Source organism: Paenibacillus sp. P13VS (genome assembly GCF_015143645.1).
In the GTDB taxonomy this organism is placed as follows: domain Bacteria; phylum Bacillota; class Bacilli; order Paenibacillales; family Paenibacillaceae; genus Paenibacillus; species Paenibacillus xylanilyticus_A.
Genome location: NZ_WYEV01000005.1, coordinates 230687 through 346029 on the forward strand (window position 1 = coordinate 230687; position 115343 = coordinate 346029).

Genomic DNA, 115343 nt, shown 5'->3' on the forward strand with positions numbered 1-115343 from the left:
CGGTTAGCCCTGGTCTGCGTCTGGGCTGGCTGGTAGGACCAGAGCCGGTTATTCGCCGCCTGGCAGACATTAAGATGCAAACGGACTATGGCACCAGTTCACTGGCGCAGGAAGCGGCCACGCTCTGGTTTGCAGAGGGATATCACACACGGCACATGGAGCGTCTGCGGCCAGAGCTTCGCCGCCGGAGGGACTTCAAGCTGGCTCTGCTGGAACATTACTTCAACAGCATTGCAGAGTGGAACAAACCAGCCGGAGGCTTTTACATCTGGCTCAGGTTCACTGCAGGCCCCCTTTCGATCCGCCAGCTGTTCCATGCCTGCCTCCAGGATGGGGTGCTCATTCACCCTGGTTTTCTGTATGACCGCCTCGATGAGGACCACCTCAGACTGTCCTATGCGTATGCTTCGGAAGAAGAGATGGAGCGCGGAATGCAGCTGTTAGCCAAAGCAGCCCGAAAGCTGTTGGAATCATAGGCAATAACCACACAGGACCATGAGGATGTCTCACCAAGTCTTGTGTGGTCAAAGGTGGGCTCTCGTCTAGATGTAATACATACTGCTCACATGCTCGGCGGACGCTTGTCAACCAGATCCTGATAGTCCTGCATGGTGTTCAAATTGCTTAACTGTGCCGCAGCATCTTGGATTCCTGCTCTTTCCAGATCCTCTGCTTCCACATAACGACACCCAATCTCCTCCAGCCAGCGGGTGACCCGCAAGCGGCCTTCCTTCAAGCACTGCTCAAGGCTGGGGAGCACATCCATATGATAAATGCCTACCAGTGGATGGACCCGTCCTTCCAGGCGCGGTACCATCGCGGGATGTGTCTTGTCCGATGCAGCTAACCGCTGCAATGTGGTAAATAAGGAGGGCTGGACCAAAGGCATGTCACAGGCACAGACCAGATTCCACTCGGTCTCCGATGCTTCAAGTGCGGCATGAAGGCCGGCCAGTGGTCCCTTTCCAGGGTAGCCATCCTCAACACACGGATAATCGAGCGCTTGATAAGCATCCACATTGGGTCCGGCAGCAACGATGATACGGGACACTGCAGGAGCTATAGCCTCAGCCACATGCTCAAGCACAATGGAGCCATCCAGAGGCAGCAGTGCCTTGTTGGAACCCATCCGGCTGGATAAGCCCCCTGCCAATATAATGCCAGTCCATTCCTTCATTTCCACGGTTATCATCCCTTCCGGCTCTCATATAATAAACTTATTCTATACATTGAATCCCCTTTCAACAAATGATACATTGTAGAATATTGATTCTGAAAGGAATGGCTCTATTTGGACAGATATGCACCCGGAAGAGGCAATCCCTCTTTGGTTTCGCTGAAGCTATATAACTTTTTCATATATGGAGCCATCTCCATCTTCGCCGGCTTCCTCCAATTGTATCTGCAGGAGATCGGCATGACCAAGCTGGAAATCGGCAGTCTGATGGCCATCGGCCCCTTTGTCTCTTTATTTGCCAATCCGTTCTGGGGCTTCTGGAGCGACAAGTCCCGCAATATTCGCATCATCCTGATGATGATGATGGGGGGCACCTTCGTGCTGGCCCAAGCGGTCTTTCATGCGCCGACCTATGCCTGGATCTATGGAGCCATGATCTTCTTTTATTTTTTCCAAAGTCCGCTGTTTGCCCAAACCAACAGTCTTATTCTCGGGTATATCGATGGGACTACACAGAAATTCGGTACATTCCGGCTGTGGGGCTCCCTCGGCTGGGCTCTGACTGCGGCAGCAGCAGGACCGCTTATCGACCGATTGGGCGTCGGCAGTGTTTCGATTGTGTTTGCCTGCTTGATTATCATCGCATTTGCGTTTGCCATGTTTCTGCCAAGGCAGCCGATTGCGTCGGACACTCCAGTAGTGACCTTCCGCCGTTTCGGCAGAGTGATGTTCAACCCGTATTTCATGACGTTTATCGGACTGGGTGTGCTGGTGTCGGTTCCTAATGCGATGAATAGTACATTTATGTCTCTCTATATAACAGAGATGGGCGGCAACAAACAGATGGTCGGGTGGGCCATCTTCACCTCATCCATTCTTGAAGTGGGTGTGTTCCTGCTGCTGGATCGCTTCCTGAAACGAAAAATGAGCATGCTGCTTGCAAGTCTCGTGCTCGTCAGCCTGTTATTCGCCGTTCGTTGGCAGCTGATGGCCGAGGCCGTTAATCCCCTGGAGATTGTATTTATCCAGCTGATGCATTCCGTTACGTTTGGCGGATACTTCTATGTCGGAACCCAGCTGACCATGCTGTTTATTCCGAGACCTTATCGTTCCTCTGGCCAAGCTGTGTATACGATGGCCTGGGGCGGTATATCCGGTGTCATTGCCGGCTTGTTCGGCGGCTGGTTATTCCAGAGCTTCGGTGCCGAGGTCATGTATAACATTGGCGTTTTCTTCTCTCTCATTGGTGCAGCAGGCTTTGGCGTCATGTGGCTGATCAATCGCAGAAATGGCTACCAGCCTATTGTGCTGACTGAAATGGGAAGCATGGATGAGGATGGATAATGGAAAAAGGGAAGTACGACAAAGGGCGTCTCCACGCAGCTATTGCGCAGAGACGCCCTTTTATTTATTTCATGTATCTTATGCCTTCGGCAGTTGGAACGAGCTTTTCAGCGATACGACCCGGTTGAATACAGGGCGGCCTGGCTCCGAATACTTCGGATCCACACTGAAATATCCGTGGCGGAAGAACTGGAATTTATCCTGTGCTTTCGCCTCCTGCATCTCTTGCTCCACATACCCGTGAACGATCTCAAGGGAATTCGGGTTCAATTGATCCAGGAATGTTTTTTCCGGTTGCTCTTCCACGATCTCAGCCCCGGCTACTTCTGCTTCTACATCAGCATCCGGTGCTTCTGCCAAGATCAATGGCTCATACAGACGGAATTCAGCCGGAACAGCCTGGCTTGCTTCCACCCAGTGGATGGTTCCTTTGACTTTACGGCCTGTGAATCCACTGCCGCTCTTCGTTTCCACATCATAAGTACAATGAATCTCGGTCACTTTGCCTTCGGCATCCTTGATCACATCGTTACATTTGATGAAGTACGCATGTTTCAGTCGAACCTCATTACCAGGGAACAGACGGAAGTATTTGTTCGGCGGATTTTCCATGAAGTCGTCTTGCTCAATGTAGATCTCGCGGGAGAACGGAATTTTACGACTGCCCATCTCCGGATTTTCCACATTGTTCTCTGCTTCCAGCCACTCCACTTCCCCTTCAGGGTAGTTGGTGATGACCACTTTCAGCGGGTGCAGAACAGCCATCGTGCGCGGAGCTTTCAGCTTCAGATCCTCACGGACAAAGTGTTCCAGCGTTTGCAGGTCAATTACGCCCTGACTTTTCGAAATGCCTGTCTCGAAGACAAAATCACGAATCGCTTCCGGTGTGTAACCCCGGCGACGGAGACCCGAAATCGTTGGCATGCGCGGATCGTCCCATCCATCCACATGTCCTTCGTCGACAAGCAATTTCAGTTTCCGTTTGCTCGTTACCATCTGGGACAGATTCAGGCGACCGAATTCATACTGATGCGGCTGACTCTCCATCTCACATTCAGCGATAACCCAATCATAGAATGGGCGTTGATCCTCAAATTCCAGGGAACAGAGGGAATGTGTGACACCTTCAATGGCATCTTCCAGCGGATGAGCAAAGGCATACATCGGATAGATACACCATTTGTCACCCGTGTTGTGGTGATGTGCATGAGCGATACGGTAGATGACCGGATCACGCAAGTTGATATTAGGCGAAGCCATATCGATCTTCGCACGCAGCACTTTTTCTCCATTTTGGAACTCGCCTGCACGCATCCGTGCGAACAGATCCAGGTTCTCTTCAACGGAACGATCACGATACGGGCTGTTCTTGCCCGGTTCAGTCAGTGTGCCGCGCATTTCACGAATTTCATCGGCGCTTTGGTCGTCGACGTAGGCCTTTCCTTTTTGGATCAGCAGGACAGCACGGTTGTACATTTCGTCAAAATAGTCCGAGGCAAAACGTTTCTCGTTCCACTCAAAGCCGAGCCATTTGACATCCTCCTGAATGGATTGTACGTATTCCACATCTTCCTTCACCGGATTCGTGTCGTCAAAGCGCAGGTTCGTCTTGCCGCCGAATTCAGCGCCCAGCGTGAAGTTGATCCAGATGGCCTTGGCATGGCCAATATGCAGATAACCGTTCGGTTCCGGAGGAAAACGGGTAATGACTTCCTGGACTTTTCCTGACCGGAGATCTTCGGTAATAATATTTTTGATAAAGTTAGGAGGGGTTGTACGATTGTCCACAGGTATCAAACCTTTCATGAATTGATTGGAGCTTTCAGAAATTACAAAGTGTTTCATCTAAATATACCTTTAACGAGGGACGAGTTCAATAAAGAACGGCACCAAAGTCCGGATTGCCTGTATGCAAGATAGGCCAAAAACCATTTTGACGGGTTCGCACGAATCATGTAGCATGATAGTAAAAACAAAATATAGGGAGGGATTCCCACTTGAACACGCTGAAACTGACCAAAGAACAGCAGGATGAAGCCATTCGCACGATCCAGTCGTATTTCCAAGAGGAACGCGGCGAAGAACTTGGCGACCTGGCCGCTTGGGGGGTGCTCGATCTGTTTATGACGAAGCTCGCTCCCTACATATATAATCAGGCTCTCAGTGATGCTCGCACCACCGTGAATCAACGCATGGCCTCCATGGAAGAGGATCTGTTTGCTTTGGAGCGCAAACTGCCCTCTGCTTCCCGCTAAACCACTACTTATAAAGAAAGAAGGTTGCACTCATGTTTACCTATTCATTGGATGAATATACCGAACTCCGTCCACTCTCTATAGAGCACACGAAGCCGCTGTTTGAACTTACGGATCGTTCCCGCGATCAATTGAGACACTGGCTTCCATGGGTGGACCATGTCACCGAAATTGAACATACCTCAAGTTTCATTAACAACGCACTGAAGCAGGCTGCCGAGAACGGAGGCTTCACCGCAGGTGTATGGCTGAAGGGCGAGCTCGCTGGCATTATCGGATTTCACGAAATTAACTGGACCAATCGTTCGGTAAGCATTGGATACTGGCTTGGCAAGGGCTTTGAAGGACAGGGACTCATGACCAGCGCTTGTCGTGTTCTGGTCGATTATGCTCTGGTCACCCTGGACCTGAACCGGGTCGAGATTCGTTCAGCTACGAACAACAAGCGCAGCCGCGCCATCCCTGAGCGTCTTGGATTTGTCCTGGAAGGCGTTATTCGTCAGGCAGAGAAACTGCCTAAGGGATACGTCAATCATGCCGTGTACGGCATGCTGCAGCATGAATGGGAGCTTCTACGCTAACCACGCATACATATGGATACAACATGGAATGCCCCTATCTGCACGAAGCTGCCTTCATGCAGATAGGGGCATTTTGGATTGGGGCGACAAAATTCAACTTTTACTGCCCCTTAAGGTCATTTTCAGCCTCTCTTCATCCTGGATGCCTAAGATAACGTTGTGGGTTCTTGCCCCATACCCTACACCACTATACTGAGAAAGAGGATGATCGCTGATGAAGAGAAGCAGAACATCAAGAACCATGATGATTACCAGCACGATGGCTTTGACGATCGCGCTTGGCGGAGGATGGTTTGCAAATACCACTGCGAGTGCCGATCCTGCTGCAGGCACTTCCGCTCAGAAGAAAAATGCCAGCCCCGCAACGAATTCACATACATCAAAATCATCAAAATCCATAAATGCTAACAAGGGAGCCGGGCATGGCCGATACACCGATGAACTGGTCTCCGCCCTCGGCGTAACAGCAGACGAGCTGAAGGAAGCCCGCAAGGCAGGCAGTACGATTGCCGAGATCGCTGCCAGCAATCAGGTGGACGTGCAGACTGTAATCGACAAGCTAGTCGCTGCCGGGAAGAGCGAGCTGCAGCAGCAGCTGACTGACGGGAATATTACACAAAGCCAGTATGACCAACGGGTAGCCGGCCTGAACGAACGGGTGACGGACTTGGTAAACGGCGTATTGCCGGAAGCACGACAAGGTTCTAGAGGCAAGCGTGGCGAGGCATCAGGAACTGAATCTGATTCGGGCAGCTCAGACGAATCCACCAGCACGAACAGCACGGATCAAGCCTGATGGATCGTGCCAGCTCGTTTGTATGATTCTACATGTTTTAGATCAAAAACCCTCTGTCTTCACCTATGGTGTGACAGAGGGTTTTACATGGTTCCTATATATAACCGGAACTCTTCAGACAAGTTACCTTTTCATCTTAGAGAGCTCGTACCATACCGCCATCCACCACTAGCGAAGTACCCGTAATGTAGGTATTGGCCCCGGATAACAGGAACACAACGGCTTTGGCGAACTCTTCGGGCTGACCGTATCGTCCCAGAGGGATTTCCTTGCGGAACTGTTCGGCTACCTCTTCTTCACTAATTCCATTCTGCTCTGCGCGGGCTGTGTCGAGTTCACGTATCCGATCAGTTCCGATTCGTCCGGGTGCCACCGTATTGATCAGAATCCCATAAGGGGCAAGCTCCTGTGACAACGTCTTCGCCAGACCAAAGACACCTGTGCGGAACGTGTTGGACAGTATCAGCCCCGGAATTGGCTGTTTCACCGAGGTTGAAGCAATATTCACAATATGTCCGCCGTTGGTCTTCATATAAGGGAGGGCCCCACGAATCATACGTACATAGCTCATAACATTCAACTCAAATGCACGTTCCCAATCTTCATCTGTCAATGATTCAAATGTTCCCGAAGGAGGACCGCCAGAGTTATTCACCAGAATATCAATCTGCCCGAACAGCTCCCCTGTCTTATGGATTAATGCGTTAATGTCTTCCTTGCGTGTAACATCCGTAACGCAGTATTCAACGCGTCCTCCGCCGTCCAGTTCCAGCAGTTCTTGCTTGACGGCTGCGAGCTTCTCCTCGTTCCTGCTCGCAAGCATCACATCTGCGCCTTCTGCGGCCAGCTGTGCTGCCACCGCCTTGCCCAGTCCCTGACTGGATGCAAGCACCAGCGCTTTTTTATCCCGAAGTCCCATATCCATTATATTGTTCCTCCTTCGTCATCGAACTACCGTTCATTCCGGATAAAATAACTCATGAGAATATCGTCCACGTACTTCCCGGCGATATAAAATTCCGACACCAGTCGGCCCTCCGTCTCAAATCCACATTGGGTATAAAAAGCTATCGCTCCCGGATTGCTCGACAGCACGCGAAGACGCAGCTTATGAATTCCCTGTTCACGAGCATATTCTTTCATGGCATGCATCAGGGACGTGGCCACGCCACTGCGCCGATCATTGGGGTGGACAGCAATATTAATCTCGTAGACATGACGATTGACAGGCATCCCCGTAGGCGGATAAAAACCCACATAGCCGCAGACCCGTTCTCCCTGAACGGCAACCAGCTGACTGCCGGGTGGACAATGCTGCAGAAATTGCTGTCTGGACTTCCAATGGAATGGCGCTGGAGAGGTATGTATATCCCACACGAGAGCATCCATGTCCATTAGTTGGGGTGCATCCTTCATCTCGGATGGCCGAATTTTATACATTTGGCGGGTAAGCATCGCATTTCAACCTTTCATACAGGTAATTACATTATCGCAGCGCGTTGCATGGCCCTTGGATTATAGCTGAGGGATGCCACTAGCGCATATTTTTCATTTGATTATATTGTAGCACAGCCCTAAGCCCGAACTAAAATGGGGATCTCTACTTAACCTTTACGTTACGTCATCGTTTATACTAATTGTCATGAAGGAGGTGCGGCCCTTGAATATCAAAGAGGCGGCAGGCAGGCTTGGCATATCCCCCAGAGCGATTCGTTTTTACGAGGAAAAAGGATTAATTCTTCCCGCCAAGCAGGCCAGCAATGGATACCGGAGCTACACGGAAAATGACATCTGGCGGCTTCAGACGATTGCCGCACTGCGGGAGATCGGCATGTCACTTCAAGATATTACTCAGGCGCTCGGTGAGATTGATCAAGGCAACCAGCAGCGGCTGGAGGAATATCTGGAGCTGCAGCAGGCCGTCATGTATGCCCAGTGGGTTGAACTGAAACGCATGCTGGATACAACCCAGCGCATGATTGATCTCAATCGTCAGGACGGCCCGCTGGATGTTAGCCATCTCCATGAGCTCGCAGACAGTTCCCGCCGCCTGCGGGAAGCACGCCAGAACTGGCATGATCGATGGAACTATGATACCCAGGCAGCTATTCATGATGAGCGTGTTCACGCGAAAAGCGACTGCATCCCTGAATCTTCCCTATCTCCCCCATCTTTCCCGGAGGAAGCAGGTAGCATGCCTTATAACGAATCCAGGGACGCCTTAGAACACCAGGATACCAAGAAAGCCCCGTCGTCTTCCTTTTACCTGTATCACAACTATGACGAGGCGCTGGAGCAGACTGCAAATTGGATCTCCCCTGTTCCTGGTGAACACGGACTTGATATCGGAACAGGTACAGGTAATCTTGCAGGCAAGTTATTGGAACGCCAAGCCATCATGACAGGAATTGACCAGTCCAGAGAAATGCTGCGTACATGCCGTACCAAGTATCCCGGGATGCATGTGAAGCTGGGGAACTTCCTGGCGCTTCCTTTTGCCGATCAGACCTTTGATTTTCTTGTATCCAGCTTCGCCTTCCATCATCTGAGTCCGGACCAGCAGCAGCTGGCACTGCAGGAGATGCAGCGGGTATTAACCCCGCGGGGACGAATCTGTCTAACCGATCTCATGTTTGCGGATGTACTTCACCGCGAAGCTTATATAAGACAAGCTGAGGCAGATGAAAACGGTGACCAGCTGCTTGCCATAAGAGAACGCCATTTCCCCCTGCTGGATGAATTAACCGGTTGGCTTGAGTCGCATGGTTACGTTACGAAAACCGTTCGTCACAATGAGCTGCTGCATACGATGCTGGCAGTTCCGCTGCGTTAATAAAGTTGATCAGTCAGCGTGTGCTCCACATAAGACACAGGCCGTGGACCATTGTCTCTTACTTATATAGAAAAAGACCATCCTGCCTGTTAAGGAGGATGGCCTTTCATTACACTCAAGCATCAAGTATAAGAAGTGAGTTACATATAAATATCCACGATGGTACGGTCCGAAGTACGCAGCTGTCTGAACTCATCCAGTGAGATGCAGACTCCGCCCTGACGGTAACGGTTCGCCGTAACTTCTGTACGGATCTCCTTGCCGTTTACGGTTACGCGGTTAACCGCTCCTTCGTTCAGGTGATAGATAAACGTTACCGGTTCACCTGCATATTCAAATTCGAATTGCATGCCGTCCAGCTCAGCTGGCAAGACAGGGTCAATGACCAGATCTCCACCTTCCTGACGGATACCAAGTGCATTCGAGATCAGCTGGTTCATGTAGATCCCCGGGCCGCTGGAGTAGATTCTCCATCCACCCTTCACCTGCACGGTACCTTTGCGCAATTGATCAAAATGCTCCTGCGCCTCATAACGTGTGTTGAATTTGCCGTCGGAACTGCTGAAGTACGCATTGGCTTGACGGATCTCTGCGTTAGGCACAACCTCACCGATGCCAACCGGATTGATCATCGCCAGTCCATTCCATACCTGATCGGTCTTACCGAGCTTGGCCATCGCTTCCACATAACGAATGTGGGCGTGTACGTACTGCAACCCGATCTCGCGTCCGAAGTTGGATGCCTGTTCTGCTCGCTTGAAGTGGCTGCTTACACCGCCGGCATATTGAGCCGGACGATTCATCAAGCGCACGCCATCCGGGCACAGGAAATGCTCGCGAATCAGTGCATAATGCGATTCAGCTTGTTCTGCCGTTAGCAATTCACCGATCATGCTGCGTGTCATAGGCAGCAGACGATACTGAATGCCTGTCTCGGTATCGGTCGGATGCAGCATCAGCTTCGCCTGATCCGCCTCCTCCATGTACACAAAGCCCGGGATAACATCGGTTCCCAGCATGTAACGGTTGAAGTCTTCACGGATACCCTGAGCAAGAGCTTCAAGCTCCTCTGCGAAGGAAGCATCCTTGTATTTCAAAGCCTGTGACAGTACATTGACGGATTGATACGTCAGAGCTACCGTCCAGCTGCTCACCATAAACTGCTTGAGCTGTGCATTGGCTGGCTGCAGGGTATCGTCCCAGTCCCCATCGCCATAGGAAGACAGGAACGTATCGTGCAGGAAGTGCGAACGAATGTATTCGATCTCTTTCTTCGCATGATCCAGTACCGTTGCTGTGTCTTCCGTGAAGCCGAAGCTGTGTTTGACGGTATAAGGCACCTTCTCATCCAGAATCGCATAGTCGCGCGTCGCCGTCAGATAGTCTGCCAGCACTTTCAGCGGCCAGACGATGATATCGCCGTGACTCTCTTCCTGCTGGATGGCAAAGTATTTGTCAAACATGAACCATTGCGGCCAGTTGCCGTCATCCTCGTATTGGTGCGTGTAGACCATTTTGATGATGTCACGTACCTGCTCGTATTTTTGAGTAGCCATGAAGTATTCAACCGGACCCTGACATACGTCCCGTGTACCCCATGCTGCGCCGCCGTATTGCTCCAGACCGTGAGGCACAGAATAGTGAACCAGCATGTTGTGTGTGTACCACCAGGCCAAGGCATTCACTTTGAACAGATCCTCAGCACGCTGACCTTCCCCGCGGGACAAACGGAAGCCATTCATTACACCCGCAAAGAATTCGCGGTAAGCCTGTACTTCCTCTTCAAATGTAAGAGTTGATCCAGCTTCATCAGCTTGGCCTTCCAGTACACCCTGCACTTTAAGCGTCCACTCTGCACTCTCTTCCAGGCTAAGCGTAACGAGCGAAGCAGATCCACTGCGGATACCGCTTGCCAGCAGCGTCTCGTCGTCTGCGTTTATCGAGGCACCCTCTACAGACATGCGATATTGCAAGTCAGGATATGTGCCGGCACTGATTGCTTTTGGGTCCGCTTTGAAGACCAATGTATTACCATCCTGCGTCATGTGCAGTGGATATTCGTATTCGTTCACGTTCATTGTGATCTGGTTGGTTACCAGATAGCGATAGGCTTTACCGCTTGTAGAACGCACATTCATGCTCACTTCAGTTGTATGTGCACCTGTATAGTTCGTTACGATGAGTGTATCGGATTCAGTTTTGTACATCCAGCGCACATAGTTGAAGCCAATTTCGAACAATGACGGCATGGTGAGCAGACGATATTGCCCATCCATCTCTACATAAATGCGTTGTCCGGCAGTCTTCGGCACATTCAATGCATTGCGGGCGTTACTGATCATTTTGTTAAAATTGGTGTTCCCGATAACCAGCTGCGAATTGAAGATACCGTACATATAAGATGTTGTTGTAATAACCGGTGCTCCAAGCTTCACGTTGCCACCGCTCATCAGGATATGACCGTGAGGACGCTCCACCAGCAGTTCCTTGGCTTTCAGCACGATATGTTCGTAGCTGCCTGTGAAGAAGGATAGAAGTGAATCCTCATTACGCTCTTCCTGATGACGATCTGGGAACAGGTTCTTGATTTCCTCTTCCGTCATGTCCAGTGCCGCAAGCGGCACGCCCAGGCTGGAAGACAGCTTCACTTGCTCGAGTGTTTCACCGTGCTGAACTTCGAGATTCTGTACTGCGTCCCAAGCCGCAGCCACTTCATCTGCATACTCCAGGGCGGAGATGCCTTCTGGATGATTGGACTTCGCCAGTCCATAGAAGACAACCTCAGCTTCCCCGTTCAGATTCAGCAGCTCGGATTGCAGCGCCGTATAGGCGAACTCATATTGATAAGTCTCATTAGCCAGAGTTTTACGGCTGAGACTTTCCGGTTCATTGGTTTCCTTGTAGGACAGACCGAAGAACTGGAAGCCGTCTGTGGAGTAACCGACTGCCTTGGTCAAAGAACCCTGCTGCATATATGGGAATGCGCCGCCCTGTGGCTGGTTTTGACGGGAGCATACGACGTATCCCTTCGCTCCATCTTCAAAGACAGTATGGTCGATATACTGTGACAGATAGGCCTCGTTGCTGCGTACCGCACCCGGATCAGCCAGTCCAACATCCTGTCCGTAGACAATATCCACTCCGTTATGCTGCCCTTTCAGTTTTACATCCCAGAACCAAACGCCTTGCGATGTTGCCGTGAACACGACCTGATAACCGATGCCTTGTTCCTGGCCTTCCAATGGAATGCTGCCTTCCCAGATCAGCTGATGGTCTGGCTGAGTCTTGCTTGTAATCACCTTACTGTTCGAACGTGCACCCAGCAGCGGGTATGAGCTAATGTTCTCTCCCTCGTGTACTCGCAGGTACAGATTGTTCAGAGAACCATCGATCTGGTTGCTTAGCAGCTGGTTCAGCATGGTTGTACCGGATGTTGCCTGGTACAGGTCCCCACTGTTCAAAAAGGTAAACGTCAATTCCCCGGCAGTCAGCCGGATCGGTTCATTAATCATCGTTGTCATGTCTTTCACTCCTTCATTTAGTAAAAATCGAAACGTTTCGAATTGACCGAAAAAGAATAGGGTTCTTCTGCAAACCGACCTGTGAAAGGCCAATCCGGTTACGAACCCCTGGTTTTATTTTCACGCTGGCTATACCTGAACAGGCAACCATTCCAGAACACGCTTGATCTTCATATCCCAATAACTCCACTCATGGCCACCTGGCTCTTCCTCATACGTTACCTGTACATCCAGCTCCTTCATCGTATGCCGAAATATCTGATTGGCTTCGTACAGAAAATCTTCTGTTCCGCAGCATTGATACAATTGCGGGAACGCCGTCCCTGACGCAGCCAGCCTGCGGCTAACGGCCAGCAGATCGTCATCACTGCCTTCAATTCGCTCCGGACTCCCGAAGATGCTCTGCATTTCTGCAGGGGTGAAGTTCCCTTCGCCACGTACCCTGCTTGCCAGATCAAGTCCGCCCGAGAGGCTGGCTGCCGCAGCATATCGCTCCGGAAAACGCAGACCCAGCTTGAATGCACCATACCCGCCCATGGAAACACCTGTTACAAATGTATCTTCACGGCGGTCCGAGATGGGAAAGAGCGACTTCACGAATGCAGGCAGTTCCTCACTTATATATGTAAAATAAGACCCGCCCTGCTGCATATCCATATAGTAGCTTCTCCCTGCCGACGGCATCACAACCGCAATTCCCCGGGCCTCGGCCAAGCGTTCGATGGATGAATGCCTTGTCCATTCGGAGTGGTCTGCACCGCGCCCATGCAGCAAATACAGGACAGGCAGTTTTCCATTCCGACTTGCGCGAAGCGGTGAATGCTCAGGCAGTATAAGTGTAATGTCTGTAGACACGCCAAGACTTTCGGCGAACAACTGGCATTGGATCAAAGCCATTGCTTCATCTCCTGTTCAACGAGATTTACGTAATGATCATTAGATTATTTATTTATTTGAGAATCGGTCCCTTATGCTCCAGGCATACCAGGAAAAATATCCATCCAAACCCTTCTTCTTACGCGGGCTGGGTACCCGACTCTGCCTGCACAGAGCGTACGGACTCACGTTCCACCATATCAATCGTCAACGTATACGATGGGTTCACGGCTTCACCATTCAGCATCTGGAACAGCAGATGTCCTGCAAGTGATCCGGCCTCGTGCTTCGGCTGCCTTACGGTAGTGAGGGGAGGACGAACGAATTCAGACAATTGAATGTCATCAAACCCGATAACCGAAATATCTTTTGGCACGGATATGCCGCTCTCTTCCAGTGCCTTCAAACCACCTATAGCCATTTCGTCATTCCCGTAAAATACAGCGGTTGGAAGCTCGCCCTGCATAATCATCATTTTGGTTGCACTATGCCCGCCTTCACGAACGAAATTGCCGCTTAGACGCCATTTGGATTTCTCCTCAAGCCCTGCTTCCTGCATGGCTCTCAAGTATCCTTGGTAACGCAGGGCATTATCATACGAGTTGGATGGACCACTAATGTAGGCAATCTTCCGGTGCCCCTCATTGATCAGGTGACGCGTAGCCAGGTATCCACCTTGTTCACCGTCAACCAGCACATTGACCAGATGGTCACCCGACAGATGACGATCCATTACAATAATAGGAAAACGCTGCCCCGCAGATTCCACCAAAATGTCATCATGGATGTTGTGTGCGAGTACAATCGCACCATCCACTCTTTTTTCCCGCAAAAACCGGACCGCAGTCGAATCACGGCCACCCATCGAACTGCATGCAATCAGATCATAGCCATTCGCAAGCGCCACATCCTGAACACTGCGAATCAACTCCGAGTAATACGGACCCGAAAGATCAGTCAGAATTAACGCAATCGTATTCGTCCGGCTCCGTTTCAGGTCCATGGCAAAGCCGTTTTTGCGATAATTCAGTTCCCGGGCTGCCTCCAGCACTTTTGCCTTGGTCTTGGCGCTAACCTTGCTGTCCCCGTTTAATGCATAGGAAGCGGTCGAGAGCGCCACACCTGCCAGCTTTGCCACATCCTTGATCGTTGCCATTCCACGCTCGCTCCTTCTAACTTGACCAATTATAAGTTACCTACATTTTATACTGTAAATGGTTGTGACAACCACCAAATTCTATACTTTATCATTGAATGATAGCCGTTTCTATTCAATCGAAACGTTTCGAAGCGATATCAAAAAAAATTCTTCCAATTTGACTTCTTGCCCAACGGCTCATTCGGACCAGCTTTAACTGGAGATCCATTAGCATCGAGACAAGCCTTTCCATGTACAACTCAACAGGCAGTTCCTTACAAAGATCGTATGGACATGCTTCTTGGCAAGACATTGAAACGTTTCGACATTTTCATTATAGTCGGTGTTGATAGCGATTTCAACCTCTTTATTCATTTTCACCGAAATAAATGCCGTTGGCAATGGTTAAGTCTATGAGATTGAAGAAGACAAATTTTACGGAATGATCCACTATCGGTTATTGAACAGCTGCAGACTATATTGCACAAAATAACATTGTCCATGGAACATTGATCATAGTTGTCCATTTACAAATGTAAAATCTTCCTCTATGTTATTAATGAGAATAATAATCATTATTGATTATCACAGGGGGGAAATACATATGCTTCGCCGTTTCATGGCGTATTACCGTCCTTACAGAGGACTTTTTATTCTGGATTTCTCTTGTGCCATTGCAGCTGCCCTGCTGGAACTCGTGTTTCCGCTGGCAGTAAACCAGGTGGTGGACAAGCTGCTCCCTGAGGGCAACTGGTCCATGATTCTAACCGCATGTGCCGCATTGCTCGGCATCTATCTGCTCAGTTCCTTTTTCCATTTTGCAGTCACCTATTGGGGACATAAGCTGGGGATTAACATTGAGTCCGATATGCGGAGAGAACTGTTCACGCGTGTACAGAAGCAGTCCTTCCGCTTCTTCGACAATAACAAGACAGGCCACCTCGTTTCACGTATGACCAATGATCTGATGGATATCGGAGAGATTGCACACCATGGACCGGAGGATCTATTCATTGCCCTGATGACGCTGGCAGGTGCCTTCGGCATCATGCTCAGTATCAACTGGCAGCTCGCCGTACTGACCTTCATCATCGTGCCGCTGATGATCTACCTGTCCCTGTATTTCAGCCGCAAAATGTCCAGTGCCTTCAAACGCATGTTTGCCGATATAGCAGACTATAATGCTCGGGTCGAGAACACGGTCAGCGGAATCCGTGTGGTACAGGCTTTTGCCAATGAAAATCATGAAATCGGTCGTTTTACTGAAAATAACGAACGCTTCCGCCTCACCAAACTAATCACCTACCGCATTATGGCGTGGAACTCCTCGCTTAGCTTTATTTTGATGAAGTTCGTCTCACTGTTTGTGCTGGTATGCGGAACATGGTTTGTCATTCAAGGAAGCATGACCTACGGGGAATTTATCGCCTTCGTAATGCTGTCGAATATATTCCTGGGTCCGATCAAACAGATTAACTCTGTCATCGAAACCTATCCGAAAGGCATTGCTGGTTTCAAGCGTTATCTGGAACTGCTGGAAGCTGTGCCAGATGTAGAAGATACACCGCAGGCCAAGCCCATCACAAGCGTAAGTGGAGATATCGCTTTCCATAATGTTAGCTTTTCCTATGGTGAACATAAGCCTACATTGGACCAGGTCAATCTGGAGATTCAAGCCGGGCAGACCGTCGCACTGGTTGGACCCTCCGGAGCGGGCAAATCCACGCTGTGCAGCCTAATCCCGCGCTTCTATGATGTGGATGCAGGCCATATCACCATTGACGGCATTCCGGTGAAGGATATGACGCTGGAGTCGCTGCGCTCCAATATCGGCATTGTACAGCAGGACATATTCCTGTTTGACGGGACCATTCGTGAAAATATTGCCTACGGCAAATTGAATGCATCGGATGAGGATATCTGGGAAGCCATCCGCCGGGCACAATTGGAAGAGCTGGTACGGTCACAACCGGAAGGACTCGACACCATGATTGGTGAACGCGGCGTGAAATTGTCCGGAGGACAGAAACAGCGCCTGTCCATCGCGCGCATGATCCTGAAAAATCCGCCGATCCTTATTCTGGACGAAGCAACTTCGGCACTGGATACTGAAACAGAAGCTGCCATTCAGCTGGCGCTGTCTGAGCTTGCCCAGGGACGTACAACACTTGTTATTGCGCACCGACTGGCAACCATTCGGCATGCGGACCGCATTATTGTCGTGGAGAACGGTGGCGTAGCCGAACAGGGCAGCCATGATGAACTTCTCGAACGAGAAGGCTCCTATAGCAGACTGCATCAGGCGCAATTCGGATAAGGTGCTTCATTATTTAGCTCAAATACCCTTCCCCCTGACTTATTGGAGGAAGGGTATTTTACTAATTTAGAGTATGCCAAGCTACACCTTAAATTAGCTTAATTTTTTACAACATGGATAAAATGAATGGTCTCGAACGCAGACAAGTCATCCGTCCGATTATTGAAGTATCGCTGCTGAATATCATCTGGCGACAGGTGCTCATAAATGAGCAGTCCTGCATCCGAGAGCAGGCCTTCGATCTCGTGATACGCGAAACAGGATTGCATTGGCTCACCGGAGGACGCTGCCAGCTTCAACATGTTCTCTACCCGATTAAAGATGCCTTTCTCCTCAAAGAGTCGTTCATCTGCATAATCCAGTACCATCGAGCTTCCAGATGGAAGGTTGGCGAAAGCCTGCCGCAAAAGATTGAACAATACCTCTTTGGGCAGGTAATACGAAACGCCAAGCAGGCTGAGGAACGTTTTCTGATTTTTAAAACCTTTGCTGGTCAGATTTTCATAAGCAAACCCATGCGCAAAGTCCATTGGGATCAAGTGCAAGTTGTCTGGGATCGACAGGTTCGCCCAACTCAGCCTATCACTCTTAAACTGCTGCGTGGCCGGATGGTCGACTTCAAAAATATGCAGACTGTCACTCAGTTCCGGGGTTCTTAACGCAAAGGTATCCATTCCTGCTCCCAGAATGACGTATTGTTTGGCTCCCAGGTTGACTTCGTGAAGCAGCACCTGCTCGCAATAGGCTGCCCTCGCCAAAGCAATGGGAGACAACTGGACTTGGGTGATCCACCTCAATATTTTATCGGGGTCCTCCTTCACCATATCGGCCATTTCGGGATTAAAAAAATGAATGCCCTGCACCATTTGCTCCCGAATCTGTTCAAACTCCTGTGGAGAAATCAGAGCCTTGGCTAGGTGATCATTAAAAATCAGAGGTGAGTCATACTGGCTGTGATAGGCGCGGCCAAAGGCCGAGATCAAAGACGTAATGCTGGATTCATTTGGCTTCATATTTATCCTCCCGCATAACAAAATAAGGTCCCCCTGGCCAGGAGAACCTTAGTATATACGGAATTTTTTAATATGTAAATTATAGCATAAAAACACATTTTTGTCAATCAATATTTTATGGAACATGCAGACATGTTGGGTAAATCTTCTGCTCGTCCAACATGTCTGTTCCAATGATACTCCCGCCTAGAAGACTCTAGGTATCCAACCCATACTCCTTCACCTCACGGTGGCGATTCAGGACGGCATGAAGTGCAAAACCGAGCAGGGCCACCCCTGCCATCGCCGTTGCCAGCCAGGCAACCGAAATCAGGCCTTGTTTATCGTACATCACACCCATCACATATGGGCCAATGACACGACCAATCGATCCGATCCCGCCGGAGACTCCAATGTAAAATGGTGCCGCTCTGCCCGCATGGTCAGAGATAAAGGCAGGAGTTGCAGGTGAGATCAGCATTTCTCCAAAGGTCGCCAGCACCATCGCAAACACCATGCCCGGATAGCTGTACATCGTGATCATGACGATATAAGCCAATCCATAGAATATCGCACTCGCTGCCATCTGCGCAGTCGAGGTACGAGCCATGGTGCGTTTAACCCAACTCGTGAACGGTTGGCCCACGAAGATCAGAACCCCGTTCAGTGTCCAGAGCAGGCCGTACATTCGTTTCTCCATCCCTTCCGAGATGATATACGGCGATACACCGGTATTCCAGATGGAATTGCCAAACAGGATGAACAATACCCCCAGGCTCATAAACAGGTATAACCTGGTGTTGCCAAGCAGCGCCCAGATCCCGGGACCATTCTGGACCTTTTTGCGTTTCGTCAGATGCACTTCTCCCTGATCCGGCTCCACCCGCGATAGATAGTACCAGAAGAAGACGGCAAACCCGGCAGAGGTCACGCCATTCAGTACAAAGCTGAGGTGATAGGAAAAGTCAGCCAAGAAACCGCTGAGTGCCGTCCCAATCGCTACACCGATATTGTTCGCTACATAAATAATATTGAACAGCTCTCCACGCCGCTCCGCAAACCGAAAGCCAATAAAGGCCTGGATCGCAGGCAGCGACAAGGAACTGAACAAACCGATCCAGCCCATGGCACATATAAATACAACCCAGTACGCACTAATCCAGGGCAGGGCAAACAGCCCAAGTGCATTAAGGGCAAGTGATCCAATGATCAGCTTCTTCACGCCGACCCTGTGATATAATGCACCGCCAAGCAGCTGGCCGAAGATACCGCCAAGTGACTGGATCAAAATGACGAATCCTGCGTTAGCCATCGTCCGCCCGAGTTCATCAAATACGTACATTGTGGTCAGCGGCCACATCAAGGCACTCCCTGTTGCATTAACCAGACTTGCCAGCAAAAATACTTTGACTTCTTTTGGATATGTATCCAACCATCTCATCATCTTCATTCATTCTCCTTACTACCTTAAACGAACAAAACAAACCTCCACTCACGGCGGCTTAAACTACCTGAGCGGAGGCCATTTGTATTATTAAACATTGCCTTTTATTCTTGCTTCAAGGTTTATCCCTTGTTCATCTTACCTGAAAAGCCTCAATCTGCAAGTACACTCATTGACGCTTCACTTCGACAGTGGCCGAGAAGAACGTTGCCCCGTTGCCCATGTCCGACAGCCGATTGGATGTCAGTGAATTCACCCGCTGTTTCCGTCCGCTTCCATCCCACCATAGACCTTGGCTGATCACCGTACCCGGCAGCATGGATTCGCTCACCTTGGCAGTCAGTTCGATCCGTCCCCGGTCATTCCACACAACTACCGCATCGCCATCTTCAATGTTTCTGTGAGCCGCATCCTCCGGATGAATCTGCAGCATGGGCATTTTCTCCATACGTTGATGCTTCTCCGTATTGGCAAAGCTGGAATTCAGGAAATTGTGATTCGGTGGCGACAGGAACATGAGTGGATGCACATCATCAGGTCCGGCCGGATGTTCCCCGTCATACCCTTCAACGAGAGCACGATATGTAGGCAGCGGCGGAAGGCCTCTTTCTGCCATCGTTTCGGAATACAGCTCGATCTTACCGGATGGCGTAGGCAGCTGTTCCAGGAATGAATCATGCGACGACATGTCCAGTTTCACAAAACGATGCTCCTGAAGGGCCTCCAGCGTTACTCCGTTCATATAAGGATTACCTGTATCCGCCAGGGCGTCCGCAATCATCTGTTCCGGCGTCTCACCGAAGATCTCAGGGTCATATCCCATCGCCTGTCCCAGCAGCGAAAACAGTTCCACATTGCTCTTGCTCTCGCCAATTGGCGCAATGACCGGTTCCTGCAGATGAACATACTGATGCCAGTAGGACGTATACAGATCTGTCGCTTCAAACGAAGACTTGGCCGGCAGCACAATGTCTGCATACTTGGCCGTGTCCGTCATGAACAGATCATGCACAACGGTAAACAGATCTTCCCGTGCAAAACCTCGCTCCACCCGCTCGGTATCCGGTGCCACCACCAGTGGATTGCTGCAGTAGACCATCAACGCCCGGATCGGCTGCTGGTCTTCCAGCAATGCTTCGCCAATCCGGTTCATGTTCACAACCCGTGCTTCCGGGTTGCTCCGAAGCTCAGGGCGCTCCAGCGCATCGCTATTGGTGCTCGCATAGCTATTGGTGCGCACGGCTCCGCCGCCTCGCTTCAGCCATTGTCCCGTGATGGCAGGCAGACAGGCAATGCTTCGCACATTCATGCCTCCGTTGTCATGGTGCTGAAGACCGTTGCCGATGTGAATATGTGCCGCCTGTGCGTTTCCGTACAGCTCAGCCAGCTTCACGATATCTGCTTCCGGTACACCCGTAATACGAGCGACTCGTTCAGGGGTATAGTCGCGGACATGATCACGCAGTGTCTCATGACCCACAGTGTACTTTTGCATAAAGGCCTCGTCCGTCAGGCCCCGGTCAAACAGTACATTCATCAATCCCAGTGCGAGTGCGCTGTCTGTTCCGGGGTAGAGCGGAATAAACCAGTCTCCCCATTGAGCTGTACGATTCCGGTGAACATCGATGACCACGATTTGGGCACCCTTTTTGCGGGCCTTTTCAGCCAGGACAACCTGGTGCATGTTTGTACTGACAATGTTGCCTCCCCAGACCAGAATCAGGTCCGCATGCTCCGTATCTTCGGGCACAGTTCCCCGATTGGCGCCCATCGTATATTTCCATCCGGTATTCCCGGCCGCATTGCAGATCGTTTGCTCCAGCATACTTGCACCAAGTGCATTGAAGAAACGACGGTCCATCCCGTCTACCCCAAGGATCCCCATGTTGCCGTAGAAGCTGTATGGCAGGATACTCTCGGATCCATACTTCGCGGATATAGAGCTGAATTTTCCCGTAATCTCATGGATAGCTTCATCCCAGCTTATACGTTCGAACCTGCCTTCGCCTTTTGCGCCGACACGTCTCATTGGATATTGCAGCCGCTCGGGGTGATATATCCGCTCCGCCATGTTTCTGACTTTATTACAGATGGCACCTTTCGTAATCGGATGGTCAGGGTTGCCCGCCACCTTCACGATTTTTCCGTTCTCCTTATGAAGCAGCAGGCCGCAAGTATCCGGGCAGTCAAGCGGGCAAACCGCCGGAAACACGCCATTCTCCTGATCGATCATATGTACAAGTCCTCCCCATTTAAATCTATCCTTACATCATATAATTTTGGAGGTTATGACGTAAAGAGAACAGTCATGTTTTGTGCGCTCAGGCTTGTTGCCTTTAATCTTAAAAAAAGTTTTGGCCCCATGATTCATCCTCGAAATTCAGGGGTAAATTAAAAGCAAGGCATTAGGTTAGTGTTTCCCCACTTCCTCCTCATGCCATATCATGGACCACTCCCGAAATTCGCCATGAACAGGTTTCGTTCCCCCGAACCTTGTCATGGCGAATTTATTTTGTCTGTAAAAAAAGCGATCCCATCTTCGCCGGCCTACGGTATAACTTACACCGTGACCTCATGGCAATAGGGGATCGCTTTAATATATTCAGTTGAACATGTGCGAGCGATTATGCCTGTTTGCTCCACATCGGTCTGGCTTCCGGCTCTACTGTCTGAACAACCGCTTTGACCTCGGGTTCCGCCTTCCGCAGGTACACCATCCAGTAGGCAGCAGCAACGAACAATGCACCTCCCGTCAGATTACCGAGCCATACGGGGATGAAGTTCATGATGTACTGCCCCCATGAGTAGTGCCCTTCGAAGATGGCAGCCGGAATAAGAAACATATTGGCAACCACGTGCTGGAATCCAATTGCGACAAAGGCCATGGTCGGAAACCAGATGCCGAGCACCTTGCCGCTCATCGTATCCGAAGCATAAGACAGCCACACCGCCAGGGCTACCAGCCAGTTACACCCGATTCCGGATATAAACGCCTGTAGAAAGCCGTCATGCAGCTTGTGTCCCGCCATATCCACTACCTTGGTCAGGTACACACCTTCTCCTGTGAGACCAAGTACATGCCCAAACGCATATGCCACGAATAGTGCACCCAAAAAGTTTCCGATCGTGACCAAGGTAAGATTCTTCAGCATGCGGGCTACGGACAGTTTACGGGCCAGTGTGGCGAGCGGTACTGCCATCATGTTGCCTGTCAGCAGTTCTCCCCCGCCAATCAATACCAGGATCAAGCCCACGGGGAATACCGCTGCACCGATCAGGTTAACCAAGCTGCCCCATTCCGCCGGCGCGGAGGCAATCACGCGAATATCCAGCAGGAACCCAAGCGCAATGAATGCCCCTGCCAGAAAACTGAGAACGAGTACAGAGGACACCGGATTCTGTCCTTTCTTTATCCCCGTGTTCACCGTATATTGTGCAACCTCAAGAGGTGTTTTTGCTGCCATACCATCCTCTCCTTCACTGTTCATGAACGAAATCAGCTTACATCGTTGATAAGTTCATTGTATCGCGAAGGGTTCGGCAAGTTTGTTACTTTTATCACAAAGCCTTAAAAGTCCCTTGTTCCAGCTTCCGTGCTCTCTTGCTTGAGTGCAGCTGCTTGGTTACTTATTCTGTTCCCAGGTGATGATGTTCACCAAAAATTTGCTGCAGATGGTGCTGCAGATGCTGGACGTAATCTTGTGCCAGCCATTCCATTGTAACCACACTTCCATCCGGTAAGATGCACGTTGGTGATCCCCCTGTCTCCGGCATGCTGGATAGAACACGAATGACAGACTGATTCAGACTGATCCAGAGATTTAACACCTCTTCAATCGGTGCACTGATATATTGTTGGCTCTCTACCCATTGGTCTTGATGATAAGGTGTTATAGACAATGGTTCAGTCTGATGCTGCATTTGGACAAACCGGCTTACGTTATGAAGAGCCGAATCACATAAATGACCCAGAATCTGAAGACGCGACCATTTTCCTTCCATGCGTGGTTGTACAAGTTCATTTGCATTTAGTGCAAGAAACGAACGGGATACGGATTGCAGCAGAACTTTGAGCTCGGATACTGTATCTGTAAGCATGTTGTGAACCTCTCCTTCATGTTCATATCTATTGCGGTTGACCTCTAACCTGTTGTTAAATATAGCACCCATTTCTAGAACCAACTACATCAAGTTATATAAGAAAACTGCCGCATTTCTGCGGCAGCTCTCAAATTCCTATTTATTTTAAACCATCGCTGGTGCTTTCACTTCCACAGGAGGCAAAGCCTGAAGACCAGCCGAGTTCAGGAAGTTCCATGGTTTGTTGTAATGCGGTTGGAAGAAGAAGTCGATGAAGGCGAGTTCATCTACGGTCATGTTGTTCTGAATGCAAACCGAGATCGTATTGATCGATTGCGTCAGATCGGCCTTGGACATCACTTGTGCTCCGACGATTCGGCGTGTAGCCTGTTCGCAAATGACTTTTAGCAGCAGTTTCTCAGCCGTTGGCATGAACTCCGGACGATAAGCATCTTCAAGCGTTACAGCTTCCACCACCAGCCCGTCATCTTTAGCAGATGTTTCGGTCAATCCTGTACCCGCAATATTCTGGTCGTAAATTTTAATTCCTGATGTCCCTTGTGTACCCATGTACGGCGTTGTTGGACGAACCAGGTTACGAGCTACCAATGTACCCATTCTTACCGCATTGGTTGCCAGTGGAATGTAAGAAGCCTTGCCTGTTGGATTATAGTGAATGGCACAGCTGTCACCTGCAGCGAATACGTCTTTTTGGCTTGTTTGCATATATTTGTCCACGATAATTGCGCCGTTCGGCAGCATATCCACCTGGCCTTTGAGGAGTTCGGTATTCGGACGGAAACCGATGCACAGGATTACGAGGTCTGTCTCGAATTCACCCTTCGATGTGATGACCTTCGTTACCTTGCCATTCTCTCCGGTGAATTTCTGTACAGTCTGGCCCAGTGCAAGCTTGATCCCGCGTTCAGTCAGTGTGTCCTCAATGGCATCTGTAAACTCGGGGTCCAGATATTTATTGAGAATCCGGTCCACACTATCGATCAGGGTGACTTCCTTACCGTTCATTTGGAATGCTTCAACCAGTTCAATACCGATGTACCCTGCACCGACAACGGTAACGCGTTTGGCTTCTTTGGCTTTTTCGATAATCGTATTGGAATGGTTGTAGTTTTTGCAGAGCAAGATGTTCTCCATCTCGATCCCCTCAAGTTTTGGAACGACAGGCCATGAACCTGTTGTCACGATGAGTTTGTCAAACGTATCTTCAAATTCTTCCCCTGTCTTCAGGTTTTTAGCCTGAAGTTTATGATTCGCGGCATCCACTGCTGTAACCTCATGCAGCATCTTGGTGACTACACCCAGCTCAGCCAGCTGGTTTGGCGAAGAGTAGAACAGTCCATCCGGGTCCTTCACAACCCCGCCAACATAAAGGGCAATACCGCATGATAGGAAGGAAATGTTGTCATTGCGCTCATACACCGTGATGGTAGCATCCGGGTACAATTTGGCGGTATTGATGATGGCTGCGGTTCCTGCATGTGTACATCCGATAACTGCGATTTTCATAATAAAGGTCCCCCTTGAAGTTATAAAATATAAACCGTGTTTCATGTATTAGATTGCTGCGCTTGATTCCTGGAATTTAAAACGACAATGGTTTTACTCTCTTGTTAATTGTTTGTGAATACATTCACTAATGAAGCTAAACGATTATGTGAAAACATTCACTACCAACATGGCGACTTTGTGATTTATTTCACTTCATGTTCTTATTATAATGTGATCTTTTTCACATTACAAGTGTTTTCTTAAAATTATTTAAAAAATAAGATATCCCTGTGGACGAGCCGCTGCTTCAACCTCTAAAACCTATTGTCCCCTGACCAATAACGGTTTATGCTATTGAACCTTTTGGAGAAAAAAGGCCCTCTTCCTCACCGCATAGTTAGGCTGGCGGCTGATCGCTGAGCGATAACAAATATAAATTTTAAGCTTATCAGTTGATTTTTATATTAGAAAGCGCTTACAATAATATTAGCCCTTTATTTGGATTTTATATGAATAGAATACCAATTATGTTGGGAGGCATTCCTTTGAAGAAACGTTCCATCTCTGTTTCATTAACGCTGGTTCCTGTCACTGCAATCATCGCCATGTTGACCGCAGATATCGCCAGGCCCGTGGTTGCTTTTGCAGATTCCCCGCCTGTCACCATTAAAACCGAGGTGTTATCCTCCAAAACTTCTGCAGGGGTTGATGTATCTTCACTACTGAATAAGTTCAGGGATTACAGCACATTCTCCACAGGTGACTTGGTCAAGGACACCGCTTATGCGCTAAACATCGTATCCTGGCAGCTGCCGCATGGTGGTTTTTTCAAAGCAATGGAGGAGAAATACAAGTCTTCATGGGATGGCGTTACGCCGCGTTCGGATTGGAAAGACCCCAAAGGCGTAGAGCTCGGAACGTTTGATAATGATGCAACGACAACCGAGATCCGCTTCCTGGCTGATATGTACGAAAAGACGGGCAATCCCCTCTTCCGGGACAGTGTCCGCAAAGCGGTGGATTTTATCCTGGTCTCCCAATATCCTTCAGGCGGATGGCCTCAGGTTTATCCACAGCGGAGCAATTACTCCGACAGCGTTACATATAATGACAATGCCATGGTGCGAACCATGGTGCTCATTGATGACATCATTGAGAAGCGTAAAGGCTTCAACAACGATATTTTGAGTGAGGATACACGGTCGAAACTGGCTGCAGCCTTGGATCGAGGAATCGCATATACATTGAAAGCTCAAATTAAAAACGACGGTGTGCCTACAGTTTGGGGTGCCCAGCATGACCCGGTAACCTACGCGCCTGTATCCGGCAGAGCCTATGAATTGCCCTCGAAATCCGGATCCGAATCGGTGGCTATTACAGCTTTCCTCATGTCCAGACCTCAGACACCTGAGATTGAACATGCAGCCAAGAGCGTCCTCCGCTGGTTTGATCAGGTCCGAGAGGATGGAACCAAATATAATCGTCAAGGACCGGTGTATTTCGAGCCTGACCCGTCCAGTGTGATCTGGTACCGTTTCTACAATGTAGATGAAGATGTACCCTTCTACGCGGACCGTGACGGCAAGAAGTACATGGATATTATGGAGATCAGCGAGGAGCGGCGGCACGGCTATTCCTGGGCGGGCAACTATGCCCGTAATCTCCTGCAGCTTGCTTCGGATCAGGGATATTACAATTTAAGCAAACCACTTCCTTAACGTTCATAGAAAAAAAGCATCAAAAAAAGCCTGTCCTCCAGCTTGGAGGCAGGCTTGATCTGTTCTATTTAATTATCCCAGCAGTTTCTCAATCTCTGCAGTCATCGCTTCAGGAGACTCTTTGGGTTCAAAGCGTCCCACCACTTCACCTTCACGATTGACCAGGAATTTGGTGAAATTCCATTGAATCGTGTCGTCTTCAGCTGCCCCTGGCTGCTGCTCGCGAAGATACTTGAACAAGGGATGCGCATCCTCCCCGTTCACGTCCACTTTGGCGAATACAGGGAAGTTCACACCATAGTTTATTTGGCAGAAGGATTCAGCTTCCTCGCTTGTACCCGGCTCCTGTCCTCCAAACTGATTACAAGGAAAACCCAGTACAACCAAACCCTGATCGCGGTAACGATCATACAGCTTCTGCAGCTCTCCATATTGCGGAGTCAATCCACACTTGCTGGCTGTATTGGCGATGACAAGAACTTTACCTTGGTACAGATCCAGTGATACTTCCTGATTGGTTGGTGTTACGGCCTGATATGAATATACGGACATGACTGATTCCTCCCATGATCGATGTTGGTTTTGGGGCAGCTGTCATTACCTTGTATGTATACAACATAATACAGCGCCTGTCTCCATATTATAGACCCGGTGCTTACCAATTACCAAATTCAGCCTTGAGGCCTTCCTGCCTGTTATCCAGACTTGGCTGCCAGGATGTCATCATAACGCTTCTGCCGTTCAGCCTTACTAAGTTTGGGACAGCTATAACAATAATTTTGGCCTCCGTACACCTGGTGATGAAGGCAGCATACCGGCTTCATCAGCATGGTCTCTCCCGGTTGATGTGGATTATCAATCTCTACCGGCTTGAACGATAACAGATTCTTCTTCAACCCAAGCAGACTGGCAGGTAGAGCAATGACGTGTTCATACCCTTCCATCACCGCTTCTCGCTCAGCTTCTTCAATGTTCATTTGTAACGCTGTCGTCTTGTACCAGCGGAGCATGGAGGCAAGCTGTGACCACATCTGACCAAGATTCGCTTCTCCGGCGGAGGCAACCCCTTCAATCAAAGGACGAAGCTGCTCCGTGTAGTATGCGGTTAGAATACCTTTTCGCAATGAGGATTGGGCTGTATCAATGAGCTTCACTGGTTCAGGGTGAGGATGTTCTGTTCCATCCAGCAGTTGAAATCGAAAGGCTGCACGGCCATCCTGAACCTCGAGCTGCAGCTTCATGTTCTCCAGTGAAAGATCAAGCCATGTATCACATAGTGCCGTCATATAATGAATCCCCAGCATCAGTCCTCGCACCGAATGCATGAAGTACACCGCTGCGGTTCGAATTGAATCTGCCTGAAGATGTTGATTATATACATCCAGCAGCTCTCTCGCCTTCTCCGGTTGTCTAAGCTCAGTCATGTGAATCTCCCAAACTGGTTCATCCCCAGGAGCGGTTGTGATTCTTCCATATTGCTGTAACCAGGTATAGTTGATTGCTCCCATCTCAGCATGCCTCCCATGAATGCGAACGAGCCGCCTGCATATATGCAAAGCGGCTTATTCTATATTTCAGGACCACACATGGTCCGCTAAATTAACTTCCTGTTGCAGTGCGAACACGTTGTTCGGAGCGTCCGGCAGCACTCATCATGGCACCGTTCATCACCATTTGCTCTGACGCTACCGTTTGCTCAGGCACTGCCGCTTGCTGGCGTTCGCCGGCAAGAGCATATGGCAGGCACAGCGGCACGCCGGAACGTGGATCAATTACGATATCCGCTTCAATGTTGAACACTTCGCGAAGCACGTCACAGTTCATGACTTCTACAGGGGAGCCTGTAGCGATTGCTTTACCTTTTTTAATGCCAATCATGTGATGGGCATAGCGGGAGGCATGATTCAGATCATGCACAACCATAACGATCGTGCGATTTGCTGTCTCGTTCAGCATCTCCAGCAATTGCAAAACTTCAAGCTGATGAGCCATGTCGAGGAACGTTGTCGGCTCGTCCAGGAACAGGATATCTGTTTCTTGTGCAAGAGCCATGGCAATCCATGCACGTTGACGCTGTCCGCCTGACAATTGATCAATTGGGCGGTCATGGAAATCTGTCATGCCCGTTACTTCGATGGCCCACTCAATCATGCGCTTGTCTTCCGCACGCATGGAACCGAAGCCTTTTTGATAAGGAAATCTTCCGTAGGATACCAGTTCCGTTACTGTGAGTCCCTCTGGTGCTGTAGGATTCTGCGGCAAAATCGCAAGTTGCTTCGCTACTTCACGAGTGGATTGCTTATGAATGGACTTCCCGTCGAGCAAAACACTGCCTGCTTTTGGATTCATGATCCGTGCCATCGTCTTCAGGATGGTTGATTTACCTGAACCATTGGCTCCAACAAGCGCTGTAATTTTTCCTTGGGGAATTTGAATATTCAGATCTTCAACAATCAGTCTTTCTTCATAAGCGATATCCAGCTTGGACGTCTCCAGACGAAACATGCGATCATCCCTCTCTCATTTATCCCGGTTATGTATTCCGGCTATCGATAACGAAAACGAATTTATATGTTCAGCGTATTTCCGGCGCAACAAATCTTCTATAACAAAGATACTGATAATCATTATCATTTGTCAATAAGAAATACCAAACTTCTTGCTTGTTTGGAGCGATTATATAGCAGTTCAGAGGACTTTTCGATCGGAATTCATCTCATTTATATGAGAGCTTTTCTCAACGTATACGTGCAGTTGGTCCCTGTTGGGGATTGTCCAAAAATGATGAATCCAGACTTTGTGTCTGATTTGTGAACAAAAGTAACAATCTACTCTTCTTTCTGCATCAGAGCTTGGGAAGCACTTAGGATCATCTTCTTCTCGTCCTTATAACCTGACTGTCCGCCCTGAAAATAGGCATGCAACACAATGTTGGCTTCTGATCCATCCATCTTTTCGAGCTGTGCTTGAGTCCATGTTATTTCATACCGTTCCGTGTACCAATCCTCATTCGTCAATTCCGTTGTGAGACCGATATTCGTTGTTGTTCTTGGAGGGAAAATAAAAAAAGATGACCCCGATTTACGATCGGAGGTCATCCTGCAAAGATTTCATTTTGGTCAAAAACAAATCTTAACGATCCTACAGCTTAGGCTCTGGCACCAATTGGATAGTCATTGTAACGCTCCGGACACTTACGATATCTTCCGGATTAACCTCATCAGGCAGCTGCACTTGCTGACCATAAGGATACAGACGATCTGCCTCAGCAGGCGTCAATTCCGTTGAAGAGGAACGTCCTGACTCGCCTGCTGTCCCTGAAGGTTCGGACGATGTGGTGCCTGCTCCTTCTCCAAGATCTTCATTCGTGTCCGCAGAACCGGACGCATCCCCGTTCGCCACTGTGCCCTCCGCCGAATTTGCAGAAGAATCATCGGACGTAGTCGAATCTGCCCCCTGAACAGACTCCTCACCCTGCTGATTGTCATTCACCGATCCGGTGGATGGTTCCTCATCGGTTTCTTCCGTAGAAGATGTACCGCCTGCTGAACCTGCCGTATCCGGGTCCTCATTCCGGTTAAAACTCTCCCAGTCCGACGCGGCATCCATCTCCAGCGTTGTACCATCCTGCAACGTTAATTGAACCGGACCAGATAATAACGCATTGCTGTCCGCTTCATTCATGAAACGGATTACGAGCTGCGCTTCGGTCGTCGTGCCATCCACCTCGGCTCCCGAAATGACATAGGCGATCTGCTCAGCTAACTGTACCTCGGGCTCTGCCGGAACGACCGGTTCCTGTGTCGATGGCGCCGCCTCTTCTGGGGCGTCGGACTTATTCGTCAGGGCATACGTTACCCCGGCGATCCCCAGGATCAGGATAACGATAACCGACCCTAGAAAAAGATTTTTTCTTTTGCCTGTCAGCATGCGCACAAGCGGTGATGAAAGTTCGTTCTTGGCCCGATCATAGACCGGCTTCATTGTTTTACTCGCTCTCGCGTAATAAGGCTTGAATGCCGATTTGGACTTGAACGCTTCACGGTCATGACCTTTGAAATAGGCTACAATGGCATCTGAGTAGGCTTTGCTCGCCTGGGAACTCCGTATGAACAACCGTTGGCTCCCCGACCATTCAAATAATGAATACAATACTTCCTTACTGCCAGCACTGCTGCGGACAAATTCAATCAGCCCTGCATAATCCAGTTTGCTGCCGCTTCCTCCCCGGTAGAACGCCAGCGGAAGCGCCTCATATGCAGGTGTTCCCGGTTGATCCCGCAGTTCCCCTGCGAGCCATCTGCGTACCCAACGCTGAAGTTCATTCCGCTCCGCAAGGCTAAGTGATTCAAGCACCTCTTCTTCACGGTCTTCGCCGCTCAGCCATGCTCTGGCTGCCAGCATCAAGTTTGTACGAGCCGTTACATCCTGTCCCTGACGCGCCGCCCAATCACGTACCTCGCTGTCGTGCAGCAAAATATCAATGCTCAGTAACTGTTCACGGTTCACCCGTTCCAGATCAAGATCCTGAATCAAAAACAGGTTAATGACATAGGCCAGCTTGTCAGCCAGGCGTGTCAGTTCTTCCTGATACGCTGATAATCCCGCTGACTCGGCTCCACTCGAACGGGCGGATCGGGTGACGGTCTGAGACTGCCCAATTCGGGCCTTAATTCCATCACCCACGAGCATGTCAGAAGAAAGGCGATCCAGCACGCTCACACGCTTAAGTGCTTCACTCGCAGCATGAACGGGATTCGGCGCCGAACATAATCGTTCTCGCAGCTCTGTGGCTGTCCGGTCAATCAGGAAGCTGTTGTATACCGCAGATACATGCGTGGTTACCCAGCGTTCGATTACGCCGATCACATCTGAAGCAGTCTCGGTACGTTTCAGCTGATTGTCCAGATAGGGCTCAAACAGCAGTTTTGTCAGTGATTCATTGGCCAGTACCTTATCGAAGAATGCACGACTCAGCCCGGAATCGCGGTCGAGCAGATCATACAGTTCCTGTACCGCCCTCATCCGCTTCTGGGACCTGGCATTGTTCACCGCATAGATGAAATAATCCACGATTCGGGATTGAACGACAGGTGCAGCGACGCGGAAATATTCCGCGATGCGTGAGGCAACCGTCTCTTCAGGTACGTTCTCTCTTTTGACACTGTCCAGTTCCCGGCTGAGCAGCGTGAGGAACAGTTCGTTCAAACGTGAACGTCGCTGTACTCCACCTTCAGGTTTCAGATAGGTAAGCAGTCCACTCAGAACCCCTCCCTTATCATTCAGGTAGAGATCTTCCATCCCTTGCTCGAGACGATAAAACATGGACAATTCCCCATAGGCCTGGATGGAAAGCTCGCGCCCCGGTTCGGTGCCGGATAACATCTCGTCTGCAAAAGTATAAAACGCATCCGCCATACCTGGCTCCAGTAGAAGCGACCAGGCAAACTCCGCATAGGGAAGCTGGGCAACCGACATTTCCGCATGGGTTACCCTGCCCGTAGCCAAGTCGAAGGTAAAGTCCTTCTCCGTATTCCTGTCCTTTGGACGAAGCGTGCCCCGCTCTACAAACTGAAGATGAACTCCCTTCTTGCCCTGAGGCTCCTTGGCAAATGTCATGAAGCCGAGCTGCCGCCTAAACGCATAGGGCAGTGCTGCATAGAGCAGACGAAGCAGTTCCTTGGCTCCGGCTGTGATCTCCTCGGCAGGAAGGTCGAGTGCGATGTATACCTTCCGCCGGGTTGCTACTGCCTGCATGACGGCATAGAGCAGGCGCTTGAAAAGAGTTTCGTTCATTTTCAATGAGGCCAGCAGATCTGCTGGCGCTACGGAGCGGGCACTTGGGCCTGCTCCTGCTCCAGTGGCGGCCTCCCTGCCATTCAGTGGTGCACCCGGCAATTCCGTCAGGGCAGGCAAAACCGTGCCTTTTTCGATGTCATATGACGTGGCGAATACGGCATCCAGCCAGTTCCCCTGCTTCATCTGTTCCTCGGAGCGTTCCGGGGACAGGACATAGTTGTGTGCAAAAAAGGCACTGCGCAGCCCCGTAAAATCAGCGGACTGGTACACATTCTGACCAAGGATCGTCTCTCCGCTCTCCAGATGAATCAGATGTATGGATGGCGGGAATTTTGCCTGGTCCTTCTCACTCCGACCCGTTAATTCCGCTGGAGCGTCATAGACGCAATAGGGATGAAGTACTTTTTTAATAAAGGAAGGGTCCAGTCCTGGTGATGCCGCAACCGTATCGAACCCCTCCGTTGTGCGAAACACCCCGCGCCGCTCTCTTGTGTACATCTGTTGTTCAATGGGCGGGGTCATGGAAGAACGCATCATTCCACTCTCCCCTCAATGTACTTCAGCTTGTACAGCAGCCATAGAAAGGGCTCGTCCACACGGATGGGACTCACGACGCCCTGCAGCTTCATATCCACCGGATTGCTGCCCAGCGCAGATACCGCGAAATAAGCCGTATCCTTGAAGTACACATCCATCGTGCCCTTGAACGGACGGTCCACCTTCTCGATAAAGCGCCGAATCTCCCCGTCAATATTCTCAAATTCAGTCAGATCGAACCATTCACGGTGTACCATATTGCGGAATACATTGCTGTTGGATTTGATATAATCCCCCTCTTCATCCTTAAGGGAATGCAGCATGTCGCTCTTGGTCAGCACAACGGCTGTCGGAATATTTGTCTTGGCTTTATCCTGATAAGCGATAAAATCACCGAACAGGGTCAGCACAACATCACGTGGTTCATCATACCTTGGCGTCCACTCGCCTGGCTCGTTGCCGAGGTTAATGCGGATCTTGTCCCGAATGGAACGAATCTGGAGCGGATCCACCATAAACAAAATGCCCGCTGAGTTCTTGATATGCTGACCATGCAGACCCAGATAGTCCTGCTCGACCATACCTTCACCCGCCACATCAAAAAAGACCAGTGTCAGCGGTGCCTTATCTTCATCCTTGAATACAAATTGGAAAATAAACGGCTCCTGCAGCTTCTCCTTCTGCGTGGAATCCAGCAGATCTCCCCGCTCAAACAGCGGTTCTTCGTAATCTGCGCGGAATCTGCGGCTAATTTCGGCATTCAGCGGCATGCAGGCGGCATCAAAGTGGTCAGCCGTATAATGCTGAAGGGTGTGAATCAACGATGTCATATACACCGATTTCCCCACCTGGGATGCCCCAATAATGGAAATGATATTGCTTGGTGCCTTGCCTGCCGTTACCGGCAGCTCATTATGACAATGCGGGCACAGCCGGCGCCGTGTAACCACACCATACCGGTCGTTAAGTCCCATCACGATGTTATCCGAATAAATGCGATGTTCCTCAGGCACATCATGCGGAGCCAGAACGGCTTCCATATCAAATACCGTGTCCAACCCAAAGCGTTCACGATACCGATTAAGCTTCGCATCTTCCCCCAGTGCATAATCCTCATCATCATCCCGGTGATGCGCAGCCCGGAACACTACTTCTTCCGGCGAAAACTTGCTGAAGCAATATGGACAGACAATATCGTAAAACAGCGGCCGTTCTACGGGCTGCTGTTTCTTCAAAAACCGACTAAAAAAGCTCATAGCCACTCCCCTCCCTGTTCAGGCAGACTGTACTGCCTCACATTCATCTAGTCTGATATTAGGCGGTAAACGGCTCCGTATCTCGGTCCGTCCGTGAAAAACAGCCTCACATAGTCATCCTTGGCCACTTCCACGGGCGGCATCTCATTTCTCCCTGGAGTAAAATCACTGACAAAAGGATAGACCGTGCCATCTTCCTTATTGAGAGGAACTCCGCCCTGCTTGCGTACATAACAGAGGGCTTCCTTCGGCACAGGTACTTCAGCCGTCACAGTCATGAGAACCGTCTTCCTTTTTTGAAAAAAGCCGCTTTTGTAACGAATGGAGAAACGGATATCTGCTTTCCCTGCACTGGCGATGACCGTATTCTCGTCATTCTGCTGACGCAGCAGCACAGGACCGTCTTCGTCCATTCGGCAAACATGTATCGTGTACCGGATGGCACCAAACCCTGTCATCCGGTCTGTATATCCGTTACTCGCCTTGTATTCTTCTCTTGTATACAGTTTCAGCTTGCCATTCACAGTCTGATTCCTGCTTTGTCCACCTTCGACCATTTCCAGCTCCAACCGCTCCACGTATACGGCTTCTACACCTTCGGGCCAGAGCCAGCGCAGGGTACAGTAACCATCATCCACAGCAAGTGTAAGTCTGCGAATCAGAGGTACCGAAGGGTCCGCATCTGCATATCGCATGTGTCGCCAACCTCCCGATGTTTAAAATCCTTTGCTGCGTGTGTCTCTCCCCCGCTGACCGAATCCGTCTGCGTTCGGAGTTCCCCTGCCCGCCTCACGGCGGCCCTTGCTCTTCCGCGGCGTATTCTCCTTGACCGGAATGATCCAGGTGAACAGGGTGAGTACCCCAGATAATATGAACATAGCACCCAGTCTCACCAATGCATCCCCTACAGAAGAACCGTCCAGTCCCCACTCCAGCAAAAGGCCCGCTAGCAGGCCTGACACCGCTCCACCGATACCAAAGCTGACTGCCAGATGGCGGTTATCGAACACCAGCCCAAGCGATACGCCCAATGCTACACCAATCAACAGCATAGCAGCAACGCGGAAGATGGCCAGATAGGTACTGTGTTCCATCATGCCTGTACGTTCCGTCACCAATGTCCGTTCATCAATCGTATCGTAAATTTGCTGAAATGCCATGCTGAGACCACCGGAATCCGGCACGTCATAGTACATGCCACCTGTCTGCTGAGCGATACTGCGCAGCAAGTCGGTACCCGATGGGTCGACTAAACTTAGACCTACGGTATTCACCGCGATCTGTTCGTTCGTGTACTGGGATAAGATATCCGAAGTATCTGCTTCACTGAATCCATCCGACAGCAAAATGGCTACCGTACCGCGTTTGGGATCCTGCTTGTTCTGGATCTGCTCCATAGCTTCCCGGAGCACGGCATCGAAGTTTGTACCGCCCGACGTTGTGACAATGCCGTCGATCTTCCCGTTCACCTCTGCTTTTGCCGCTTCACTATCCAGTGCGGTAAAAGGCTGCAATAACTGCGGCTGATCATCAAATGTAAAGACTGCGACCTGCTTGTCACTTTCCATCTGACTGATTAACGTCTTGGCTGCCTCGAAACGTCCATTATCCGGGTCCGTTTCCGACATGCTGCCCGAGTTATCGATCATCAGTACAATGTCCTTCACCTGCTTCACGCCGCCTGGATTGATCTGATACAACAATTGAAAGACCAGCCCAACGACAAACAGGAACACCAGTGTTGCCGGAACGAGCAGTTTCCATGACAAGCCAAGATATCTCAGCTTCCAGGAAGCTCCGTTAAGCTTCGGCGAGATCATCTCGGCGAGCAGACAGAACAGACCTACGCTCAGCGCCAGCACACCGAAGTATAGCCCCATCAGCAGCAGGCGAGGCATCTCCCCAAGCCACTGATGCAACATGATTTCTCCTGCCGCAAATCCCACGGCTCCGCCAATCAGGCTGAACAGGACCAGGAGAAGATTGATTTTTCGCTGCATGTTCGCATGCATCCTTTCCAAACCAGCCCATCATAGGCTGAATTAATACCGGAGTCGATCATGACATGTCGTTCTATCGCATAGGTGATAGCTTATCAGCCAGGCCTGCTGGATGAAGCTCATAACCGTTCTCCGTATACGAGTCGTAATACACCTTGCCGTTGCGATAGACCATCAGATCCTCCAGATGGAACCCTCCCATCAGGTTCAACTTTTCCACACCACTGCTGCGTTCTTCGTACACCACTCCCAGCTTATAGATGCGGGACGTTTCCTCCGCATGTGCCGCATAATCCATAAAAGCACTGTGATGATCGCCAAAGAAATACTTTTCTTCATACCGGTGTTCCTGGGTATAATCGAATACCCGTATTCTCACAACCGCCTGATCCTCCAGCGTACGGTATAACCTGCGGAACAGATCATCGCGGGTCAATACGTTTTTGTCCCCGTAGGTAATCGTTACATTCGCCCGCTGCAGCAGTTCTTCCTCAAAAGGCAATCTTAGTGGTTCTGCTGTGAGCAGCAGCGCATGGCATACCTCCATCAGACGTTGCAGCAGACGCTCGTTGCCTTCGGCAGCAAGACGGTTAATGTCTCCCATATAACGCTCTTCAAACCAAACATCCCGGCCCCGCTTGGCCTCCAAATCGGCAATCAATGCTTCCGTTACCTTCCCGTAATACTCCATCACATTCTGTCCGATATATTCATCCGCTGCCGCGATGCGCTCTTCTGCCGCTTCACGCAGCGTACGTTCCAGCGATTCAAGTGCTGTCGTTATGCTGCGGCTGAAGCTATGGAGCTGTTCCATCTCCGAATCGTAGAGGCGAAGCAATTGCAGTTCGTTTTCCAGTCGCAACAGCTCTGTCTTGGGCACATACACGCGTTCCAACAAACAATCGATCAGACTCCGTACATTCTGCTTGTCCCGGAACAACGCCCGCTTGATTGGCTGATCCTCCACTTGCTCCTGCTGGCGCTGTTCCAGCAGGGCACGTGCCGATTCAAGCTGAACCGATTTGTCGCGAATGAGTCCCAGCAAAGCCTCACGTACGCTCCCAGGGCTGCTGTCACTCCATGAAGCCCATTGGAAATAGCCAATCTCCGGATACTCCGTCCGTGACTGCTCTGCCCGGTGGAGTAGGGAACTTTGACTGCTGCGCTGACGGAGACGCTCTTCCGCCGGACGTACCATATTGTCACGGAAGTACGCCTCAGCACCCTGACCAAATAGCGCCCGCTCTGCTTCACGCAGGGATAGCGGCTTGAGATCGGAGAAGCTGACGTTATGGGTCATAATGCCGCTCATGCCACCCACCAGATCTTGCTCGGGCAGCAGCCCTTCCACCTTGCGCTCTACGGATGAAGCGTCCAGACCGAAGAAAGCAAGCTTGTCTTTCATGCTCCAATCCGGCTCCTGTCGCATAATATCCAACAGATAGCGGTATAGATGGTACAACACCGCGAGCGCAATCGGTTGGTTGGGCCGTCTGATCTCGGCAAAACCCGCACTCGCATAACCATGCTGATCCGAGGTCGTACGAATGTTGTTTTTGAACGACGTATTATTGTAGGTATTGGCCCCTGTACTTGCCACTGCACCCAGCGCATCCGGATCCTGCTTCCGGTTCTTCAGCAGGCAGATGCGGCAGATAATCTCGGCATTCTCTATCCATCCCCCGGATACGCCGGTTCCTCGCTCATTTTTGTCAGACAGAATATAGACGAGATCAAACAAAGGCGAAGAAGGGTGTACAACGGGAATGGAGATCCCATCTTCCGTTACGAGCAGATTACCGCTGAACGTATAGTCCAGTGCTTGCATATAATCCAGTTCCCTCAAGAAGGCAAGTCCGGCTGCACTTGCATATCCGAAGGAATCCACCTGCTCCATCTCGCTGACCAGTACATGCAGATCGGTCTGGACCGACTTGAATGATTGGGCCAGAATAGTCTCGGTCAGCTTGGTCAGTTCAGGCAGGAGCACGTTCAGTGGATCATCTGCCCTTGTCACGACGGTTACATAGATCCGGTCAAACGATGAATATAACCGGCCGTATTCAGCGATCCGATTGCTCACCCGGCGCAGTGTGCGATTCAGACCAAAGAGCGCCTGCTCCGAATCGTGAAAACGGCGGTGTACATCCTTGCGCATCGTCTTCGAAGGACGTCCGGTCTGTTCGGTGGATAGAGGCAGGATATGACGGGTCACCTGACCGTCTTCCGATGAATCCCGATGCTCCCGTCCTCCTTGTTTCTCCCGGCCCTCTGTTCCAATCTGGAGATACACCACACCTTCTCCGTTATCCCACTTCAACTGATTGATCTCGCGCACTGCATCCATGGCCGGTTCGACCATGTCACCAACAAACAGAAACAGGGCCGGGTAATGGATACTGCTTCGTCCATCACCCAGGCTGCCTTGCCGCTCCTGCTCTGCCGCATACTGTGCTGCGTACTTCTCCAGATCCCGCTTCAGGGTATTGTTCAGCTTGAACTCCATCCCGGCACCCATGTTACTTCAGCCTTCTGCGGATGTCATTCAGCTTCGATGACATTGTTCTGTAGAACTGATAGATGTCTTCGCCGTTCGCCAGCTCCACGCGTTCATATTCCAGACGATCGCGCGATTCCATGAACAGGGCAGCCAGGTCATCCAGTTTGGCCAGCAGCGGAGCGATGTCCTCTGAAGCCGTTAGTTCGTTATCCCGGCGGGAAGCTTTGCGCAGCAGTGTACTGCGATCTTTTTCAGACAGACCGCGGAAGTTGCCAAACACTTCATACTCGGCAAAGTTGCGGCTCTTCATCAGGTTCGCGAACGGCTCCCAGGCATCCTCTTCCGGATCGCGGTCGTAGACGTAAAGTGCGCCCTTCTTGACGATCGTGTCGGTATACAGAGCTTCGATGAAGCGATCATACCACTGTTCCTCATCCTGATGCTGTGCCAGAATGCCTTCGAGTTCAGCCACTTTGGCCGAGATGGCATTCATCTTCGCCAGTTCTTCACGTACCCGTGCGATAAGCTGCGGGGAACGTACCAGGTTTTCTTTGGCCATATCTTCATTAATACTGCCGAAAATATCCTTCACCCCTACACGCGGCAATCCTTCGGATTGCAGACGTTTCAGTTCAGTCACTGCCCGTTTTACCTCACCTAGATTCGGGGTCGTTGACGTCAGACGCATGTCGTAAGCATTCAGCTTCGCGGCCAGGTCAAACGGTTCCGTTGTGACAACAGCATAACGATTGCTCGTATTTTCATCGATTGTTTTGGCCGTAATGATGTTGTATCCAATCGCTTGCTCGAATTCGGTACGTACCCGCGCGTTATACTGCTTCACCCGGGCATTCTCGTAGACATCGCCCCAGGACTTTTCGGGAATCGGAGATGGCAGGTAGGTCCAGTTGTTTTTCTCCGTCTGTACCAGATGGCGTCCGATGCCTTCCTTGTCCAAAATGGTACGTTCATAGCTTTCCTCATATACTTTGAGCGGCGTATACACAAACAGCGGCACCCCGTTGCGCGTATTCAGCCAGAAAATCCGGTTGCGGACTTCGCTTTCCTTGACGGTAAAGTGGGATTTGCCCACCGCATTGTTCTGATAATTGCGAATCCCTTTGAGAATGCCTGGCGCCTGTGTCGGCACAGAGACGAATCCCCATGACGGGAAATGCAGACTGCCTGTGCTGTTGCTGAGATTGAACACCGGAACGGCCTCATCATCCAGCTTGCCAGCGATGTAACGCTCCACGAATTTCTCTACAGACTCATCCTGCCCGTATTTGATCACCAGGAAATCTTCCATGGAACGGGTAATGAGGTCCCCGAACTTCTCGGTCAGGAAGTCCGAAATGGAACTAACCACATCAATTTCGTTCTCCTTCACCCACTGGTTGGAGTTCTCCAGCAGCTCACGGGAGAAATCGCGGATCAGGTCATCCGTGTCGCGCTTGTCCAGCAGCCCATCCACCACATTGACGATATCCGGTACACTAACAACGTTCCAGTAGTAGGTTTTGTTGCCTTTGTGATCGGACTGTTCTTCACCACGTGTCAGAATATCTCCGTTCTTGGAGAAAATCGAGCTGAGCGCATTCAGCGTCTCGGTAAATACGTTATAGATGCGGCTGTTTTCCTGATTCAACAGTTCATACAGATCCTCATAGAACTCGATCATCTGATCGTTGCGTTCCACGTCGGCGTGCAGCCAGTACTCATGAATTTTAGCTTCAATATAAGCATTCTTTTTCTTCTCTTTGGAGACGAAGGCACTCTTCGCGTCACCCAGTTTCTCCTCCGATTGCTCCTGCGCAGCTTCAATGTCGCGTGGAATGCGGAATGCATTCTCGCGCAGCGTTTCGATATACGACTGAATCATCTTCAGTATACAGAAGCCTTTTTCGGTGTAGATCAGACGGGAAACGTAGAACGGACCCTGTTCGGGATGCAAAAACATGCGCCGGATCTGTTCGGTAAACTGACCGGCAATCTCGCCCGGCAGCTGTTTCTTCGCCTTGATATATTCTTCACGGGCACGGGCCAGGAAGTTCTGCTCCAGCTCGGTGTCCATGTTCACGACCTGTGATTTCACGACATTGCCGTATGACAGACGCTCACTGTTCTGATAACCCGGCAGCGGCTCCGGCACGCGGGACTCGAAGGACTTCACGACACTTTCGAGATCGATGCCCAGCTTGCGGGCGAATTTCTCCGTGTCCTCCTGGTTCGGAGCTTTGGAGAACATGGTGCTCATTTTGTCGAACATCCGGTAAGCAAGATACGTCGTCATCTCTTCAATCGGCAGTACCGCTGAGGAAGCACCGATAATGTTGTAATCATAGTTGGCCGGATACGCCTTGTTCATCTGTGCAATGTTGGTACGGATGTTGCTGATATAATCGTGAATCGCGAATTCTTCGCCCGACTGTTTCTCCTCACTGGCCATGAAGTTGGTGATGTTCTCGGCCGTCACGTTCATGCAGTAGTCATAGGCATTCTCCAGCAGCTTACCTTCCGTATTCGTTGCCGAAATCAGGTGACACAGGTTAAACGGCGGCAGCGGTGAATTAACATTCAGGATGTTGCCGTATTTCTGCGTGAAACGCTCGCCGCGGCTGTCGACATTCATCCAGTAATCCAGCTCTTTGAGCGCAGCATAGCCGTTTTTGCGAATATATTCGCGTGTGTGCTCGCTTAAACTTTTGTTCGATAGATTCACGTCTGGCGTAAACAGGTAACCCAGCGTATTGACGCGGTCGATCCCGGCAGAACCGTGATCCCGTTCAATGATGCCGCGCACGATATAGGAGATATCGAGGAAGCATCCACTCCCTGTACCACCGGACAAACCGGTAAGCAAGAATACCATCAGCTTTTTGTTGGTGCCTACGGATAATGTTTTGATCTTTTTGTCGATCGCCTGCACGACCTGATTGATTTTGGTGAACAGCAGCAACCGTCCAGCCTGGCGTACCCCTGCTGCTCCATTCATGCCATCCGTGATGCTCAGTTCCGGAGACAGCCAGTCCGTAATATACGGCTCCAGCACGCTGCGATTCTGCAGCAGTCCACCGATCTCGGCATTGGACAGCAGCACGAATTCGTTAATCGGGTCCAGCCCGATGCCTTTGTACTTCTTCGCACGGTCCTGCTCGTTGGTTTCAAACGCGAGAAATTCCACGTTGTCCGGCTTGTCCATTTTCTTCTTGGATACCGGGTCCTGAGGCAGCTTGAAGCGGCGGTTAATCTGATATTTGAGACGCAGCAGCGCATCAATTCCCGTTCCTCCAAGACCGATAATCAAGATCGGGTTATCAATTGTATCGACCCTGATCTTCTCGCTGACAATCCCTCCGCCTAGCGATACATCCAGCTGCTGAATATGTTCTCTGACAATTGGTTTCATTCCATGTCCTCCCTTTGGTTAACGCAAAATTAAAGAATATCTACACTTGCCACTCCGATGACAGAACAACCTTCCGATCGCTGTTATCCCCAGATTTTTTTGATTCTCTTTTTCAAAGGTGAAAATCTAGGGATAAAGGCGAAGCATATGCTTCCGAAGGAGCTTTCTTACAGAAAGCTTTTAGCTTCGCTTCTACAGCTTTTTTCTGTCCTCTGCGTTCTCGTGTAAACGGGTAGTACCAACTTCTATTGGCATTCCTTTTAGACCAGATACTCGATCAAAATCGTCTTATCCGCCTGTTGCAGCGGGATGCTCAGCCGGTCACCGTTCTTCAGTTCAACGCCTGAGCTTGCATCCACGGCACGTCCGGATTTCTCCAATGTACCGCCTGCGGTATTGCGAATAATAATTCGGTCCCCATTGCTGGGCGTAAATATATATTTCTCGGTTTCCTTCAATTCCGGATCCAGCTGTAAAAGCTGGTGCAGATGGAATCTGCCCCGGAAGGATGCCAGTTTTTTGTATTGTGGATAGGACTTGTCCCCGGTGTTCTCATCCCGAATCTCGACAATGATCTGGCCGACAAAGCCGCGGTTTTTGCGTTTCAGCCAGCCCATCAGGAACCAGGCACCCACTCCAATCACCAGCAAGGCTACGACTCCCAAAATCACAGGTAACCATGGAAACGGCTTGTCCTGCTCACCACCTGAGGTGGTTGGCTGTGTTCCCGCACCTGCCGTCCCCCCTGCATTAATGGTAATAGGCGCACTTTCACGGTAGAAGCTGTCCTCCTCCGCACGAATCACCAGCTCATAGTTATGATTGTCCGGCACTTCAAAGGTACCTGCAAAGCCGCTGCCTGTATTCTCCAGCGGTTGCTCCTCACTCTTGTTCGTATCCAGATCGTTTACGACCAACGTCGCCTTCATATCTGCATACAGATCGTTATCCTGGAGCGGCTGACCTCCATTTTCAAGCTTGGCTGTCAGGTCTACCTTGTCGCCCTTCGTATAGGACTTGGTCTTAATTGGGTCCACGACGAGCTGCAGATCATAGTTGAACAGCAGGTTGATATCAATGCTGTCTTTCGGAGCCCCTTTTACCCGAAGTTTCCAGTCGCCTTCCTGAGGCTTGAGCAGCTTGACCAGTGAATAACTTTTGGATGTCGAGAGCTTGGCCTCATCCGAGTTCAGATCCACCGCTTTGCCCGAAGGATCGGTCAATTCAATCTCCACCTGCTTGGAAGACATAATCGAAATATTGGCTTCAAGCACGCTGTCATTTGGTACGTTGACCGTAACTTCCTGAAAATTGCCGTTGCCTGTGATGGAAGGCAACTTCACCACATTCAGCTTGGCATGATCTGCGAATATCTCACTCAGAATCTGCGGCAGATCATCCGGCGTATCCGTGATGAATGACTTGCCTCCTGTCTGACTGGCCAGGTCAGCTAAGGCATCCTTGTTCAGTTTGCCATCTGCGTTCAGTCCGATCGTATAGACCGGAATGCCCTGATCCTGGGCTTCTTGAACAGCCTTCGCCAGATCTGCATCAGACTGTGCCTGGGTGCGGCCTTTGGTTTTGTTAAAATCATTGTTGCCGTCTGCAAGCAGTACGATCATGGGGGAGTGCGATGCATCTGCACCATGATTCAGCACATTCACCGCTTCAGCCACCCCGACGGAAATATCAGTGTATGGCCCGCGGCCGAGCTGATCAATAAAGTCCTTCAAACTGCTCTTGTCCGCATCGGACTGAATCTCCAGCAGTGCTTTTTCCCGCTCTACCTGATCGGTATAAGCAACAATCCCTACCTTGTCCCCCTGGACCGGCAGCATATCAATAAACATTTTCATGGCTTCATTACTGATCTTGTCACGGTCGCTTGTATTCATCGAGTTACTTACATCAGCTACAAGTACGGCGTCGATCCCGCTCGTCTGTGCCTGAGCAGCTGCAGCTTGGGGCAGCAACGCCTTAGGCAGCAGAAGCGTTAGAAATGTCAGCAGAACCAGTGTTCCACTAAGCCAGCGTATTTTGCGTGTCCGCAGCATTGGGTGTACTCCTTCACGTTTGAGATTAAAATGGGAATAGTTTATTATAGGCGTCAAGCCTTAAGGAAATCTTAACAGTCTACTAATATATTCTGAAAAGCACCCCTATCTTGAGTTACAGTTTTGTAATGACTGACAAAAATCGACCTATTCGGCGCTTCTACTGGCATTTTAATTCCAACTATGGAAATATGATATAGTTATTGCCAGCAAACTGCAATATAACGAAACCTTGTTTCAGATTTACACTATTCTGCATAACAACTATGCCTAGAAAGGAATCGATTATGGTTACATACGGATGCCTCGCCATATTGTTTCTTTTTGTCCTTATAAAAGGAATCTCGCTCTTTTTCCAGGGTCGCAAACCCGTGACTAGGGAGGATTCGGACCGTACCCTATACACTATACTGAATGGTGAGCGTGATTAAGCATGAGTACCAAACAAGTGGTATCCATCAGACCTTTTAACCGAACGACCTATGCTTTTGAGAAGCTGCACGTCTGCAAGCGTTGTGGACAATATACCTGCTTGTGGGAGGAGGAATGTACCTCCTGTGGTCGCAGCGCCCTCGTTTCTGTCCAGGAGCGTGCCGGCTCACGAGTGAAACGCCGGATTGCACGCGATCTGTTCCTTGCCGTTATACTCGGAGCTGCCGCCACCTACTTCGGTGAAACAACGGATCAGACCATGATGGCAGCCACCGTGACCCTGCTGCTGATCGGATGGCTCATCTTCATGCATCACCGTACCTTCTCTGCCCAGCAAAATCGGCAGATGAAGCGCATGTTAAACGAAGACCGGGAGGACATCCGTCAGGGGATCAACCGAAACTGGGCACTCGTTGCCGAAGCCCGCAAAGAAGACGAGGCTCTCGCTTACGAGATGCTGCGCGAGATTGGATCGCTCGTCTATAATGACCGGATTCGCCTTCAGCAGGTTGCCCTGCTGCAATCCTTCGTGCTGCGAAGTGATATGGATCTGCAGCTCCAGCCCCTGCTGCTGCGCAGCTTCGAGCGGCTGCTCGCCGAATACATCGGTGAAATCGCCAGGCTTAAGCCGGAGTTGATTCGTGAAGATGCGATCCGGTATATCGCCACATACGAAGTTAATATTTTGCAGCTGCACAACGGAATTCAGATTCTGACCGCTGTAGCTGCAGCGGCTGTGCGTAAAAGCAAATATATCGAGTTATTCCCAAGTCTTATTACCCGCTACGCACGCTTCTTGCCCAAAGACCGGTTCATGCGTCTCTATCGTACGCTTGAACTGTATCCTGGCAAGGCACGTGGCGGTTTGGCTGAATCCGTTGGGAGAGTATATAACGAGAAATATCGGGACAACGTTACCGAGGTTCATTCCTAAAGAGCATGTTCATGCACAACAATTCCCTAATATATAGACGATGTGATTCCCAAGGACCCCTGCATCGATTTTTAGGGACAAGAATATGCAAGAGCAATCCTATACCATATCTACCTGACCACAACCTAAAGAGCACCTTATTCTCACATGAGAGTAGGGTGCTTTTTTTCAACAATTGCATAACGACTCAAGTCGAATCTGTCTGCCATGTTAATCTCTTTTTCTTGCCTTCAAGGGGTAGATCAGGACGTATGGAATCCAGAGCAGCACGGAGCACAACAACACGCTCCCATATAAGGAAACGTACATTTGTGCTGTGGGCTCGGTATGATCCAGAAGCTCCAGGACCATACTTGCAACCATCAGATTGATAAAGGAACCGATGGTGTATATGAGAATCTGCTTCCAACGCAGCCTTTTGACCAATATATAAAACAGCAAACTTAATCCCATGATATATATACTAGGTGTCAGCCAGTGCTCCGCTTCGATCTTGCCCTGCTCTGCTTCCAGACCCAGGTAGTAGGTCACTCCCCATTGAAGCAGAAAGACAAACCACCCCGGCCCTACACTCATCCATGCTGAGGCATGACGTTCCTTTTCCTGATATGCACGAACTCTCTGAAGGAATTCTTCTTCCTCCTCTTTCGACAGACTACCTTCCTCATATGCTCTATGAAACTCCTCGTCTACCCTATCCAGGTAGCTGTAAAATTGCCGGTCCACATTCCGCTTATATAGAAACGGCTTCTGATCCCTGTCGTTCAGCAGCTTATCCAGCAGCTCTACTTCCGTCATCTGGTCCGAGGTGGGTTCAGCCGTAAACTTCAATGGAACCTGCAGCGAAGAGAGAGCTTCAAGCCATTTCTCTGCATCCCTTCCATCCAGAAAGGTAACGCTGTGGACTCTCCGCTTCAGGTTTTGATCATAAATGAAATGAATGACAGGCGGCATGATCGCTGTCTCCGGGGTTTTCTCCAGATAATAGTGCATATGCTCCACGGTATGCCTGCCATAATATGCATGCTCGATACAGGAAACGTCAAATCGATTTTCTTCAGATATGTTGGAACGTGGATTCCAACTGGCGCAACTTACTTCCTTGGGATCAAGCTTCGTATATGTCGGGTGAGATTTACGCCTCGCTTCCATACGCAAAGATGTCATTGAACGATAAAATAGCACCGCCCCAAAAGGAACAACTCCCAGCAAAAACCAGGTCTCTGCTGAAAAATGCAGCACAATCAGCACCAGCGGCAAGATAACCATCGCGATCCCCACGATCCGATGTGTGGTTAGCTTCGATTTCACAGATGGCCTCATTGGCTTTGGTGTCTCAATCAGCTCCTGAAAGCAGTTCAGGGAGTTATCATCTGTATCCATGCCCGCCTCCTTCGTTTCCTTCTGTTCACACCTATCTGTGTGTTGATTTGTTATTGTACTTTTTGTTCAATGCTTCACCTGCAGCCACCTTGAATCGATAGAGCAGGAGCGGCACACAGATAAAGAGAATACCCAGCAGACTGGCGCTGCCCAGTGAATCCAACATCCGGGCACCTGGACTGATATCCTCGGTTTCATATAGCGAAACACTCATGATAATTGCATTCACGAATGTAAATGCCGAGTAGATGAGCACATGCTTCCACACAAAAACCTTGGTCAAGAATGCAAACAGCACACCCATACCTACCCAGATTATGAACGGAATGAACATGGTGTCCGGATTGAGCTGATCCTTCTTCGCCAGTTCCATTAGCAGGAATGCAATCCCCCACTGAAGCACAAACACCATCCAGGCCCACCCCACACTCCGAAATGCCTTGGTCTGTTTTCGTGCTGCGCTCCTTTTCTCCTTCTCCTGTTTCTTCTCTTCCGTGATCCGAATGGACGGATGATTGTGACTTATGAGATCCTCTACAACTCTCTGCCGATAGATTTCGAAGTTGTTCTCAACCGGTATGTTCCAAGGTACCACTTCCTGATGCTTATCCTTTTCCAGAGCAGCACGTACTTCAGCCTCCGGAGCAAGGTTCTCGGTGGAATACATAGTGAATCTTAGTTCAATTCCCTGTGATGCCAGCTGGCTAAGCCAAGCATTGGCCTCTGTTTCTTCATAGAAACGTACTGTACATAGTCTGTGCTCCAAACCTTGCTGATAGAGGATATGTATTTCAGGCCAAAATTGAATGGTACGTACCGGTTCCCTGAATTCTGCCCGTTGGTAGAAATGTGCCTCCTTCGTCAAATAACGCCCATAATACACGCGCTGGATGGCTGACCGCTCAAATCGGTGTTCTTCAGGAGTATGGGAATCCGGGTTCCACCTGATGTAGAGAATCTGATAACTATCCATCTCCGTTCGGTTCAAATGCTGATTTCTCCAGGACAAGTGTCTCATCCTGCGCAAAACGGCATAGAAGATCCATCCCCCGAGCGGAATGAACACTATCGTAAACCAGGTCCACACCGCTGATACTTCCCAGATTAGGTACAGGGGGACAGCAACCAAAGCTAGTGCAATCAGCAGGGCGATGCCCATCATCAATCGTGTAAACTGCCAGTAAAATGGCAGGATCTTGCGCTGTTCCTGTATTAGAGGATATGTATTCATGAAAACCTCCGATCTGCCTGCTTCATCACGTCCAATAGGCCCGCTGGCGAGATTTTTTCACTTCTTGTATACCCGCATGATCCACATATGCACCATGGAATCCGAGCAATGGGTCTTTCACATATTTCAACATATCTATCCAATACGTTCCAAATAGCAGAGCGTTGCGTGCAATACCGCATATGTAAAAAGGGCCGCGACGGAATTCGTCGCGACCCTTTCATCAAGCACTCGGTACGTTGGTACCTGAGTGCTCTCGTATTCTCGCCATGCCGTTATCCTATGCATGGCGTCAAACTGATCGTCCAGCGCGGCTTCTCTGCCGCGGACGACAAGGTCTTACCGTCCGCGACGAGAATCGCGGCGGTCACTTTTGGCTGGCCCGCGTCCACCTGAATTACGCTTGTCCGCACTGCGGCCAGCCCAGCCGCTGCTGCGCTCATCACCGCTGCGACCTGCACCGCGACTGCTGTCGCTGCTGCGCGCCGATCCGCGTCCTGCGCTGCGCTCGTCGCCACTGCGGCCGCCGCTACGACCACCGCTGCGTCCACCTTCACCGCCGCGGGAACCACGACCTCCGCGGCCACCTTCATTACGTCCGCTGCGGCCTGCGCCGCGACGGGCACTGCCTGTTCCGGCAGAGCGTCCACCTGAACGTTCATCATTATCCTGACTGTTGATGGAACGTCTGGCTGCTCCGGTGGAGGCCACTGGACCTTCGCTCGTCCACTGGATGCGGGTCAGCTTCTGATTGGTGCCTTCCTCAATACGTGCAAGCTCCGGTCTGTCATGCTGCGTTGCAAACGTCACGGCAAGACCCGTTCCGCCAGCACGACCTGTACGACCGATCCGGTGGATATAGCTCTCTGCATCATGAGGAATGTCATAGTTGAATACATGCGTTACGCCTTCCACATCCAGTCCGCGTGCCGCCACATCGGTAGCCACGAGGATTTGCAATTTTGCATCACGGAAGGCTTTCATGACGTTCTCACGCTTGGACTGGGACAGATCCCCATGAAGCTCGTCACTCTCGTAACCTGCTTCGCGCAAATCTTCATTCAGCTTGGATGCACGGCGCTTGGTCCGGCAGAAAATAATCGCCAGGTACGGGCGATACGTATCAATCATGCCGCGAAGCGCATCGAACTTGCCACGATCCGTACACTCCAGCACTTGCTGACGAATCTGATTAATTGGAATAACCGATTTCGAAGATACTTTTACATCCTCGGGATCTTTCATGTAGTTCTTCGCCAAGTTGCGGATACCCTTCGGCATCGTTGCCGAGAACAGCATCGTCTGACGTTTATGCGGCAGTTCACGTAGAATGGTTTCTACATCATCCAGGAAGCCCATGTGCAGCATTTGGTCCGCTTCATCCAGCACCAGCTTCTTCACGTTATCGAGCTTCAGCGTGCCGCGGCGCAGGTGATCCAGAAGGCGCCCCGGTGTACCGATGACGATCTGAGTCCCATTTTGCAGCTTGCGCAGCTGTTTCTCCACGTCCTGTCCGCCATACACAGCAAGCACATGAAGCTTATCGTCATTGGCCGTCAGCTTCTTCGCTTCCTCTGTAATTTGCAGGGCCAGCTCACGCGTAGGAGCGATAATCAATGCCTGTGGGGAGCGGTCCGATACGTTGATTTTCTGAATAATCGGCAGCAAAAAAGCCAGCGTTTTCCCTGTACCTGTCTGTGCCTCAGCAATAATGTCACGTCCGCCTAACAGTACGGGAATCGAGCGCTCCTGTACCGGTGTCGGCACGGCGATTCCCTGATGCTTCAGGATCTCGCACCATTCCGGGCGAATGCCCAGTTGTTCAAAGTTTGCCAATCGTTACACCTCTGTATATTCATTTAGATAAGCCCATTTCGATGTATTCTTCCCCATGAAATGGATTTTCAAAAAGCAATCAGTCCGTCTGCTCTTTTTCTCCATACCGTGTAGTTTACACGTTTGTCCAGCAAAACAAAAGGGTACCGGACATGTTCCGGCACCCTTTTAATGTATTTTATGTTCCAGAGATCATTTATCTCCATTAACCATGGCTCTGTGAGACCGCAAACCCGCTTCTCTCCAGCAAACGTGAGCTTTCCTCGTTCAAGCCTCGGAGATGCACCGTTTTGCCCAGTTTTGCGTATTTGAACTTCACCTTGCCGATGGCAACAACGGCCGTGTTATCCCAAATATGTGATCCGCCAAAATCAATCGTGATCTCCTCCGGATCCGTCTCGGCATGAAACTCCTCGACGAAGCGGGATGAAGAGCCGAAGAAGAACGGACCGTGAACACGATATACCTTTTGGCCCTGCTCCTCGCTGGCATGAACACGAATCTTGGCCTGTTTCCATCCAAAATGCAGGGCGCTAAGCACAACGCCAACCAATACACCGATGGATAGATCGCTGGTGATGACAACGATCACAACGGTAACCACCATAACGAAGGCCTCTGCGCGGGGAACACGTGCGATATTTTTGATGGAACTCCAGTCAAACGTACCGATACACACCATAAACATGACACCTACCAGCGCACCCATCGGCACCTGTTTCACCACTCCGCTGAGCAGCAGCAGCAGGATGGCCAGAAAGGCGCCTGCCGTAAATGTGGACAGCCGTCCCCGGCCGCCGGACTTCACATTAATGACGGATTGTCCGATCATGGCACAGCCGCCCATGCCGCCAAATAATCCGTTAACGAAGTTAGCAATCCCTTGACCGCGCACCTCACGGTTTTTACTGCTCTTGGTCTCCGTCATCTCATCCACGATAGTAGCGGTCAGCAGGGATTCCAGCAAACCTACCAGCGCCATCGTAAATGAATAGGGCAGCAAAATCATCAGCGTGTTGAAGGACCATTCAATATTAGGCAGATGGAACATTGGGAGGGTACTCGTCAAATTCCCCATGTCGCCTACCTGCTTCACATCCAGATGGAACACGACCGTAATAATCGTCATAACGATAATCGCAATCAGAGGAGCCGGAACGCCTTTGAAAAACCGTGGCAAAATATAAATGATGGCCAGCGTGCCTGCGACCATTGCATACATGATCCAGTTCGCGCCTTTAAAATGCGTTAGCTGGGCCATGAAGATCAAAATTGCCAGAGCATTTACGAATCCGGTAAGTACCGAATGCGGCACAAACGTAATGAACTTCCCAACTTTAAAAATGCCCAAAATAAACTGAATAATTCCCGTCAATATCGTGGCCGCGAACAGGTATTCCAAGCCGTAATCCTTGACGAGGCCAACCATCAGCACCGCCATGGCGCCCGTAGCAGCCGAGATCATTCCCGGTCTTCCACCTGCAATCGAGATCACAATCGCAATCGTAATCGATGCGTACAATCCGACCATCGGATCGACACCCGCAATGATAGAGAAGGCGATGGCTTCCGGAATCAGCGCCAGCGCTACCGTAATGCCTGCCAGCACGTCTCCGCGAATGTTGCCAAACCATTGTTGTTTTAACGTATTCATATGTTCTTGCCGTTCCTCCTACACCGTTAACCTCATAGGTTGATTACCTGAAATGCACAGCTAGGCACGTCACTGACCAACCACGACAGGGCAGCACAAAACAGCGGAACACTCCCTCCGCATCATGGCCTGTACGTGTTGATACAAGAAGCTCCTCATCCGGAATAAAAGAAGTCCGAAATCCGCAGCGATCCTGCTTAATCCGTTCCAGTGCGTCCCACATAATTCTGTTACATCATTCAGGTTCGAGCTAAGAAGACATCAGAAGACGACTCTTGATGTCAATGGTCTTCCCCTCTCAGAAAGACCGGGTCCGTTATGTACTGACCTATTATTATAGACAGGGCGATCCTTTTATACGAACAGGCTATATCTTCGCAAACGATAGATTATCCCTGGATTTCTCTTATTTTTATAATATATCTCCGTTATGCTCTGTTTATCTATTTTAGAGTTGATGCATTATTTCCCAGACCAAAAAGAGCCGTTAACGCTCCTTCGCCAAGAAGCATTAACAGCTCTTTCCTACCTAAATGTAACTAGAATCTTCCCGATTTGAAAATCGAATAGAGCAGAAAGGCCACCATCAGAATGGCAACCAGAAAACCGATCTCAATGACCGGAATATCCCACAGCATCGTTGACTGATGACTGATTGAGGAACCAATAATGAGTCCGACCATAATGATACAAAAGGCGAGCAGCACGATACTGAAGGACAGACGATTACTGATCTGGTCCAGCCTGCGCATCAGCGTGTCCAGTTCGGGTACACTGACCTCAAGCCGCAGCTTGCCTTTACTGATAATGGAGGATAGCTGCCGGAGCTGCCCCGGCAATCCGATCACACTCTCAGTCAGGTCTGCGGCACTGCGGAACAGCCGATCCTTGATTCGGCCCGGACTGAACCGATCCTTGATCAGCTTCCGGCCGAAAGGTTCTGCCATATCCACAATGCTGAGTGATGGATCCAGATGTTCGATCACGCCTTCCATTGTGAGCAGTGATTTGCCCAGCAGCACAATGTCGGCTGGCATGACGACCCGGTGTCTCTGTGCGACACCGAACAGATCGTTAAGCGCCTGGCCCACACTGATTTTGGAAAAGGGAATATCATAGTATTTGCTGCGCAGCTTGTCCAGATCATTATGGAGGCCGCGGAGATCCATGTCATCCGGCATCATGCCCAGTTTCTCAATCGCCCGGATCATGCTGTCTGTATCCTTGCGCATCAACCCGATGATGAGCGAAGCCAGATGCTGCTTCATCTCATCGCTCAGAGTGCCAACCATGCCGAAATCGATAAACGCCAGTCGCCCGTCTTTTAACACCATCAGGTTGCCAGGATGCGGATCCGCATGGAAGAAGCCATGGATAAAGATCTGATTCAACAAGGAATCCACCAGTCGCTGGGCAATGTCATTCAGGTCATGTCCACGTCTGACCAGTTCGTCACGGTCATTCAGCTTGATGCCCTCCACATATTCCATGGTTAACACACGCGAGGAAGTCTGATCCCAGTAGATTAGCGGGATTTTGACCTTGTTATCCTGCTGGTACTGCTGGGCGATCTTCTCGGTATTCCGCCCCTCAACGGTATAATCCAGTTCAGCCATCAGTGCCTGGGCATACTCCTCTACCATCTGCGGAATCTGGTACTGCTTCACCCAGTCCCATCGCTTCTCCGCCATCGCCGTCAGCTCACGCAAAATATCCAAATCTCGCTGCACAATCCGTGAGATGCCGGGACGCTGGATCTTGATGGCGACGGCTTCTCCGCTTCGAAGCTTGCCCAGATGCACCTGCCCGATGCTGGCTGCAGCCACCGGGGTATCGTCAAACCGGGAAAAGATCTCTTCCAGCGGTGTATCCAATTCCTGTTCCAAAATCCCCCGTGCCGTTTCCGAAGAGAAAGGGGGAACCTGATCCTGCAGCTTCACCAGTTCACGGATGACCGGCTCGGGCAGCAGATCCGCTCTTGTGCTTGCCAATTGCCCCAGCTTCACGAAAGCCGGCCCCAGCTCCTGCAGCACAAGCCTGATCCGTTCGCTCAGCGTTTTGGTCGTGTGTGCTTCACGTGACATCCACCGCCGAGGTATGGCCAGCAGCTGGAACAGCCCCAGCTCCTCGACCATATAACCGAAGCCATGACGCACCAGCGCCATGGCAATTTCCCGGTATCTGCCGACATGTTTAATTCGCACAGCCATCTACTCGATCTCGTTTCCTTTGTGCGGAGGAGGAACTTCAAGTGGAGCTGGGGATACATCTGGTTGCAGCTGTGGTGTTTGGCCCAATTCGGCGAGCTTTTTCTCCAGTACAGCAACGCGCTGTTCCAGACTGGTCACATCACTCTCCGAAGGTACGCCTACTTCCTGAAGCACCCGCTTGACCTGCTCATGGATCACACGCTTGAGCTGGCCCTGCTCTTCGTCGCCTCGTTCCATTAGACGCTCGACCAAGGCTTTGGATTCACCTGGCGCAAGTTCCCCGCGTTTGACCAGATCATCTACGGTTTTTTCAATTTTTTCCTTGCTTACGACGGTAAGACCCAACCCTAATGAGATCGCCTTTTTGAACAAATCGCTCATTCTTGTCATCCTCCTCTTCGTTGATTTCTATATTATACCCTTTATACCCAACACAACAAATAAACGATCAGGTTACACGTATCGTGCAGCCCATTTGCCTGCCTGCAAAATCAGCTGACGATAGGATTCGTGTGCAAAAGAAGGCACATGATGTCCTGGCATGAGGTATACAATCCGGCCTAATCCATAGGTATGTGCCCAAACCGCAGGCTTAGGTCCATCTTCAGTCTGGTATTCAAGCAGAATCGTGGTTTCGGCGAATGATCCGAACTCGAACAGATAAGGCTCTTCTTCCATAGTGAATCCGGTAATCCCCTCGGTCACAGGGTGTTTATGTTCCGTTACGGTAAACTCCAGCGGTCCATACGGTGGATGATGCAGGAATTTCGCACCAATCATCTGCTTGAGTTCATAACGATTCTGAAGCGAAATCCCGTTATGTAGAATGACCAGGCCGCCTCCATTGCTCACATAGGACAGCAATCCAGCTGTCTGCTGAGGAGAGACTTTCCCCTTCCAATCGTCCATGTATGAAATACACACATCAAATCCCGATATGTTCTCCTGCAGCAGCATATTACGATTCTCGCTGCACTGCACGGTCATGCTATCATGAAAAATACGGCTGATCTCTGCGTCAACATCCTGCAGCGGATGCCAGTCCGGATGTGTATAATCGCCGAGCAACAACGCCTTTTTACGATGGTCCATTAATAAAACTCCTTTCATGTTAAAGCTGTAACAAGATTACCAGGGAAGCTCGTCCCCCTTATAGTCTACATAGGCAGGCTGATCTCCCATAAAATCCTTATGGCGGTCAATAAGTGCTGCGATATGCTGTGCCGATTGTTCTGGCGTAAGGTCTGCGGCTGTGTTCAATTCACCGCTCATATAGCTCTGCACCCACCCGGGATGAATCAGCATGACCTGTCCACCTTCATCCTTGATTCCATTATGCACAAGCCTAGCCTGCATGTTTAGTGCAGATTTGGACATGCAGTAAGCGAACCAGCCATGTCTGTCGCACTGCTCAATACTGCCCGCCTCCGATGAGATGTCCACAATCAGCTTGCCCGCGCCCGCAAGAAGGAGGGGCAGCATTGCGTGAGTTACACGCAGTGAACCCAGCGTATTCACGTTGAATACCTCTGCCATTTCGGCAAAGTTTAACGGCCCGCGGACATGATCGGTAATATTCCCTAGTATAGCCGCATTATTGATCAGCATATCCAGACGATCTGTATCCAGTTTGATGGTCTCGGCAAACAGCGCAACGGACAGATCATCGGCAATATCCAGCTCAATGACCCGAAGATGCTTCGGATAAGCTTGCACGAGCAGACGAATCCCCTCTGAGCTCTCCATATCCAGACCTGCAGCATATACAATATATCCTCTCTTCAGCATTTGTGCTGTCAGAGCCAATCCAAGTCCCCGGGCTGCCCCGGTCACACATACGGTTCTCACCATGCTTTCCCTCCCTATCCAGGCTGCTCTGTCTTTTAATTCATTCCACATGGTCAGGCAAAAACCTTTAAATGTAAACAGGAAAGCTCAACTTCACGACCAAAGTCTCATGGTGTGATGAATGCAGGATTCTCTTTTCTTTTATCATTTTCATCCAAAAATCGTCCTTCATATATGCTGACCACTTCTTCTCAGTCGGTATGACAGACAATGCTGCACCCATCTCCCTGCTGCACCCGGATGAGACCCGAGATGAACATGGGTATACCCGGCTACAACGTTACCTCTGGCATATCCCTCCTGCTTCATGCCCCGTAATCCCTTAGTCTCATAAGCATAGGGAATGTCGCCTTCCTCTTGGTAGGTCATGGTAGAGTAATGAAATTCATGGCCACGGATCACCTCTCCTTTTTTCAGCAAAAAGGAATCCTCTACAGCTCTGGCCTCACGATAACCGAGTGCCGCCCGCTTCGCTTGCATCTGTACCCCAGCAGGTATAATCCCTGCCATGTTATACGTTAGCCCTTCCCGGTTGGTTAACGTCTCCGCGAGCACCATATAACCTCCGCATTCCGCAAACAAAGGCATCTCCCTGCGAACGGCCTCACGCAATCCCTCCAGAAACGAGACATTATCTGCGATCAATGCCGCAAACTCCTCCGGAAAGCCCCCGCCAAGATAAATGCCATCTGCCTCAGACGGTATGCCTTCCCCTGCAAGCGGGCTGAAGTACTTCAACCCGGCTCCTGCTGCTTCGAGCAGCTCCAGGTTATCCGGGTAATAGAAATTAAACGCCGCATCCCGGGCAACAGCTATTACCGGACGGGACGAAGTTCCGCGTTCATCACACTCGCCAGACGTGCTGTCTTCGCTGCACTTCAAATGGGCACCGGCCGACATTGGATCTGGGTTTTGCCGTGAAATATCCTCATTGTTCATGATTAACTCTTCTTCTATGTCAGGTGCAGCCTTCGCTATCGCAATAATCGCATCCAGATCGGTGCCTTCCAGCAATGCGTCCGCAGCCCGCTCGAACAGCGGCTCCAACTCTCCCCGTTCAATGGCAGGGACCAGCCCTAAGTGACGCTCTGGAATTGACATGTCCTCCTCCCGTTTCAGCCATCCAACCACAGGAATGCCGCACATCTGCTCAATGGCTTTCTTCACAATACTGTAGTGGCCGGCACTTCCGCAGCGATTGACGATGACACCAGCGATGTTAAGCTCAGGCTCCAGCTGCTGAAAACCAAGCACGATCGCAGCTGCACTGCGAGCCATGCTGCGAACATCCACGACCAGAATGACCGGAGTCTGTGTAACGAGAGCAATTTCCGCAGTTGATCCCGTATTGCTTAAGGGATCTTTGCCATCATACAATCCCATGACACCTTCAATAATGGAAATATCATGTCCCGCTGATGCTTTGGCAAATGCTTCTCTTACATACTCCGGGGAGGTCATCCATGCATCCAGATTTCGCGATGCTCTGCCCGTTACAGCCGTATGATAGGTTGGATCAATATAATCCGGCCCGCATTTGAAGCCCTGTACGCTCATTCCGCTCTGGGCCAGTGCTTTCATCAGGCCCAGAGTTACCGTTGTTTTTCCTGCACCGCTCCCCGTTCCGGCTATGATCAGCCGTGGTCTGGCAGATTGATTTGAAATGCTCATGATCCATTCCCACCTTTCTTCGATATAACAAAACCGCACCTCGAAACGATGCGGCCTAAACAATACTTATTTGCTTCATCGCTGAAGCGCATAATTTCAATTTTGTTAGTCAAAAGGAATTCGCGTTACGGAAATCGTCAGGTTCCCGCTCTTTTTCTTCTCCAGCAGCCAGTGGTCCGCTCCGGAAGACAGTAATGCCGCAGGCTCGCTCACACCGTAAGCTCCGGTATATTTAAATACCGTCTCCGATGGATTTGCAAGCTTAACGGTATTCAGCTCGGCTGGCGTATACGTCACAAGTTCCCAGCCGTATTTGGCGCATAGCGCCAGCAGGCCTTCTTCATTCTTTTTCAGATCAATCGTCGCTATGTTTCGTACGCTTTTCACTGATAGAGACAGCTCTTCCAATGTGGTGAGCATCTCCTGCTCCAGTTCCTCCATGGATGTGCCGCGGTTGCAGCCCATGCCCAGTACGAGACTCTTCGGTCGATACAGCACCCCATTTGTCAGAAAACGTGTCTGTTCATCTTCCGTGAGCAGGCGGTCGCTGACCACAAGTGCCGCATTGAAAGGAAATGACTCGGTTTCCTCCATGCTGCTGAAGACACGGATATGATCCGGTACAGGCTTGTTATATCGCCACCAGTTCCGTTCTCCCGTCTCCTGAATCAGCGCAACCGGCTCCTCGTTAACAACCGCTGCACTGACTGGCGTGGCCTTGTCGAAGCTGTCCACGATCCAGCCCAGCTCCCGTCCAAACATGTCTACCGGGATTGTTCCTTGCACATCCGAAGCGGTTGTAATTACCGCGCGTGCACCGAGTACTTCCGCAACCTGACGAGTCAGTTCATTCGCACCGCCAAGATGGCCCGACAGGACACTGATGACATTCTCTCCGCGGTCATCAATGACCAGCACGGCAGGATCCACTTTTTTGTCCACCAGAATCGGGGCGATCATGCGGACTACTGCTCCCAGCGAAATAAATAGAATGATGCCATTGTAACGCTTGAACAGATCCGGCAAAATCAGCTTCACCGAGCCTTCAAACAGCTGATAACCCAGCTCTTCTTCATCCCCGCGGACGAACTTGCTCATGTAGTACACATCTGTACCCTGGAATTGTCCAGCCAGATTGCGTACCATCTCCACACCATGCTTCGTGATGGCTACGGCTGCAAACGGATTACTCACCGGACTTCACTCCTTTGCGATAACCATGAGTGAAGGTTTTGTCATACAGCTTGGAACGGTGGGCATCCCGGTTCACGAGATCGGGATCAAGTGCCCAGCCTGCCAGAATCATCGCATGCATCGTAATACCAGCGGCACGCAGATCGGCAGCCAGATTGGCGAGCGTAGTCCGTACAATTTTCTGATCCGGCCAAGTCGCGCGCTGCACAACCGCCACCGGTGTATCTTCGCTCCACCCTGCGGCGAGGAATTCAACCACGACTTTTTTCGCCAGCGTAGCACTCAGGAAGAGGGCCACCGTACAGTGATGTGACGCCAGATCACGCAGCTTCTCGCGTTCAGGCACTGGCGTGCGGCCTTCTGCGCGGGTGAGAATAACCGTCTGCGTCAGTTCAGGCACAGTTAGTTCCGCTCCGAGGGCGGCCGCCGAAGCAAAGACCGAGCTAACACCCGGAATAATCTCATACTCCACGCCCTGCTGTTTCAGCAGTACCATCTGTTCCAGAATTGCGCCGTACATCGCCGGATCACCGGTATGCACACGAGCTACGCTGCGGCCTGCACGAGTGGCTTCACACATGAGCTCAACCTGCTGCTCCAGATCCATGCCGGAGCTCTGCAGCACTTCTGCTTCAGGCTTTGCCGTCGCAATCAGTTCATCGTTCACGAGGGAGTCGGTGTACAGGACCAGATCCGCATTTCTCAAAATGTTCGAGCCCTTCACCGTAATCAGTTCGGGGTCACCCGGTCCTGCACCTACGATATATACTTTCGGTTCCAGCGTTTTCATTTGCTCACCACCATCAGGCTCAGATATTCCAGCTCCTGCCCTTTCAGTTCACGGGCATCGCGCCAGACCAGTTCATATGGAGAAGTGACTTTGGTGACAACCGAGGCTTTGCCGCCGAGACCCATCTCGTCCAGCAGTTCAAGCATCGGGTCAAGCACCTTCGCCACTTTGATAAACACAATCGTATCGTGATGCTCAATTGCCTGACGCATCGCTTCCTTATCGGCAGTCGCGGGGATAATGCCCACCTGCTCATCCCCGTCTGCCAGATGGATATCCAGTGCAGCAGCGGCGCCCAGTACAGATGAAATTCCCGGAATCGAAGCAATCGGTACCTCGGGATGCAGTTCACGCATCAGCCTTGCCAGATGAATGAAGGTGCTGTACAGATTCGGATCGCCTTCGGTTACAAAGGCCACATCCTTCCCCTCCTTCAGCGCACCCCAGCAGGCTTCGACGGTTTTGCCCCACTCCCGTTCAAGGACAACCGGGTCCTTGGTCATTGGAAAGATCAGACCGAGCATCTCTTTCTCTTCCGGGTTAACATACAGTTCCACGATTTCGTGGGCATACGATTTGCCGCCTTTGCGTTTCTTCGGATATGCCACCACCGGACACTCCCGGATCATTCGGTATGCCTTCACCGTAATCAGTTCCGGGTCTCCCGGCCCGACACCCACGCCATACAGCGTACCTACTGCTGCCGTACTCATGTTGTTTTCCCCCTTGTCCTGTCCTTGAAAAGTCATTCTTCCACTCCGGCTACCGCTCCCTCTGTCGCGGCATGCTGGCCTGTGATCACGTAAATTGGATTCAATCCGTCAAAACGGGTCATGTTCAGAATCGGCTTGCTGCGCGCCGTCTGAAGCAGCGTCACGGAGGCGTCCATGCCTGCATCGCGCATCGCCTTCATGCTGTCATGCAGCGTTTCGATCGTCGCTGCATTCACGACAATGCGTCCCTCGGGGCGCAGCCGGGACGCGCATAGGGCGATCAGCTGCGCGAGCTCGCCGCCGCTGCCGCCAATAAACACCGCATCCGGATTCGGTAGTTCGTCCAGCCCTGCTGGTGCTTTGGCATGAAGGACGGTGAAGTCCGTCCGGAATTTGATCCGGTTGGCTTCGATGTTCACGAGGTCACCTTCGTTCTTCTCGATGGCGAAGACCTGGCCTCGCGGCGCAAGCCGCGTGCACTCGACCGCCACCGAACCGGAACCTGCGCCGATATCCCACACGATGCTGTCCTCGCCAAGTCGCAGCTCAGACAAGCTGAAGGCGCGGACCTCGCGCTTGGTAATCAGGCCCTTCTCCGGTTTGCGCTGATGGAATTCCTCATCCGCAAACCCAAACCCTTTGCGCGGCGCAGGCGCATCCTTGCGGCGCAGCAAAATGACGACGTTCAGCGGGCTGCATTCAGCTGCTGCCAGCTCGTCCAGGGTGTAATGGCGGGCACGTTCATCTGGCCCGCCGAGGTTCTCGGCAACGTAGGCATCATACTCGGTCATGCCGAACTGCTGCAGATAAGCCCCGATCGCAGCGGGGCTGTTATGCTCGTCCGTGAGCAGCGCAATTTTGGCTTGGCCATCAATGCGCTGGGCGAGGCCCTTGAGCGGACGTCCGTGCACGCTCTCGAGCACGGCGTCGTGCCAGCTCTCGCCAAGCTTGGCGAATGCCAGCTGCAGCGAGCTGAGATTAGGCCGGATCTCCAGTTGATCCGGGCCCAGCTTACGCGCAAGATACCCGGCGATGCCGTAGAACAGCGGGTCTCCTGAGGCAAGCACAACAATGTTGTGCGTGTCCTGCAGCGCTTTTATTTTCACAACCAAATCGCTTAATCCGCTCTTAATCGTGAGCTTCTCTCCCGCAAATGCAGGAAAGCACTGCAGCTGACGTTCGCCGCCCACCAGTACATCTGCTTCCTGAATCAGATTCAGGCTATCCACCGTCAATCCTGCCGCACCCTCTTCACCTACGCCGATGATACGGATCCTATGATTCTTTGCTCCAGCTGCTGTCGTCCAGTTCACTGATTTCCGCCCTCCCGAGTTCCATTCCTTTCATCGTGACCAATACCACTTCGACCGTCACTCCGCCTCCGGCATGCTCCAGGCAGTGCCTACAGGCATATGTACATAGCTTTTCAAAATAGGGCAAATACCCCGCCTCAGTCATCATGTCGGCCACTTGAGTCGCCGTGTTGGCTTCCTCGATCGCTTGCGCCAGTTCATCTCCAGCCCCGGTCTCGCGGGCCACGGACGCAAGAAATCCAAAATCCACCTGCGCACTCTTGGAGTGCACCATCATGACTCCTTGAGCCACTTTGGCAAATTTGCCCGGCATCCCCACCAGGCTGATGCGTTTCATGCCCAGTCGTTTCCCGTGCTTGATGGCGAACCCGACAAAGTCACCCATCTGAATGAAGGCTTCTTCGGGCAATTCGGGCATCATTTTCATCGCATATTTCTCACTGCTGCCGCCTGTCGTCAGCACAATGTGATCACAGCCAGATGCCTGCGCAACTGAAATGGCTTGTACCACACTTGCTTTGTACGCAGAGGTGGAGAATGGAACGACCACGCCACGTGTGCCCAAAATGGAGATGCCGCCCAAAATGCCGAGACGCGAATTCAGCGTCTTCTTGGCAATCTCTTCGCCGTCCGGCACGCTTATGACCACTCTTACTCCCCTGGCTGTCCCATGTTCGGCAAGCACCTGGGTTACGGCCTCGGTAATCATACGGCGCGGAACGGGATTAATCGCCGCTTCGCCGACAGGAACAGGCAGGCCCGGTTTGGTCACACGACCTACCCCAATGCCGCCATCCAGCTCCACACCAGGCTCCTCGCGCCAGGAGACATGTGCGATGATCTTCGCCAGATGCGTAGCATCCGGATCATCCCCGGCATCCTTGATGGTGGCACAGGCAGCCGTGCCGTCCGCCATCAGTTCCTGCTCGATCAGTTCGAACGAGTGGTCAAAGCCCGCGGGCAATGAAACCACAGCCTGTGCAGGAGTAATCCCGGTTAACAGAAGCTGCGTGGCACCCTTGGCAACGGCCGTCGCGCAGGCTCCTGTGGTGAAGCCGGAACGCATCGGTTTGTCCGGGTCGGGTGCTTCCCCGCTTTTCATGCGTTTCTTTTCCATGGCTTTGAACCTCCCGTCCTTTCTTATTACTTTACATAGTAGATGACACTTGATTCACTGCGTATGCGAAAACTACGGGGTAGCCGCTACGGGTACGGATCGTTCTTCCGATCGCTGTTGTCTCCAGATTTCTTTGATTCCCTTATGTATAGGGAGAATTCCGGAGACAAAGGCGAACGCTGTCGCTTCTACAGAATCGATTCCGTCCCCTCCGCTACTCCCTGTATTCTCGTATACCTCGCAAAGTTCTTACCTGCAGGCTCATATGCTAAACCATGCCATGAGGTTTATTTGGAGTAACTGGCCATCTAATGCCACTAGAAGATTGAATCAAATGGCAGTTATTAAGTTTACATTTTATTACCTTCACACTTTAGTGATTGAGCGATGATTCAGGATTGGATTCAGGATTGAACTCCCTCATGCACTTTGTACCTTGCATGCTCCAACATTCGCTCCGTTTCAATTGATCATGGCTGCACTCTAACGAACTCAGGAAGTCCTATTCGAGCCAATTTCCACAGACTGAAAATCTAACGAATTATAGCGTCGTTATTTCAACATAAAGCCGATGTTCCCACCGTTTTTGGCGGCTTTGAGCAGAATAGCTTCACTCAGGTTTGTTAGAATGTATAACTCGTGATTATCTGCGATATAAGGCTCTTGAGGTTCGTTAGCGCTGCCCTGGTACTCCCTGCTCGGGTACACTCATGGACGTTCTAGGACGCTCTAGATACGCTCAGTTTAGGCTGAAAAAGCGACTATGCCTTCACTGCCATCAGCGAGATTGCGTTCAACGCAGCTACCACAATGGTGCTGCCGCCTTTGCGGCCGATGTTCGTGATAAACGGGATGTCCAGCTTGCGCAGCTCATCCTTGGATTCGGCTGCGGACACGAATCCAACAGGCATACCAATGATCAAGCCTGGCTTGGCTTCGCCTTCTTTTACCAAACGAATCAGCTCAAGCAATGCTGTCGGTGCATTACCTATGGCGTAGATTCCGCCATCGTATGCCTTCGTTGCTTTACGCGTCGAGATGATGGCCCGCGTTGTATTCAACCGTTTCGCTTCCTCCATCACATCCGTGTCGGAAATATGCACGTGCACATCTCCGCCGAACCCGCGAATACGATCCTTGCTTACTCCAGCCTGGATCATCTGTACGTCGGCAATAACGGATTGTCCCGCACGAAGAGCTGCAATTCCTGCCTGAATGGCATCTGGATGGAAAACCATACTGCGGCCAAGTTCGAAGTCAGCTGAGGCATGAATGACACGCTGTACAACGGGATATTGCTCCTCCGTGAATGGGTGCTCACCCAGCTCCTCGGTAATCATCTCGAAGCTTTTTCCCTCAATCTCCTGAGGCTGTACAGTTAAAGGTTTAAATTCCGTTTTGAAATCCATATGCACTCACTCCTTCGATCGTAATATGATTCAAAATGGGTCTATCCCAATTTGATCTATTCGGGTGTTCTACTCCATCAATACACGCTTCAACTCGGAGAGTACGCCTTCAAACTCATCAAACACCGTTCCGAATTCGGCCTCTGGGCGAGATATCAATACAACCTGAATGCCAAGCTCCAGTGCAGATTGAATCTTCTCATCTACAGCTCCGGTCTTGCCGCTTTCCTTAGTCACCATAACGGTGGTGGCATAATGCTTGTACAATGCTTCATTCATTTCACGGGAAAAGGGTCCCTGCATCGCAATAATATTGCGCTGTTCCACACCCAGTTCACCGCATTTCTCCATATTGTCGAGACGCGGAAGCATACGGGCAACGAGACGAATGTCAGGATCACCGAGCAGATGCTTGGTGAAAATCTGCAGCGTTTTGCTTCCAGTCGTTAACATGACAGAACCTTTGAGTTCTTTTGCCTTAAGAGCGGCTTCCTCATAGGAGGGCACGACATGAAGCAGCGGATGGTCATCGTAGGCAAGTCCCGTTCGCTCGTAACGGATATAAGGGATTCCTGCCTGTCTGGCTGCTTCCATGGCATTGGCATGGGCCTCTTCCGCAAAGGGATGACTTGCATCCACGATGGCACGGCTTCCTTTTTCACGGACAAGCTGGACCATGGCTTCGATCGTCAGCCTGCCTGTTCGAACCGGCAGCCCCGCCTCGGACAGACTGAGCGCCGCACTCTCGGTTACAACCGATGTGAGTACGTCCATCCCCTGCTGCTGAATCTGCACAGCCAATTCCCGCGCATCACTTGTACCGCATAACATCAAGATCATGGACGGTTCACCCGCTCCGAAGCAGCTGCGATCTGAGCATGCCCTGCATCTTCTGGTGAGGTGTGCTCTCCGTCTCCGCCCTCTTCATCTTGATTATGCAGCGCACCTTCGTGGTCATGATGCGAATGGTGAAGTTCCCCATCGTGGTCATGATGATAATCCAGCGATGCTTCACGGCTGCTCACGGCATGTTCGTGAGTATGCTGCTCCTCATGGTGATGCTCGTGATCATGGGCGTGATGATCGTGGGTGTGTCCATGGTCGTGGTCATGATGATGGTCATGGCTGTGATCGTGTGCATGATCATGATGATGGTGATGGTGGTCATGGTCATGATCGTGGTCGTGATGATGATCGTGGTCGTGATCATGGTGATGGTGGTGATGTTTGGCAGCCTCAAGTCTGAATTGGCAGTTGTCGCAGTTGGCCATTACCCGTCCATTCAACCCTTCGTTCGCACGTTCCAATACCAGCTCCACCAATTTCGGATGGAATCCAAAATATCCCCCGATCTCCACCTGAATGTCCGGATGTGCCGCAGCAAATTCTGCAGTCATCTCATCAATGCGTTTGATCAGTACACCTGTGAACAGGAAATAAGGCATGATGACGATCTTCTTCGCTCCGAGCAGGAGACAACGCTGCAAACCATCCGGGAAGGAAGGCTGCGTCACCCCAATAAAGCTGCTTTCGGCCCACTTGTAAGGGAGCTTCTCCCACAACATCCGGGTCATTTTGAAGAAATCACTGTTGGCATCCGGGTCACTGCTTCCCCGCCCAAGGACAAGTACGGCCGTCTCTTCATCCGTGACAGGAGCTGGCGGAGCCAGCACTGCTGCGCCGCCTTGGCCCGCGGTAACAAGAACAGGCTGAGCTTCCTGCAGACGAGTCTGCATAATTTGAACGACCTTCTCATGTACGCCAATCGGACGCCCATATACAAATTCCACTTGCGGATAACGGATCTTGGCCCGGTCGATGGCATTCGGAATATCAATTTTGGCGTGGCCCGCAGCAAACAGAATAATCGGCACCAATACGACACGCGTTGCCCCTTTATCTACACAAGCCGTAACGCCTTCAGCAATGCTCGGTCTTGTTAATTCCAGAAAACAGGTCTCTACCACGGTATTCTCCGGCGCTTTCTCCGCTACCGCTCGTGCAAACTCCATTAACTCCCGGTTTCCCTCTGGATCACGGCTGCCGTGTCCAACCAGCAAAATGGCATTCATCATGGCTTCTTCCTCCCCCGCCTGATCGATAGACCAGGCATCTCAATTTTAGGTTGTGCTTACTTGGTACACGAGCCTTTCACGCAGGGTAACTGGTTACCCAATCATTTCGATCTATATAAAAGTGCAATGGAATTTTTTTCGGTATAACTACAAATGCTGGTTAAAAAATATCAGATGGTAACAACACTCGCGCGATCCCTAGTCGCCGCATACCGGGTTTACTTCCACGGTCACAGGCGCATCGACGTGACGGAAGCCTTGGATTACTCCAACCCGTTTGAAAAATTTATGGAACCTCTCATTCGGATGTCCCTTTTCCTTGTACTCCGCTACGATTCGCTCCACTATCCCGCCAATCTGATCACCTGGAATCCCTTCGGCTACCGGCTGGGCAGGGTGAGCGTTTCGTCCGAACTTCTTGCCGCCAAGGAACAGGTCGTATCCGCCCTTGCGGTAGACGATGCCGATGTCCTCAAGCACGGCACCGTAACATGCCATGCCGCAGCCATTCAGAGCCACGCTGGTCTCTTTCGGCGCACTAAGTCCGCCTATAACAGCCTGCAAATGATTGGCCATCGGAACGGCATCATCCTTCTCCATGTTGCAGAAGTCACAGGCCTTCACCTTGATAACGTCACCGATCGGCACCACGATGAAATTCGCTGCACGCAGTTCTTCTACCAGCTGATCCGGCTCAAAGGTCGGTACCCGCAAAATAATCTGATGCTCCGGCGTGTATTCCAGCTCGCCTTCTTCACTCGCGCATTGTGCCAGCAGCGCCATCTGGGCTGCGGTAAACTTCTTGTTGCCGACACCAGGCGACACGCTAATCTCGAACAGCGGTGCCTTGCGTCCCGGCTCGGGTGCTGTCCGCACAGCAGCTGCCCCGGCAGTCTGCGTTCCGGCTGGCATCCCTGACCCGGCTGCATCCAGCCAGCGGCTGGCCGCTTCGCCAGATAGCTTGCCGCCTGCCGCAAGCCGCGTCAGTGCTTCGGCAGCCAGTTCGGCCGCACCAGCATGCGGCACCGCCAAGGCAGCACGAAGTGCGCCTTCCACCGCTGCAGGCCGCTCGGCTGCAAGCACTGCGGTGCTGCCGCCCGCTGGCTGAGCAGCAGGCAAGCCAGCGCCCTGCTGCCCTTGCGGTCCCATGCCCGTACTGGCGCTGGCGCCGCGCAGGGCTGGTTCCGCAGCTAGCTGCGCGGTCTGCGTATCGCGGACTGTGCCTGCTGCATCGGCGGAAGCGGCAGAACGGGCCTCCATCGCGCCGAGCGACCAAGGCTCAGCTTCCGTGCGGAGCCGCTCATGCGGTCTGAGCGGCTGTTCCACGGTATTCAGCGTGTATTTCCGCTGATATCCGCGCGGTGTGACCATGAGTCCTTCGTACATCATGGTCGAGGAGTTACCAATGATCACGGTCGTCAGCATGCCGATATCATGATTCAACATGTCTTCCAGCGTGGTCATCACGACATCCTGACGTTCACGGTAGGCACTTTTTACAAGCCCCACCGGCGTCTGGGGACTACGGTACCGCAGCAGCATCTCCTGCGTCTCCACGATCTGGCGTGTCCGGCGTCCACTGCGAGGGTTGTACAGAGCAATGACAAAATCAGCTGATGCTGCTGCTTCAACTCGGCGAATAATCGTCTCCCATGGCGTAAGGTGGTCACTCAGACTGATCGTACATGCATCATGCATCACGGGTGCGCCGAGCAAGGAAGCACAGGATTGAATGGCAGATACACCCGGAATAACCTCAACGCCAACGCCGGTTTCCGGCTTCCAGCCTTGCTCCATCAGCACCTCATACACCAGTCCGGCCATGCCATATACGCCTGCGTCGCCACTGGAGATTACTGCAACGATTTTGCCCATCTCGGCCTGTCTGACCGCTTCCTGTGCCCGGCTGACTTCTTCGGTCATGCCTGTCCGTACAATCTCCTGTCCGTCCAGGAGTGGACGAATCAGATCAACGTAGGTGTTATAACCAATGATGACCTCACTCTCCCGAAGTGCCTCCAATGCCCGTGTGGTGATATGCTCCATCGCTCCTGGGCCAAATCCGATAATCAGCAGCTTTCCTTGATTCTGCATTGCTTCTCCTCCTCCATCTCCCTGTTCACCCTTAGCGCGTCAATCACATCTATATACATCGCTTCTTCAACCATGGTCTGTAGCAGAGCTCTGAATTATTGGGTGCTCCGTGCAGCTCAATCTTCTTATCCCGGCTATTCCAAAACAGTGAAAAAGGACGGCTTGACCGACCTTCTTCTTCGCGGCATGTTCGATTAGATCCGGTTCCGGATCGACTGTAAAAAACAAAAAAATCCCATCCTTATAACGGATGGGATACGCATGTACGTACACTCAAGAAGACAGTCCACGGCCCTATTGAGGATAGACCTGTGGCTGCATGGCCGCAAAGGGCCTGCCAGGCGAACCGGTTGTTCGCCCGTTTCCTGATTCTTCGTACACCACTCCTTTCCGCGAAGGGTTCGGTGACACATGCAAGGTAGGTCTCCTGGCTCTGGATCATCAGCTTCCTTTTCTGTCTTCCCCGGATGTCCGAGTGACTTGGATGAAAAGGGCTTCCCCATTACAGTGGCGGGACCGCTCGGGATTTGCACCCGATTCCCTGTTACCTCTTGCTCGACGCAAGAGCACCTTGCTTGTTTTCATGAATGATATTGCTTTCATCATAACACCGCTCAGGAAAAAATGTCCATGCTTATGATGCTTGTCCACAATTCTATGTTCAGACAAAACACAAAAAAGTTCTGATCCAGAACAGATCAGAACTTGAATGTTGATATCCATATATGTAGCTCTCATAACGATCTTATCGAATCCTTTAACAGACCTGCGTCCTGATCTACTTATCAGGATTTTTCTGCGTGTGCTGCAGCAACATATCGTCCCAGTTCAACGATGAGTGCTCCCATCTTTTCTTCCTCCGGAACAACAAGTGCTTCAATTCCTTCTTCACGCATGGCGTTTGCAGTCACCTTACCTACAGATGCAGGAATCACACCGTCCCGGAAAGCCTGCTGCATCTGTTCCAGCTTGCCTTGGGAAGCTGCGTATGCTGCCAGAAACCGTACTTGGGGGCCGCTGGTGAATGCTACGGCATCGACCTCATGCTGCACGATTTCATTCAAAAGCAGTTCCAGTTCGGCCTCTTCCGGTGGTACATGGCGATAAGGCAGAACCTGTCTTACTTCAGCACCCTGTTCTTCCAGCCAGTTGACCAGCTTCGGTGCAGTTTCTCCATGAAGCTGGAGCATGACTTTTTTGCCGGCAAGATTATGTGGCGCGAATTCTCGGATCAGTCCGTCCGTACTACCGTCATCATCCCGGACCAGCGGTGCAAGCTTGCGCTTGCGAAGTGAGTTCACCGTTTTGTATCCTCTTGCTGCAATGGAGGCTTCCGCCAAGACATCCAGCAGTTGACCAGCTATGTCCATATCCTCTGCCATTTCAAATATGGCATCCAGTCCCATGCCTGTAGTTAATACCGCCCAGTCGGGTGGATCAGAGATCAAGGAGACGAGACCGTCGCGTATGTTCCGATCATCCAGGAATACCGTTCCCTGTGCTGGCCGCACGAGTGGAATACCACCCATTTTCTCAACTAACAACGCCATTTCCTTGGATTTACGCGGTCCCGTCAGTGCTACACGTATACCGGCCAAATGTTGAGCCATTCATGTTCCCCCCAGTTCGTTCGTCCGAACGTCATTCGTTTGACTACAGTATACAGGGTAGTTTCATGGAGGGAAACCTTGTTTCACGTCATTTGGCGTGTTCTTCTATAACGATTTTTTATGATTGGCATCAGGAAGGCTGAAGCTCGCCCCCCTGCATTTCATCTTTTCCTGTGTTGTCTTCCTGATCGGAATTGCGTCCTTTCTTCTCCTGCTCATGCTGTTTTTGGGTTGTATCGCGATGGTTCTCTCCTTGGCGTGAGGAACCCCTTTCCTTTTTACGTGGTCGAAGAAACACAAAAAGAATGATTGGAAAGATCACTTCGAACAGAATGGCAATCCATGTCCATTCCCGCGTGAAGCGGAACAGCTGAATTGCATTTTTGAAAAACCAGAACGCACATACGAATCCTACCAGTGCAACAGGACCTGTCATGAGCTTCCCGGATACCTTAGGAATCATTCGCTTCAATCCCCAGCAGATAAAAAACAGATCAAAGGCAATTTTCGTGATCATCGCCGGCAGGGTAACTGCAGCTAAAGCCAGGTCAAATCGGTCCAGAAAATCACTGACCTGCAGTTGTCTGGCGAGCTCGTAAGATGGATATACCAGCCTTGATGCAATGGGTACACCAATTGAAGTAATGGTCTCCACCATGATTAACATCATCAGCAGGGCAGCGATCGTAATCCCCCATGCCACGGATTTGAAACGAAAGTCCCTCCCCTTGACCACAAAAGGCAATGCTATCATCTCCCCGAAGAAAGAGAAGATATACCAGCTTCCTTTGCCCACACCTGCAGCATCAATATCAAAGTATGGCATGAGGTTATCCAGATTGATTTGTTGAATGAGCATGAATGGAACAATGACCGAGTTCAATAAAAAGAGTGTAATGTATAACTCGGACATCCCAATCAGAGAACCCAGCCCGCCCCTTACGATGAACACTGCCATCACCAACAGAGACAGTACAATGATCGAGATTGGTGTTGTCTCCAATAAAGTGATGCTGACATAGTCACCGATGAGGCGAATGTCACGGGCAAACACAATCAGAAAGAAGAAGATATACAACGACCCTGCCAGCCGTCCCAACAGAGGGAACCTTTCGACCAAAGATTCGAACAGGTCCTGATCAGGAAATCTCCCCTGTACACGATTCAACATCCACATGGAGCCAACCATAACGATAAAAACGGGGATATAGGATAGATAGGCATGCTGCTCAGCATAAAATATCGCTTGAGCATGCGGCTGTATTAGCGTATTTGTTATGCTTAATAGCATGATAAGCAGTACCAGTTGACGGTTGGTAACCCCTTGATTCATTCCTTCCCTCCTTTCTATGTTAACAAGCCAAACGTCCTAGACCAGGTTCCTGTTCAAGGTAATGGAAGAAGCCGCTGGATCAAGTGTGTTAACCATACAGTTAGGAAGAAGGTTTTACTCAGGTGAGTAACCTGAAACCAAATCCCGATGCTTACTGCAATTACCCCATAAGATAACCATCGGTTAATCGCCGCTGCCTGTTTCAAGTGCTTAAAGTCCATGAAAACAACAGCGATGACCATTGCCAGATAAGTAAACATGAGCGGCTTAATCATGCACGATCTCCTCCTCGGTCAATCCAATCGGCTTATTCGTAATGCCTACATTCTCAATGACGATATGGGGCTCTACCACGACTTCCATATTCGGATAAATGTCATACCAACGTTCCTTGATCCTGTCCCATTCTTTCGGCATCTGCTGATGTATGGAACGACCCAGCCCCAGAATGTCGGCATTATACTTGCTCTGGAGCAGCCTTACGCCCTCCTCGATATCTTCCTTCACTTTTTTGTGAACAGCTTCGTTAAGCGTCAAAATCTCACGTTCCCGCAGGTCGCCGTAATTCGATTCGTTATCCACCAAAACTCCCTTGGCGTATAGTTGAATCGTGACACTCACTTTGTCATTACGAATATGCGGCTGGAACGAAGAATTGTTTTCGTTCAGCTTCAGGAACAACGTCCCCTCTCCCTCTGGAGCTTTAACCATTACCTCTGGCGTATTGGCTTCACCCATGGCCAAAATCAGTGCATCTGCTGGTGCCTTTTCGATCATTCCCACCAGTTTGTCCTTTTTGAAGATAGCCAGTCCATCCAGCTTGATATTGGTTTTGACATCCTTCCAATCCTTCGGTACATTTTCCGAAACGGAAGCAATCGGGAGAAAGGGATCGATTCCGTCCGAGAGGATGGAGTCGATAAATACTTTCAGGGAGCGCGGATGCCGCATATTCAGGAAGCATAGCTCCCGTACCATCTCCGAAGGGAATTTTTCAATCGGTGCGTCTGTATCAAGAACCTTAAATGCTTCCCCCTTGGTCACGACTGGCATGGCTGACAGGCGGTTCAGCGGATATCTGGTTAATAGGTCCAGCATCGGAGCAATGCCTTCCCTGGCCAGATCCTCTCCGATGAGCAGCGTACGACGATGGGCATAATAGAGGCGCCGGGATAGAGCCTTTTGCCCTTCTAGCGAGGTCCCGCGAAACGTTTTGGCGGTTGTGGACAGCATGAACCAGGATTTGTCCCCGCTTGTCCCTCCCCCGCCGCCTTCACTTCCCGAAGCACCGGATTGACCCGGAAGCGCAATCTGCAGACTTGTCCTGTAATCCTGTTTCTCCTTGTCCACGGCTATGCCAATGACAAAGGCAATATCATTAATCTCTTCCCGATCCCAGCAGCCAGATAACAAAAGGGTACACAGGAACAAAAGCACTACGGTGCGGTATTTCTGCATGAAATGCATGAGCTTACCACCCCTCCTCTGCTTCCGGCGATCCATTAATCTTGGCGTTCATCCGCTTCTTATCATGATGAACCGTGGAAGGACGATTGATCATTCTCCACCATGGTGTACGAATTACAATATCCTTGGTATCCGTTCTGTGATATGGACTCAGCCCTGACAGATAAGGGACCCCGAAGGAAGTCATCTGCGTCAGATGGACCGAGATCAATACCAGTCCGATAACAATACCGTACAGTCCAAGTGCTCCGGCGAGGAGCATGATCGGAAACCGCAGCAGACGAACTGTAATGGCAAAGTTAAAGCGCGGGATGGTAAACGATGCAATACCTGTCATGGATACGATGATAACCATGGGCGCCGATACAATCCCGGCCTGAACCGCAGCCTGCCCGATTACGAGTGCACCCAGGATGCTGACTGCCTGACCCACCGTCTTCGGTAACCTGACCCCCGCTTCACGCAAGGCTTCGAATGAAAGTTCCATAATAAGAGCTTCCACCAAAGCCGGGAACGGAATGGCTTCCCTGGCTCCGGCAATACTCAGAATCAACGTTGTTGGAAGCATATCCTGATGAAACGTTGTGATGGCGATATAAAGCGCTGGCAGAAACAAGGCAATGGCCACGAACAGAAACCGGATCCATCGCACCAGATTGGTGATAAAGAACCGTTCATAATAGTCCTCACTGGCCTGCAGCATCTGCCACATGGTCACCGGACCAATCAGGGCAAACGGACTGCCGTCCACCAGAATCGCAAAGCGGCCCTCCAGCAGGTTCCCCACGACCGTATCCGGGCGTTCCGTATAATGCATCTGTGGGAATGGGGAATATGGATGATCTTCAATCAATTCCTCGATATATCCCGTTTCCAGAATGCCATCAATCTTGATCTTGTTCAGGCGGTCCTTGACATCCTTGATATGGTTCGAATCCGCTATTCCGTCCAGATATGTCAATACCACATTGGTCTTGGTCTCTGTCCCGATGGTCATGCTCAACATTTTGAGTGACGAATTCTTCAACTTGAATCGGATCAGAGCTGTATTTACACGAAGTGTCTCCGTAAATCCTTCGCGGGGTCCCCGAATAACCGATTCGGTTTGAGGTTCCTCTACTCCCCGGCGCACGCCGCCTTTGACATTAAAGAGCCAGGCTTCCCGGCTTCCATTAATCAACAGTAGGGCCGATGCCTCCAGCACACCATCGGCTGCTTCCGCCCAGGAGTCCACCTTTTTCACCTGTGTTAGCGCAATGCGTGTATCATCGATGGGGACGTCAGGCTCATCGGTACGCTGCTCGACCAGCCCCCGGATGAGTGGACGGAGCATATGATCCTGGATATCAGCTGAGTTGACAATCCCTTCGATATACACCAGAAGTCCCTGAACTTCAGGGGATATCATGACATTGCGGAATACCACATCCGAACTGTCCGAGAAAATGTCTTCCAGGGCAAGCATATGGCTCTCATGCGTCAATCCGATCGGCTGCTTCAGTATGGGCGGAGACGGCAGCCCCAAGGGGATATGTTTTTTTTCGGCTGCGTTTGAGGCAGCTTCTTTTCCTGTTGTCCTGTCGGCCATGTCCGTCCCTCCGCTCTTTTTTTATACAAGGTAGCTTGTGCCAAATGAACGGGAATTATGTGGACGATTTACAAAAATCCATGCATGCTTCCGTCTTCAGGAAAACAAAAAAAAGATCCCTGCGTTCGCAGAGATCCTTTCTTCCCCATTCCAATATGTTGCTGTTATATACTTCCGTTATTCGACGCTTGCGTCCACTTCCTTGATCATTTCCTGAATGGATTCCAGGCCGCCACCGGACAAGTACCAGTAGTTCGGATCAAGGTACACAATGTGTCCTTCTTTGTACGCTGTTGTATTCTTAACCAGATCATTCTCGATGACCTGTTTAGCTGGAGCTGCTTCCCCGCTGCCTGCAACCACTGCGCTGCGGTCTACCACAAACAGGTAATCCGGATTGGTCTCCATGACATATTCAAAGGAAACGCTCTGTCCATGCGTGGACACTTCAATATTGGCGTCTGCTGGTTTAAAACCAAATACGTCATGAATGATTCCAAATCGAGAGCCTGCACCATATGCGCTCAGTTTGCCTTCGTTTGTCAGCACGATCAGTGCGTTTTTGCCTGCTGCCGTTACCTTGTCTTTCAATGCTTGGGCAGATGCTTCAATGGTCGTCAATGCTTGCTCCGCTTCTGCTTCCTTGCCGAAAATCTCACCAAGTGTCTTCACGTTTTCCGTCAGGGAATTCATGTAATCCTCGTTGTCTACTGCCATATGAATGGTCGGTGCAATCTTGCTCAATTCTTCATATGAATCGGCCAAACGTCCCGAGATAATAATCAGGTCAGGGCTCATCGCATTTACTTTCTCAAAATCGGCTTCTTTCAAACTGCCCACGTTGGTGTACTTGGCGTCTTTATACTTTTCCAAATATGGAGGAACGCCTTCTTGAGGAACACCGGCAACTTCTACGCCCAACTGATCCAGGGTGTCCAGTACACCATAGTCAAACACCACCACGTTTTGCGGATTTTTCTTCACTTTGGTCTCGCCAAGTTGATGTTTAATCACAATCTCCTCATTGGACTGTGCTGCCCCCGCATTGGCCTCTGAACCTGTACCTGTGCTCGCACCCGCATTCTCCGCTGTTTTATTACCTCCGCATGCTGCCAGCACCACAGACAATACAACGAGCAGCGTAAACAACCAACCCTTTTTCATAAATAGACACCTCTCACTCTCTATATTGGTTTAATTTTCTTACGAAAAGTACACACAAATCTTGCGTCCATCAATCACCTGCACCGGAATATGCATGTCATATACCTGCTGTAATACTTCCGTATCAATGATATCTTCGGTTTTACCTTCCTGAACAACCCGGCCCTCCTTGAGCGCAACAATATAATCGGAGTAGCAGGATGCAAAATTGATGTCATGAATGACAATGACTATCGTTTTGCCAAGCTCGTCCACCATTCTGCGCAGTACTTTCATAATCTGCACGGAATGTTTCATGTCCAGGTTGTTCAGCGGTTCATCCAGCAGAATATATTCAGTGTTCTGGGCAATAACCATCGCGATGTACGCCCGCTGCCGCTGTCCACCACTAAGCTCGTCCAAATACCGTTTGCGGTACGGACCAAGATCCATATAATCAATGGCTTCCTGTATCCACTGACGGTCTTCCGGAGTAAGCCGTCCTTGGGAGTAAGGGAAACGACCGAACGCCACCAGATCCTCCACCGTCAGCCTGATATTGATATGGTTGGATTGTTTAAGCACGGATATTTTCTTGGATAACTCCTTGCTCTTCCAGCCTTCAATTTCCTTGCCTTCAATCAGGACCTGACCGGTGTCTTTGCCAATGAGCCTGGTGATCATGGATAACAGTGTACTTTTGCCGGCACCGTTCGGTCCGATAAAGGACGTGATCTTGCCTTTGGCAATATTCAGTGATACGTCATCCACTACCCGGACGCCGCCGTATTGTTTTGAGACATTTCTGACTTCTACCACGACTTACTCTCCTTTAGCAGCAAATAGATGAAATACACACCGCCTACAAAGTTGATAATGACACTTACGGTTGTGGAGAAGGTGAATACCCGTTCCACGATCAGCTGTCCGCCTACCAAGGCAACGACGGCGATGATGACCGAGCCCCAGATCAGCACGGTATGCCGGTGTGTCCGGAACACCTGATGAGCCAGATTCACGACCAGCAATCCCAGGAACATGATCGGACCTACAAGTGCAGTAGAGATGGACACCAGCACCATGACAACGAGCAGCAGCCGTTTCACGATATAGTGGTAATCCACACCGAGGTTCACCGCATGATCCTTCCCAAGTGCCAGAACATCAAGATACTTCGTGAATTTCCGCGCATACAGCAGGATCAGAAGGATGGAAGCCATCGAAATGATCAACAGATCCGTATTTACATTGTTAAAGCTGGCAAACATTTTGCCTTGCAGGATGAGAAACTCATTGGGATCAATCAGGACCTCCATGAAGGAGGATAGGCTCTGAAAGAGCGTTCCCAGAATCAGGCCCACAAGCAGCAGCAGATAGATATTGCGCCCTCGTTCCCGCCTGAACATGAATTGATGCAGCAGCAGGGCAAAGAGAGTCATTAGCAGGACTGACACTGCAAAATTAAGATTTTTATTTACAAAGCTGATGTGACTGCTTCCAAATACAAACACCGCAAACGTCTGAAACAGCATATACAGGGAGTCGAGTCCCATGATGCCAGGCGTTAGGATGCGATTGTTGGTTATCGTTTGGAAGATGGCCGTTGAGTATGCAATACATGCTCCGGTGAGCACGATGGCCAGAATCTTCTTCCCCCGGCGCGGCAGGATGTAGTCCCAGTTGCCCCCCGACTGAATGACCAGAAACACACCAATCAGAATGAGCGCCGCTGCGATCAAGATGCCAAACTTTAGCGTATTCGCTGAATATTTCATTCTCATGACCCATTTGCCTTTCTTCGAAGCAGTAAATACAGAAACAGCACACTGCCTACGACTCCCACTGTCAAACTGATGGACAGCTGGTACGGATAAACAATCAATTGACCCAGAATGTCACAGACCAGAACGAATATCGCTCCAAGTACGGCCGTATGGGGCAGCGTGTCACGCAAGTTATCTCCCTTATAAAGCGTCACAATGTTGGGTACGACCAGACCCAAAAACGGAATGGTGCCTACGGTGATAATGACTACAGCCGAGACCATGGCTACCAGAATCAATCCGAGGTTCACCACTCTCCGATATGCCAGGCCCAGGTTGGTTGCGAAGTCTTCTCCCATCCCCGCCAGTGTGAAACGGTTGGCGAAGAGATAGACGATAATCAGCAGCGGAATACTGATATAGATCAATTCATATCGGCCCTTCATGATGGTGGAGAAGTCACCTTGCAGCCAAGAGGATATGTTTTGGATCAAATCGTTTTTGTAAGCAAAAAAGGTCGTCACCGAACTAACGATATTACCGAACATCAAGCCCAGAAGAGCGATGTAGATCGTGTCCTTGAATTTAACCTTCTCGAGTATTCGCATAAAGATCAGCGTACCTGCCAGGGCAAAGGCGAAGGCAACCAGCATTTTTTGCAGAGAGGACGCGCCAGGGAACCACATCAGGGTCACCAGAATTCCAAGTCTTGCGGAATCCATGGTGCCTGCTGTTGTAGGCGAAACAAACCGGTTGCGTGTCAGCTGCTGCATAATCAGACCAATCACGCTCATACTGATGCCCGCGACCAGAATGCTGATCAGACGGGGAAACCGGCTGACTTGCAGTACCTGCAGCTGCACTGGGGTCAAGTGGAATATATCCAGGGGCGAAATGTCCGAGTTGCCGATAAATATGTAAACGAAAGACAGAACAACCAGTGCGATCAACATATAACCTAACTTCATCTCTCTACTAAACCCCTCACCGATAGCCTTATGACAACATAATGACTCTATTCTTCCATATGATATTGATATTCATTATCAATTAATATGGATTATATCTATATTAATTTCCAGATGTCAACCTTCCGTAACTTCGCAATTTCTGGGATTTCCTAAAACAACCTAAAAAACATCACATGCCATATGAAATAGACAAAAAGAAATAGGCCTTCCGGTATGGAAGACCCATCTACGTATGATCATTAATCAGCAAAGTAATCTTCAGGCACATAACGAATCTCGGAATTCGCAAAAATCGTAAGGGTTCCACGATCCTTATCGTATGCAACCCGGTCTCCTTGGACATAGTACCAGTGCTTCAGGAGGGGTTGATCCTTGCGCTGTACGAATCGAAAGACGTTCAGCTCCTGTCTGAGCTCAATGATCTGTTCCACGGTTTGATCATCCAAACCTGTAACGGTGAATACGAAGCCTTCGCCCTCTTTTTGGAACCGATAGGACAGGGAATCTATTTTGCTATTCGCCAGACCTCGCCCGGTCACCCCATGTTTAACCATAAACCATTCCTGCTGTGCCATAGACGTATATCCTCCCTTAGTGCTCGTGTCTATTAAATGCTGCGTTCCACTCAAGTTAAGGCAAATCAATGAGCATGAAGAACGCGTCCTCACTTGCCTGAAATTCCGTGACCTGAGTCTGTTCTACCCTCGCTGTATCGCCAGCAGTTAAATCGTGCTCACCATTCAGTCCGAGCTTACCCTCAATCACAAAAATATACTGGCGACGTCCCTCATCCTGCTTATATGTTAATGCCTCACCTTTAGTCAAACGGCTTAGATATATGGTCATATCCTGATGAATGGATGCAACCCGCGGTCCACCTTCAGGAGATACTACAGGAAGGAGCGCTCCCGTTAGTGCAGCAGGATCAAATGATGTCGTCTCATACGAAGGCTGCAGCCCTCTCGTCGTAGGCATAAACCAGAGCTGAAGCAAACGTACCTCTTCCGTATCGGATGCATTATGCTCGGTGTGAATCATGCCGCTGCCCGCGGACATTCGCTGAATTCCCCCAAACGAGGTTACAGCTACATTGCCAAGATTGTCTTCATGACGAAGCTTGCCGTTCAGCACAATGGATACGATCTCCATGTCACTATGCGGATGTGCACCAAAACCACGCCCAGGTGCAATCACATCATCATTTGCTACCCGCATCGGCCCAAACGCTGTGTTCTCCGCGTCCTGATATTCTCCAAAGGAAAAGCTGTGACTGCCGCGCAGCCAGCCCCGGTCGAAGCTGGCACGGGCTTCAGATGGAATGATATTAATCATAAAGCACATCCTCCGTAATGTTCTTATTTTTTCTTAGTAGCATACTTATTCTCATTGTACCAAAAGTTTAGGCTTGGCGTCCAAAATAAAAAAACCTTCTCCTGCCAGAGCAGTTCACAAGTATAATTACCCGCAAACCAATCCAGCAGGAAAAGGCTTAAATAGCAGGCTTAGCCTGCTTTTTTATGAAATACATGCTCACAAACGGTGCGTCTTATGAACTTGCATTCTGAACCTTACCTTGTCTAGCTATCAACTGATCCACCGCGAGGAAGCGGCTGCCTGTGAATAGCAAGGTCAGGGAACCTGCCAGCGTCAGGTAGTCAAATTCAGTACCACCAACAAATGGCTGACCTACTTTGGCCGTAAACAGAACCCCTGCCATCAAGACAATAAACAAAGCAGCAAACACACGTGTTCCCAATCCAAGAATCATCGCGGCCCCGCCGGCCAGCTCAATAATGGCAACAACGGATGCGAGGAACCCAGGAATACCCATGCTCTCAAAAAAACCTACCGCACTGCTGATTCCACCTTCAAACTTGCTCCACCCATGCAATACAAAGATGAGCCCGATCATGATTCTTAAGAAGAACAAGCCAATCTCTACACTCCTGCTATTCATGTACATCTTCCTCCTCGACATTAAAGTGTGTCACATTCAATTTATCCGATCGACCAAACAAACAAAACTGACATCAACAAAAACACTGTCGCCGACATTAATATGGCGAACCACGGGAGAGCCAGCTCAACATCTTGTTCCGGATCGAGCAAACGAGAGATGCGCACATTCACCGACGTATCGGCAAACGAGGATTGCACAGCCATCTCCCTTACGCGCCATGGTTCCGGACAAGCGCGGATCAGCTTGAGCAAGGCACTGCCAATTCCCGCTGCATTTCCCGTACGTTCAATTGCTTCATTATCGGCTAAAATTTCGCGGACGATATGATATTGTTTTGAAGTATGCTTCAAAACAGGAATATACGGCATCATCATGGCAAACACCGACAGCAGCGTTGTCTTCAACGGATCACGGTGCCATAGATGATGTACTTCATGATACACAACAGCTGCTTCTTCTTCAGCATCGAGCATACCGAGCAACCCCGTCGAGAGAACAATGTAAGGCCTCCATAAACCAATCGTAAAAGCAATCGGTGACTGCTTGTCCACGACGATGAACCCCGGTTGTTGGAGATGGCGGTACTTGACCTCAAGTGCTCTGGACATTTCTTGGTTCTCGATCGCATGGAGCTTGCGTACAGCTGCTCGCGTCTTCATCATTCGATGCATGAACAGCCAGCCTGTTCCTCCAAAGGTTAGCACGACAAGCAGCATCAAAAAGTGGCCTACCGACAACCATCCCATACGGCTCATCCAGTGATTGCACAGCCAGAGCAGATTAAAGGGAATGTCCCAGCCAAACAGTTTGTACATGGCGTACATAAACATTTGAATGAACACAAGTAGCGGAATGCCAAACCCGACAGTAAACAACAGTTTCGAGCGGGCCTTCCACATATCAGTCGCTATCCTTTTTCCATTGTTTGATCTTCTGCTCCAGACGTTCAATCAACCCCGCATCGGCTTCATCCAGTGCATCCAGCATGTGGCTCACTGCAAGTGCACCGAATTCGTCTACCAGTTCATGCGACAGCTCCTTCGATTGGTCGTTCATAAACTCCTCCTTGCTCTGTACAGGGTGATACAGTGACGTCCGGCCCTTCTGTGTTTTGCGAAGCAGACCCTTGTCCACGAGCCGGTTCATAACCGTCATGACGGTATTAAAATTAACATCTTTATCTTGTTCAAGTGCTGTTTGCACCTCACGGATGCTGCTACCTGGACGCGCCCATAAGATATCCATAATCTTCGCTTCCAGCGGGCCAAAAAAACGATTCAGCCCACGCTCACCCACTTTAAAATTGTGTATTTTCATGTTCAGACACCCCTCACACTACCCATTGTAGTGCCATCAAACGAGAAGTCAACCTCTATGTCAGCTATTTATTGTAAATGATTTGTAAATTTGTTTTCCATTTCAGAATATCACTGGGATCATATATGAGAAGCCAGCTCGGCTGCAAAGACAGCAAAAAGACTGGACAGCCCTGCATTCTCTGCAGTCATGCCCAGCCTTATCCGTATTCATTTATTACCTACAAGCTTATGAAAAAATATTAATAATGTCTCTTATTTACGGTCTGCCGGATGGCATGTATGCCGAGATATCTACACCCAGTCCACGAGCCAGACGTCCGCCAAGCTGTCCATCAGCCTGGAAGAAGTGACATAATGCACGCATCTGCGTCTGGGCCGGAACACCTTTCAGGTCATTAATCAGATTATCAATCAGATTATTCTGTTCTTCGGCCGTGAAGGAACGGAACAATTCGCCTGCCTGCGTGTAATCATCGGTTTTCTCAATTTTCTCCCGTGTAACATGACCGTGCAGCGGCACCTGAGTATCCCGGTATGCCGGATCTTCCTGTGGACTGCTGGAGGAGCTGTTCGGCTCATAATTCACAGGGGAGGGATCCTGATTCACATTCATGAGTCCATCGCGCTGATGGTTGCGAACCGGTGCATACGGGCAGTTCACCGGAATCTGCAAATAGTTTGGTCCAAGGCGGTGACGCTGGGTATCCGGATAGGAGAACAGGCGTCCTTGCAGCAGTTTATCCTCAGATGGCTCAATCCCAGGCACCAATGCACTTGGCGAGAAAGCCGCCTGTTCGACTTCAGCGAAGAAGTTTTGCGGATTGCGATTCAGGGTCATGGTTCCTACCGTTTGAAACGGAATGATATCTTCCGGCCAGGTTTTGGTTGGATCAAGCGGATCAAATGAGAAATCATCCATCTGCTCCGGCTTCAGAAGCTGTACCTGCAGCTTCCACTGCGGATACTGGCCATTTTTGATATGGTCATACAGATCCCGGGTAGCGTGGTTGAAGTCCTGTCCTTGCACTTCAGACGCTTCCTGACGAGAGAAGCCGCGCACACCCTGTGCAGACTCCCACTTATACTTCACGTAGTGGATCTCGCCTTGCGCATTAATCCATTTGAAGGCGTGCACACCGAATCCATCCATCTCACGGTAACTCGCAGGCGTACCCAGATCAGAGAACAACCACGTCATCATATGTGTGGACTCAGGTGAAAGGGTCATGAAATCCCAGTACCGTGCAGGGTCTTGAATATTCGTATCTGGCGCAGGCTTCAGGGAATGCACCATATCCGGGAATTTCATCGCGTCACGGATGAAGAATACAGGCAGATGGTTACCGACAATATCATAGTTGCCTTCCCGCGTGTATAGCTTGACGGCAAACCCGCGTGGATCACGCGCAGTCTCTGGCGACCCCGTTCCGTGAATTACCGTGGAGAAACGGACCAGTACAGGTGTTTCCGTACCAGGCTCCTGGAGGAAATCCGCTTTGGTGAACTCTTTCATACTGTTCTCCAGGGTAAATACCCCATGAGCACCCGCGCCTCTGGCGTGCACGACCCGCTCCGGAATACGTTCACGGTCAAAATGGGCAATCTTCTCGATCAAATGATAATCTTCAAGTAGAGTCGGTCCTCTTCTGCCTGCTGTGCGGGAATTCTGGTTATCACCCACGGGTGCTCCCTGGTTCGTTGTCATATGTTCTGTCATCTCTGCATCCTCCTCATGATGGCCTCATGCCTGTGTATCTATTATTTAAATCATATTCGTCATTACTTTAAATATACATTTAGACTTGATCTAACTGTTAAAATGATTCTAACATGTCCCATAGAGAATCTGCATGAGTTTCGCATGAGGTTATCATGAGTATCCTGATCGTTTCATGAATGAAGGATGAACATCTGCTTATGTCATAAATAACTAGAAATAAAAAAAAGCGGACTAATCCGCCAGGCGGTAGCCCACTCCTCTTACTGTAACAATATATTGCGGGGAAGCTGCGTTATCTCCAAGCTTTTTGCGCAAGCTTTTGATATGAACATCAACTACATTGCTTCCACCCGTAAAATCAGTCTCCCAAATATCGCTGAGCATCTCCTCCCGGGAAATGACAGCTCCTTTGGCATCAATCAGCTTCAGCAGCAGATCGTATTCGGTCTTCGTCAAGTGAATCCGCTCATTGTCCCGCTGAACACTCATCCGCTCCCGATCCAGCCACAGGTCCTTGAAGCTGATCCGTTGCCCTTCCTCAGGCAAGAAGCCGCGCTTCGGCGTAACCGGACTATTGCCAATCATGCGCTGCACCCGGTACAGTGCTTCCTGCGGACGGGCTGGCCACACCAGCAGCTCTTCCTGAAGCATGGGTCCGCTTGCGCTGCCTATCATATTCTCGCCCACCAGATATAGGCAAGGTGCCATACGCTCTGCCTCCCGGTTCAAACGGCTGCTGATGCCAGCGAACGCATCAATCGTTCCAGCCACAGACAGATCATAGATCAACAGATCAAATACCAGCCGTTCATGAAGATCCGGTTCCCAACGATGAAACACCAATACATCGAAGCAGCTATCCGTCAACGCTTTGACCAGTTCATGAACCTGGCCTGGCATCGGACTGATCAGAATGACACGCCGTGTGACAGGACAAGCTTCCACAAAGGGAGCCGGATCAGTAAGAGCTGGCTTGACCCGCAGCGGCAAACGTCGATCAGACATCCTGATTTTTACTTGATCCGTTTGTTTTTGCATTCCCCGCAGACACCTCCAAAGACCACATGAGCGTGATCAATTGCATAACCGGTTTCCTCGGCCACCTGCTGCATCCACGCCGAAGGGACCTCTGTCATAACCTCATCCACTTTGCCACAGACTTCACACATAATATGCTGGTGGTCATCCATGCGAGCATCATATCGGCTGGCAGTCTCACCCAGCTTAAGCTCCCGGATCAATTCTTTGTCCGTTAAATAACGCAGCGAATTATATACGGTGCCATAGGCGAGATTATAGCCTTGTTCGACCAGACGGTTCATCACGTCTGCAGCAGTCGGATGGTCTTCCGAGTGGCGTACTACATCATATACGGCCTGTCTTTGTATCGTCAGATTTAGAGTTTTCACGGCAATTCTCCTTTATTAATCCATTCCAAAATATATACGATGACACAGCAATCCATCGATCGCTATGATTCCCAGAAACATTGAAACAAATTTTGATTTAGATTAAGTATAAATCTTAATGTATAATGAAGTCAATACGAGTCTATTACCAGAAAACTTATATTAATAATAGACCATTTCCAGCAATCGAATTGCACATTTGCTATAATATGGTTCGCTACTGTGCTCTTTTTCAGATAAAATATAGTAATGTGCGTTAAAGGAGGGCTGTTCATTGTTAAGCACGTTCTTTATTAATATCTGTGTCATGATCACATTCATGTACATATCCGGAATTATTGCCAAATACTATAACATTCGTGTCCCGTTCCCCTCATTACGTGTGCAGATGATCGGCGGCTTCCTGTTTGGTATCTATGGTACTGTGCTGATGAACTATTCCTTCCCTCTTAATGAAGATACTATTGTGGATCTGCGCCATCTTGCGATAGTTACAGCCGCAGTGTATCTGGGAGGTCTGGCATCGATCATCTCGGGACTTGTCATCTCCGTCCTGCGCATTGCAATGTTTGGTATGTCGTCTGCAGCGATTGATGCCGGATTCGTCATGACACTAATCGGTTTATCCGGTGTATATTTTGCCTATGCTTCCTGGTCGAGATTAACCAAAATCATAACGATGAACCTGCTGGGCATAACACTGATTTTTGTGATTCTGGTGCTGAATTCCAGCAGCATGAATTCATTAATGAAAGTATATCCGTTACAAATGACAATTTCTTTTGTCGGTGGGATCTTTATTTATTTTATCGCCGAATTTATTAATAAATCGAATGAGATGTTATTCCTACTGGAACGTAGAGCATCCACAGACCACCTCACCAATCTTAGCAATCGCCGTGAGTTTGAGAAATCCCTGGAACTGCAGCTGGAGCGTGCCCGGGAGAACAGACAGAAGCTTTCCCTGCTCGTCATTGATATCGACCGCTTCAAAAAAGTGAATGATACGTACGGTCACAGTGCTGGAGACGCTGTCCTGAAACAGCTGGGGCAATTACTTATCGAACATTCGCGATCAGCTGACATGGTCTCACGTAACGGTGGCGAGGAATTTGCAATCCTGCTGCTGGACTGTGGCAATCATCAAGCCCTGGCCATCGCAGAATCCATCCGCCAGTCTGTAGAAAAGTATCTCTTCGCTCTGCCAGATGGCACAACAATTCGTCTGACCATTTCTATCGGGGTAGCTGTCTTTCCGGATCATTGCGACGAGCAGGATGATGCTGACTTCTTCGAGCAGGCAGACCGTGCGTTATATGAAGCCAAAAATACCGGGAGAAATCGGGTCTGCGCCATTCCGAAGCGATCCAAGGTGCTTATTGGCAATCGTCTGCTCTAGCCTAAAACACAAAAAAGGATGTCCCGCAGTTAAGCCTAATGATGGCTGCGGGGCATCCTTTTTTACAATTTAGTTTGCATAGCTATGCCTTAAAAGGCTGCTAACCACTAAGACAGGATCTGCTCGATCTCTTCAATAATGGCTGAGTCCAGCTTCACACCTGAAGCAGCAGCATTCTCCTTCACCTGTTCCGGACGACTTGCCCCTACAAGTGCACTGGATACATTGTTTTGACGCAAAATCCATGCAAGTGCCAGCTGCCCAACCTTCAGATTCAGCTTGTCCGCTACTTCAATCAGCTGACGCACTTTTCCGATTTTCTCTGCATTGATCTTGCCTTCATCCCAGCCGAGCTTCGCCGCACGGGAGTTCTCCGGAAGATCTGAAGCCGAGGTGTACTTGCCGGTTAACAGGCCTTGTGCAAGTGGAGAATAGACAACTTGTCCGATTCCCTTGCGCTCACCCAGTGGAATAATCTCCTTCTCAATATAGCGGTCAAACATGTTATAGACCGGCTGATTGACCACGACATGATCGAGCAGCAGACGGTCAGCGGTACCCAGCGCTGCTTCCATCTGAGCAGCAGTCCATTGGCTTACGCCTACGTACAGCACTTTTCCTTGACGCACCAGGTCATCCAGTGCACGCAGCGTTTCTTCAATCGGTGTTTCCGTATGATAACGATGGCAATAGTAGATGTCCACATATTCCACGCCTAAGCGTTTCAAACTGGCATCACATTGCTCCTTAATATGTTTGCGGGATAAACCCTGGTCATTCGGACCGTCGCCCATTTTGCCGAACACTTTGGTTGCAAGAACATAGGAATCACGGGAATATGCTTTCAAAGTCTGCCCAAGCAGCTCTTCCGCCGCGCCGCGCTCGTATACGTTTGCTGTATCAAAAAAGTTAATGCCTTCGTCGAATGCGGTTTCAATTGACTTCACCGCATTTTCACGCTCCACATATCCTCCGTACGTCAGCCAGCTGCCCAAGCTGATCTCGCTTACTTTCAGTCCGCTTCCACCCAATCTGCGGTATTCCATTGAATGCACATCCTCCTCTAGATTAATGAGTATGATTCTTACTTTTCTATTGTAACGTAACCAGCGTGGATGAAAAGGGATTTAACAAAAGAAAACGGATAAATAAACAGAACCGATTCGAGGCATGCTCTTTCCGTATACAAAAAAAAGCGTACCTGATTAGGTACGCTGCTTATATTTTCTTATGCCCGGTGCAATGTCGCGCTCAGTGCGTTCAGCAAGTCCAACTGTCTAACCGGCTTGGTTAAGACAGCATTAACGTTCCCCGCCTCCTGAGGATCCATATGCATTCCGTAGGGGACCAGGATGATGATCGGCAGTTGGTTGGCCATTCCCTTTAATTCATGAATAAAATCCATGGCCTTGTCTGGCTCTAACCCCATGTCAATGACCGCAATTTCAGGCTCAAGTCCATCTTCCAACCATTGTTTTGCCTGGCCCGTGTCTGAGGTCATGTTCACATCCATCTCCCACCTGCGCATGAGGGAAGATACCCCCTGCAGAATATCAGGAGCTTTGACCAGCAGTACCGTTTTACCTTTCAGTCGCTCTTGGATGCCTGTAAGCTGTGGAAGTTCCCAGTGTTTCATCAAGGGCAGCCTGATCTGAAATTCCGTCTCCTCCTCAGCCAGGCTGGTCACCTCGATACGGCCATGCATGAGAATGGCGAGATTTTGGCTGACGGCCAAACCGAGGTTGGTGCCCACAAGCTTCTGAATGCTGACATTTCCGTCCAGTGTATTAAACGCCTGCAGCTTTTTGTCCGATGCCAGCATCCGGCCCGTATATTTGATGTGAAGCAGCAACGTACCAGCCTCATCCACATTCTGACCATCTACGACGGCCGTAACGAGCACGGAACCTGTACGCGTGGAATCAATGGCATATTTCAGCACATTTGCGAGCAGCTGACCGATCTTGACCTCATCTCCCACGAAGACCTGAGAGACATTCATCTCAAGGTTCAGTCCCAGCTCGATTCCTTTCTCCATCGCCAGCCCGGCATGCAAATACACAGTACTCTCAATAGTAGAAACCAGGTCAAAGGGATCATCATGAACTACCGTTCTACCTGTTTCATTAATATTAAAGTTCATTATATTATTCAGCAAAGACAGGAGGATGTTGCCACTGGTCTCGATCATGTCCACATATTCCACATGCTCTTCGGGCATATCCGGTGTACGCATCAGATCGGTTAAACCAAGAATGCCATTGAGCGGGTTGCGAATCTCATGACTCATGAGCGCAATCATCTGGGCCTTCGTCATCGCTTCCGATTCTGCACGTTCCTTCTCCATCTGCAGCTGCTGTTTCAGCTGCTCCGTATCATTCAGCTTTTGTTTCTGGATGAGCAGAGTATTCTCCAAGTCAACGACATATCCAAGGAATACAGCCATGGCGTTCAATGTCTTCATATCTGTCTCACTAATGACATAGTCCGGCTTGTCCATTAAACAAATCGTCCCAAAGGTTTCACCCGAACGCCGCATGATGGGTATGCCCACAAAAAAAACGGTTACCGAGCGCCTTGGTTACATCCATTGAGCAAGTCAGCGGATGTGCTGCAGTATCCGTTATGATCAGGTTTTCTTTTGTATTTCGCAGCACCAGACTGCAGTAGGAAGAATCAAATGGAAGTTCACTGCCACTGATAACCAGTTCCTCGTTTCGGTTAAAAGCTTCCAAAATGACATTGGTCGTCTCGTCATTGGTGGCAACAAAGATCGTATTGACCTCCAATACCCCGCTTAACACGTCCACGATGTGGGACGCTGCTTCCTGTACATTTTCATAAAAGCCTCTCGTAATCCCTGCCGTTCCCATGATCCACCCCTCAAATCTTAGCTGTATTTCTACATCTCTATCTCAAAATGAATCTGTCCTGTATATGAGGGTCAAATTTCTTAAGTTAACTGTCACAACATGTACATATATGTTTACCACCATAGAAGCTCAAGAGAATCATAGTGTATGAAATCCAAGCTTATCCCGAGTACAGCGTAAATAGGAATTATACTCTTCCCAGTTCACTTTGAAAACCTTTATCCACTCCACCCGCAGCAGTTCCTGCCTGTAGAAGGTTACAGTGTGAGAATGATCACACCCAAAAATCCACATATAGTTTATAAATGGATAATGCAAGTCTACATATAGTGTTTAAATGAAATGACCGATATTATAAATCAATATTTGGGAGGAATCTCACATGAACCTGCTTGAGTATGCCACTCCACCGGCATCCGATCTATTATCCGACCTGGGAAGACGAATTATTGGCGCAGAAGACGCAGACACACTGAGGGAGAACGCCAACCTCAATGGTGATTCGTTCAGCGGCAAAATGAGCAGGCTCGGCTCGGAGACCGCCAAGTGGCATGCTCTTCGTCATGTACTGCCGGAAGAGCTTGCTGCATCTGTAGAGAATGGAGATCTCTACGTTCATGATCTGGATCAGTATGCGCTTGGAACAACCAATTGCATCTTTATCCCGTTCGATCGACTGCTGGCCTCCGGCTTCAATACGGGTAACGGCTCCGTACGTACCCCGCAGACCATCATGTCGGCAATGGCGCTCGTCGCCATCATCTTTCAATCACAGCAAAACAGTCAGTACGGCGGAGTATCTGCCAACAAAATCGACTGGGATCTGGCTCCTTATGTACAGCGCTCCTTCCGCAAACATTATCGCAAAGGACAGCGTTTGCTTGGAGAGCACACGCAGATCGACGACGAGCATCTGCACCTGGACAGTCCAGTGGCACGGGAAGCATGCCCGCGTGCTTTTGCTTTTGCCTGTGAGGAAACAGAACTGGAGACCGGACAGGCTGCCGAATCATTGATTCACAATCTGAATACCATGAGCAGCCGGGCAGGTGGACAGATTCCTTTTACCTCGCTGAACTATGGACTATGCACCTCAGCCGAAGGCAGGCTTGTATCCCGTTCCCTGCTGGAAGCAACCATCCGCGGCCTTGGCGGCGGGGAAACGCCCGTGTTTCCACAGCATATCTTCCAGTGCAAGCAGGGAATTAACCAGGCTCAAGGGGAACCCAACTACGACTTGTTCCGACTAGCCGTGACCTGCTCTTCCCGGCGCATGTATCCGAACTTTGTCAACGTGGATGCCTCATTCAACCTGCCTTACTATCGTCCTGAAGATCCGGATACCATCATCGCCACCATGGGATGCCGTACACGTACGCTGGCAGACCGCTTCGGACGCAATCGGCAGAGCGGTAAAGGCAACCTTTCGTTCAACACCATCAATCTGGTCAAACTCGGCATTCGCTATGGCATCTGTCAGGGTGCACGGGCCGTCGCCGACCGTACGGGATTCTATGCAGCACTGGAAAAGGTCATGGACCGTGCGGCCTCCGGACTGCTGCACCGCTATCGTATCCAAACGGCACAGCCTGCCAAAGCATCTGATTTCATGATGCGGGAAGGAGTGTGGGAAGGCGGTGAGCAGCTCGCACCAGATGAACCGGTAGCCGAACTGTTGAAGCATGGCACCTTGTCCATTGGTTTTATCGGGCTTGCCGAATGCATGACCGCACTGTATGGCCGGCACCATGGACAGGACCCCCATATCCACCGTGAGGCGTTGAATGTTATCCGCACCATGCGTGAATTCTGTGACCGCATGAGTGAACTGCATAACCTGAATGTTACGCTCTTTGCCACGCCTGCCGAAGGGTTATCCGGCAAGTTCACCAAGATTGACCGCGAGCGATATGGACTCATTGCTGGAGTCAATGACCGGGAATACTATACAAATTCATTTCACATTCCGGTCTATTACACCCTGCCAGCTTACCGCAAAATTGAACTGGAGGCTCCCTTCCATACGCTATGTAATGCCGGAGCCATTTCCTATGTTGAACTGGATGGAAATGTACGGGCCAATACCAGCGCCTTTCAGCGTATTGTTCAATATGCACTCGCCCAGGATATTGGATATTTCTCCATTAATCACCCGATAGACCGCTGTCCAGCATGCGGATATGAAGGTGCCATTGGTGATGTATGTCCTGGGTGTGAGGCACACGAGGACCACGTGCACTTTCAGCGACTGCGCCGGGTCACCGGTTATCTTACCGGCGACTACAAGGTACGCTTCAATTCCGCGAAACAGGCCGAGGTGCGGGATCGGATGAAACATAAGTGAATCTGTACGGTTATATTCCCGAGTCTGTAAATGAAGGACCTGGTCTGCGAGCGGTCATCTTTATCAGCGGGTGCCGTCATGCCTGCCCAGGGTGCTTCAGTCCGGATTCATGGAGCTTCCGGGCAGGAGAACATTTCACCGCAGAGCGACAGCTGCAGATTTTGCATGAGTTAACAGCCCATCCCCTGCTGGATGGGATAACATTATGCGGGGGTGATCCCTTTTTCTCAGCAGAGGAATGCATCCCTTGGGTTCGCCGTTTCCGCGATGCATGCCCTGATCGGACCGTTTGGGCCTATACGGGATTCACCTATGAAGAGCTTGTCACTGATCCTATACGGGCTGAACTGGCCTGGCTGTGTGATGTCATTGTAGATGGCCCCTACGTGGCTGCCGAACGGGATATATCCTTACCCTTTCGGGGCAGCCGCAATCAGCGCTTGGTGGATGTGCAGGCGACGTTAAGAGATCAACAAATTGTTACAGTAGACCTTGAGTCGTTATAGCATGATCCCAATCGATATTCTCATTGAAAATACGCAGAGGATGAATTGCGTGTATTTTCGATGGGAATTTTTTTATTTTTAACTACTCACTTCTTTATTGCATGTCGATATAATATATAGGTGGTTACTAAAATAAACTTTAGCACTTTTATACATTAAACATTTTAGGAGGAAATTACCTAACTATGGATATTATTCAAGCACTCATTACATGTATGCCGTTTTTCCGTGATACCATACGCCAGGATGTAACCCTTTCCATTATCGATCGGGAGAAGTTCCTGTACTTTTCTGCAGGAGAGTCCTTAAAACAATTGGAATTCAAAGCGGGAGATCCTTTGCTTGAACCCAATCGTAATTTTGCCGATCTGAAAGGCACGACGGAGAAGCAGTTCGATCATTATCCCAAGGAGTTATTCGGTGTTCCATTTGATGTATCGTACCTGCCGATCAAAAACGAACAGGGTGAGGTCATCGCCATATTCAATCTGCTCTACAGCATGGACGACCAGGCTCAGTTACAACAGCTCATGGAAGCGACGGAGCATCTGACCAATCAGCTTATTGATAGCGTGCAGCATGTGGCTGCACATTCCGAGGAGCTGAGCGCCACAACTGAGGAAATTCGGAATAACTCCAAACAAGCTGTACAGAAATCAGGAAACGTAACTCAGGTTGCGAGCTTCATCCGGGAAATCTCCGAACAAACCAACCTGCTCGGTTTAAATGCTGCCATTGAAGCTGCCCGTGTAGGTGATGCAGGAGCCGGATTCGGCGTCGTTGCGAAAGAAATCCGCAAACTGTCGGTAGATACCAAGCAAGCCACCACCCAAATTGAAGAATCCCTTCTCGCTGTCCGGCAATCCATTCAAATGATGGAAAATGAGCTTGGAGAGATTACCGCCAGCTCGCAGGAACAGGCGGAACTCGTCAACAATTTCATGAGTACCATTGAACAGCTGAATGAAACCAGCCAGCAGCTGAAACAATTCGTGAACAAACTGATTACGTTTGACGGCAAATAATATACATATCGATACTCAAGTGGAAAAGCCCCCGAATCTGATTCGGAGGCTTTCTTCTATTCAATTATTTAGTATGCGGCAAGCTCATTCTATCCGCTTTGTTTAGCGAATCTCAAAATGGCTTATGCGTACACCCGCAGACAATATAATATAGATGTCCCTTTGGCCTGCTGCACCTTGAAGATCGGCTTTCACCGTAGACCATTGCTGTGCACCACTTTGTGCGATGTCGACACGTCCTGCCAGTGTTCCGTCTGCTGCGTCCAGACGAACTTCCAGTGCTGCACCTGGTTGTTCTGACGATACACGTGCTTCAATGACTGCTGCTTGATCCCCTAGATCGGCATCTTTGAAAGCAATCCATCCGTGCTCCCCCGTCACGCGGACAGAAGTTCCACCTTCCTTGCTCTCATCCAGATCCACACCAAAGTAAGCATCATAATTCTCAGCACGGGTCACCACGCTCAGATTACGGGCAGGGATTGTTTCGCCATCGACCGTCAGATCAGCAACAAGCTGAATATCGGATGACGATTTGCCGACCATGATGGAATACGTTCCTGCTTCAACCACATAACGATCACGGGTGACATCCCAGATGGCCAGTTCCTGTACTGGCAAGCTGAAGCTCACTTTTACGGTTGCGCCAGCTTCAACATGGAGACGACGGAATCCTTTTAACGTTTTGAGTGGACGTTTCACACGGGATTTGCCGGCGCGTACATACAACTGGACGACTTCATCACTGGCAATGGTTCCGGTGTTGGTTACGTCGACGGTTACTTTGACCGTTCCTTCGGGTCCCGCTTGGTCGGGATTCAACTCCAGGTTGCTGTATTTGAACGCAGCATACGTTAATCCATGTCCGAATGGATACAGTACATTGCCTTCAAAATACTGATACGTACGTCCGGATTGAATGATGTCATAGTCCTTGATATCCGTTAACTGATCTGCGGATTGCACCCACGTCATGTTCAAACGGCCTGCTGGTGCGTAATCTCCGTAGAGCACGTCGGCGACAGCCGTACCCAGTTCCTGTCCTGCATGGGAAGTGTACAGTACAGCCGGGATGTTCTCTTGAACCCAATTGGATGTGAACGGGTAACTGCCCACAATAACCACAACGGTATTCGGATTGGCCGCATATACAGCTTCAACCAGACGTTGCTGGGATTCAGCCAGATCCAGGCTTGGACGGTCAATCTCTTCCTTCCCGTTCACAAGCGGATTGTTCCCGACAAATACAATGGCCGTTTCTGCTTCTTTCGCAGCGGCTACAGCTTCATCCAGCCCGTTCACAACGATGTCCTTCTTAAACGTCTCGGTTGCACCAAAAGACTTCAGCTCTTCTGACACGGCAAATGCGTCGTTTCCGCCATTTGGCGCGGTTACCGTTTTGCCATTCCATGTTGTCAGACCGACACTACCATCTTCCTGCGGAAGCAAGTGGAATACTTCCTTCACGAACCAGCCGTACACTTCATCTGCTGAAGCCGTTACCGTTTCTTCATCCGTGGTCAGATATTTGCCATTGCTTTCTGCCTGCAGCGTGAGACTTCCGAAGCCCCAATCCGTCAGCGTGAACGTCTCTGCTTCTCCCGATGCAATAAGCGGTGACTTCTCGCCTTCAGCCAGTCCGATTGCTTTTCCATTCGCTACCGAAGTCAATGTAATTCGGTCATTTCCATCCTTGAACACAACCTTATCGCTGCCTACCTTGCCGCTGATTGCCTCAAGCGGAGATACGCTGTAAGGCATGGTGCCAGCATACCAGTCACGGTAAACAGTGCCGCCCAGCTGACCAATGACAGCCACTTTGCCTGATTTGGTTTTATTCAGCGGCAGGGTGCCTTTAGCGTTTTTGAGCAATACAACCTGTTCTCTTGCTGCTCTTAGCGACAGGGCCTTCGCCTTCTCTGTCATCATCGCTTCTTCGCCAATGGACGCATACGGATTGCCTTCAGCCGGATCGAACTCACCCAGACGGAAACGTACACGGAATGTATTGAACAATGCCTGGTCGATATCTTCCATTGTTAGCGTTCCTTGTTCCAACCCTTCGCGAAGGGCTTGCTTGGACAGATCCGCATCATCGGTAATGCTGTCGATTCCCGCTTTGACGGACTCCACCGTGCCCGGTGTATGAGAATCATAGTACTTATGATCGTTCTTGATCCCCATCACATCACCTGCATCGCTGACGATGAAACCATCCATGCCCCACTCGCCTTTGACAATTTCGTTCACAAAAGGATGAAGCAGTGCCGGCGTACCGTTAATGGAGTTATACGCGGTCATCATTGACTGCGCTCCGCCTTCCTTGAACGGTTTCTCGAATGCCTTCAGATAATATTCACGCATATTGCGTGGATCAATGCTCGATGAGCCGCTTCCGCGATCCACTTCATTATTATTCGCAAGGAAGTGCTTGAGCGTTGCAACAGCCTTGTAATATTTCGGATGATCTCCCTGAATCCCCTTGACCAGTGCAGTGGTAAGTTCGGCAGTCAGTTCCGGATCTTCGCCATAAGCCTCTTCATTGCGGCCCCAACGCGGGTCACGTTCCATATCAACTGTAGGTGCCCACAGGGTAAGACCATTCACAGCCGGATTGCGTTTGTAGAACACGCGCGCCTCGTCCCCGATGACAGAACCGATTTCTTTCATAAGTTCCGCATCCCATGTGCAAGCCAGTCCAACAGGCTGCGGGAAGGATGTAGCTTCACCAAGCCAGGCCAGGCCATGGGCGGCTTCTGTTCCGTGTTTATAAGCAGCAATACCCAGGCGTTCTACCGCTGGCTGGTATTGCAGCATGGATTCGATTTTTTCATCTTCCGTCAGACGGGATACCAGGTCCTTAACCCTTGCGTCCAGTTCGAGCGTTGTATCCTGAAATGGATATTTGGTTTGATTCGTCATGGGTTGAAATCTCCTTTATACTTCATATCGTTTATCGGCTAATGATAGCGAATACATATAATGTAATGAACACGGTGCACTTTGATAAATCTACGACTCGTTTTATATAGGTAAAAACGTTGTTAAATCAACATTTAAACATCTGTATACATTACCCTGGTACATTTACTAAAACGGTTTCGATAACCCTATCATAATGCATGTCAGGCAAAAATAACAGGGGTCCTCTTCAGGAAAATGTGAACAATGATTTGTAAAGTCTCAGCCACCTCGTTTTATTCTGACATAGTGTGGCAATCATGGTTAGGAGTACATCAACTTCGCGCTTGCATGGGATACGAACCATTTCATTTTTGACCTGAAGAAAGATCAAGGAGGACAACCGAATGAGCAACAATCAACAGCCCCCGGCGGGCCTGCCCCCCATACCGGAATCGATCTGGAGGGCTACTCATGAATTTGACGCCTATCCGAAGCTTACTGAAGATATCAGTGCAGATGTAGCCATTATTGGTGCAGGGATTGCTGGCATCACAACAGCCTATCTGCTTGCCCAAAGTGGAATGCGTGTGGTGGTGCTGGAAGCCGGGAAAGTACTGGATGGTACAACCGGACATACAACAGCCAAGGTTTCTGCACAGCATGGGGTCATTTTCGATGAACTGCTTCACCACTTCGGACAGGAACAGGCGCGCATGTATTATGAAGGCAATGCGGAGGCCGCCAACTGGATGCGCAATCTCGTGAAAGAGAAACAGATCGATTGCCAGTGGGCAGAGGAAGATGCCTACGTGTACATTCAATCCGAAGATAATCTGAAAAAGCTGGAGATTGAGCTCACCGCTTACGGCAAGCTGAACATTCCAGGTCAGTGGGTCGATCCGCTTCCGATTCAAGTTCCATCGAGAGCAGGCATTAAGATGCCAGGTCAAGCTCGCTTTGACCCTCTCGCCTATTTACACCATTTGCTTGATTCTGCCGTTAAGCAGGGAGTTCAGATCTATGAGCATACGACAGTCACTGATGTGGAAGAAGATGCTTCACTTCATGTACGTACTTATGGTAATGGCCCATCCGTGACAGCAGAACATGTGGTTGTAGCCTCCCACTTTCCGGTGTATGACCCTGGTTTTTATTTCACAAGGTTACACGCCGAGCGCTCTTATGCGGTTGCCGTAGAACCTCAAAAGCCTTATGCCGGCGGCATGTACATCTCGGATGATGAGCCAGCCCGTTCCCTTCGCAAGGTGCTCCATGAAGGGAAGGAGCTCATTCTCTTCGGCGGGGAAAACCATAAAACCGGACAAGGAATCTGCACCTATGGTCATTATGAACGCCTCGAGCGGTTCGCAGAGGAAACGTACGGCATCCGCAGCATTCCATTCCGCTGGTCCGCCCAGGATCTGATATCCATTGATAAAGTGCCTTATATAGGACCGATTACCGGAAGGCATGAACGAGTTTATGTCGCTACCGGATTCGCCAAGTGGGGCATGACCACTGGTACGATGGCTGGACATATTCTGGCAGATCGTATCACCGGTCGTGACAATCCCCATGCCGCTGTCTTCGATCCAGCCAGATTCAAGACCGATCCCGGTATGAAAAACTTTATCATCGAAAACGCGAATGTAGCGAAAGAGCTGATCTCCGGAAAAGTAGGCATCGTTCACAAGAACGTCAGCGAGATCGGCAATGACGAAGGTGCCGTTGTTCGTCATAACGGCAAACGTGCCGGTGCTTACAAGGACACCAGCGGCAAACTGTTTTTGGTCGATACAACCTGCACGCATCTGGGTTGCGAAGTGGAATGGAATGAAGGGGAACGCTCGTGGGATTGCCCTTGCCACGGTTCCCGCTTCGATTTTGCCGGCAAAGTCATTGAAGGACCGGCTGTCAAAGATCTTAAAGTGCTTGAAGCCACAGAATAAACAGAGTAGATTCAGTTTCCAGACCCGGGTAGGATTCCGTCTTCGGACGGAGGCATCCTACCCGGGTTTTACGTATGCTGTTCTTATGGGAAGTCAATCGAAGTTTACACGAGCATCGGGTGTCTGTTCTTGAGCACAACCATGACACGGAACTATTTTTAAATCACTACCTTGCAATATACAGTACTGAATGCTATTATGATTTCACAACTACTGATCAATACACACTAGTGATTGAAGAAGGATTAAGGAGGAACCTGTGTGAACGTGAATATCCAGTTCAAAAAGGGAGTACTGGAGCTATGCGTCCTGGTGCTGATTAACCGCCAGGATCGGTATGGCTACGAACTGGCTCAGGCGGTTTCCAAACATATTGAAGTTGCCGAGGGTGCACTGTACCCCTTACTTCGCAGACTTGTTCAAGACGGGTACTGCACCACCTATTTGCAGGAATCAAGCGAGGGTCCGCCCCGTAAATATTACAAGCTGTCGGACACAGGTCGTGACTACATGCAGGCACTGACTACGGAATGGAATGAATTTGTGGGCAACGTCGCAAATCTGATTGAGGAAGGAACCGATCATGAATAGACAACAATTTATGCAGGCCATGGAAATCCATCTGCGGCCGATGGAGCCTCAAGAACGGGCGGAGCTGCTCGCTGACTATGATCAGCACTTCGAGCTCGGGCTTCAGGAAGGAAGAACTGAAGAGGAGATCGCCCGCGAGTTAGGCCATCCGGAAGAGATTGCGCGGGAAGCACTCGGTGAGCGCTATGACGTGAACACGCCGGGTTCCGATCCCTTCTACGCTCCGACTTATGGTGAAATGCGGCCGCCGAAGAACAGCAACCGGGCTGCTCGCAACTTTTTTACAGGGATTGGCCTGATTTTTCTGAATTTGATTCTGGGCATTCCTCTGGGGTTAACCCTCTGGTCGCTATGGCTCGCCATTGCCAGTATGTCCTTGCTGGTATTGGCCCCGGTCGCAGCTGCGGTGGACTTCCTGTTCCTCAGTCCTTTTGATAAGGCAGAGCTGTTTGTAGCTATTGGTGCATTTGGTGTTGGGATTCTGTTCTTCTTGGCCGCACAGCGAGTTTTCAAGGGCTTCAAGGCCGTCACGCTGCAATACATTAGATGGAATAGTAAAACGATGAAAGGAGACGTTTCCGCATGAGTACAAAAAAGTGGTTGGCTTTGGCTGTCATCTGTATCGGAATAGGTTTGCTCGGCACGTCCATATATGGAGTTCAGTTCGGAGATGATCGGGAAGCTTACTCCAAACGATGGGATTTCAAAAATGATGAGTTGCAAAATGTAATTATGGATGCCAATTTTAGCGCGGATATCGAATTCGTGGTCAGCCCGGATTCCAATGGTTATATTGAGGTAGACGGTAAATGGGACCCGGTTGTCATCCAAAGTTTCGAACAGGCCACGTTATCTGGCGGCACGTTCAAGCTGGCTCAGACAAAACGTGAGCGAATACAGTTTTTCACCCTGTATTGGAGTGATCGGGATTCCAAAATCACCGTAGCTCTGCCTGAAGGCCACCAATTAAATGAGGTTAAACTCGATTCGTCCTCAAGCGACTGGAAGTTGGCCGGTTTACATGCCAATCTGCTTGAGCTCAACAATACCTCGGGATCCATTCGGCTGGAAGATATATCGGCCCCGCGTATTGATCTGGATCTCACTTCAGGGGACATCAAGGCTTCCACTATCGATGGTGACATGACTGTAACGCAAACCTCCGGAAGCTTCACTGCAGATCAGTTAGATGGTAATGTGAACAGTGAAATAACATCAGGAGATGTAGAAATCACACAGTTAAACGGAGCAGCCAATATCCGCTTCACTTCGGGAAGTGTTCATATCGAACAGACCCATTCTGCAGCGGTGGATGTATCGGGACAATCAGGAGACGTCTTCATTCAAGCTGCACCCGATTTTGAAGGAGTCTACGACGCTCGTGCCACTTCCGGAGATGTAAATGTACCGGAATCTCTGATGAACAGCAAGGAAGTCATCAAGGCCCGTACCACCTCTGGCAGCATCCGTATCACCAAGTAGTGATGAAGCAAATATGAGAACTGTGGGTAATATAGTATAATCAACTGCCATTCCAACTTATAAGGAGGAATTACCCACATGGAACTTAAAAATAAAACGGCTGTCATTACAGGAGCCGGTAAAGGTATTGGCCGCGCCATTGCCGAAGCACTTGCCAAGGAAGGTGTGCATCTCGGCTTGATTGCACGTACGGCTTCCGATCTGGAGGCCCTTCAGCTAACGTTAAGCGAGGCATATGGCATTAAGGTCACAAGTGCTGTAGCTGACATTTCTGATCGTACACAGGCTGAAGCAGCAGTAGCAGCAATAGAAATGGAACTAGGCGCGGTTGACATTCTCATCAACAATGCAGGTATTGCCAGCTTCGGTACCTTGCTCGACATGGAGCCTGAAGAATGGGAGCGTATCCTGCATGTTAACGTTATGGGTACATACTATGTGACTCGTGCCGTCCTGCCGAGCATGATCAAGGAAAGCAGCGGCAGTATAATCAACATTGCTTCCACAGCGGGTGAACGTGGATTTGCTACAGGATCAGCATACTGTGCATCCAAGTTCGCGCTGCTGGGGATGACCGAATCCCTGATGCAGGAAGTGCGCAAATCCAACATTCGTGTAACGGCGTTAACCCCAAGCACAGTTAATACAGAGCTTGCTACCAATGCCGGATTGAAAATCGGAGACGAGGATCGCATGATGCAAGCGGAAGATGTAGCCGAGCTGGCTCTGGCGACACTTAAGCTCTCCGATCGTGTATTTGTCAAAGCTGCTGGAATCTGGACAACCAATCCGCAGTAAACAGCAGAAATGAATTTGGCCGCCCGGAAACCTCCTGGCGGTCTATTTTCATTTTACCTAAGAGATGCTGCCGCGCCTCTATTTGTCCCACAAACGGTCCAGATCCAGCTCTTTGGACACGGCGATTAACACAACTGCTGTCTCATCTCCAATGTTCGTTACCTCATGGGGAACGATGGCATTCCAGCTAAACGAATCCCCCACTTCCAATATCTCAACGTCCTCACACTGTGCTGCACGAATTCTGCCCTGGAGGACCAGGTGACTCTCTTCCCCTGCATGCTTGTTGACCCCTGTGGAAACACCCGGTGGCAGTTCTACAATCGACATGCGCATGGCCCCTTTTGCCGTCAGATGCTGTACCTTGATCGAACCGCTGCCCGCAGTCGTTTCCTGCCGCTCATCCTTGCGCACCACATTCATCCGCTGTTCTGGTGTAAGCAGCAGGTAAGGCAGGGGAACCTCCAGATAATCCGCGATACTTTCAAGTGTAGCAATGGAAGGGGATGTCTTGTTATTTTCGACGTTGCTGATAAAGCCCTTTGACAACCCCGTCCCCTCGCACATTTGCATAATCGTAATCTGTTTTTGCTTCCTAATCGTACGAATGGCCAAACCGATATCCATACTGCTTCTCCTACCCTTCTCTTGCTAAATCTTCAGTCTGTCGCACGGGGAGACTCGTAATAAATGATCCGATTGCCAAACGGATCTGTCACGGTCATTTCCCTTAATCCCCAAGGCGTATCCGTAATTCCCGGCCTGGACTGTTTGTATTTTTTCTGATTAAGCCTGCCACAGAGTGCACCCAGATCCTTCATTTCTATTCGCAGCGCAGCTCCCGGCGTACAATCGCCGTGATGCTCGGACAGGTGAAGAACAATGGAATCAAGCGATATCTGCATATATAAAGGCATCCCCTTTTCAAATCGATGCTCCCAATCTACGACAAACTCCAAATAGTCAACGTAAAACTCTTTGGCCTTATCCTCATCAAATATTCTCAAAATAGGCACGATTCCTTGCAGCATCCTGATCACATCCTCGGGATTAATATGAACATCACAATCAGCAGCGTTATTTCAGTATTTAATAAGATATTCTAATACGTAACATATTTTCATAATACAAAAAAAATATTGACCCTACAATGGATCCATGATAAATTTTGTTTATAAATAAGAATATTTATTTCATATTGGTGAACTATTGTTATATAACTTTCTTCAGGCGGTGATTTCAATGAATACCTCATTTACTTATGAAGTTCGATTGCCTACGAATTACAATACAGATCAGCCATATCCCGTTATTTTCGCCCTCCATGGCATGGGTTCGGACGAGCAGGATATGCTTCGTCTAATGGAACCCCTGCAGTCCGATTTTATTATCGTAGCTGTTCGGGGACCCCTTGTTCAGGGCAGCGGTTATGCCTATTTTCAAATTAAAAGCATTGGTAATCCGGTTCGTGAGCTGTTTGACGCTTCGGTTCAGGGCTTGCAGCAGCTGATCGGGGATTTGTCCTCTGAATATGCCATCGATCCAGCTCGACGTTATATTGCGGGATTCAGTCAGGGTGCCATTATGGCGATGACGCTCTCCTTGATCATGGGTGATGCTATCAAAGGAATCGTAGCCATGAGCGGATACATTCCGCAATTTGTAAAAGACGAATATCCCGTAGAGCCTGGAGCTTCGTTATCCGTATTTATCTCCCATGGAGACCAGGATCACATGTTTCCCCTGCAGTTGGGTGAAGACAATGCGAATTATTTCCGTAAACATGCTCGCAATGTAACTTACGTTCCTTATTCTGGTGGACATCACGTCACCGCAGAGCTTTATGATCAATTCCAATTATGGCTTCGCAGCGACGCTGAACTGGCTGCCAACAATACGAAAGGACTGAATGCATAATGATGCCATCCTTCTTTATCGCACATGGTGCGCCTTCACTTGCACTGGAGGAGAATGTTTATACCGAATTCCTGCAAAAACTCGGACAGGATCTGCCGAAACCCCGAGCTATCGTCTTATTCTCCGCCCATTGGGAGTCTGCAACTCAGCTTGTATCCTCTACGGCTCAATATGAGACAATCTATGACTTTGGCGGTTTCCAGCCGGAACTGTATCAGATCAAATATCCGGCTCATGGGCACGCTGAGACTACTGCAAATGTTCTTCGTCTGCTTAAAGAAGCTGGCATTCCCGCTGAGGCTGATTCCGTGCGCGGGCTGGATCACGGTGCCTGGGTTGTTCTTCGCTTGCTCTACCCGGATGCAGATGTCCCGGTCATTGCACTTTCCGTGAATCGCTACTTGACGAATGAGCAGCAGTATCAGATCGGTCAAGCACTTGCTGCACTTCGCGAACAGGATATCCTTGTGATTGGCAGCGGCGGCACAGTCCACAATTTGCGGCAGCTGAACTGGGAAAGTAACGGCGTGGACTCCTGGGCCCTGGAGTTTGACCAATGGCTGGAGGACAAGCTTGTCCAGTGGGATACGGAAGCCCTCTTCGCATATGACAAGGCAGCACCATCCGCTCGTGCTGCAGTCCCTACACCAGAGCATTTTGTACCCCTGCTGCTGGCTATGGGAGCTGGCGATCAGACCAAGAAGGCATCCCTGTTATTCAAAGCATATCAATACGGCAATCTAAGCTTGTCCTGCTGGAAGTTTGAATAAATTTAAGCAGCAATAGTCATTGCTGACGCAGGGATACATCAATCGGCACTCCATAGGAGTGCCTTTTTTCATGCCCTTTATTTGGATCAAATATCTATGGTTCCTCCTTATTCAAGCTCTTCAAATTGGTCCATATTATATTATGACCTTTTTTGCATAATGCTGGGATATGTAAAGCGGGTTATAATAACATTTAGTGGTAATGCACAAGATGTAACTAAGAATCTTAAATTTTACACCTATCAAATCTTCTGGGAGGAACAATCAACGTGGCTGATCAAGCAAAGTCAGAGAGCTTTATGTCTCTCGTCAAAAAGGGGAATACGTCCTCGGCTGTAGCTATGGCAGGTAATGCCGTACTTGCATTGTGCAAAGGAGGAGCCTTTCTATTCAGTGGCAGTGGGGCCATGTTTGCCTCAGCCATGCACTCGCTCGCCGATGCCATCAATCAGGGGTTCGTCTTTGTCGGAAGTGTATTATCCGAGAAAAAACCGACACGCCGCTTCCCGACCGGTTTTGGACGGGTCATCAACATCTTCTGTATGATTGCCGTTATCGTGGTCACAATTATGGCCTACGAAACCATTCATGAGGGGATTCACCTCCTGAAGCACCCTGCGGGTCATTCCGGCGGCCTCTGGATTAACATTGCTGTACTTGTGCTGAACATTGTAATTGACGGTGCCATCCTGATTAAAGCGATGAAGGAGATCCTTGTGGAAGCACGAGCGCCGAAAGCATCCGGATTCTCTCTCGTTCCGGCAGCGATCAAAAATGTAGGACGCGCTGCACCGCCGACACGCCTTGTGTTCTACGAAGATGTAGTTGCTGTACTCGGAGCAACACTTGCCCTCGTCTCTGTCGTTGTTATTGCATTGACCAATTTCGCATTGCTGGATGGCATTGTGACTACCCTGATTGGCTGTCTGATGATTGCCGTAGCCTTCCGCGTCGGATATGACAATATGATTGGACTGATTGGTGTGGCTGCACCACAGGATATCGAGGACAAGGTGTCCCAAACGATCTTGGCAGACTCCCACGTGGCCGATATCCAGATGATGCGTATTATCCAGGAAGGCCGCTATTATCATGTTGAAGGACTGATTGAGCTGACCAAAGGCCTGTCCCTGGCCGATGCCGATGATATCAAGTTCCGTATTCAGGAGAAATTGATGACGAATCCGGATATCGCCGATGCGGCCATTTCCATTATCGAAGATGATGGTGTGAACAGCTGGGGCAAGAAACATTCGGATGTTGTAAAATAACGTCTTTTTTATGATATAGCCAAAGCGAGCAAGCCCACTCTCCGGAGTGGGCTTGCTGCATGTTCAACGAATAATCTTCCACCGTTGTCTCTGGATACAGGACTTCAAATGGAATAGTAGCATTAGTGCCTATTGTCCGGCTTGGGTTTGCAGGTTGTTACCTTATCATCTCTTTCCCTGTTTGGCCCCCATTTCCTCGATTTTCCCCAGCCATTTCAGCCGGAATGCTTCGGTAGATCCCTTGATCGGGCTGATCTCCGTAACCCGTACCGGCGATACACCAGAGAATTTCAATATATTTGAACTCATGACCCGGTGCCCGGCTTGTCTGTAGATCAAACGGTAATACCAGCGGGGTGTATCCATCGTCACGATGAGCTGCGCGGACTTTCCCTTTAACAATTTGTCCCACAGAGGCGAGCCTTCCCGGTATCTCATGGCAAACCCCGGCAGGAATACCCGGTCGAAAAACCCTTTCAGAACAGCTGGCATCGTCCCCCACCACAACGGATACACAAACACCAAATGATCAGCTTGACGGATCAATTCCTGGGCTTTGACCAGATCCTCCTCAAGTTCTGTCCGCTTACGATAACCGTATCTAAGGTTGGGATTAAACTCCATTTGGCTCAAATCAAGCAAATTCACATCACTGCCGGAACGCCGGGCGCCTTGGATATAAGCATCAGATAATGCTCTACAATAGCTCTCGGGATCCGGATGGCCGTTAATCACCAGAATATTGGATTTCATACTTGGGTTCCTCCTGTATAATAAATGAAAGCCGAAGAAGCTGGCGCATCCCCATCATAAGGTGACTTTACATCGAAACAAATGATCGAGGGCGCCGAAAATGTTGCTAATTCGCGCAAATGGAGGTACATGAACAACCACAATATCGGAGTATCCATTTCCCTGCTGTATCCAATCATGAAAACTCTTGTTCACAAAGGGTTTGAACTCGAAGCGTTTTTCAAATATGCCGATTTCGATTCGGCCGTCCTGGAACATGCCGATGCCCGAATTCCGGTCGACGAACTGGAACGAATAATGCAGCAAGCTTCTGCCTATTCCAACGATTTGTATCTTGGCCTCAATCAGGGTCTGCTGCTCGACTTCGCAGATCTGGGTCTTCCCGGTTACGTGATGATGCATTCCCAGACCATTGGTGATGCCCTCGCCGCATATCAGCGGTATAACATCATTCTGTACAGCGGCTTCAATCTCGATTGGGAAATTCAGGGGCAGGATGTGGTCCTTCGTCTGTTTTTGCAGTCGCCCCAGCAGATGTCCCGCCATTGCGTGGAAGACATGGCCATATCCGTTCTGTATCTGATCCGTAAACTCGCGAATCGTCCGGTGGCGGTAAAAGAGGTTCGTTTTAGCCATGAGGCTCCAGATGATACGGGCGACCTCGGCCCATACATTGACATGTTCGGCTTAGCTCCCCAATTCGGGGAACCCCATAATCTGCTGCGTCTGCACAAAGACATTCTCCGTCAGCCTGTGCTCTATTCGGATGCCAAAATGCTGCAGGTGTTTGAAACGATGGCCGAGAAAAGCAAGAATCTGCTGCAGCCTTCTCATACGTTCTCTGGCAAGGTCAGCCGCTGGCTGATCGACAGCCTTCCTGCCTCCTTCCCCACATTACAACACACCGCAGAACATCTCGGCGTGAGCATTCGCACACTTCAAAGCAGGCTGCGTGAAGAAGGTACGACGTACCATGAAATCTCCGTTCAGGTACGGAAGGAGCTTGCCCTGAATTATTTGCAGGAAGGACAATATTCTGTCGGTGAAATTGCCTATGCCTTACATTTTTCAGAACAAAGTGCGTTTCAGAATGCGTTCAAAAAGTGGACTGGACAGACGCCGGGACAATATCGGGCGGGTCTGGCCTGAATCCCGAATAGGCCGCCTGTGCAGGAAGCACACACGGGTTAAGCCCTGAGATGAAAGTCACCATGTGGTTCCTACCTAGACTTAAGTCTAGGTTCTTTTTAACGCCAAAGACCGAGGATGGATAATTCCAATTCATGGTATGCTGTGTCTAACGAGAAAAAAGACTTCATGTCTGATCGGAACGACTCTTAATGAAACGATGAAAAGGAGAGATATCATGGCTAAACGTACGATCCTGGCGCCTGTACTCATTTTGCTGGGCGTGTATCTGATTCTGAACCAGGGAGGTTCACTCGGCCCGGGTACGATCTTTGCCAACTTCTGGCCTACCCTGTTCGTCATTCCACTCGGCCTGTTCTTCCACTGGCTGTACTTCTCCATGATTGGCAGAGGGGTGGGCTTGCTTGTACCGGGCGGTATTTTGCTGACTGCCGGCGTAGTTAGCCAAGTCGCCATGCTCTTTGGTAACTGGGGCACGATGTGGCCTGGCTTTATCCTCGCGGTTGCGGTAGGTTTGTTTGAATTGTACTGGTTTGGCGGACGAAACAAGTGGCTGCTCATTCCCATCAACATCCTGATGGTGATCTCGCTGCTCTTCTTCACGGTAATGTCCATCGGTTCGATGCTCAGCAGCATGTCCTTCATCCAGCCGTTCGTGGCGATTGTGCTGATTATGGGCGGGGCTTGGTTAATCGTGGGCCGCAAAAGAAACATGTAGGGGTATAAGCTGAAGGGCTGGGATTACACTAGGCCACTCCGATGACAGAACAACTTCCGATCGCTGTTATTCCCGGATTTCCTTGATTCCCCCTTTGACAGGGAGAAATCCGGGAAATAGCTTATGCTTCCGAAGTAGCTTTCTTTCAGAATGCTTTAGGCGCACGCTTCGCTTCTCCAGTTTGTTCTGTCCTCTCCGTTCCGTGTAATCCGAAAGTTCATCTTATAAACCGATAGCAAGTACATTTTGCTCTAAAGGTAAGGGTAAGAGAAAACCCCGATCATCCTGGAATGGATGATCGGGGTTTTGACTTTATAAAGCACATTCAAGTATGCAGCTCATGCGGCATCTGTTATGCCGATCAGTGTTACTTGCTGTGCATTTTAAACTCAAGGAACAGGTCGTTATAATGCGAAAGCATTTTTTTACCCAGATTATCGTACACTTCCAGCTTGCTTGTCAGTGAATCATCCGGATAGAACCGCTCATCACTGGAGATATCCTCTGGCAGAAGCTTAAGCGCCTCGGCGTTCGGTGTGGAATATCCGACATATTCGGCATTACGTGCGGCATGATCAGGGTCCAGCATAAAGTTGATAAACTGGTGTGCTCCTTCAATATTACTTGCCGTCTTCGGAATAACCATGTTATCGAACCAGAGGTTCGATCCTTCCTCAGGCACCACGTAATCGAGCTTGTCGTTCTCATCCATAATCTCCGAAGCATCTCCGGACCAGACAAGACCCACTGCCGCTTCCTCATTGGCCAGCAGCATTTTGATCTCATCACCGACGATGGCTCTGACGTTAGGCGTCAGGGTAGACAGTTTCGCCAGCGCCTCCTGCAGATGGTCTTCATTGGTATCATTCAGGGAATAATGCAGACTGTTCAGTCCCATCCCGATGACTTCACGGGCACCATCCAGCAGCAGGATCTGGTTTTTCAGACGAGGGTCCCACAGGTCATCCCAGCTCTCAAACGTCAATCCGTCCACCAGCTCAGGATTATAGACAATCCCCACCGTTCCCCAGAAGTACGGAATCGAATACTGATTGCCTTCGTCAAAGGACAAGTTCAGGAAATCAGGATCAATATTGCCCAGATTGGTTAATTTGCTGTGATCAAGTGGAACGAGCAGGTTCTCTTCTTTCATTTTGCTTATCGCATATTCGGAAGGAATCGCTACATCAAAGGTCGTTCCGCCCTGCTCAATCTTGGTGAGCATCGCTTCATTGGAGTCAAACGTCTGGTAGATGACCTTGATGCCTGTCTCCTCTTCAAACTCCGTCAGCAGATCCGGGTCGATATAATCGCCCCAGTTGTAGATGGTCAGCGTGTTGCCGCCCGAGTATCCCTGACTCTTGTTGAGATAGGAGGCCAGGATCATCAGGGCAAAGGCTGCCACAAATACAATCGCAAATGTCCGTACCAATTGCTTCATGGACGCAGCCCCCTTCCGGCAGGTGTCCGTGCAGCGCGCCGGTTAATGAAGTAGTAGCCAATAACCAGCAGCACGGTCAACAGGAAGAGCAGTGTCGACAGCGCATTAATGGACAACGACACACCCTGTCTCGCCCGGGAATAGATCTCGACGGATAGCGTCGAGTACCCGTTCCCCGTTACAAAGAACGTAACCGCGAAGTCATCCAGGGAGTACGTCAGTGCCATGAAGAATCCGGCAAAAATACCCGGTTTAACGTATGGCAGTACTACACGTGCGAGAATCTGCCATGAGCCTGCGCCCAGATCGCGTGCCGCATCCATCAGCGTTGGGCTCATCTCCTGCAGTTTGGGCAGCACCATGATGACAACAATCGGCACGCTGAACGCGATATGGGAGAGCAGCACCGATGTGAAGCCCAGCTTGATTCCGATCATGGTGAACAAAATCAGGAAGGATGCACCGATGATGACATCCGGGCTTACGATCAATACGTTGTTGAGAGAGAGCAGCGTATTCTTGGTCCGTTTACGCCGCACATGATAGATCGCCAGGGCTCCTGCCACGCCAAGAATGGTCGAGATGGCCGATGACAGCAGCGCGATAATAAAGGTATTCAGTACAATGATCAGCAGCCGGGTATCGGCAAATACTTCCCTGTACCATTCCAGTGTGAACCCTTCAAAGTTACGCATGTGTCCGCCGCTGTTGAAGGAATAGAAGATCAGGTACGCAATCGGTGCGTACAGGATCGCAAAGACGACAGCCAGATAAACGTTAGACAGCTTTCCGTTTCTTCCCATTACGCACCTCCTTCTTCCCTGATCCGGTCAGAAACATAATGATTGCCATCGCAATAATCAAAAAGACGGCAATCGTCGACCCCATTCCCCAGTCCTGTGTGACGAGGAAATGCTGTTCAATGGCTGTTCCCAGCGTAATAACCCGGTTACCCGCAATAAGGCGGGTGATCATGAACAGGGACAACGCAGGGATAAATACAGCCTGACATCCCGATTTGACTCCAGTGAGTGTCAGCGGGAAGATGACCCGGCGAAACGTCAGCCAGGATGAAGCCCCGAGATCCCGCGCCGCGTAGATCAGCGAAGGATTCATCTCTTCCAGCGCGTTGAAGATCGGCAGAATCATGAACGGGATGAAGATGTACACCGATACGAAGATAAAGCTGAAATCGGTGAACAGAATCTGCTGTGAACCGATGCCAATCACTTCAAGCAAGGAGTTGGTCAGGCCATAGGTTCCGAACAGGCCGATGAAGGCATAGGCTTTTAACAACAGATTAATCCAGCTAGGCAAAATGATAAGCAGTAGCCAGAGCTGCTTGTGCTTCGTCCGGGTCAGCAAGTATGCCGTCGGATAGGAAACCAATAGGGCAAACACCGTGATTAGCAGTGCATACCAGAATGAACTCAGTGTCATCTGCATATATACGGGCGTGAAGAAGCGGGCATAATTGCCAAACGTGAAATTGCCCTCTACATCAAAGAACGAATAATAGACAACCAGCAGTACCGGAGCGACAACGAACAGCACCATCCATAATACATATGGAATCAGATACGCATTGCGTGTACTCGCCTTACTCTGCATGGACGGCCTCTTGATAGGCTTCGAGTCGTTTGTCGAATTCCTCTTCGGTCTCGTTGAAGCGCATGACGTGAATGGCTTCCGGATCGAAATACAGACCGATACGTTCGCCCACGACTGCTTTCTTCGTGGAATGCACCAGCCATTCGTTGCCAGCATCATCATAACTGGAAATCTCATAATGTACTCCGCGGAACAGCTGGGAATCCACATTGACCTTCAGCTTGCCCTGTTCCTCGGTCGTAATCTCCAGATCTTCCGGCCGGATCACGATCTCTACCGGCTCGTTCGGCTGCAACCCCTGGTCGACACATTCATACTGTGCACCAGCGAATTCCACCACGAAGTCCTGCTTCATTTTGCCGGATACGATGTTCGATTCACCGATAAAGTCCGCCACAAAGCGGTTAATCGGTTCATCGTAGATGTCATTCGGCGTACCGCTCTGCTGAATTACGCCGCCGTTGAGAACGAAAATCTCATCCGACATGGCCAGCGCTTCCTCCTGGTCATGCGTAACGAAAATAAATGTAATGCCCAGACGCTGCTGCAGATCACGCAGCTCGTACTGCATTTCGGTCCGGAGCTTCAGATCGAGTGCGGACAAGGGCTCGTCCAGCAGCAGAATCTCAGGCTCGTTGACAATTGCACGAGCAATGGCGACCCGCTGACGTTGTCCACCGGACATTTCGCCAATCTCGCGGTTTTCATAACCGGACAGGTTGACGAATTTGAGGGCTTCCAACACTTTGCTGCGTATTTCAGCCGTTTTCATCTTTTTGATCCGCAAACCGAAAGCTACGTTCTCAAATACATTCAAATGTGGAAATAACGCATAATCCTGAAATACCGTATTAACCTGGCGCTGATGGGCAGGAACACGATTGATCAATGCTCCGTTAAAATAAATACTGCCCTGAGTCGGCTCCGCAAAGCCGGCGATCAGCCGCAATATCGTTGTTTTGCCGCAGCCCGAAGGGCCAAGCAGCGTATAAAATTTACCCCGCTCAATCTCGAAGCTGACTTCCTTCAATACGGCTTCATCCTGATCGTATTGCTGGGTCACCCGGTCGAACCGGATAATTGGTTGTTGATCTGACATGTTTTATCTCGCCCCCTTAAACTTGAGGTACAACTTCCCCTGTACATCTTCTATAAACACATCGTTATTACAAATCCCATCTATTATATATGATTCAGCTATATCCGCAATGGTTTTGATGTAAACGCAGTATGTCTTTTCTTCTTATTCTCACAGATCCTGCATACATTACGTTTATATGTCGATATCTACGCATTCTATTTGGCGATTGGAGGTTTTTGAGCTTACCTGAGTCTGTAGGAAAGGAGTCTAAACGTGGACATTCGCCGTAATCTGCCTTTGCTGATGATCATTTGTTTTCTTAGTCAGATGGGCGGTTTCATGATCCTCCCCCTGTTTCCTTTATTTATTGAGGAGTTCGGCCTGTCCGGCTGGATGATGGGGGTTATTTTTGCACTCTTTTATGTTGGAAAAGTCATTGGTGGGGTTCCGGCTGCAGCACTCTACCGCAAACTGGGCGGTCAACGGGCCTTAATCGTCATGCTGTTCATTCTCGCGGTCTGTATGGGCGGCTTCGCCGTCTCTTCTGCTGCACTTCTGTTTGGTTTGCTGCGGCTGCTGCAGGGACTCGCTTCCACCGGACTCACCGTCATTGTCCGATCCATCATCGGGGATGGGGGCAATGCGGATAACCGCGGTCTGTACAATGGATATATCAGCAGCAGTGAAGGCGGAGGCATGGTGCTTGGGCCGGTGATCAGCGGCTGGCTTGCCCTGCACTGGCCGTTATCGGTTCCATTTCTGCTCGTTACACTATGCTGTCTGATAGCCATGGGAACGGCTATGGGGATCAAGAGCAGGCCAGAATCTAAACAAAAGTTTACAGCCGACGAGCGCGAGCAAATGCCAGATCCGGACTCAGGGGCAAACCCAGACATTCCGATAAACCATGCCTATGCAGGATCTCGGGCAAGGTTGACCCCACGACAGCAGTTAATCGGCTACGGTACGGTACATTTCCTCGAAATGAGTGCCTATGCGGTATTTCTGACGTACTTCGCTCTCTATGCAGCCCACATGATGCATTGGGACCCATTTGCAACCAGCCTGGCTTTTACCGTGGCCGGGATCTCCACGCTGGCTGCTGCACCCGTAGCCGGTTATCTATCCGACCGCATGGGTGATCGACTGCTGCTCTGCATGCTCGGCATGTTAATGATCGGCATTGAAGTGGTTGTTTTTCTAAGCACCTCTTCTTATGCATGGGTTTATGTTGGCATGCTGATTGGCGGGGTTGGCGGGGCCTGTTACATGGATTCCTTTTTCGCTCATATCGGGGACCACATCCCTGATGCAGGCAGAAGTGAGGTCATTGGCAGAATCGTCTCTGCGGCGGAGATCGGCTCCATCATTTCTCCTCTGATTGCTGCGCTGCTTGTAGAGTACGTTTCGCTCTACGCCGTGTTTGTATTCAATCTGGTGCTGATCGCTGCCGCTATTGCCGTTCAGGCAGTAATGCGGAGCAGGTACAGAGCGAAACAGGGGTAACGTACAAAACCGCTCACATGAGTGGGCGGTCTTGATCCTTTTATTTTTTTCCTATTAAAGAGGCGATATGTTGAGCATTTTCTTGAATTTTTCTTTTTAAGTATGGGTCTGTCTTGTCGGGTAATTCTGTTGGTTTGTAAAACTTCGCTTCTAAAACTTCTACGCCATCGGGCTTAGGCTCCCCTTCAAATTCCGTACAAACGTATCCAATGACCACATTATGATATTCATGCCCGTTCCTTAATTTCGTATATAATTCTTTACCGGAAAAGACGCCGAATAGCTCCAGATTCTTTATTTTTATCCCAATCTCTTCTTGAACCTCTCTCATCGCTGCCTCTTCTACCGACTCTCCCAACTCCATAAATCCACCGGGCACTCCCCAGGTATCATCATTATGCCGAATTAACAGAATTTCACCAGTCTTATTCAAAATGAGAATACTCGGTCTTACCAAAATTACAGGAGCATTGCCAATCATACCCCGCAGCGTTTCAATGTATCCCATCGATGATCCCCTCCTATGTGAATTCATGACTCATTATAGGAGAGTTTTAAATAACCATATAGAGAAAAATCCCCCTTTATTTTTTCCTATTTTGCAGACCTTGAGCTGATGAAAAAGAAAAAATAACCCGCTCGCACCTAGTGTGCAAACGGGCATCTCAGGGATGAATCTCCAGCCTGCGGCTGATGGGGATTGGCATCCGTATGCTGTTGTTCAATATCCGCTGGTTCAGCACCGGCTGATTCTCCATCTAGTGTATACGCTGATTCCTGACGGAAAAAGTTCGGCTTCACGATCTCATTGCGATAGGAGCTGTGGAAAATATGGGTCGTTGCCGGAGAAACAGGCGGAATCAGCCAAACCCAGTCTCCAGTCAGCTCACGCCCTGCCTTTGCCTCCCTCTGCTCAAACAAAGCAAATTGCGACGCTGCCGTATGGTGATCCACCATGCTGACGCCTGCTTTCTTGAAGGAATGCAGTACGGCTACATTCAATTCAACGAGTGCGCGATCCTTCCATAGCGTCGTTTCGCTGGATGTGTTCAGTCCAAGTGCTGCCGCCACTGCAGGCAGTTTATTGTAGCGGAAGGTGTCCGCCAGATTACGTGCACCAATTTCGGTCTCCATATACCAGCCGTTAAACGGCGCAGCCGGATAAGAAACGCCTCCAATCTCAAGCCGCATATCTGCAATCATCGGTACACCGTACCAGCGCATGCCGAGTTCCGCAATTTCAGATCGCTCGGGGTGTTCAATGTTCACCTCTACAATGTCCTCATGGGGTACAGGATACCATTCGGGAGCCTGCCCTTGTGCCTGAATAATGAGCGGTAATACATCGTAATCTCCTCCTGCCCCTTGCCAGCCAAGTGACATGGCAGCCTTGGTCAGTTCCAGGGATGCAGGATCTCCAATGATACCTTGTTCCGTCTCGTATCCAGCATAACGGATAAGCTGGTGGTTCCAGATCCGTACAGGAGCTCCGCTTGGCCCAGTCGGCGGAAGAATCGTAATCATCGGGATAACCTTACCGCCATTGGATGCCACACGGATATGATTCATCACGGCCTCCGCAGCAGTTCCGGCTGTGTCTGCATGACGTGCATCCACAATCCGCAGCTTGTCCCAGAACAATCGTCCGATACAGCGGTTGCTGTTCCGCCATGCCATTTTGCATCCGTGCTCCAGTTCTTCGGTCGTATGCACATAAGTGCCCGTAGCTTCAATCTCCTGATAAACAGCAATAAGCCGGGCCTCCGCATCTTCTCGCGAATGGCCCAGCTCTTCATAACATGTATATATAAACCGTTCAGCTTCTCCCTGCAATTGATCCAGGTCTGTCCGCATGATTCATTCCACCAATCTGTACATCTCGAATGCCACTATTATACGGCAAGCACACCGGATTTGTAAGCGAACGGGGACTTTGTTCACGGACTCTACATATCGTTGTCAGGATGCGGGTTATCTTCGCTTATTTGCCCAGAAATGCGTTTAACATCCAGATTTCTTTGTCCAATGCCGCTGTGAATCCAATCAGCATATCTTCCGTAGCGTTATCCTCTGCTTCTCCTGCTGCATGGATGCCTTGCTTAATCACTTCTACCATGGTGCGCAGATCGGCAACCACCGACTCTACCATACGCTCAGCAGACAACTGTCCCTGTGCCTCATCAACTGGAGACAAACGAAGCTGTTCGGACATCGTAGCTACCGGACGTCCACCAATCGCAAGCAAGCGTTCTGCGACTTCATCCATGTTCGCAGTAGCCAGGTTATACAGTTCTTCGAATTTGGCATGCAGTGTGAAGAAATGTGGTCCTTGAACATACCAGTGGAAATGGTGCAGTTTCGTATACAATACGGACCAGCCTGCAATCTGGCGGTTCAGGACTTCTTGCAATGCTGCGGTATGGTTAGAAATCGTATTCATTGATGTTTGAATTGTGCTCATGGATAGGTTCCCCTCTCATATACAAAATAATGTGATTTTAATTCAAGGAATTCTGATTATGTGCTGCTTTCTTTAATTTAGACTTAATCTAATTCTTGTTTTAATTATAACACCGCCTATCTACTTTGTGAAGGCTTTAGCCTGCTCTTCCAAATGAAGATTCCATGAAGCTCCACTTCATCTTCTCATAGAAGCGAGATGTTACTGCTTGTCAGAATACACACCACATTTATACCTCGGATTCACTTGATGTGCAGCGATTATCCTCACATTTTCCACAACCCAAAAAGCCCTGTTACCTACCTTAGTAAGGGACACAGGGCTGCAAAAACACATATCACTCTTTATTGTAGAACCAACTCGGATGTAAGAATGCGAGTTATTTCATTATAATCTCTTGCCACGTGATGAGGCTGATGGTTCGATTCTGGCAGTGCATTCCGATGGTTGAACCAGATGACATTCCATCCG

General features: G+C 50.1%; 98 protein-coding genes and 1 riboswitch (2 of these 99 running past the window's edge). Of the genes, 24 read left to right on the forward strand and 74 right to left on the reverse strand.

Features of this window, described 5'->3' with window-relative positions; translation table 11 throughout:
* A protein-coding gene (locus tag GUA98_RS14810; RefSeq protein ID WP_193723566.1) for a PLP-dependent aminotransferase family protein crosses the window boundary here: on the forward strand, positions 1–476 show its end. 1015 nt of this gene lie to the left of the window's left edge; 476 of the gene's 1491 nt are visible here — the last part of the coding sequence; the start codon falls outside the window, past its left edge; it ends in the stop codon at positions 474–476.
* An 86-nt stretch (positions 477–562) separates the two neighbouring features.
* Here the strand turns inward: GUA98_RS14810 and GUA98_RS14815 are convergent, their stop codons facing one another.
* Positions 563–1192: a molybdenum cofactor guanylyltransferase gene (locus tag GUA98_RS14815; RefSeq protein ID WP_193723567.1), complete on the reverse strand. Its 630-nt coding sequence runs from the start codon at positions 1190–1192 to the stop codon at positions 563–565.
* A gap of 99 nt (positions 1193–1291) precedes the next feature.
* Between GUA98_RS14815 and GUA98_RS14820 the strand changes: the two genes are divergently transcribed.
* Positions 1292–2521 (forward strand): MFS transporter, encoded by a 1230-nt coding sequence (locus GUA98_RS14820; RefSeq protein ID WP_227779672.1) that lies wholly within the window; start codon positions 1292–1294, stop codon positions 2519–2521.
* A gap of 78 nt (positions 2522–2599) precedes the next feature.
* Here the strand turns inward: GUA98_RS14820 and GUA98_RS14825 are convergent, their stop codons facing one another.
* On the reverse strand, positions 2600–4327 hold the full coding sequence (locus GUA98_RS14825) for a glutamine--tRNA ligase/YqeY domain fusion protein (protein WP_193723722.1): 1728 nt from the start codon (positions 4325–4327) through the stop codon (positions 2600–2602).
* A 191-nt stretch (positions 4328–4518) separates the two neighbouring features.
* Between GUA98_RS14825 and GUA98_RS14830 the strand changes: the two genes are divergently transcribed.
* From GUA98_RS14830 to GUA98_RS14840, 3 genes are all read left to right on the forward strand, one after another.
* Positions 4519–4776, forward strand: coding sequence for a DUF2164 domain-containing protein (locus tag GUA98_RS14830; protein WP_095291132.1), 258 nt, complete (start codon positions 4519–4521; stop codon positions 4774–4776).
* 32 nt (positions 4777–4808) lie between these two features.
* Positions 4809–5357: a GNAT family N-acetyltransferase gene (locus GUA98_RS14835; protein ID WP_095291130.1), complete on the forward strand. Its 549-nt coding sequence runs from the start codon at positions 4809–4811 to the stop codon at positions 5355–5357.
* A gap of 214 nt (positions 5358–5571) precedes the next feature.
* Entirely contained in the window at positions 5572–6153 is a 582-nt protein-coding gene (locus GUA98_RS14840; RefSeq protein ID WP_193723568.1) for a hypothetical protein, read from the forward strand.
* 136 nt (positions 6154–6289) lie between these two features.
* Here GUA98_RS14840 and GUA98_RS14845 read toward each other — a convergent pair whose 3' ends face one another.
* Positions 6290–7078, reverse strand: a complete 789-nt coding sequence (locus GUA98_RS14845; RefSeq protein ID WP_193723569.1) for an SDR family oxidoreductase — start codon at positions 7076–7078, stop codon at positions 6290–6292.
* A 26-nt stretch (positions 7079–7104) separates the two neighbouring features.
* Positions 7105–7608 carry a GNAT family N-acetyltransferase gene (locus GUA98_RS14850; RefSeq protein WP_193723570.1) on the reverse strand — a complete coding sequence of 168 codons (504 nt, stop codon included), beginning with the start codon at positions 7606–7608 and terminating at the stop codon, positions 7105–7107.
* A 196-nt stretch (positions 7609–7804) separates the two neighbouring features.
* On the opposite strand from GUA98_RS14850, the gene GUA98_RS14855 reads away from it, so the two are divergent.
* A complete protein-coding gene (locus GUA98_RS14855) occupies positions 7805–8986 on the forward strand; it encodes a methyltransferase domain-containing protein (RefSeq protein WP_415753032.1) in 1182 nt (393 codons plus the stop codon).
* A 140-nt stretch (positions 8987–9126) separates the two neighbouring features.
* Here GUA98_RS14855 and GUA98_RS14860 read toward each other — a convergent pair whose 3' ends face one another.
* The 3 genes from GUA98_RS14860 to GUA98_RS14870 form a co-directional block, all read right to left on the reverse strand.
* The gene (locus GUA98_RS14860) at positions 9127–12507 is read right to left on the reverse strand and encodes a GH36-type glycosyl hydrolase domain-containing protein (RefSeq protein ID WP_193723572.1); all 3381 of its coding nucleotides are present in this window, start codon (positions 12505–12507) and stop codon (positions 9127–9129) included.
* 129 nt (positions 12508–12636) lie between these two features.
* On the reverse strand, positions 12637–13404 hold the full coding sequence (locus GUA98_RS14865) for an alpha/beta hydrolase (protein ID WP_193723573.1): 768 nt from the start codon (positions 13402–13404) through the stop codon (positions 12637–12639).
* Between the two features lie 118 nt (positions 13405–13522).
* Positions 13523–14539 (reverse strand): LacI family DNA-binding transcriptional regulator, encoded by a 1017-nt coding sequence (locus GUA98_RS14870; protein WP_193723574.1) that lies wholly within the window; start codon positions 14537–14539, stop codon positions 13523–13525.
* Positions 14540–15125: 586 nt separating this feature from the next.
* Here GUA98_RS14870 and GUA98_RS14875 point away from each other — a divergent pair.
* The gene (locus tag GUA98_RS14875; RefSeq protein WP_193723575.1) at positions 15126–16838 is read left to right on the forward strand and encodes an ABC transporter ATP-binding protein; all 1713 of its coding nucleotides are present in this window, start codon (positions 15126–15128) and stop codon (positions 16836–16838) included.
* Between the two features lie 98 nt (positions 16839–16936).
* Here the strand turns inward: GUA98_RS14875 and GUA98_RS14880 are convergent, their stop codons facing one another.
* The 6 genes from GUA98_RS14880 to GUA98_RS14905 all read right to left on the reverse strand — a co-directional run bounded on the left by GUA98_RS14880 (position 16937) and on the right by GUA98_RS14905 (position 24881).
* The gene (locus tag GUA98_RS14880; protein ID WP_193723576.1) at positions 16937–17851 is read right to left on the reverse strand and encodes a class I SAM-dependent methyltransferase; all 915 of its coding nucleotides are present in this window, start codon (positions 17849–17851) and stop codon (positions 16937–16939) included.
* 196 nt (positions 17852–18047) lie between these two features.
* On the reverse strand, positions 18048–19271 hold the full coding sequence (locus GUA98_RS14885) for an MFS transporter (RefSeq protein WP_193723723.1): 1224 nt from the start codon (positions 19269–19271) through the stop codon (positions 18048–18050).
* Between the two features lie 172 nt (positions 19272–19443).
* Positions 19444–21507, reverse strand: coding sequence for a molybdopterin-dependent oxidoreductase (locus tag GUA98_RS14890; RefSeq protein WP_193723577.1), 2064 nt, complete (start codon positions 21505–21507; stop codon positions 19444–19446).
* Between the two features lie 391 nt (positions 21508–21898).
* Positions 21899–22738 carry a formate/nitrite transporter family protein gene (locus tag GUA98_RS14895; protein WP_193723578.1) on the reverse strand — a complete coding sequence of 280 codons (840 nt, stop codon included), beginning with the start codon at positions 22736–22738 and terminating at the stop codon, positions 21899–21901.
* 163 nt (positions 22739–22901) lie between these two features.
* Entirely contained in the window at positions 22902–23372 is a 471-nt protein-coding gene (locus GUA98_RS14900) for a DinB family protein (protein WP_193723579.1), read from the reverse strand.
* A gap of 147 nt (positions 23373–23519) precedes the next feature.
* Positions 23520–24881 carry an FAD-dependent oxidoreductase gene (locus tag GUA98_RS14905; protein WP_193723580.1) on the reverse strand — a complete coding sequence of 454 codons (1362 nt, stop codon included), beginning with the start codon at positions 24879–24881 and terminating at the stop codon, positions 23520–23522.
* A 527-nt stretch (positions 24882–25408) separates the two neighbouring features.
* On the opposite strand from GUA98_RS14905, the gene pelA reads away from it, so the two are divergent.
* Positions 25409–26581: a pectate lyase gene (gene pelA, locus GUA98_RS14910; protein WP_227779673.1), complete on the forward strand. Its 1173-nt coding sequence runs from the start codon at positions 25409–25411 to the stop codon at positions 26579–26581.
* Positions 26582–26653: 72 nt separating this feature from the next.
* Here the strand turns inward: pelA and GUA98_RS14915 are convergent, their stop codons facing one another.
* The 11 genes from GUA98_RS14915 to GUA98_RS14965 all read right to left on the reverse strand — a co-directional run bounded on the left by GUA98_RS14915 (position 26654) and on the right by GUA98_RS14965 (position 44136).
* Positions 26654–27133: a glutathione peroxidase gene (locus GUA98_RS14915; protein ID WP_193723581.1), complete on the reverse strand. Its 480-nt coding sequence runs from the start codon at positions 27131–27133 to the stop codon at positions 26654–26656.
* A gap of 143 nt (positions 27134–27276) precedes the next feature.
* Positions 27277–28089 (reverse strand): ferric iron reductase, encoded by an 813-nt coding sequence (locus tag GUA98_RS14920; RefSeq protein ID WP_193723582.1) that lies wholly within the window; start codon positions 28087–28089, stop codon positions 27277–27279.
* Between the two features lie 91 nt (positions 28090–28180).
* The gene (locus GUA98_RS14925; RefSeq protein ID WP_193723583.1) at positions 28181–29086 is read right to left on the reverse strand and encodes an ABC transporter ATP-binding protein; all 906 of its coding nucleotides are present in this window, start codon (positions 29084–29086) and stop codon (positions 28181–28183) included.
* A 323-nt stretch (positions 29087–29409) separates the two neighbouring features.
* On the reverse strand, positions 29410–29679 hold the full coding sequence (locus GUA98_RS14930; protein ID WP_193723584.1) for a hypothetical protein: 270 nt from the start codon (positions 29677–29679) through the stop codon (positions 29410–29412).
* Between the two features lie 43 nt (positions 29680–29722).
* Positions 29723–32917 (reverse strand): hypothetical protein, encoded by a 3195-nt coding sequence (locus GUA98_RS14935; protein ID WP_193723585.1) that lies wholly within the window; start codon positions 32915–32917, stop codon positions 29723–29725.
* Positions 32914–34173: a TRAFAC clade GTPase domain-containing protein gene (locus GUA98_RS14940; RefSeq protein WP_154894774.1), complete on the reverse strand. Its 1260-nt coding sequence runs from the start codon at positions 34171–34173 to the stop codon at positions 32914–32916. Before GUA98_RS14940 ends, GUA98_RS14935 begins: the two co-directional genes overlap by 4 nt.
* 47 nt (positions 34174–34220) lie before the next feature.
* Positions 34221–34868, reverse strand: coding sequence for a beta-mannanase (locus GUA98_RS14945; protein WP_193723586.1), 648 nt, complete (start codon positions 34866–34868; stop codon positions 34221–34223).
* Between the two features lie 21 nt (positions 34869–34889).
* Entirely contained in the window at positions 34890–36173 is a 1284-nt protein-coding gene (locus tag GUA98_RS14950) for a vWA domain-containing protein (RefSeq protein WP_193723587.1), read from the reverse strand.
* A gap of 73 nt (positions 36174–36246) precedes the next feature.
* Positions 36247–38691 carry a transcription initiation factor TFIID gene (locus GUA98_RS14955; protein WP_227779674.1) on the reverse strand — a complete coding sequence of 815 codons (2445 nt, stop codon included), beginning with the start codon at positions 38689–38691 and terminating at the stop codon, positions 36247–36249.
* 1 nt (position 38692) lies between these two features.
* Entirely contained in the window at positions 38693–42082 is a 3390-nt protein-coding gene (locus GUA98_RS14960) for a tubulin-like doman-containing protein (protein ID WP_153980225.1), read from the reverse strand.
* Positions 42083–42342: 260 nt separating this feature from the next.
* Positions 42343–44136, reverse strand: coding sequence for a vWA domain-containing protein (locus GUA98_RS14965; protein WP_193723588.1), 1794 nt, complete (start codon positions 44134–44136; stop codon positions 42343–42345).
* A gap of 433 nt (positions 44137–44569) precedes the next feature.
* On the opposite strand from GUA98_RS14965, the gene GUA98_RS14970 reads away from it, so the two are divergent.
* Positions 44570–45502 carry a hypothetical protein gene (locus GUA98_RS14970; protein WP_193723589.1) on the forward strand — a complete coding sequence of 311 codons (933 nt, stop codon included), beginning with the start codon at positions 44570–44572 and terminating at the stop codon, positions 45500–45502.
* A 210-nt stretch (positions 45503–45712) separates the two neighbouring features.
* Here the strand turns inward: GUA98_RS14970 and GUA98_RS14975 are convergent, their stop codons facing one another.
* The 35 genes from GUA98_RS14975 to GUA98_RS15145 form a co-directional block, all read right to left on the reverse strand.
* Positions 45713–46885 carry a hypothetical protein gene (locus tag GUA98_RS14975; RefSeq protein ID WP_193723590.1) on the reverse strand — a complete coding sequence of 391 codons (1173 nt, stop codon included), beginning with the start codon at positions 46883–46885 and terminating at the stop codon, positions 45713–45715.
* A gap of 31 nt (positions 46886–46916) precedes the next feature.
* Positions 46917–48116 carry a hypothetical protein gene (locus GUA98_RS14980; protein WP_193723591.1) on the reverse strand — a complete coding sequence of 400 codons (1200 nt, stop codon included), beginning with the start codon at positions 48114–48116 and terminating at the stop codon, positions 46917–46919.
* Positions 48117–48455: 339 nt separating this feature from the next.
* Positions 48456–49952 (reverse strand): DEAD/DEAH box helicase, encoded by a 1497-nt coding sequence (locus tag GUA98_RS14985; protein WP_193723592.1) that lies wholly within the window; start codon positions 49950–49952, stop codon positions 48456–48458.
* Positions 49953–50157: 205 nt separating this feature from the next.
* On the reverse strand, positions 50158–51606 hold the full coding sequence (locus GUA98_RS14990; protein ID WP_193723593.1) for a SulP family inorganic anion transporter: 1449 nt from the start codon (positions 51604–51606) through the stop codon (positions 50158–50160).
* Between the two features lie 539 nt (positions 51607–52145).
* Entirely contained in the window at positions 52146–53816 is a 1671-nt protein-coding gene (locus tag GUA98_RS14995) for an ABC1 kinase family protein (protein WP_193723594.1), read from the reverse strand.
* Entirely contained in the window at positions 53817–54197 is a 381-nt protein-coding gene (locus tag GUA98_RS15000; protein WP_153980233.1) for a phasin family protein, read from the reverse strand.
* Between the two features lie 72 nt (positions 54198–54269).
* The gene (locus GUA98_RS15005; protein WP_193723595.1) at positions 54270–54908 is read right to left on the reverse strand and encodes a ThuA domain-containing protein; all 639 of its coding nucleotides are present in this window, start codon (positions 54906–54908) and stop codon (positions 54270–54272) included.
* Positions 54909–54944: 36 nt separating this feature from the next.
* Positions 54945–55667: an SDR family oxidoreductase gene (locus GUA98_RS15010; RefSeq protein WP_193723596.1), complete on the reverse strand. Its 723-nt coding sequence runs from the start codon at positions 55665–55667 to the stop codon at positions 54945–54947.
* A gap of 165 nt (positions 55668–55832) precedes the next feature.
* Positions 55833–57335 (reverse strand): cobyrinate a,c-diamide synthase, encoded by a 1503-nt coding sequence (locus GUA98_RS15015; RefSeq protein WP_153980235.1) that lies wholly within the window; start codon positions 57333–57335, stop codon positions 55833–55835.
* A 105-nt stretch (positions 57336–57440) separates the two neighbouring features.
* A complete protein-coding gene (locus GUA98_RS15020) occupies positions 57441–58529 on the reverse strand; it encodes a cobalt-precorrin 5A hydrolase (RefSeq protein ID WP_193723597.1) in 1089 nt (362 codons plus the stop codon).
* On the reverse strand, positions 58522–59319 hold the full coding sequence (cobM, locus tag GUA98_RS15025) for a precorrin-4 C(11)-methyltransferase (RefSeq protein WP_193723598.1): 798 nt from the start codon (positions 59317–59319) through the stop codon (positions 58522–58524). Before cobM ends, GUA98_RS15020 begins: the two co-directional genes overlap by 8 nt.
* Positions 59316–60032: a precorrin-2 C(20)-methyltransferase gene (cobI, locus tag GUA98_RS15030; RefSeq protein WP_095291300.1), complete on the reverse strand. Its 717-nt coding sequence runs from the start codon at positions 60030–60032 to the stop codon at positions 59316–59318. The genes cobM and cobI overlap by 4 nt, the downstream gene beginning before the upstream one ends.
* Before the next feature lie 32 nt (positions 60033–60064).
* On the reverse strand, positions 60065–61345 hold the full coding sequence (cbiE, locus tag GUA98_RS15035) for a precorrin-6y C5,15-methyltransferase (decarboxylating) subunit CbiE (RefSeq protein WP_236146650.1): 1281 nt from the start codon (positions 61343–61345) through the stop codon (positions 60065–60067).
* On the reverse strand, positions 61308–62462 hold the full coding sequence (locus tag GUA98_RS15040) for a cobalt-precorrin-5B (C(1))-methyltransferase (protein WP_153980238.1): 1155 nt from the start codon (positions 62460–62462) through the stop codon (positions 61308–61310). Before GUA98_RS15040 ends, cbiE begins: the two co-directional genes overlap by 38 nt.
* Before the next feature lie 761 nt (positions 62463–63223).
* Positions 63224–63871, reverse strand: a complete 648-nt coding sequence (locus GUA98_RS15045; RefSeq protein WP_153980239.1) for a precorrin-8X methylmutase — start codon at positions 63869–63871, stop codon at positions 63224–63226.
* 69 nt (positions 63872–63940) lie between these two features.
* Positions 63941–64711, reverse strand: a complete 771-nt coding sequence (gene cobK / locus GUA98_RS15050) for a precorrin-6A reductase (RefSeq protein WP_193723599.1) — start codon at positions 64709–64711, stop codon at positions 63941–63943.
* Entirely contained in the window at positions 64708–65943 is a 1236-nt protein-coding gene (locus GUA98_RS15055; protein WP_193723725.1) for a sirohydrochlorin chelatase, read from the reverse strand. Before GUA98_RS15055 ends, cobK begins: the two co-directional genes overlap by 4 nt.
* A 201-nt stretch (positions 65944–66144) precedes the next feature.
* Entirely contained in the window at positions 66145–68040 is a 1896-nt protein-coding gene (cobJ, locus tag GUA98_RS15060; RefSeq protein ID WP_193723600.1) for a precorrin-3B C(17)-methyltransferase, read from the reverse strand.
* A 399-nt stretch (positions 68041–68439) separates the two neighbouring features.
* A riboswitch (cobalamin riboswitch) is annotated at positions 68440–68629 on the reverse strand.
* A gap of 196 nt (positions 68630–68825) precedes the next feature.
* The gene (locus GUA98_RS15065) at positions 68826–69650 is read right to left on the reverse strand and encodes a uroporphyrinogen-III synthase (protein WP_153980242.1); all 825 of its coding nucleotides are present in this window, start codon (positions 69648–69650) and stop codon (positions 68826–68828) included.
* Positions 69651–69780: 130 nt separating this feature from the next.
* Positions 69781–70983, reverse strand: a complete 1203-nt coding sequence (locus GUA98_RS15070; RefSeq protein ID WP_153980243.1) for an endospore germination permease — start codon at positions 70981–70983, stop codon at positions 69781–69783.
* Between the two features lie 53 nt (positions 70984–71036).
* The gene (locus tag GUA98_RS15075) at positions 71037–71258 is read right to left on the reverse strand and encodes a hypothetical protein (RefSeq protein ID WP_153980244.1); all 222 of its coding nucleotides are present in this window, start codon (positions 71256–71258) and stop codon (positions 71037–71039) included.
* The gene (locus GUA98_RS15080) at positions 71251–72450 is read right to left on the reverse strand and encodes a Ger(x)C family spore germination protein (protein ID WP_162010001.1); all 1200 of its coding nucleotides are present in this window, start codon (positions 72448–72450) and stop codon (positions 71251–71253) included. The genes GUA98_RS15075 and GUA98_RS15080 overlap by 8 nt, the downstream gene beginning before the upstream one ends.
* A gap of 4 nt (positions 72451–72454) precedes the next feature.
* Complete coding sequence (locus GUA98_RS15085; protein ID WP_153980246.1) at positions 72455–74038, reverse strand: spore germination protein; 1584 nt, start codon at positions 74036–74038, stop codon at positions 72455–72457.
* 177 nt (positions 74039–74215) lie between these two features.
* Complete coding sequence (locus GUA98_RS15090; RefSeq protein WP_153980247.1) at positions 74216–75202, reverse strand: siderophore ABC transporter substrate-binding protein; 987 nt, start codon at positions 75200–75202, stop codon at positions 74216–74218.
* Positions 75203–75241: 39 nt separating this feature from the next.
* Positions 75242–76000 (reverse strand): ABC transporter ATP-binding protein, encoded by a 759-nt coding sequence (locus tag GUA98_RS15095; protein ID WP_153980248.1) that lies wholly within the window; start codon positions 75998–76000, stop codon positions 75242–75244.
* Positions 75994–76956 carry an iron chelate uptake ABC transporter family permease subunit gene (locus GUA98_RS15100; protein ID WP_153980249.1) on the reverse strand — a complete coding sequence of 321 codons (963 nt, stop codon included), beginning with the start codon at positions 76954–76956 and terminating at the stop codon, positions 75994–75996. The genes GUA98_RS15095 and GUA98_RS15100 overlap by 7 nt, the downstream gene beginning before the upstream one ends.
* 2 nt (positions 76957–76958) lie before the next feature.
* Positions 76959–77912 carry an ABC transporter permease gene (locus GUA98_RS15105; RefSeq protein ID WP_153980250.1) on the reverse strand — a complete coding sequence of 318 codons (954 nt, stop codon included), beginning with the start codon at positions 77910–77912 and terminating at the stop codon, positions 76959–76961.
* A gap of 242 nt (positions 77913–78154) precedes the next feature.
* Complete coding sequence (locus GUA98_RS15110; protein WP_153980251.1) at positions 78155–78490, reverse strand: hypothetical protein; 336 nt, start codon at positions 78488–78490, stop codon at positions 78155–78157.
* Between the two features lie 55 nt (positions 78491–78545).
* A complete protein-coding gene (locus GUA98_RS15115) occupies positions 78546–79247 on the reverse strand; it encodes a pirin family protein (RefSeq protein WP_193723601.1) in 702 nt (233 codons plus the stop codon).
* 214 nt (positions 79248–79461) lie between these two features.
* Positions 79462–79872 carry a DoxX family protein gene (locus GUA98_RS15120; protein ID WP_153980253.1) on the reverse strand — a complete coding sequence of 137 codons (411 nt, stop codon included), beginning with the start codon at positions 79870–79872 and terminating at the stop codon, positions 79462–79464.
* Between the two features lie 41 nt (positions 79873–79913).
* Positions 79914–80774, reverse strand: a complete 861-nt coding sequence (locus tag GUA98_RS15125) for a M56 family metallopeptidase (protein ID WP_153980254.1) — start codon at positions 80772–80774, stop codon at positions 79914–79916.
* A 1-nt stretch (position 80775) separates the two neighbouring features.
* The gene (locus GUA98_RS15130) at positions 80776–81192 is read right to left on the reverse strand and encodes a BlaI/MecI/CopY family transcriptional regulator (protein WP_095291044.1); all 417 of its coding nucleotides are present in this window, start codon (positions 81190–81192) and stop codon (positions 80776–80778) included.
* A 258-nt stretch (positions 81193–81450) separates the two neighbouring features.
* A complete protein-coding gene (locus GUA98_RS15135; RefSeq protein WP_153980255.1) occupies positions 81451–82911 on the reverse strand; it encodes a catalase in 1461 nt (486 codons plus the stop codon).
* A 234-nt stretch (positions 82912–83145) separates the two neighbouring features.
* Positions 83146–83952, reverse strand: a complete 807-nt coding sequence (locus GUA98_RS15140; RefSeq protein ID WP_153980256.1) for a winged helix-turn-helix domain-containing protein — start codon at positions 83950–83952, stop codon at positions 83146–83148.
* Positions 83928–84323, reverse strand: coding sequence for a Fur family transcriptional regulator (locus tag GUA98_RS15145; protein ID WP_127537336.1), 396 nt, complete (start codon positions 84321–84323; stop codon positions 83928–83930). Before GUA98_RS15145 ends, GUA98_RS15140 begins: the two co-directional genes overlap by 25 nt.
* 274 nt (positions 84324–84597) lie before the next feature.
* Here GUA98_RS15145 and GUA98_RS15150 point away from each other — a divergent pair, with 274 nt between their 5' ends.
* Positions 84598–85722 (forward strand): GGDEF domain-containing protein, encoded by a 1125-nt coding sequence (locus GUA98_RS15150; protein WP_193723602.1) that lies wholly within the window; start codon positions 84598–84600, stop codon positions 85720–85722.
* Between the two features lie 107 nt (positions 85723–85829).
* Here GUA98_RS15150 and GUA98_RS15155 read toward each other — a convergent pair whose 3' ends face one another.
* The 3 genes from GUA98_RS15155 to GUA98_RS15165 all read right to left on the reverse strand — a co-directional run bounded on the left by GUA98_RS15155 (position 85830) and on the right by GUA98_RS15165 (position 88595).
* The gene (locus GUA98_RS15155) at positions 85830–86768 is read right to left on the reverse strand and encodes an aldo/keto reductase family protein (protein ID WP_193723603.1); all 939 of its coding nucleotides are present in this window, start codon (positions 86766–86768) and stop codon (positions 85830–85832) included.
* 182 nt (positions 86769–86950) lie between these two features.
* Complete coding sequence (locus tag GUA98_RS15160; RefSeq protein ID WP_193723604.1) at positions 86951–88222, reverse strand: hybrid sensor histidine kinase/response regulator; 1272 nt, start codon at positions 88220–88222, stop codon at positions 86951–86953.
* A gap of 22 nt (positions 88223–88244) precedes the next feature.
* Positions 88245–88595, reverse strand: coding sequence for a hypothetical protein (locus GUA98_RS15165; protein WP_193723605.1), 351 nt, complete (start codon positions 88593–88595; stop codon positions 88245–88247).
* A 382-nt stretch (positions 88596–88977) separates the two neighbouring features.
* Here GUA98_RS15165 and GUA98_RS15170 point away from each other — a divergent pair, with 382 nt between their 5' ends.
* The 3 genes from GUA98_RS15170 (at position 88978) to GUA98_RS15180 (ending at position 92470) form a co-directional block, all read left to right on the forward strand.
* Positions 88978–90939, forward strand: a complete 1962-nt coding sequence (locus tag GUA98_RS15170; RefSeq protein WP_193723606.1) for an anaerobic ribonucleoside triphosphate reductase — start codon at positions 88978–88980, stop codon at positions 90937–90939.
* The gene (nrdG, locus tag GUA98_RS15175; RefSeq protein ID WP_193723607.1) at positions 90936–91445 is read left to right on the forward strand and encodes an anaerobic ribonucleoside-triphosphate reductase activating protein; all 510 of its coding nucleotides are present in this window, start codon (positions 90936–90938) and stop codon (positions 91443–91445) included. Before GUA98_RS15170 ends, nrdG begins: the two co-directional genes overlap by 4 nt.
* A gap of 185 nt (positions 91446–91630) precedes the next feature.
* Positions 91631–92470: a methyl-accepting chemotaxis protein gene (locus GUA98_RS15180; protein WP_154894724.1), complete on the forward strand. Its 840-nt coding sequence runs from the start codon at positions 91631–91633 to the stop codon at positions 92468–92470.
* A gap of 102 nt (positions 92471–92572) precedes the next feature.
* On the opposite strand, the gene GUA98_RS15185 is transcribed toward GUA98_RS15180, so the two are convergent.
* Positions 92573–95392 (reverse strand): glycoside hydrolase family 3 C-terminal domain-containing protein, encoded by a 2820-nt coding sequence (locus GUA98_RS15185; RefSeq protein ID WP_153980263.1) that lies wholly within the window; start codon positions 95390–95392, stop codon positions 92573–92575.
* 386 nt (positions 95393–95778) lie between these two features.
* Between GUA98_RS15185 and GUA98_RS15190 the strand changes: the two genes are divergently transcribed.
* From GUA98_RS15190 to GUA98_RS15210, 5 genes are all read left to right on the forward strand, one after another.
* Complete coding sequence (locus tag GUA98_RS15190) at positions 95779–97323, forward strand: FAD-dependent oxidoreductase (RefSeq protein WP_153980264.1); 1545 nt, start codon at positions 95779–95781, stop codon at positions 97321–97323.
* Positions 97324–97584: 261 nt separating this feature from the next.
* Positions 97585–97914 (forward strand): PadR family transcriptional regulator, encoded by a 330-nt coding sequence (locus GUA98_RS15195; RefSeq protein ID WP_193723608.1) that lies wholly within the window; start codon positions 97585–97587, stop codon positions 97912–97914.
* The gene (locus tag GUA98_RS15200) at positions 97907–98500 is read left to right on the forward strand and encodes a DUF1700 domain-containing protein (RefSeq protein WP_153980265.1); all 594 of its coding nucleotides are present in this window, start codon (positions 97907–97909) and stop codon (positions 98498–98500) included. Before GUA98_RS15195 ends, GUA98_RS15200 begins: the two co-directional genes overlap by 8 nt.
* On the forward strand, positions 98497–99396 hold the full coding sequence (locus GUA98_RS15205) for a DUF4097 family beta strand repeat-containing protein (RefSeq protein ID WP_153980266.1): 900 nt from the start codon (positions 98497–98499) through the stop codon (positions 99394–99396). Before GUA98_RS15200 ends, GUA98_RS15205 begins: the two co-directional genes overlap by 4 nt.
* A 78-nt stretch (positions 99397–99474) precedes the next feature.
* Complete coding sequence (locus GUA98_RS15210; protein WP_153980267.1) at positions 99475–100194, forward strand: 3-ketoacyl-ACP reductase; 720 nt, start codon at positions 99475–99477, stop codon at positions 100192–100194.
* 78 nt (positions 100195–100272) lie between these two features.
* Here the strand turns inward: GUA98_RS15210 and GUA98_RS15215 are convergent, their stop codons facing one another.
* Both GUA98_RS15215 and GUA98_RS15220 read right to left on the reverse strand, forming a co-directional pair.
* On the reverse strand, positions 100273–100821 hold the full coding sequence (locus tag GUA98_RS15215; protein ID WP_153980268.1) for a helix-turn-helix domain-containing protein: 549 nt from the start codon (positions 100819–100821) through the stop codon (positions 100273–100275).
* Positions 100822–100853: 32 nt separating this feature from the next.
* Complete coding sequence (locus GUA98_RS15220) at positions 100854–101225, reverse strand: glyoxalase superfamily protein (protein ID WP_193723609.1); 372 nt, start codon at positions 101223–101225, stop codon at positions 100854–100856.
* Between the two features lie 211 nt (positions 101226–101436).
* Between GUA98_RS15220 and GUA98_RS15225 the strand changes: the two genes are divergently transcribed.
* The 3 genes from GUA98_RS15225 (at position 101437) to GUA98_RS15235 (ending at position 104152) form a co-directional block, all read left to right on the forward strand.
* The gene (locus tag GUA98_RS15225) at positions 101437–102111 is read left to right on the forward strand and encodes an alpha/beta hydrolase (RefSeq protein ID WP_193723610.1); all 675 of its coding nucleotides are present in this window, start codon (positions 101437–101439) and stop codon (positions 102109–102111) included.
* Positions 102111–102881: a DODA-type extradiol aromatic ring-opening family dioxygenase gene (locus tag GUA98_RS15230; RefSeq protein ID WP_193723611.1), complete on the forward strand. Its 771-nt coding sequence runs from the start codon at positions 102111–102113 to the stop codon at positions 102879–102881. Before GUA98_RS15225 ends, GUA98_RS15230 begins: the two co-directional genes overlap by 1 nt.
* A gap of 299 nt (positions 102882–103180) precedes the next feature.
* A complete protein-coding gene (locus GUA98_RS15235) occupies positions 103181–104152 on the forward strand; it encodes a cation diffusion facilitator family transporter (protein WP_153980881.1) in 972 nt (323 codons plus the stop codon).
* Between the two features lie 165 nt (positions 104153–104317).
* On the opposite strand, the gene GUA98_RS15240 is transcribed toward GUA98_RS15235, so the two are convergent.
* Positions 104318–104905, reverse strand: coding sequence for an NAD(P)H-dependent oxidoreductase (locus tag GUA98_RS15240; protein ID WP_193723613.1), 588 nt, complete (start codon positions 104903–104905; stop codon positions 104318–104320).
* A gap of 129 nt (positions 104906–105034) precedes the next feature.
* Between GUA98_RS15240 and GUA98_RS15245 the strand changes: the two genes are divergently transcribed.
* Positions 105035–106054 (forward strand): AraC family transcriptional regulator, encoded by a 1020-nt coding sequence (locus tag GUA98_RS15245; protein WP_193723614.1) that lies wholly within the window; start codon positions 105035–105037, stop codon positions 106052–106054.
* A 217-nt stretch (positions 106055–106271) separates the two neighbouring features.
* Complete coding sequence (locus GUA98_RS15250; protein ID WP_193723615.1) at positions 106272–106772, forward strand: hypothetical protein; 501 nt, start codon at positions 106272–106274, stop codon at positions 106770–106772.
* Between the two features lie 367 nt (positions 106773–107139).
* Here the strand turns inward: GUA98_RS15250 and GUA98_RS15255 are convergent, their stop codons facing one another.
* From GUA98_RS15255 to GUA98_RS15270, 4 genes are read right to left on the reverse strand one after another with little or no spacing between them, the layout of a single operon-like run.
* Positions 107140–108213 (reverse strand): ABC transporter substrate-binding protein, encoded by a 1074-nt coding sequence (locus GUA98_RS15255; protein WP_193723616.1) that lies wholly within the window; start codon positions 108211–108213, stop codon positions 107140–107142.
* Entirely contained in the window at positions 108210–109016 is an 807-nt protein-coding gene (locus GUA98_RS15260; RefSeq protein WP_193723617.1) for an ABC transporter permease, read from the reverse strand. The genes GUA98_RS15255 and GUA98_RS15260 overlap by 4 nt, the downstream gene beginning before the upstream one ends.
* Positions 108991–109824 (reverse strand): ABC transporter permease, encoded by an 834-nt coding sequence (locus GUA98_RS15265; RefSeq protein ID WP_095360087.1) that lies wholly within the window; start codon positions 109822–109824, stop codon positions 108991–108993. Before GUA98_RS15265 ends, GUA98_RS15260 begins: the two co-directional genes overlap by 26 nt.
* A complete protein-coding gene (locus GUA98_RS15270) occupies positions 109814–110923 on the reverse strand; it encodes an ABC transporter ATP-binding protein (RefSeq protein WP_193723618.1) in 1110 nt (369 codons plus the stop codon). The genes GUA98_RS15265 and GUA98_RS15270 overlap by 11 nt, the downstream gene beginning before the upstream one ends.
* 255 nt (positions 110924–111178) lie before the next feature.
* Here GUA98_RS15270 and GUA98_RS15275 point away from each other — a divergent pair, with 255 nt between their 5' ends.
* A complete protein-coding gene (locus GUA98_RS15275; protein WP_193723619.1) occupies positions 111179–112411 on the forward strand; it encodes an MFS transporter in 1233 nt (410 codons plus the stop codon).
* Positions 112412–112451: 40 nt separating this feature from the next.
* Here GUA98_RS15275 and GUA98_RS15280 read toward each other — a convergent pair whose 3' ends face one another.
* The 4 genes from GUA98_RS15280 to GUA98_RS15295 form a co-directional block, all read right to left on the reverse strand.
* Complete coding sequence (locus tag GUA98_RS15280) at positions 112452–112919, reverse strand: NUDIX hydrolase (RefSeq protein WP_193723620.1); 468 nt, start codon at positions 112917–112919, stop codon at positions 112452–112454.
* Positions 112920–113056: 137 nt separating this feature from the next.
* Entirely contained in the window at positions 113057–114265 is a 1209-nt protein-coding gene (locus GUA98_RS15285; protein ID WP_193723621.1) for a nitric oxide synthase oxygenase, read from the reverse strand.
* A gap of 127 nt (positions 114266–114392) precedes the next feature.
* Entirely contained in the window at positions 114393–114872 is a 480-nt protein-coding gene (locus tag GUA98_RS15290; protein WP_397331784.1) for a Dps family protein, read from the reverse strand.
* Between the two features lie 344 nt (positions 114873–115216).
* Positions 115217–115343, reverse strand: partial view of an HAD family hydrolase gene (locus tag GUA98_RS15295; protein ID WP_193723622.1) — the end only. 614 nt of this gene lie beyond the right edge of the window; 127 of the gene's 741 nt are visible here — the last part of the coding sequence; the start codon falls outside the window, past its right edge — the gene reads right to left on this strand; the stop codon is at positions 115217–115219.

What these genes read in the sequence shown, in the direction of transcription:
- GUA98_RS15255 (WP_193723616.1), bottom strand. Translation starts at nt 108,213, where the DNA reads ATGAAGCAATTGGTACGGACATTTGCGATTGTATTTGTGGCAGCCTTT.
- GUA98_RS15055 (WP_193723725.1), bottom strand. Translation starts at nt 65,943, where the DNA reads ATGAATGCCATTTTGCTGGTTGGACACGGCAGCCGTGATCCAGAGGGA.
- GUA98_RS15270 (WP_193723618.1), bottom strand. Translation starts at nt 110,923, where the DNA reads ATGTCAGATCAACAACCAATTATCCGGTTCGACCGGGTGACCCAGCAA.
- GUA98_RS14965 (WP_193723588.1), bottom strand. Translation starts at nt 44,136, where the DNA reads ATGCTGCGGACACGCAAAATACGCTGGCTTAGTGGAACACTGGTTCTG.
- GUA98_RS15115 (WP_193723601.1), bottom strand. Translation starts at nt 79,247, where the DNA reads ATGATTAATATCATTCCATCTGAAGCCCGTGCCAGCTTCGACCGGGGC.
- GUA98_RS15205 (WP_153980266.1), top strand. Translation starts at nt 98,497, where the DNA reads ATGAGTACAAAAAAGTGGTTGGCTTTGGCTGTCATCTGTATCGGAATA.
- GUA98_RS14815 (WP_193723567.1), bottom strand. Translation starts at nt 1,192, where the DNA reads ATGATAACCGTGGAAATGAAGGAATGGACTGGCATTATATTGGCAGGG.
- GUA98_RS15240 (WP_193723613.1), bottom strand. Translation starts at nt 104,905, where the DNA reads ATGAAATCCAATATTCTGGTGATTAACGGCCATCCGGATCCCGAGAGC.
- GUA98_RS15120 (WP_153980253.1), bottom strand. Translation starts at nt 79,872, where the DNA reads ATGAATAGCAGGAGTGTAGAGATTGGCTTGTTCTTCTTAAGAATCATG.
- GUA98_RS15130 (WP_095291044.1), bottom strand. Translation starts at nt 81,192, where the DNA reads ATGAAAATACACAATTTTAAAGTGGGTGAGCGTGGGCTGAATCGTTTT.
- GUA98_RS14975 (WP_193723590.1), bottom strand. Translation starts at nt 46,885, where the DNA reads ATGGATACAGATGATAACTCCCTGAACTGCTTTCAGGAGCTGATTGAG.
- GUA98_RS14865 (WP_193723573.1), bottom strand. Translation starts at nt 13,404, where the DNA reads ATGGCTTTGATCCAATGCCAGTTGTTCGCCGAAAGTCTTGGCGTGTCT.
- GUA98_RS14900 (WP_193723579.1), bottom strand. Translation starts at nt 23,372, where the DNA reads ATGCTTACAGATACAGTATCCGAGCTCAAAGTTCTGCTGCAATCCGTA.
- GUA98_RS15100 (WP_153980249.1), bottom strand. Translation starts at nt 76,956, where the DNA reads ATGAAATATTCAGCGAATACGCTAAAGTTTGGCATCTTGATCGCAGCG.
- GUA98_RS15080 (WP_162010001.1), bottom strand. Translation starts at nt 72,450, where the DNA reads ATGCATTTCATGCAGAAATACCGCACCGTAGTGCTTTTGTTCCTGTGT.
- GUA98_RS15165 (WP_193723605.1), bottom strand. Translation starts at nt 88,595, where the DNA reads ATGGGAACGGCAGGGATTACGAGAGGCTTTTATGAAAATGTACAGGAA.
- GUA98_RS14895 (WP_193723578.1), bottom strand. Translation starts at nt 22,738, where the DNA reads ATGGCAGCAAAAACACCTCTTGAGGTTGCACAATATACGGTGAACACG.
- GUA98_RS15000 (WP_153980233.1), bottom strand. Translation starts at nt 54,197, where the DNA reads ATGAGCGATTTGTTCAAAAAGGCGATCTCATTAGGGTTGGGTCTTACC.
- GUA98_RS14930 (WP_193723584.1), bottom strand. Translation starts at nt 29,679, where the DNA reads ATGACCTCCGATCGTAAATCGGGGTCATCTTTTTTTATTTTCCCTCCA.
- GUA98_RS15045 (WP_153980239.1), bottom strand. Translation starts at nt 63,871, where the DNA reads ATGGATTTCAAAACGGAATTTAAACCTTTAACTGTACAGCCTCAGGAG.
- GUA98_RS14835 (WP_095291130.1), top strand. Translation starts at nt 4,809, where the DNA reads ATGTTTACCTATTCATTGGATGAATATACCGAACTCCGTCCACTCTCT.
- GUA98_RS14860 (WP_193723572.1), bottom strand. Translation starts at nt 12,507, where the DNA reads ATGACAACGATGATTAATGAACCGATCCGGCTGACTGCCGGGGAATTG.
- GUA98_RS14970 (WP_193723589.1), top strand. Translation starts at nt 44,570, where the DNA reads ATGAGTACCAAACAAGTGGTATCCATCAGACCTTTTAACCGAACGACC.
- GUA98_RS15220 (WP_193723609.1), bottom strand. Translation starts at nt 101,225, where the DNA reads ATGCTGCAAGGAATCGTGCCTATTTTGAGAATATTTGATGAGGATAAG.
- GUA98_RS14980 (WP_193723591.1), bottom strand. Translation starts at nt 48,116, where the DNA reads ATGAATACATATCCTCTAATACAGGAACAGCGCAAGATCCTGCCATTT.
- GUA98_RS15250 (WP_193723615.1), top strand. Translation starts at nt 106,272, where the DNA reads ATGGCTAAACGTACGATCCTGGCGCCTGTACTCATTTTGCTGGGCGTG.
- GUA98_RS15285 (WP_193723621.1), bottom strand. Translation starts at nt 114,265, where the DNA reads ATGCGGACAGACCTGGATCAATTGCAGGGAGAAGCTGAACGGTTTATA.
- GUA98_RS15190 (WP_153980264.1), top strand. Translation starts at nt 95,779, where the DNA reads ATGAGCAACAATCAACAGCCCCCGGCGGGCCTGCCCCCCATACCGGAA.
- GUA98_RS15125 (WP_153980254.1), bottom strand. Translation starts at nt 80,774, where the DNA reads ATGTGGAAGGCCCGCTCGAAACTGTTGTTTACTGTCGGGTTTGGCATT.
- GUA98_RS15185 (WP_153980263.1), bottom strand. Translation starts at nt 95,392, where the DNA reads ATGACGAATCAAACCAAATATCCATTTCAGGATACAACGCTCGAACTG.
- cobJ (WP_193723600.1), bottom strand. Translation starts at nt 68,040, where the DNA reads ATGCAGAATCAAGGAAAGCTGCTGATTATCGGATTTGGCCCAGGAGCG.
- GUA98_RS14885 (WP_193723723.1), bottom strand. Translation starts at nt 19,271, where the DNA reads ATGAGATGGTTGGATACATATCCAAAAGAAGTCAAAGTATTTTTGCTG.
- GUA98_RS14995 (WP_193723594.1), bottom strand. Translation starts at nt 53,816, where the DNA reads ATGGCTGTGCGAATTAAACATGTCGGCAGATACCGGGAAATTGCCATG.
- GUA98_RS15225 (WP_193723610.1), top strand. Translation starts at nt 101,437, where the DNA reads ATGAATACCTCATTTACTTATGAAGTTCGATTGCCTACGAATTACAAT.
- GUA98_RS15180 (WP_154894724.1), top strand. Translation starts at nt 91,631, where the DNA reads ATGGATATTATTCAAGCACTCATTACATGTATGCCGTTTTTCCGTGAT.
- GUA98_RS15075 (WP_153980244.1), bottom strand. Translation starts at nt 71,258, where the DNA reads ATGATTAAGCCGCTCATGTTTACTTATCTGGCAATGGTCATCGCTGTT.
- GUA98_RS15235 (WP_153980881.1), top strand. Translation starts at nt 103,181, where the DNA reads ATGTCTCTCGTCAAAAAGGGGAATACGTCCTCGGCTGTAGCTATGGCA.
- GUA98_RS15155 (WP_193723603.1), bottom strand. Translation starts at nt 86,768, where the DNA reads ATGGAATACCGCAGATTGGGTGGAAGCGGACTGAAAGTAAGCGAGATC.
- GUA98_RS15230 (WP_193723611.1), top strand. Translation starts at nt 102,111, where the DNA reads ATGATGCCATCCTTCTTTATCGCACATGGTGCGCCTTCACTTGCACTG.
- GUA98_RS14880 (WP_193723576.1), bottom strand. Translation starts at nt 17,851, where the DNA reads ATGAAGCCAAATGAATCCAGCATTACGTCTTTGATCTCGGCCTTTGGC.
- GUA98_RS15085 (WP_153980246.1), bottom strand. Translation starts at nt 74,038, where the DNA reads ATGGCCGACAGGACAACAGGAAAAGAAGCTGCCTCAAACGCAGCCGAA.
- GUA98_RS14945 (WP_193723586.1), bottom strand. Translation starts at nt 34,868, where the DNA reads ATGCGATATGCAGATGCGGACCCTTCGGTACCTCTGATTCGCAGACTT.
- GUA98_RS15265 (WP_095360087.1), bottom strand. Translation starts at nt 109,824, where the DNA reads ATGCAGAGTAAGGCGAGTACACGCAATGCGTATCTGATTCCATATGTA.
- GUA98_RS15215 (WP_153980268.1), bottom strand. Translation starts at nt 100,821, where the DNA reads ATGGATATCGGTTTGGCCATTCGTACGATTAGGAAGCAAAAACAGATT.
- GUA98_RS14850 (WP_193723570.1), bottom strand. Translation starts at nt 7,608, where the DNA reads ATGCTTACCCGCCAAATGTATAAAATTCGGCCATCCGAGATGAAGGAT.
- GUA98_RS15070 (WP_153980243.1), bottom strand. Translation starts at nt 70,983, where the DNA reads ATGAATCAAGGGGTTACCAACCGTCAACTGGTACTGCTTATCATGCTA.
- cobK (WP_193723599.1), bottom strand. Translation starts at nt 64,711, where the DNA reads ATGATCTTGATGTTATGCGGTACAAGTGATGCGCGGGAATTGGCTGTG.
- cobM (WP_193723598.1), bottom strand. Translation starts at nt 59,319, where the DNA reads ATGAAAACGCTGGAACCGAAAGTATATATCGTAGGTGCAGGACCGGGT.
- GUA98_RS14905 (WP_193723580.1), bottom strand. Translation starts at nt 24,881, where the DNA reads ATGAAAATCGCAGTTATCGGATGTACACATGCAGGAACCGCAGCCATC.
- GUA98_RS14920 (WP_193723582.1), bottom strand. Translation starts at nt 28,089, where the DNA reads ATGGGAGCAATCAACTATACCTGGTTACAGCAATATGGAAGAATCACA.
- GUA98_RS15245 (WP_193723614.1), top strand. Translation starts at nt 105,035, where the DNA reads ATGAACAACCACAATATCGGAGTATCCATTTCCCTGCTGTATCCAATC.
- GUA98_RS15090 (WP_153980247.1), bottom strand. Translation starts at nt 75,202, where the DNA reads ATGAAAAAGGGTTGGTTGTTTACGCTGCTCGTTGTATTGTCTGTGGTG.
- GUA98_RS15135 (WP_153980255.1), bottom strand. Translation starts at nt 82,911, where the DNA reads ATGACAGAACATATGACAACGAACCAGGGAGCACCCGTGGGTGATAAC.
- GUA98_RS14845 (WP_193723569.1), bottom strand. Translation starts at nt 7,078, where the DNA reads ATGGATATGGGACTTCGGGATAAAAAAGCGCTGGTGCTTGCATCCAGT.
- GUA98_RS15065 (WP_153980242.1), bottom strand. Translation starts at nt 69,650, where the DNA reads ATGGCTCAACATTTGGCCGGTATACGTGTAGCACTGACGGGACCGCGT.
- GUA98_RS14915 (WP_193723581.1), bottom strand. Translation starts at nt 27,133, where the DNA reads ATGTCCGTATATTCATATCAGGCCGTAACACCAACCAATCAGGAAGTA.
- GUA98_RS15290 (WP_397331784.1), bottom strand. Translation starts at nt 114,872, where the DNA reads ATGAGCACAATTCAAACATCAATGAATACGATTTCTAACCATACCGCA.
- GUA98_RS14925 (WP_193723583.1), bottom strand. Translation starts at nt 29,086, where the DNA reads ATGTTTCGTCTGGAGACGTCCAAGCTGGATATCGCTTATGAAGAAAGA.
- GUA98_RS15105 (WP_153980250.1), bottom strand. Translation starts at nt 77,912, where the DNA reads ATGAAGTTAGGTTATATGTTGATCGCACTGGTTGTTCTGTCTTTCGTT.
- GUA98_RS14875 (WP_193723575.1), top strand. Translation starts at nt 15,126, where the DNA reads ATGCTTCGCCGTTTCATGGCGTATTACCGTCCTTACAGAGGACTTTTT.
- GUA98_RS15170 (WP_193723606.1), top strand. Translation starts at nt 88,978, where the DNA reads ATGAACCTGCTTGAGTATGCCACTCCACCGGCATCCGATCTATTATCC.
- GUA98_RS14940 (WP_154894774.1), bottom strand. Translation starts at nt 34,173, where the DNA reads ATGAGCTTTTTTAGTCGGTTTTTGAAGAAACAGCAGCCCGTAGAACGG.
- GUA98_RS14935 (WP_193723585.1), bottom strand. Translation starts at nt 32,917, where the DNA reads ATGATGCGTTCTTCCATGACCCCGCCCATTGAACAACAGATGTACACA.
- GUA98_RS15210 (WP_153980267.1), top strand. Translation starts at nt 99,475, where the DNA reads ATGGAACTTAAAAATAAAACGGCTGTCATTACAGGAGCCGGTAAAGGT.
- GUA98_RS14990 (WP_193723593.1), bottom strand. Translation starts at nt 51,606, where the DNA reads ATGAATACGTTAAAACAACAATGGTTTGGCAACATTCGCGGAGACGTG.
- cobI (WP_095291300.1), bottom strand. Translation starts at nt 60,032, where the DNA reads ATGAGTACGGCAGCAGTAGGTACGCTGTATGGCGTGGGTGTCGGGCCG.
- GUA98_RS14950 (WP_193723587.1), bottom strand. Translation starts at nt 36,173, where the DNA reads ATGCAGCGAAAAATCAATCTTCTCCTGGTCCTGTTCAGCCTGATTGGC.
- GUA98_RS15005 (WP_193723595.1), bottom strand. Translation starts at nt 54,908, where the DNA reads ATGGACCATCGTAAAAAGGCGTTGTTGCTCGGCGATTATACACATCCG.
- GUA98_RS15260 (WP_193723617.1), bottom strand. Translation starts at nt 109,016, where the DNA reads ATGGGAAGAAACGGAAAGCTGTCTAACGTTTATCTGGCTGTCGTCTTT.
- GUA98_RS15280 (WP_193723620.1), bottom strand. Translation starts at nt 112,919, where the DNA reads ATGGGATACATTGAAACGCTGCGGGGTATGATTGGCAATGCTCCTGTA.
- GUA98_RS14960 (WP_153980225.1), bottom strand. Translation starts at nt 42,082, where the DNA reads ATGAAACCAATTGTCAGAGAACATATTCAGCAGCTGGATGTATCGCTA.
- GUA98_RS15110 (WP_153980251.1), bottom strand. Translation starts at nt 78,490, where the DNA reads ATGGCACAGCAGGAATGGTTTATGGTTAAACATGGGGTGACCGGGCGA.
- GUA98_RS14840 (WP_193723568.1), top strand. Translation starts at nt 5,572, where the DNA reads ATGAAGAGAAGCAGAACATCAAGAACCATGATGATTACCAGCACGATG.
- GUA98_RS14890 (WP_193723577.1), bottom strand. Translation starts at nt 21,507, where the DNA reads ATGATCGATCAGGAGAATGGCGTGTTTCCGGCGGTTTGCCCGCTTGAC.
- GUA98_RS15200 (WP_153980265.1), top strand. Translation starts at nt 97,907, where the DNA reads ATGAATAGACAACAATTTATGCAGGCCATGGAAATCCATCTGCGGCCG.
- GUA98_RS15010 (WP_193723596.1), bottom strand. Translation starts at nt 55,667, where the DNA reads ATGGTGAGAACCGTATGTGTGACCGGGGCAGCCCGGGGACTTGGATTG.
- GUA98_RS14870 (WP_193723574.1), bottom strand. Translation starts at nt 14,539, where the DNA reads ATGGCAACGATCAAGGATGTGGCAAAGCTGGCAGGTGTGGCGCTCTCG.
- GUA98_RS15015 (WP_153980235.1), bottom strand. Translation starts at nt 57,335, where the DNA reads ATGAGCATTTCAAATCAATCTGCCAGACCACGGCTGATCATAGCCGGA.
- GUA98_RS14955 (WP_227779674.1), bottom strand. Translation starts at nt 38,691, where the DNA reads ATGGGTGCCGGGATGGAGTTCAAGCTGAACAATACCCTGAAGCGGGAT.
- GUA98_RS14825 (WP_193723722.1), bottom strand. Translation starts at nt 4,327, where the DNA reads ATGAAAGGTTTGATACCTGTGGACAATCGTACAACCCCTCCTAACTTT.
- GUA98_RS15040 (WP_153980238.1), bottom strand. Translation starts at nt 62,462, where the DNA reads ATGGAAAAGAAACGCATGAAAAGCGGGGAAGCACCCGACCCGGACAAA.
- GUA98_RS15140 (WP_153980256.1), bottom strand. Translation starts at nt 83,952, where the DNA reads ATGCAAAAACAAACGGATCAAGTAAAAATCAGGATGTCTGATCGACGT.
- GUA98_RS15160 (WP_193723604.1), bottom strand. Translation starts at nt 88,222, where the DNA reads ATGGACAAGCCGGACTATGTCATTAGTGAGACAGATATGAAGACATTG.